Here is a 115343-nt window from a genome sequence, read left to right on the forward strand (position 1 = left end):
AGTTGGCAAAAAATCAATTATAATGTCTTTATTATTATTTTGTCGTATTTATAGTTCACAACTAGTAAGCGATGGTAAAGTGATTTAATCAATCAACTAATAAAAAATAGGCATGTCGCTAGTCCTATTTCATTGTCTAATAGTTAGACAGCTTACCCTTATATGTTGATGATAGCTCACCAGCTTCGTTAATATGATGGACTGTTTTCACTTAGTTAAATTGCGAATGCTTATGATGTTATTCGATTATTTAAGATAATTTCTGACTGGTTAAAAGGGAGGCTATATTATAATTAACCGTATGTTTAATTTATTTTTGAACCTTAAGTTAAATGAATTTAATCATTAATTGAAGATTTTCTTATTGACACTGGTAAATAAAAATATCAATAAAAACAATATGTAGCATTAATAAGTTGAGCTTTGATAAAAAATAAAAACACCGTTTTTAACAGTGACAATAATCATTTGATAAAGAATAGGCTATTGCCATTAATTGGCGTTCAATAAATCTATCTGTCTATTGATAGACTGGGGGTGTTTGTCGAGGGGATGCTAAAAATAGTCATGCCAGATGTGAATTGGCGAATCTCTTTTTGGCCATTAATATGGGGCGTTTTACGGTGTTTTGGTTCCCGATCTCACTATTTAAAAACTGAAACAACGAAAAACTGAAACAACGAAAAGAGACACGGTGTATTTAGCGCTGCTTCAGTTTTTTAGTATGAAAAAATTTAAATAGAATTAATCAAGTAAGTTTAAACACGCAGCACCTCTTGCACCACCGGAGTCACCATATCGTGCTTTTTCAATGGCAGGGAGATTCGCGATACCATACAAATACTGAGGCAAAACATCAGGCAGAAGTTGGTAAATACCATCAAATTGCGATAATCCGCCACCAATCACCACTAAATCAGGGTCTAGTATGGTCAATACTTGACCTAAAAACATCCCTAATAAATCGATATAGCGCTCAACATGCTGTTTTGCATTGCGGTCGCCTTGGTAGTAAAGCTGGATAATTTCAATCGCTGATTTTTGTTCACCTGTAAATGAGGTATAGATGCGTTCAAAACCTGGGCCGGACAAATAGGTTTCAAAGCAAGCAGGTTTACCACAACCGCACATGACTTCCGGAACTTGGTTTCCAAGTAAACGAGCGCCCTGTAAGGTCACATTCATATGACCAATTTCGCCAGCAATGCCATTTTTACCGGGAAGGACTTTACCGTGGGTGACAAAGCCGCCACCAACGCCAGTGCCTAATATCAGACCAAGTACCGTTGGGTAATTTTTAAACTCAGGCGCCCAAGCTTCTGAAAGCGCAAAACAGTTAGCATCGTTCTCTACTTTGACTGGGCGTTGTAAGGTATCGGCTAAGTCATAGACCAAAGGCTGATATTTAGCGGCGGGTACATTTGTAGTAAATACCGTTCCTTTCTCGTGGTTGACAATACCGGGTATGCCAACTCCCACCTTTCCTTGACCGTTAAATTGAGTATCAGCTTCTTCAGTAAGATGACGAAAAGCATTAAGGAGAGCTTGATAATCATCTTTTGGTGTTGGTACGCGTTTTTGCCAAATGGGGTTGAGTGATTCATCAAACACAGCAAGTTCAATTTTTGTACCGCCCATATCAAAGCCGTAATACATAGGTATCTCCTTAATGGTGACAATTATCTAATACGCTTAGTATCACTTTGATAAGTCATAAATGGTAGCGTTTGAGGCTGATTATATAAAAGTTTTTAGTCAGATAATGCGGCTTTGCTGCTAGACATTGTTTTTGTTCATGTTAAAGAAAGCGCAGATTTTGCCGTGGAAGTGTAGGGAGGGCAATAAGAGGCTAGTTGTATGGACAAACGAGCCTCCTGTTGTTTTTTTAGACGGTTTAAGGTTCGCTGATTAATATTGATTTGTTCTGTGGATTAAAGTTTTTATAAATAAAATGATGCAATTCCATCGCAATAATATGATGGATTTCTTGGGTTGGATGTACCTCATCAACAAATACATAGTGAGGGTCGATTTCTAAGGGGGCGTTCCCGAAGATGTACCCATGTGAAAAAGCCTTGTTTACCTCATAAGATCCCGGCTTTCTGGCATTTATGTTATTGACGACATTCATAATGTTATCCATGGTGTTATTGACATCAAAGAACATGATCCGACAAGGTTGCTGTAAATTCATAAGCTCAACGAGTTGTCTAAGTTTATGATTATGTTCAATAGAAATACGTTGCATTTCCTGCCGGTATTTGGGTTTTTTCTCTGCGACCTTTTTGGCGTAAGGGGTTTGAGAAAGGTCGGGTATCCCCATGACTAAAATTTGCCTAGCGCCTTTTTGCACCATCTTCTCAATTGATTTTTTTTGACTCAAAACGACGAAATTCACGTCTGTTTTATGATAAGTGAGATAATCATTGGCACCGATAAAAACAATGACTAAATCCTTTTCGGTAAAATTTAACCCTTTTATCTGTTTTTCCATATTAGAGAGAAACCTAAATTTAGGGGATGACGTTGAATAAGATGCACAAGGTGCCCCACCTTCCGCCCTATTAATAAGCGTCACTTTCGGGTCGTGAGATATCCCTTTATGGAATGCCACGCTTTGCATGATGCTTGGCATTGTCAGAAATTCGGTCCATACGCTGCCATTAGTAAACTTACCTTTATAGTATTGAGAGGAGCGGGGGATAAGCCCTTTTGACTTGTGATACATCCTCTTTTCTGAGTCAGACAAGCTATCACCAATCACAATGACTCTGTCAAAATAATCAATAATGGGTTTTTTTGGGTCATTTTCCATTGATAAAAGGCTATCTAGGCTTGAAGTATGCACGTTGTGGTGTGGCGGAAAGGCCTCTTGGTACTCCATAGCCAATTGGAACATTTTGCCGGGGATCCTGCTTTCTATTTTCTTTTCACCACTGAGTGTGGCATGTACTTTGGGGGCAGAAGATTTTATCTTATTTTGTATACTCTTAATCGAACCTAGTAGCGTGTCAGTGAAAGAAGGTTTTATCTGTTTAGCGACAGTATGCTGAGAAGTAATTGATTCTACGTTCATTGATTTACTCTATTAGTTGTTTTGATGATTAATAAAACTATCAACTAATAGTTGGTCTAAATATCAAATAAAGATTATAGCTCCCTATAAAATCAGTACGTTTTATAGCAAAAACATTCATTTCCACAATAAAAACAAATATTTAATAATTTTTTAGTGTTCCTTTTCAATAAAAGGATTGCATCGCTATTTAAAAGTGTATATTGTTATATTATAACATAACAACTAGAGGCGTTATGATGAAATCTGGGATCCATCCTCAATATCGAACTGTCGTGTTTCACGACACCAGTGCTGATGCTTATTTTAAAGTTGGTTCAACGATTAAAACGGAAAAAACAATAGAGTTTGAAGGTGAACGCTTTCCATATGTCACTTTGGATGTCTCTTCACAGTCACACCCGTTTTATACCGGTAAACAAAAAATGATTTCACAAGAAGGGAAAACCGCGCAGTTCCAGAAACGTTTTGCTCGCTTCCTATCAAAAGAGGAGAAATAAACGTGAACGTCTTGAGTTCATTAAAAACCGCTAAACAGCGCCACCCTGATTGCCAAGTCGTTCGTCGGCGTGGTCGTGTTTATGTGATTTGCAAAACGAATCCACGTTTTAAGGCGGTACAGGGTTGTAGAAAGAAACGTTAAGCTTATCTAGGAACTGTTAGTGATTGATTTTCTTGACTTCAGTTTTCCTGCGCCATCGCGGCAGTCCTGTGTCGCGATGGTTTTTTTTCATTAGCCCCTCTACGTTTAGCCTTTTGCGCGTAGGGTATAAGCGCCAAGATAGGGGGATCATTAGGCACATTTCTAATCTTCTTACTATTAGTGAATAAATTCACTTGCACACTGGTTCATATTTTGTCAGCTTTAATGTACCCAATAAATTTTTTGTTTCTGCTGAGAGCAAAACCTGTTTTCGGATGGAGCAGAGCATTTATTCGGGGGGAGAATTTTAAACAGACAGGGTGAACATAATGAAAAATGTAGGATTTATCGGCTGGCGAGGCATGGTCGGTTCAGTTTTGATGCAGAGAATGGTAGAAGAAGGTGATTTTAATGCAATTCATCCTGTATTTTTTACCACCTCGCAACATGGCGCTGAAGCGCCAACTTATGGTGGGCATCGCGGAACGCTGCAAGATGCGAATGACATCGATGCATTAAAAGCGCTAGATATCATTATTAGTTGCCAAGGCGGTGATTATACGAATGATATTTACCCTAAATTACGTGCATCAGGCTGGGAAGGCTATTGGATTGATGCGGCATCAGCCTTACGTATGAAAGATGATGCGATCATCATTCTCGACCCCGTCAACCAACAACATATCCAAGATGGACTGAATAAAGGCATTAAGACCTTCGTTGGTGGTAACTGTACGGTCAGTTTGATGCTAATGTCGCTAGGCGGCTTGTTTACCAATAACCTCGTTGAATGGGCTTCTGTCGCAACATATCAGGCAGCTTCAGGGGCTGGCGCGCGCAATATGCGTGAACTATTAATGCAAATGGGTGCATTACATAATCAAGTGGCTAAAGAGCTACAAGATCCTGCATCGGCCATTTTAGATATTGAGAAAAAAGTGACCGACTTTACTCGTAGCGGCACCATGCCAACCGATGCGTTCGGGGTACCTTTGGCAGGCAGTCTGATCCCATGGATTGATAAAGCGCTAGAAAATGGCCAAAGCCGTGAAGAGTGGAAGGGCCAAGCGGAAACTAACAAAATTTTGGCAACAGGTAGTAATATTATCCCTGTTGATGGTTTATGTGTACGTATTGGTGCATTACGTTGCCATAGCCAAGCATTCACATTAAAACTGAAAAAAGATATCCCGCTCAATGAAGTTGAACAGTTGCTGGCTTCTCACAATGAATGGGTGAAAGTCGTCCCGAATGATCGTGAAATCACCATGCGTGAGCTGACACCTGCTGCGGTGACTGGCACATTGAGTACCCCTGTGGGCCGCCTGCGTAAACTGAATATGGGGCCAGAATATCTGTCTGCCTTCACCGTCGGTGACCAACTGTTGTGGGGTGCTGCCGAGCCACTACGTCGTATGCTAAACATCCTACTATAAGCCATATAGACATATTAATCTGCACCTCACATCCAACGTGGAGGTGCAGTTTTTTATCTTCTTTTCTGCTCCGTCAGTCTGTTCAAATAGTCCTGTAATAGCATTAGCCTCTTTGGATTATCGTGGTTATTACTTAATCGCTGAATGATTCGCTCTAGCTTGTTTGCATCGATTTTGTCGTGTTGTAAGCGAAAAACTAATGCATTTAGGGCGCGTTTTTTTGAGGGTTGATGCATAAATTGTTTATGCAGTATAACTAAAATCAACCAGATACCTTGCCTTACCTCGAAGAAATCAAGTGTAGCAGAGAAAGACTGCTCGCTTTTTTTGGCAAGTATTAACCCATTTAATAAACGATGCATTAGGCGCGTTGTTGATGGTTTATGGCCTTGAATAAGCTGTGCAACCCCTTGCTTAAATTGTTGATCAGCCAGTTGAAGCAGATGTTGGTAACGTTTTTGGGGGTTAGTTGGATAAATCCACATAAAGGCAATCATAGCCACAAGAGGTCCACAGACAATCGCAATCGCATTCCCCACACTGGTTGTAAAAGAAATTGAAAATGGGTAGCTAGGTTGCAGTAAGATCAGTGAAACCATTATGTAATCAAAAGCAATAAATATTAATTGGCTATGAGCAAAAATAATGATGCCGCTAATGATGACAGGGATAATTAACAAGGTCATTTGCCATGATGAGCTTGCAAAAGGCCACAGGCACCAACTGCAAATTAAGGCGGCAATAGCCCCCAAAAATTGCCCCGTGAAAACATTTTTCATGAACTTATCGGGGTAATCAAATGAAGCAAATATGGTTAGCATCACTGAAAGGCCTAAAGTGAGATAAGCCAGTGTCTGCCATTGTGTTAATAGCCAAAGCACCCCAACCACACCAATGGTGATAAATGACCGCGAAAATGCATGCCATGCCGAAATCTTGTCTTGATGTAATTTGAGCTTATCGACTCGGCTTTCACGCTTTATCGAGGTGCCTTTAATTGCGTAATAGAGCGTGACCAAAAGATTTTTTAAGGGGCCATTTGGGCAAAGTGATAATAAGTGTTTCCACTCTCTTTCTGACGGCTCTTGGTCTGGAAAGGGGAATGCGGCAATCGATTTAAATTGCGTTAAATGCAGTAATATTTGGCTTTGGGCAATTAATCGTTGCCGTGCTTGAGTCACCTGTTTTCGATGGTAGCGCCAACCAATACGGTTTGCTTCTAACTGCTCATCATAGCTTGCGATTTGCTGCCAGAGATGATGAATATCATCTGGTTTAATCGCTTCTTTCTTATGTAAGGCTCGATGTAAAATAGTATAAAACTGTTGATTTATCTGGTTTTTTAAAACAGTTATAGGTGCTTGGTCTCGCTTTGGCGTGAATAGATAATTAAAAATCACAGCAGAGAGAACGCCGACCAAGATAGTCCATAGCCTATCCCAAGCCACCAAAAAGATATTGTTTGAGTCATGTACGCTAAGCATGCTTACCATCACGGCAGAATAACCTGCGAGTAACGTACCATAAGCCACAAATCCTTTTTGGAGTTGCCCAATACCGCTACACGCCCCTAGCCATATGGCAAGCCCAAAGATAAACAGTAGCGGGTGGATAAAATGCAGGTAGATGAGTAGTACCCCAGCGAGTACGCCACTGACAGTACCGGCAAAACGCCACCAACTCTTTTCGAGTAAGTTTTCACGCCAAGGCTGAGCAGATGCCCACACAGTCATCGCTGCCCATTGTGGATGGACAAGCTGAAAATATTGAGCAACAAACAGCGCAATAATTGAGGCGCAAGCAGTGATTGTGGCAAAGCGTAAGCGATCTGAATTAAAACCTAAACGCTGCAACAAAGCATTATTTTGTGACATAAAGTATTGAATATGGGTAATATCTGCGTGTGAATAGTAAGATTAGTTGATATTATCAACTAAATGGATAACAGATTATTAACTAATTAGTTGATAAAATCAACTAATGGGGTATTTATGCGGACAGACCAAGCGCGTGTTTTTGGGATAATTAGCCGTGCAGCCCATCGCTATATGAAATGGATGGGGGAGCCTTATGGGATCAATGCGATTGAGTGTTTGATGTTACTTCATATTCAGCAATATGATGAATCGACGCTTGAGCAAATCTCGCGTGCAATGGTGATTGATAAGTCGGTGACAACGCGCGGGATCAGTAAATTCCTTGAGCAAGGATGGGTCGAGAAGAAGAGTAGCTTAATTGACAAGCGTGCTTACCATATCTCGCTAACGGCGGTTGGGGAGCAAATTGTTGAGGAGCTGAATGATAAATTAAATAAGTGGAATGATTACTTGGCGGCAGATTTAACGGAACAAGACGCTGAGCAACTATTTGGTTTTCTTGACAGTCTGGCAAAGAATGCCGTTGATATTTCTATTAAAGATTTCCCTGAACGGTTTACGGATAACCAAGAGTGATGCACTCGCTCCAATGATTTTAGAGCGAGCCATTGCCTGATTATTGTGGTGATGTCTGTTCTGAGGGGAGCGTATTGAGCTCCAATAAGTTTCGATTACCATCAATCATGGTGATCGTTTTCTGTGGCTGATAGCACTCGCGTAGTGGAGATAAACAGGCTTTAGAGGAGCGCTGTTGTATTCCTAACCAATCACTCATTAGCCAATAATTATTCGCGGTAGAATAGGGCTGATTGAGGGCGGTTTCGTTCAATACAGGTTTGGACGCACTCTGGCTGTACCATATAAACAGGGGAATTTCATAGGCCTCTTTGCGTGGGCTATTGACACCATGGTGGTAGTGAATGTTACGGTCACTGTCTAATCGCTGTAAGGCATGATCAGAAAAATACATGACGGTTGCAGCCTTACCATCTAATTTTTGCAAGATCTTATCGATAAATTTATCGGTATAGGCAATCGAACTATCATAACAGTTATCATCCTCTTGCTTGCTAAATTCTTGGTATTGGTCTTCAGGGAAGCGATTACAGGATGGTTCATGACTACCATAGGTATGTAATACAATCAGTTTTTTCTTTTTCCCATTCTGCGGATCATCGCTAATGGCTTGGTCGAAATAGTCTAAAATCTCTTCATCGTAACCGACAAACTCATTCCATTTCTTGTGTTTTGCCATGCTAGCAATGGTGGAGATAACGCTGGTTTTTTTATTGGTTTTACCTTGATTGCTGATCCAATAGGTATCAAAGCCCGCATGGTTAGCTAAGGCAATAATGTTATCAGCATAGTGCTGCTTATCCTGCATCTGTGAAAAGCTAATGTTTGAGAGAGACACTGGCACCGATAGGATGGTGACTGGTGCAGGCGAATAGGCCTGATTAAACAGCAGCATTTGTGGTTTACGGCGGTTTAAATTGGGTGTTGTATCGTATTGATAACCATAAAGGCTTAGGTGGTCTCGGCGTACCGATTCGCCAATGATCAAGACATAAACATCGGCAGCAGTTTCTTTTTTATCGTATTGATATTGAACAGTATAACTGGATATCTTCCGAATGCCTCTATTTTCATATAAATTTCTGATCAGTGCAGACGCGTTATAAAAAGGGGTGTGAGAGAGATATTGTTCCCCTAAAAGTAGATAGCTATCTTGTTTCGCGAATAACGCGGAATAATAGGTTGGGATCAACACAAGATAACCACAAAATACCCCCAAGCTTGCCCAAGTGACTTTGCGATTGAGGTATTTAGCACCTTGACGAATACTCAAAAAATAAACAGCGAAAACAATAATATAAAATAGAACATAGTATTTGTTGTAGGAGAGCATGCCTACAGTTTCACTGCTATTGGTGTTGATAAATGTTTCGGCAATCGACGAGGAAAAGCGGATATCGTGTTTTTGATAAAAGAAAAATGAAACGGAGAGGTTGAGCGCCCATAAAAAGGTAACAAATACCGTGATGATTTTCCCAGCCAGCGTGCGGTAGATCCCCGCACAAAGCAACATAACTAATGCGCCCGTTACGGTGATCGCGAGCTTGGAAAGTAAACTAATATCACCACCCAATAGTGCGGGTATAGCGGAAATCAGCAAAAAGTAAATTAAAGTGATAAATAAACGCATAGTGATAATGATTGGTTATATCTAATTTAAAGATTTAATTGGGTATTATTTTTAATTAAGTTAATTAGGTATGTATTAAGCGTTTATAACATAAAAAAAGAGAGTTTAATCAATATACAAGGGGTAAAAAACTGTAAACTAGCGTTATGTTAAGTCATGGATAAAAGAAAACCCTATGTTTTCACACAGGGTTTTCAAGCTGATAACGGTTTTTTCTCGCCGCAAATTAGATATCAATATTTGCCGCTTTCAGAGCATTCTCTTCGATAAAAGCACGACGAGGTTCAACGGCATCACCCATCAAAGTGGTGAACAGCAAGTCGGTTGCGATAGCATCTTTTACGGTGACGCGCATCATACGACGTGTATCAGGGTTCATAGTGGTTTCCCAAAGTTGCTCAGGGTTCATCTCACCAAGACCTTTATAACGTTGTACCGATAGGCCACGACGCGACTCACGGCTTAACCACGCCAGCGCTTCCTCGAAGTTTTTGATATTCTGGCGGCGTTCACCACGTTCGATATAAGCACCTTCTTCAATTAGGTCGGCAATCATGTCACCTAAATGGGTGATGCGGCGGTATTCGCTACCGTGAACAAAATCAAAGTCGAGATTGTAGTCAGTATCGACGCCATGAGTACGGATACGAATGGTCGGTTCAAATAGCTGACGTTCGCGATTTTCCTTGATGGTATAGCTGTAAGTACTACCAAGCTGCTCATTGTCTTCTAAGCGTTGAACTAAGCCTTTAGTCCACTCTTCGACTTGTTCACTGCTTTTCAGTGCTTCTTCCGTCAAGGTAGAGTGATACACCAAGCTATTCAGTAATGCTTGCGGATAGAGACGCTCAAGACGACGAATGATCTTGTGTGCAGCATTGTATTCAACAACCAGTTTTTCTAGCTCTTCGCCTTTCATCGCCGGTGCATCAGCACTTAGATGTAGCGCGGCTCCATCAAGTGCAATAGAAATGAGATACTCATCCATCGCATCATCATCTTTGATGTATTGCTCTTGCTTACCTTTTTTCACTTTGTACAGTGGAGGCTGAGCGATATAAACATGACCACGCTCAACAATTTCAGGCATTTGGCGATAGAAGAAGGTCAATAACAGCGTACGGATATGCGAACCATCGACGTCAGCATCCGTCATGATAATAATGCTGTGATAACGCAGTTTATCTGGGTTATATTCATCACGCCCAATACCGCAGCCTAAAGCGGTGATCAACGTAGCGACCTCTTGTGAGGAGAGCATCTTATCGAAACGCGCTTTCTCAACGTTAAGAATTTTACCTTTTAGAGGCAAAATAGCTTGGTTCTTGCGGTTACGGCCTTGTTTTGCAGAGCCGCCCGCGGAGTCCCCTTCCACAAGGTAGAGTTCAGAAAGTGCTGGGTCGCGCTCTTGGCAGTCTGCCAGTTTGCCCGGCAAACCCGCCAGATCTAAGGCGCCTTTACGGCGAGTCATTTCACGTGCTTTACGTGCTGCCTCACGCGCACGCGCTGCATCAATAATTTTACCAACAACAATTTTTGCGTCAGTTGGGTTCTCTAATAGATACTCAACAAACCGTTCATTCATCATGGTTTCAACGGCTGTTTTCACCTCAGAAGAAACGAGTTTTTCTTTTGTTTGTGATGAAAACTTAGGATCAGGCACCTTAACAGAGATAACTGCAATCAAGCCTTCACGGGCATCGTCACCGGTTGCACTGACTTTAGCTTTTTTCTGATAGCCTTCTTTATCCATGTAGTTGTTGAGTGTACGTGTCATTGAGGCACGGAAGCCTGCAAGGTGAGTACCCCCATCACGCTGTGGAATATTATTGGTGTAGCAATAAACGTTTTCTTGGAAGCCATCGTTCCACTGCATGGCGATTTCAACACCAATACCATCTTTCTCAGTTGAGAAGTAGAATACGGATGGGTGAATTGGGGTTTTATTGCGGCTTAAATACTCAACGAACGCTTTAATCCCACCTTCATAGTGGAAATGGTCTTCTTTGCCATCACGTTTATCAATCAGTCTGATTGAGACACCAGAGTTTAAGAATGACAGTTCGCGCAGACGCTTAGCTAAAACGTCGTATTCAAATTCAGTGACGCCTTTGAAGGTGTCTAAGCTTGGCCAAAAACGGACGCGAGTTCCGGTTTGATCGGTTTCACCAACAACAGTTAGTGGGCCTTGTGGCTCACCGTGGCAATAAGTTTGTTCATGAACTTTACCATCACGGCGGATAGTGAGCTCTAATTTTTCGGATAAGGCGTTAACAACAGAAACCCCAACTCCGTGTAGACCGCCGGAGACTTTATAGGAGTTATCGTCAAATTTCCCGCCCGCATGCAGTACCGTCATGATAACTTCTGCTGCTGATACCCCTTCTTCCTCATGGATACCTGTTGGAATACCACGACCATCATCTTGAACAGAGACTGAGTTATCAGCATGGATTGTGATCACGATGTCGTCACAAAAACCGGCGAGGGCTTCGTCGATAGCGTTGTCGACAACCTCGAAGACCATGTGATGAAGACCTGTACCATCGTCGGTATCACCGATATACATGCCTGGGCGCTTACGCACGGCATCCAGCCCTTTTAATACCTTGATACTTGAGGAGTCATATGTATTCGACATCAACGTTTCCCGCTATATTTATTCCTGTGGTTTAACTTCTATTTTGCCATGTTCTACGCTAAACATCTTGCTATTTACATCAATCATGTCTTTAACTTGCTCAGGTGTTATTGCACTAACAAACACTTGAGCTTGCGTAGCCTTAAGCCGAGCAGCCAATAATTGACGGCGTCCCGAATCAAGTTCTGAGGCAAAATCATCCAGTAGATACAGGCATCTTTGCCCGCTCTGTTGGGTGAAAAACTCACCCTGCGCTAACCTTAATGCGCACATTAAAAGTTTCAATTGACCGCGTGAAAGCATATCTTCCACAGGGGTTCCATTCGCCCTGATCCGCAAATCAGCTTTATGTGGCCCAGAGGCGGTATAGGTTAACATTTTATCACGCTCAAATTGGCGTTCTAATAGCTCTGAATAATCGATTTCTTTATCCCAACCGCGTTGAAAAGAGACCGATAATACAAATTCAGGCAAAAATTGTTGGCAGGTTTGCTCAATATTTTCCGCAATACCTGCAATATATTCACTACGCCATTGGCTGATTTGCTCTGCAAGCGGAGCTAATTGCTGATCCCAATGGCGTATTTGTTCATAGCGACTGACCTGCCGTAATGCAGCATTGCGTTGCTTTAATAACCGTTTTAAGTCTGACCAAACGGAAAAAAACAACGGTTCGTTATGAAAACAGCCCCAGTCGATAAATGCACGTCGATACTTAGGGCCACCGTTTAGTAAGGTAAACCCTTCTGGGGTAATTAATTGCATTGGCAGTAATTTTGCCAGTTCTGCAATTTTATGACCGTCTGTGCCATCAATTCTGACTTTACTGTCACCCTCACGGTTTTTACTCAACCCTAACGACAATGCTTTGCGCGATGCATCCAGATGGCCTAATTTCCCATGTAGGATAAATTGAGCCTGTTCGTGACGGATCACGCGGTTCGCTTGGATACTACGAAAAGCACGACCATGTCCCAAGGTGTATATCGCTTCAAGCACACTGGTTTTGCCGCTCCCATTGGGGCCAATTAAAAAATTGAACCCATTAGCTAAAGCGAGATCGGCATCTTCAATGTTACGAAAATCGCGGATCAATAAACGCGAAAGGATCATAAAACGATTACAAACGCATTGGCATAACAACGTAAACAGCCGCGCTACTTGCGGAGTCTTCAATTTGAACACTCGACACAGCATCGGTTAAAAACAGAGTGACGTTTTCACTCTTCAGGGCATTGAGCACATCAAGGATATAGCTAACGTTAAAGCCTATTTCCATTTCAGTACCCTGATAATTCACATCAACAATCTCTTCCGCTTCTTCTTGCTCTGGGTTGTTTGCCGTAATGCGTAACTGATTTTCACTGAAATATAAGCGAACGCCACGGAATTTTTCATTCGATAAGATGGCCGCGCGTGAAAATGCTTGCTTGAGCAGATCACAACGAGCTTCTAATGTCTTATCCGGGTTTTTCGGCAGAACACGACGATAATCAGGGAACCTGCCATCAACCAGTTTTGAGGTGAAAATAAAATCACCCACATGGGCACGAATATTATTACTGCCTATCTGCAATTGGACAGGGGTATCACCGCCATCCAAGAGGCGCATTAACTCAATGACCCCTTTGCGTGGCACGATGACCGAATGTGAAGGTAAATCTTGCCCGATATCCATCGCACATACAGCAAGGCGGTGCCCATCGGTTGAAACGGTTCTTAATAACTGGCCTTCGGTTTCAAATAGCATGCCGTTGAGGTAATAACGGACATCTTGATGAGCCATTGAAAACTGAGTGGCTTCGATTAAGCGTTTGAGGATTGACTGTGGAAGCGAAAACTCCACCTCACTTTGCCAATCATCTAAATTCGGGAAATCTGTGGCTGGTAATGTCGATAGTGAAAAACGGCTACGCCCTGAGCGAACAAGCAGCCTGTCATCATCGAGTTCTACACGAATTTCAGAACCTTCAGGAAGCCCACGCCAGATATCAAAAAACTTGCGTGCTGGAACGGTGGTTGCTCCAACGTCATGCTCCTGCGTTAAAGGAACATGGGCCATCATCTCCATTTCTAAGTCGGTTCCGGTTAATAGCAAAGCGCCTTCTTTAACTTGTAAAAGAAGATTACCTAAAATAGGTAGCGTTGGACGCCCACCTAATGGACCACTAACCTGTTGCAACGGTTTTAATAACTGCTCGCGTTCAATAGTAAATTTCATAGCAATTAAGATGATAATGTTCTGATTAAGTTAGAAAAATCCTCTTTGATGTCATGGCTTTCTTCCCGCAATTGTTCAATTTTACGGCAAGCATGCAATACCGTTGTATGATCACGGCCACCAAAGGCATCCCCGATTTCAGGCAAACTATGATTGGTCAGTTCCTTCGCCAACGCCATCGCCATCTGGCGCGGACGGGCGACAGAGCGAGAACGACGTTTAGAAAGTAAATCCGCAACTTTTATTTTGTAATATTCAGCCACAGTTTTCTGAATGTTATCGATAGTTACCAGTTTTTCTTGTAGTGCTAGCAAATCTCGCAGCGCTTCACGCACAAAGTCAATGGTGATAGCGCGGCCAGTAAAGTTTGCATTGGCAATAACACGGTTTAACGCACCTTCCAGTTCACGCACATTGGAGCGTAGGCGTTTAGCGATAAAAAAAGCCACCTCGCCCGGAAGCTGGATCTCATTTTCATCGGCTTTCTTCATCAAAATCGCTACACGGGTTTCTAATTCAGGTGGTTCAATGGCCACCGTTAAACCCCAACCAAAACGCGATTTTAAACGATCTTCAACCCCATTGATCTCTTTAGGGTAGCGATCGGAAGTCAAAATAATTTGTTGGTTGCCTTCCAACAGCGCATTGAAGGTATGGAAAAACTCTTCTTGAGAACGCTCTTTATTCGCAAAAAATTGGATATCATCAATCAGCAGTGCATCAACAGAGCGGTAATAGCGTTTAAACTCTTCAATCGCATTGTTTTGTAAAGCTTTGACCATATCTTGCACAAAACGTTCAGAATGCATATATACGACACGCGCATTGGCTTTGTGCTGCATGATGCTGTTGCCTACAGCATGTAATAAGTGTGTTTTACCTAAGCCCGTTCCCCCATAAAGGAATAATGGGTTGTATGCTCCCCCTGGATTTTCGGCAACTTGCCTCGCAGCAGCACGAGCGAGTTGGTTTGATTTACCTTCAACAAAGTTATCAAAGGTGTGTTTGGGGTTAACATTGGAGCGATAGGCAACATCAGGTTGCGCTTTGGTTGAGTTATCCCAACTTGGCTTCACTGGCGCCGACGGAACGGCGATAGCTGGCGCTTCATGGGTATGGCGAGCCTGAGTATTGGTAGGAGAAACGGTGATGGGTTTGCTCCCCACCTCAAAACGCAGAGCTGGCGCATCAGTACCACAAAAGTCATTCAATAACTCGTTGATGTTATTGATGTACTTATCTCTAACCCAATCAAGGACAAAACGATTCGGGGCATAAAGTGCCAGTGTATTATCGTTTAATTCAGCTTGAAGAGGGCGTATCCACATACTGAATTCTGTGGCAGGTAGTTCATCCTGCAATCGGGCAAGACATTGCTGCCAAAGCGAAAGTGACACGGTGGACTCCCCTAAACAAGATCAATGAAACAAAAGAAGTACGGATTAAACAAAGAATTTTTTACTGGCCGCTTTTTTATGCAAGCGCCAGAGAAGTCAAAGTGATTCATTTTTACTCATCGTATTTTTCCGATCCTCAGATCAGAAACGTGACCAGAGATCATACCGTAAAATTGGCAAGAGATCTTCATTCTTTTACACAGTTTTTATGCTTTTTATCCACAGGTAATTGTGGTAAGACATCGCGATTAGAGGAGAACCCTCTTGTTTGATCTCGATCATTTGCTATTTTTCCACAAAGCTGGGGATAACTTTAGACGATTTATGAAAAATTTTCTCTAAGGATCAAAAAATATTTTTAGATCGGCCGATGATCCTTGCGCTTTGAGGCGGAGTCCGTATAATCTTCCACCCTGTGTACTGCATTGAAGTGATTTTCACGATAGACCATTTCGAGGTAAGTTATGAAAATGGCGCTTCATTCGCTGTTGCAGCATATGTCAGCAAACCTGTCAGCCAGGCTATAAATAAAGTGGTTTGATTGCGTCATTTCATTGACGTGACCCCCTATGTTTTATTACAATCCTGCCTCTTTCTATATTGTTGCGATAGAGGCACAGGTGTAAATCAGTTTCCACTGGTTGCCAACGCGTTTACTGAATCAGTAATAAATTTTAAAGTTAGGTAGAAATCGTTATGAAACGCACTTTTCAACCGTCCGTACTGAAACGCAACCGTTCACACGGTTTCCGTGCTCGTATGGCCACTAAAAATGGTCGTCAGGTTCTGGCTCGCCGTCGTGCTAAAGGCCGCGCTCGTCTGACCGTTTCATCTAAGTAATAAAGCTAGCCCTCTATTCAAGTGGTTACGCTCGCTTTTACCCGGGAGTTACGTTTGTTAACTCCCAGGCACTTCGATAATGTCTTTAAGCAGCCGCAGAGGGCGAGTTCCCCAGAGATAACAATCCTTGGTCGCCTAAACGAGCTGGGGCATCCCCGCATCGGTCTCACCATCGCCAAAAAAAATGTTAAACGAGCTCATGAGCGAAATCGTATTAAGCGATTAGCCCGTGAATATTTTCGTTTGCATCAACATGAGTTGCCTCCCATGGATTTTGTGGTATTGGTAAGAAAAGGGGTTGCTAATCTCGATAATCAACAAATAACGGAAACATTGGGTAAATTATGGCGTCGACACTGTCGCTTGGCTCAAAACTCCTGATTGGGTTGATTAGGGGATACCAATTGGCAATTAGCCCACTGTTAGGGCCTCGTTGCCGTTTCAATCCAACTTGTTCAAATTATGGAATTGAGGCATTGCGCAGGTTTGGAATGTTAAAAGGTAGTTGGTTAACGGCGAAACGCGTATTAAAATGCCACCCTTTACACGCTGGTGGAGACGATCCTGTTCCGCCTAAAAAAAACGATGATAATAGAGAATTATAACGATGGATTCGCAACGCAATCTTCTACTCATCGCTTTGCTATTTGTTTCGTTCTTAGTATGGCAGGCCTGGGAAAGCGATAAAGCTGCTCAGGATCTAAAAACTGTCCAAACGACACAACAAACAGATATGCCAAGCAGTGATTCCCAAGCTGTTACAAGCAGTGGGCAAGGTAAGCTAATCACAGTGAAAACGGATGTGTTAGATTTACGCATCAATACTCGTGGTGGTGATATCGATGAGGCTGACTTGTTAGCCTATCCTGCAACCCTTCATTCGGAAAGTCCCTTCCGTTTACTGGAAACTACACCCGATTTTATCTATCAGGCACAAAGTGGTCTGATTGGCCAACATGGCCCAGATAACCCAGATAATAGCAATGGTCAACGCCCTGTTTATAGTGTGGAATCATCAAGTTTCATTCTTGCGGATGGCCAAGATGAGCTACGTGTTCCGATGACATTCACCGACAAAAACGGTGTGGTTTATCAAAAAACCTATGTGTTGAAACGCGGCCACTACAATGTTGATGTTGAATACAATATTCAGAACCCAACAGCGCAAGCTTTGAACCTTGCCTTCTTTGGTCAGTTAAAACAAACTATCCAACTACCAAAAGAACGTGATACAGGTAGCAGCAACTTCGCATTACATACATACCGTGGTGCAGCCTATTCTTCAGATGAATCTAACTATAAAAAATATAGCTTTAGTGATATCGAAGATAAAAAACTCAATGTCACCACTAAAGGTGGTTGGGTGGCGATGTTGCAACAATACTTTGCAACCGCGTGGGTTCCTGCAAGTAATGAAAATAGCACGTTCTACACCATCGACCTTGGTCAAAAAGAGGCGATTATCGGTTATAAGAGCCAACCATTAACGATTGCTGCTAATGGTGCTGGTACTTATTCATCGACGCTATGGGTAGGCCCTGAAATCCAGTCAGAAATGGCTGAAGTGGCACCTCATTTAGACTTAACGGTTGATTATGGTTGGTTATGGTTTATCTCTCAGCCACTGTTCAAGCTGTTGAAATTTATTCACGGTTTTGTCGGTAACTGGGGTATTGCTATCATCATCATTACCTTTATCGTCCGTGGTATTATGTACCCGCTGACTAAAGCACAGTACACCTCAATGGCGAAAATGCGTTTATTGCAACCAAAACTGGCGGCAATGCGTGAGCGTATTGGTGATGACAAACAGCGTATGAGCCAAGAAATGATGGCGTTGTACAAAGCAGAGAAAGTCAACCCACTAGGTGGTTGTTTACCGCTGCTTATCCAGATGCCAATCTTCCTTGCTCTTTATTACATGTTGATGGGTTCTGTTGAACTACGTCATGCACCATTCTTTGGTTGGATTCAGGACTTGTCAGCACAAGACCCATACTACATCCTGCCAGTGTTGATGGGTGTGACTATGTTTGTTATTCAGAAGATGTCGCCAACAGCCGTAACCGATCCTATGCAGCAGAAGATTATGACCTATATGCCGGTCGTCTTTACTATCTTCTTCCTGTGGTTCCCTTCTGGTCTGGTACTGTACTACATCGTGAGTAACTTGGTGACCATTATCCAGCAGCAGATCATCTACCGCGGTCTGGAAAAACGTGGTCTACATAGCCGCGATAAAAAAGAGAAGAAATAATAGAGGTCTTGGGTAAGCAAGAAGCTTATTTCAGGATATAGTATTAAGGCGGCCATTCATGACCGCCTTAATTTTTTATAGGAATGACAGAGAGACATCATGCAAACCAACGATACGATTGTTGCACAGGCAACACCTCCCGGTCGTGGTGGGGTCGGTATTTTACGTGTATCAGGCCCAAAAGCGGCTGTAGTTGCTCAAACTGTGTTGGGTAAGCTACCAAAACCGCGTTATGCGGATTACCTACCTTTTCGTGACGTCGATGACACCGTACTGGACCAAGGTATTGCCATTTTTTTCCCCGGCCCTAACTCATTTACAGGGGAAGATGTTCTAGAACTGCAAGGCCATGGTGGTCCTGTCATTCTTGATTTATTACTTAGACGTATTTTGACGATTGATGGGGTGCGTATTGCTAACCCAGGTGAGTTCTCTGAACGTGCATTTTTGAATGACAAATTAGATTTAGCACAAGCTGAGGCGATTGCAGATCTGATTGATGCAAGTTCAGAGCAAGCCGCCCGTTCGGCAATGAACTCGTTACAAGGGGCATTTTCAGCACAAATCCATCAAATGGTCGAAGCATTGACGACATTGCGTATTTATGTCGAAGCTGCCATCGATTTCCCTGATGAAGAAATTGATTTTCTTTCTGACGGTAAAATTGAAGCCAAATTGGATGACGTGATAGCGGATTTAGAGCGAGTGCGCTCAGAAGCTCGCCAAGGCAGCTTGTTGCGTGAAGGGATGAAAGTGGTGATTGCGGGTCGTCCTAATGCAGGGAAATCGAGTTTATTGAATGCGTTAGCAGGTCGTGAAGCAGCGATTGTGACTGATATTGCAGGAACCACACGTGATGTTTTGCGTGAGCATATTCATATTGATGGTATGCCATTGCACGTGATTGATACCGCGGGCTTACGTGAAGCGAGTGATGAAGTTGAACGTATTGGTATTGAGCGAGCATGGAAAGAGATTGAACAGGCAGACCGAGTTTTGTTTATGCTTGATAGCACCACCACGGATGCGACAGAGCCTCAAGAGATTTGGCCTGAATTTATGGCACGCCTGCCAGAAACATTGCCTGTTACTGTGATCCGCAATAAAGCGGATAAAACAGGTGAAAAAATTGAGTTTGTTGAAGATGTTCGTTACCCATTAATTCGCCTATCTGCACGTGAAGAGAAAGGGATTGATTTGTTGCGCGATCACCTAAAAGAGACGATGGGTTTTAATAGTAATACCGAAGGTGGTTTTTTGGCTCGTCGCCGTCATCTACAAGCCCTTGATGCAGCGGCAATGCACTTAGCGCAAGGTCATGAGCAATTGGTCGTTGCTCGCTCCGGTGAGCTACTTGCAGAGGAGTTGCGCCTTGCACAGCAAGAGCTGAGCGAGATCACCGGTGAATTTACATCAGATGACCTGTTAGGCCGTATTTTCTCCAGCTTCTGTATCGGGAAGTGAAGTACTTCATTAATCAGAGAAACGTGGTAAAACCCTTCAAAACACATCAAACCAAGTAATTGTTTTTAATATAAATTATTTGTTTTTGGTTGCGAAGCGGTTTTACTACATTTCACATGGTTTTGCTCCGTTTTGCTAAAAATTGATCCCTATTTACTCCCAGGTTAGAATTTTGGAGTAATGGGAGCAAAAAGGAGCAGAGATGAAGGTATCAGTAAACAAGCGTAATCCTAACTCGAAAGGGCTTCAGCAACTTAGACTGGTGTACTACTACGGTGTTGTTGAAGGGGAAGATGGCAAAAAAAGACCAAAGCGCGACTACGAGCCGTTAGAGCTCTATGTCTATCAGAGCCCAAAGACTCAAGCAGAACGCCAGCATAATAAAGAGATGTTGCGTCAGGCCGAAGCTGCGCGGTCAGCCAGACTGGTTGAATCTCACGCCAACAAGTTCCAACTTGAAGACCGGGTAAAACTTGCTTCGAGCTTTTACGAATACTACGACAGATTAACTTCCACCAAGGAGTCAGGAAGCACCTCAAACTATTCGATTTGGGTTTCAGCGGGCAAACATCTTCGAAGCTACCATGGGAGAGCGGAACTTACTTTTGAGGAAATTGATAAAAAATTCTTGGAAGGGTTTAGGAAATATCTTCTGGAAGAACCTCTAACGAAATCTAAATCCAAACTTGCCAAAAACACTGCCTCTAGTTATTTCAACAAAGTCAGAGCTGCCCTGAATGAAGCATACCGAGAAGGCATCATCAGAGATAACCCTGTCCAGCGGGTAAAAAGTGTCAAGGCGGAAAATACGAAACGAACCTATCTCACTCTGGATGAAGTTCGGGCAATGACAAAGGCAGAGTGTCGCTATGATGTTTTGAAGCGGGCGTTTCTTTTTAGCTGCACGACAGGCTTGAGATGGAGCGACATCAATAAGCTGACTTGGAGTGAAATAGAGGAATTCGAACCCGGTCATTATCGAATTATATTTGACCAGCAAAAACTCAAGAACGGAGGCAATTCTCTTGTATATCTGGATTTACCAGATTCAGCGGTTACTCTTCTAAATATTCAAAATAGGGAAGGGCCTGACGATCGAGTCTTTGTTGGCCTAAAGTACAATAGCTATATGAATGTGGCTCTATTGCAATGGGCGATGAGAGCAGGCATAACCAAACACGTTACTTTTCATGCTGGTAGGCATACCTTTGCTGTAGCCCAACTTAACCGTGGTGTTGATATTTATTCTCTCTCTCGGCTTCTTGGACACTCAGAGCTAAGAACAACTGAAATTTATGCAGATATTCTCGAAAGCCGCAGAGTAACAGCAATGAGGAGCTTTCCCGATATCTTTGAAGAACAAGCAAAAGAATTAGGATCTTGTTGCCCTCACTGTGGTCAGCAAGCAAGCCCTTAGGATGCTCTGCGGCCACGACGAGAGCCTGTAATATAGGCTGCAACATCTTGATGAATTTCATCTTGGGACTTCACTCTGTTCGTTTCAAGCCACGCCTGAAGGTCTGATCGTTTAATTAGAACTCTATTCCCTCCCGGTTTAGTAAACGATACTCGTTTTTCATGAGTCAAACGGTAGATGTAGGAACGTTTGGCTCCAATGTAAGCCGCCGCCTCATCAACAGTCAGATACTCTTTATCAGACGGTGGTAAGCTCGACTTATTGCCGTCACTCCCAGCATTCTCAACAACTTGAGCTAGCAACATTTTTATCTCTGCCATCTCATTCCTCAAGTTTTGTAACAGTTCGCTTTCTTGTGCTGTCATCGCATACCTACTTCATTGGCAACCCTCTCAATGACTGCAATTTTATGGGTGCCCGTTGAGAAACCTCCGCTCTGAAAGTGCCCTTTTTGGACAACTCGGCTTACTTTCTGGAACTTTCACATGTGAAAGTTTTGCTTATTCTTTTAAAGGCCAATCAACGGGCCTGGTTGAGAGGTCTTCGGAATGAACATCCCTAGTTTTGGCGTCATCTGACTTCAAATCACCACCGAGGAGGGACGATTCTTGTTGGCCCCTGTGGGGGGCAGGTATCTGATGTACACCATGCTTAACAGCTTTGGGGGCCATAACAACCTCATCTAAGCTGATGACATTCGTTGAGCTTTCGGAGACTTCGTTGCAGATATGGCGATACTTGGCCACCGTTTGTCTGGATAGCTTGGCGAGCTTTGCTATGGCTGTTTGAGTAAGCTTCAAGCCCTGTTGCAATAACTGCCTGCAAGCAGCCCGTATCCGTGATTCCGTGGACTTCTGGCGAACCTCATGAGTACGCTTGGCCGACAATCTCTGACGTTCTCGCAGCGGTAGGGAGCTATCAAGTCGCATCATCCCCCGATGGCATCGACTGGAGCCGGTATAGCGGTCCCACGTCCATCTGGCGACGCTTTTGACCGTGGCTTTGACCTGTGCTGCTGTTAGATTCATGTCAAAGCCACGAAGCCTGAAATTGTTCTTATTAAAGGCGTAGGCTTCCAGCAGCCGGTTAAAGGAACCAAAGTTCCCCTGCTCACGTTCACGGTTGACGATTGAATAAGCGTAGAAACGCAGCTCCTCGAACAACAGGCAATGCCGTGAGTGCGCCACGGCATCAAGGTTGGGGCCAGAGCTCCACAAGGGCTTAACAGCTAAATCAACGTAATCGGCCAGTTCGCCCAGATCATAGATTGAATGGTGGATCTCCCAGGTATTCCACCACGGATGCCCCGGTGTTTTTGCGACCGGACCGCTGTAGGACGGATCAGCGCACAACCGGGCCGCCATAGCCTCGTATACGGCTTTCATGAAGGCGATAGGCTTGGAGCGGGCGTTTTCGGTTGTGCAAACAGGGGGAATGGCGTAATAAAGGTGCGGGTGACCATTCTTGCGGTTACTGACGATGATATTGGGAGCGGGGAGTCCTTCGTCCTCCCAGATTAACGGGTTGGAGTGATCGAGGTCGAAGACCAACCAGGAAACCATGCCTGGACGATTGACCTGCATATAGGGATAACGGATGGCATACTCGCGGGGCCTGATCCTGGCAGCCGTTTTATTGTCACTGCATCGCGGTAAGTATGGTGCTTCCGATAAAATCCGGTGGAGTGCCGTACCTTGTTGAAAATACCGACCGGAATCGGCAGTGGAAACTGCTACTTTCAATGTACCCTTCCCTTCGCTTGATTCTGAGCGGCCACGGGAAGTCGAAAGTCACCTTGAACTGGAATTCCCAGCGAGCAAGGTTGCAGATAGCTAACTTATGGCGTACATTATTTATACGCATTGGCTTCCCAAGCCATGTGCTGAATGCTTTGCGGAGCGCCAACTCATCAGCATTCAACAACCGCTTACCAGACCCGGCCCAGTGCCGGGTTTGTTGTTTTAATGCTGGTTCTTCTGTATCCAGTCCCGAACTTCTGTGGCTCTGTAACGAACTTGGCGAGACACTCTTACCGGGCGAGGAAAGTCGCCTTTTTTTGAAAGGCGATTGAGGGTGACATGAGAAATCTGGAGCAAGTCAGTTACTTCTCGGATAGTAAGAAGCCGTAACTCTGCGTTGGTATGGTCTAAACCAATATTGATATTTTGTGAGCTGTTCATTCGAAATCCCCATCTTCTTGGATATTGCTAATACGATGGGGATATTCTTAATCTGTTAGGGCTTAAAGCAGAGCGCTCAAGTTGCCCTTTTGGGGTGTAAAAGTAAGAAAACTTGCCTTATCTTTCTGCCCGGAACTTTCACATGTGAAAGTTCTAGGCCCCTCCGACACAGCAAACTACTGCTTACCATCCCAGTCTGGAAAGATCTCGGACGCCAAGTCGCGCCGTGCCTTATCGACGTCGATGCCGTTCAAGCGTTCCAGTGTTCTCTCCTTGGTATTCTTACGACTACCGTCAATGTTGAAGTCGCTACCGTTGCCGGTAAGGCTGTCGAGGTTTAGCGAACTCGGGTCCGGAAACTTGCCGTTCTGTTGCAGGATGCCAAGCCACTCATCTAGGTTCACCTTGCTCCAGTCGATCTCTGCTACTTTGTCCAACGGGATGCCACCACACTGAGGGTTCTTCGGATCACCAAAGGACTGACCCAGTTGAGGCCGAACTTGCTCTTGGATGATACGAGACAAGGGCGAGTTGAAGCAGCAGTATGCCTCTCGCTTCTCGACACAAGCACCAAGAACTTTCGACTTGCAGTACGAGCCGACATAGGAGCAGTTCTTGAGAGCCCTCTTGGCGTTCATGGTGAACTCATCTTCCTCGCATTTGTAAACCATCTGGATCATGACCATCGCCACGACATAGACCGTATATATTGTCATCGCTGTGCTCAGCCAAGTGGCAGCGCTTTCCATCATTCCTTCCTGAGCCATCTTACCAGCGCCTCCGGCAGCCGCCTCCTGAGTGGCAGCATCCTGCCCAAGTCCTTTCATGATGTCCGCCATGACCTCTTTAACCTGCTCGGTCAGTTGGTCCATCAATTCATCAATAACCTGCTCTACCGGTTGATAGAAGGAATCAACTGCGCCGGAGATATTCTCGATATAGCTGGTGAAAGGTTTGGTTATTTCGGTCCAGCCTTGTAAGACGGGCTCACGCAGGATCTGGTAAGCGCCTTTGATTGAATTACCGTTCTGGAGTCCCATCACTGCACCGTCCAGCTTTGGTACTGCCATGATCAGGTTAAGGTAGTCGGCTAGCGAAATGTTAGATGGCTTCTCGCAGCAATCAGATACACCTCCTACAGCTATTTTGCATTCACCAGCCTCCCCTGCGAATGCTGAACATACGACGTTCTCATCACCAGTTGGATTCTTGTCCCCATCTTGTCCAGTACAGCTCATATCCTGGGTCATAAACTGAGCCGCATTGAGAAGAGCTGTGGCACGGGCAAAGTCAGTGCTTTGGGTCTTTGACACATCGAGACAATCATCCCCCATGCAGCGGATAGGCCCTCCACACTGGTACTCGGTCTCCTTTTCAAGCGTTGGCACAGCCACATCGGAGCCGCAATCGTAGGTATCTTCATGCACATAGCAGGTACCGGATGCGCCCTTGGCCCCATCCACGCACTTAGAGCTGATAAAACCGCACTGCGGGTTATTCTCGAATTCAGTACAGCTATTGAGATTACCGCCCGAGTTGACCGGGCAATGAGTTTCCCCCTGGGGATCGGTCCAGCAGTCCATTTGCCCTTTGTAGAAGTCGTAGTCAGCTTTGACCCGCACCTTTTTGCAGAGCTTTGGAATGCCTGGCAGGGGTGACGGCTTGAGTTGTGATTCACAAACCTTGATGCCATTGATAACAGTGCAGCCAGTAGTATCGGTCGGGTTATCAATGCAGGTAATTTCCCCTTGAGCAAATCCGTCGGCTACGCCCTTGGCCGAATCCATACAGCTCTGCGGGGACCATTCATCCTTGGTAATGGCTTTGGATGGGTCATAACGGAGCTTAATGCGGCCATAGCCTTCACCTTCCCCGGTTACTGAAACCCGGATCTTGAATGTAACGACATCACCATTTTTCACATTCTTGAAATAGGGTGTGACATCAACATTTGGGTTCCGCTCCCAGCTCGTGGAAAGCTCACATTTACCAGCAGTTTCAGGAGGGAAGTTTCCATTCGGGCCAGACCACACCTTAGCCTCTTGGCCGGATTTACCGACCCAAACCTGCATATAGTCGTCCCACTTCACATATTCAAGCGTCGCGGAAACGATGGCGTCCGGGTTGCTTACCTGGACACGAGTGTATTCCTCATAGATTTTGCAGTTACCTGCCCAATAGTCATCCCCGACTTTACCAATCCAGAGCTCTGTACATCCTTCGCCACAAGACTTGAGGTTGTATGGACCGTCATAGTGCTTCACTACAGAGGCATCGTAATCATGAACCACTTCGCAATCAGCGCTTTGGTCAACAACGCGCTGGCATCGCTCATACTCAGGAACATGAGTATTGATAGCGTTCTGGCTGATGGTTGTTTCGGCAGAGCAATCTCCAAACCCATCAGCAATGAGGTCCATGTCCTCGTAGGTCTTTTTGCTCAAGTTCAGTATCGGGTCCTTACTGAAATCTGGACGTGAGCGGTTAGCTGCATCGAGGAGTACTTTGTAGGCAGCGCCTGAGATGGATGGATCGGCGCTATTCGCGTCGGACCAAAGAGCCCCCTTGGCGCTGTTGCCCACGTCGTCCATATCGTCGCCGGAATCATAAATACCCTGGAGCATGTCAACATCGGGTTTGTTGGCATCCGGGAAATAGTAGCTATCGGGTTGACCGTCACCACCGCTGGTACCGGGAAACAGGTCATTCACATTGATCTGGCTTCCACCATTCATCTGGAATTGACCGTCTTTCAGCGTCGGCATCGAGATCGTGCCGTTTTGGACCGAACCCGAGTTGGCTCTGAACGAATTGGCTAGGTCCTGCCCAAAGGTCTGAGCTTCTTTCCCAACAGAGGAAATATCCGGATTCTGACCGTCGGTGGCGTATGTATGGATCGGCAGCATCGACATTGTGACCGTCAGCAGCAAGGCCACTATTCTCATGAAGAGTGTTTGGTTTCTCATAGCATAGCTCTCAATAAAATCTTGAGAGCTATGCTATTCGGCTGAAGTAATAAACCTCCTACGCCAAACTGCCCAATTGCGGAAAATCACGCGGCTTTACTCTTATCGGCGACGCAAAAAGGACACTCGACGCAGGTCCTTTGGTTGACCGAGGTAAAGTACGTGCATTCACAATTATCGCACTGCTCAAGCATTGCATCACCACATCTGAGCTCAGATGCCAAACACCAGGCATCAGTGATATCGAAAGGAGCCCATCGAGCTCCTTTCATACCAGGAACTTCCTTGCGAATAGCGTGATACATACGAAATGCCTTGTTCAAGGCTTTGATATCAATCGATCTGATTACGTCCTCACCACCAATATTGCGGTAAAGCTGCATCAGCAGTGACGCCTGAATCTTGGAGGTGTGACTGTGAATAAGCGTGGCCCCGCCACGGAAGGTACGTGATCTGCGCTCCAGCTCGTATCCGTCGTTTTCGATGTCCTGATATAACCTGCGTACCTGTTTGTACGTCAGTCCCGTCTCGATCATGATGATTTTGGTGATGTAGCCAGCCAAGGCCATGTGGCGTGCAGCTATCCATCGGCCTAGCCACCCTGATTTATAATCCGTGCTTTTCTCCATTGTCAGGCTTCCTTGCTATTGGCGAACAAATTTCGGTATTGCATCCACAACGCTGCAATCACTATTGGAAGAGCTGCCGCGTAAAGCCAATCGCTTCGCTCCACCCCGTCAAGCGTAATCAGCGACGCGATAGACAAGGAAAAGAGGGCGGCAACGAACCAGACCAGTTTGTTTTTCTTGGTGTTCTTCATCACATATCTCCTACGATAAAACTAGGGTTTCAATTCCTTTCTATCACGAAAGTTCAGATATGCAATGCCAAGCACTGTGTTTTTTTACAGTATCATTTTTTGATACTTTGAAGACTTGCAGTTTCAGGTAATAATGAAATATTGGTCATAGAATGACCGGAGGTATTCAATATGAAACGTATATTTGGATGGAGCATAGTGCTGGCAACTTTGTTCGCTGCATACAAAATTGCTGGAAACGGAGGGCTTATTTTGTCCTTAATTCCATTAACTATTCTTATCGCCATTTTTGCGAATAGACATCCCAGAGACGCGGGTTCACAAGGTGTCAATTTTCAGGAATCGGTTAACTTTGATGACCAGGAAGACGTTAGTCTTCCCATTCCTGATGCTTCGGATACAGGGTCTGACTGGCGGGGAATACCTTATTGAAAGAACTTGCGTTACGCAGCGTCTTTCCTGTCAGTCTTCCCCGCCGGTGATTAACCTTCAACTCGAAGGATTAGTTTGCCATCCCTGCAAGCCAGTGCAGGGTGGCGCTGGGCTCGACTAAGCCATCCTCTCAATAAATGCTGACAAATACCTGTTTCCCTACTGGCGACCTTTAAGGCTTCAGCGCTGGTCACCAGGGCATCAGCAGCTCGCTCCACTGGAGTTACAAGCCAATCCCCGTATCCTTCCAGCATCATCAGTTTCAGTGTATTGATGACTAAGGTCGGAGTAATAGGACCGCACACTTCATGAGCTTCCAGCAGGCTATCCATGCTTGCCCATACCTGTTCCAGTTCGTCCTGAAGCTGGCGTTCCCGAAGTTTCAGTTGGACCAGTGCCGTATTCACGAACCACCTCCTTGCTTAACTGCAAAATAGCGCGAAACTGGTGCCAGATACCCCCCGGCCTGCTCTCGTCCGGCTCCAGCAGCTGACTCAATGATATCCGCTGTTTTGTTTGCCAAGGCGTCATCCCCCATTTCACGCCGGAGTTGAGCCCGATATTCCTGCTCCTTTCCATCACTTGCGCCCAGTATGGACGATGCAAACAACCGTGCACCCGCATCCGAATGGAGACCATGCTCTTGTATCGCGGTTTGCATGGCCAAATTACGAAACTCATCTCCGTACTGCTGCACAAAGGCCTCTGCATGCTCTGCACCTGCTTCGCTCGCGCTAGCAAGCGCTGCCGCGAAGAACATTCCACGCTCGCGAACCGACATGCCCTTGGCCGCCTCGGATAGATCCGATTTTCCAGTGAGCCATTCCTTGGCTGCATAGAAACCGGATACGCCTGCTCCGATAATGTCCCTACCCAGGTTGGCCGCACCAGTAGCCAAGAATCCTGGAAGGCCGTACTGATCTTTGATGTACTGATCTCCCTTGTGTGCGTCGGCAATAAACTGATCACGCTGCTCAGGCGTCATCCGTGCCAGTTGGTTCATCGAGTTGGCAAAGTCATTTGAGAATCCATCCATGGCCGCCCCTGAGCCGCCAACGATCTTGTCGAAGAATCGACCAGCCCCTTCAGACGAAGCAAAGATATTGGATGCGGTGGATGGTTCTACATTGGAGTTCATTATCTGCGTTCTCAGTGACCCCAATCGCTCATCCTGGAACGACTCCTTTTGATTGGCATGAACGACCTGTACTCGGCTCATATTCTTGTCATGCTGCTGGAATACGACATCCTCACCTGGCACGCGGCTTTCTGCCTTAGTGCGCTGTCCCTGCGTCATACGACTTGGGTCTTGGAGTTTCGGGGTATTAGAAAGACCTGTGATTGCCGGAGCTTGCTGGACAAGCAACTGGTTCTCGTTAAACCGCCCCACACCCTGAGTGACGACACCACCTGTAGCAGCCGAGATGGTCTCAGCCGCAACAGTCTGCTCGGCTCCCTTGCCGGAGTTCAAAAGCGCGTAAATTTGCCCACCGGCTAACGCCTGCGCGGAATCCATCCCCAATGCCTGATAGAACCGTGCTTTTTCGGCAGCGGCCTGACGAGTCTCCGGCGACGCCAAACGCATTCCATTCTGTAACAAGGTGCTTGCGGCTGGACTACCGACGGTAGAGGCCGCCAATGCCCGCATATCCATTTGACTAGCCGTGCCAATTGAACTTTGAGCGGAGGAAAGGCGCTGATACGTATTTTGAGCGCTAACGGCTTGTGTCGCGGATTGGGAAAGTTGCTCGCGTTGTTCCTCACCCAATGAATTGGTGAACCGCTGGCCTGACTCGGTGTTGGTTTGTCGCGCCAGATCTTGGGTCAACGCTGCGGAATCATCCTTGGAAAAGCCCAAATTCTTTGCCAGTTTATCCAGATCCGTGGTCAGTTGCTGACGCTGATCCATCGTTCTGGACTCAGCAGATCCCGAAACATCTCCCTGTACTTTCAATGGTGCGTCTTTGCCAACTGCTCCTGACTTCGCAGCGATTCGACCTATTGGCCCACCAATCACCGCAGCAAGCTTACCTGCATCAACTGATCCTGAAGCCTTCATAGCTATGGCACCAGCTATGGCATCAGTATGTGTTTCGGACAAACCGTACTGTCGTGCGTAATCCTGAGCCTGACCGTAAATTGCCTTGGCCTGACTCGAATCGGATGCCCTAAGAGTTTGGCCCAACCCCTGCAACCTGGCGTAGCTCTGTTCAGCCGATGCCCCGGAGAAAACCGAGTTTGATAGCTGTTCGGAGAAATTCCGCGTAGCTTGGGCAGATGCGGCCTGGCTGCTGCTAACCACTGAACTCAGGGTTTGTCCGATGTTCACCTTATCGACAAGCGACTCAGCTCCTGAGGCCATGGCACCACTGAACTGGTTATACGAGAACGCCGGTTGGCCTTTCATTACCGGATCTTGCTGCAGAAGATCAGGCGTTTGCATTTTCTCGTTTACGTGGTCGCCGCCGTTGATGCGCGAGGCTAGGCTGGTAAAGGCATAGGTGCTACCAGTGACGATGAACAAGGAAATGATCGGCGTAGCAGCGGCCAACATCCCACCCGTTGCGATCCAGTGTTGCAGCACGTCACCTGTCGATGACAGCGCATACATAGAGTCCAGCCCGGAGCTACTCAGGCTGGACATCTCCTTGGATGCCGCCGTGTGAACAAACAAGTTGATAATGGACAGAACTGGCATCCAAAGCTGAATCCAAAGGATGGTCTGTACATATTTGCCCGCCAGTTGGAGACCAAAACTCCCCATTACGATGATAAAGGCAATGATCGGCGTGATGGCGTAGATGAACCCTTCGAAGAAGGTCAACATTGGGCGAACCACCGTCATGAACATGGACTGTTCCGCCGCCCACTGGGTATTCCTCTGCTGAATGGCCTGGTTAATCATCAGCGCGGAGCCGTAGTCCTGTAAGTCCTGATAGCGACCAGCGGCAGCCTCGTAGTAAAGGGGTTCCAGCACGGCAGCCTTCAAATAATCGATGGATGATGTTGTCGAAGCTCCCATGGCTTGCAGCGAATCGCCGATTTTGGTGATGGCGTCATCGCCGGCACTGGTATCGATTCCCAGCAAGTTGTTCAAGGCATCAACCACCACAGGGCTATTCAGGTTTTCAGTGGCGTTACTGATGGCGACCCACCCGTCAGTACAGGTGTAATCGGCTCCATCGGGGTTAGATACCGAGAGATAAAGACGAGTCCCATAAAGTTGTGAGTTAAACCGAAGCGCTGTGTCTGTGGGACGATTCATGAGTTCATCCAAGGACATCAATCTGAGATCAACCTTGGTTAGAGTGCATTCTCGGATGTAGTTGTTCCAGGAAAGGCGAACATCTACGTATCCACCGCCATTGGCAGCATTGAGGGCGGTGAAGACTCCGGTATCATAAGCTCTTCTGCGAACATCATTCAGCAGCTTCAAAGTCTCCGAGAAGTGGCTTTCCGTGACGTTAGGTACGATAACCCCATATCCGGTCTCGAAAAGGTTGGTAATGGTGTACCCAACATTGGAGATCATCCCCCCCGCAAAGCCAACCAATAGCGGGACGTTGGCAACGACACGCACCTCGCCTGTATAGGCGTCTTCAATAGTCACGGTCGTTGTGGGCCCAAAAGAACAGGCATAGATGAGCCATCCCAGCAAAACCTGCTGGAAGTTGATCTGTCGAGCCCCCTGAAAGACAGACTGAATACAAATGATGAGCACTCCGAGTAACAAGCCAATGCTGACCATTTTCTCGAAGTCCCCGGTACCAGTAATCATGGATACCGCAATCAGGATTTGCTCCAGAAATGCGGAGTCACCGATCGAATGAATTGAAAAAGCTCCCATGTCAATTCTCCCTTAGTTCGTGCTGGGAGGATTGGACAAAGTAGCAAGCATGTATTTTTGCTTACGGATGTTGTCCAGAAGACTGTTGTATTTTTCTATCTGGCGGGCCAGATCTCCGTACTGGGATGACAAGACGGCGTATTCAGAACGGACTTGTTGCTGAGACTGTGACAATAGTTCCAGCGCCTCCTTCTTGTAAGGAGATTCACTGTTCGCCAAGGAGATACGGGCAGCCCGGAAGAACTCTTCTGTAAAGCTGTACATCATGGTCAAGGCGATGGCTCCTGAAGATTCCGTGGCGAACAGCGTCGCGCCATCGCGGGAGAGAACCGACAGGTTTCGGATAATGGTGCCTACGCCATTGGGGAGATTGGAAACAAAAGCCTTTTCTGCCCCGGTGAGTGTTCCGGAGTTTGTCGCATACTTGTAGATGACGCCAGGCGTGGAACTCGTTCCCAACAGCATGTCGGTAATCTTATTTTTGATTCCCTTCAGCTCTACTGATTTGGTGCCAGAGCCTCCAGAACCAGCCTCAAGACAGTTATTCGTGTCGCTACCACAAGAATAGATTTCTACTGTTCCGCCAAAGATGAGATCGCTAAGCGTAATTTTATTTCCGGGAAGAGATTGGATGGGATTGGTTTTCGACCCGGAACTAGAGGAGTTAGGATCATCTATAAGATCTCCAATGATAACAGTTCCGGTCAATGACATGATTGCTTCCAGCAATGTATTGTCTCCATACTGAAACCATGATGCGGCACCATTCTTCTTAAATTGCTTCCAAAGAATGTTCCCAATTTGCTTTTCATATTCTTGCGGTGCATTTTGCTTGGTCGTTTCCGGAGCAGATACGCCATCCTTTTCGCTGGTTGCCGAGAATATATCCTCATATAAACCTATTGCTGCCGACTTAATAATTCCCCCTGTTTTTTGTGCAACATCCAGCGACGACGCGGGATTGGTCACAAGCCCTTGCGCAAGCTGACAGGAATTACTTAAGTGTTGATTGAGCTCCTGAACTTTCTTCTGGAAGTTCTCAATCCATTTAGCCCCGTCTGGGAAAACATTATCGAGAGCAAGCTGGAACGCATAACCCTTCGCATTTGCCGCAACGGCCCTCATTAACTGAACAATCTGATCAGCGTTAACAAAAGATAAAGACCCACCAAATAAATCCACACCACCACATCCAGCCTTCCAAGAAGGAGGTGCGAAACTCACTAGGTTTTCATCGAATATCTTCGTTTTGGATGTTAATCGCCCCCCAGAGATCACCCCTCGGCGCTGAGTCTCGTAAACGCCTGGTGGAGTAGTGTTGCTCATCTCGTTAAATAGCTTGTCCATCTGTGCCTGTAGTCCATTTGCGGCAACGTTGGCAGATGCCAAGGTCGCTGTAACGGAAAGAGAGACAAGAAGTATCTTTAAGGACTTTTTCTTATGACTCATTTCAACCTCAATTTGCGGATAGTCGTTGGCTCCAGAGTAACCACCGATAATCGGCAAACCGAACGCTGTAAGTGTCCATTTTGGGCATCCTCTTACTAAATGTAGATAAACCTCATTAACTTTGTACGTTCAGAACATATTTCCATTTTTTTCAAGAAGATGCCTGCATGTTATTGCGTTTTGAAGAACCTATGGCAACCTAATCCCATTGCATAGGAGAAACCTCAATGACGAAGAAACTAACCGCAATAATTCTTGCTGCCGGACTGGCCTCAGGCTGCGCAACGACGACAAACAGCTACCAATACAAGGGAGACCATAGCCGCGCCTACAACTTGGCCCAGGCCGGAGGCCTCTACGACGCAAGAGATTACGACATCCCAAGGGATCAGCGAGACAGTGTTATCAGCAAGGGATGGGATGTCTCGGGTGACGCACTGCTGTTCAATTCCGGACATGGGCTTGGATTGAACTGGGGCAAGTCATTGGGCTTGGGCGTGTTGACCAGTGCCTTTGCACCACAGGGCGTTATGGAGCGAGACAGCGTATTTGGCTGGCTTCCGGAAACAAAAGCAGGTAATGCCAGAGAAGCCTGGGAACTGATGTCGAGTACTCTGCTCGATGGTATAGAGAAGACCTTACGGAAAGCGAATGTCAAATATGTTGTCGATAACAGGAACCTGCATCAGGACTTTCCTCTAATGTCGGAGTACATTTTTTCCTCGGTGCGAATTGTCGATCCCGAACATGGTTGCCCTGACTGGGAAAGTGCCAATCGAGACTATGACCAATCCTGTTACGTGGCCACGACCGTGTATGCCCCCACGGAAGAGCCACGAAAAGTGCCTGATTTCCTGATGGCCGGGCAAAATGGCTATGGCTTCTACGCAAATGATGAAGCGGATTACTCCCGCATAAAGGTGAACATCCCCAAAGGTTCCAACTTGGACAAGAACCAGTTGCTTGCAGGCATCAGCTATGAGCTTCCATCCTGGGCATTCATCTTTGTTGCATCGCAAAAGCTGGATACTGACGGCTACACGGCACCGGTGATCCTGACAACAGGGAAGGCCGAACTATTCATCACGCCGGATCAAGGATGAGCGTGTGGCATGATGCCCTGGAGATCGGTCTGCTTCATTTGGAGGAGACCGGCCTCTACTGTGATGGCATGACGTATGTGATCAGCCACCTGCTTCGGAAAGGCGGCATTCCCCACCGGTGCTTCATAGGCTATGTGAAAGACGAGAAACGTGGCGACCTGGTAGCGCCGCATTGCTGGGTAAAACTGGAGGGAGATGGTGATTGGGTTGTCGATCTCCGACTACGCACTTGGTTGGGAGATGATGACGAGGTACCTCATGGTGTGTTTCAAACGACTAAGTGGTCACGGTTCACTTATAAGGGAGAGCCTATGGTAGACATCAAGATGGACGAAGAGATAGTTGCTGCCATGACCGATGGAAAACTTTCACATGTGAAAGTTCCTGAACGCAACGATTACTCAGTACCGTTTTTACGGGATTTGTTATAGAGGTACAAACTTCCAAAAGTCACCACAGTAAAAAATGCCAGTAAGCTCAGCATTCCTATTGTAAAAGCGTCCATCTAGCTCTCCCAATCATTCGGTTCTATACTCTAACTTTACATCATTAAACGGTATATTCCAGTGGCAAGAACACTAGAGCAGCTCCTGGAGCAGGAGAAAACCGAAGTTGTAGCCGAGGCCAAACTCAAGGCATCAGAGATGCTCCGCATCGTGGATAAGCAGACAACGGCCAAACAGGATCATAAAGCTGATTCAGACGTTTCCTCTTCCCAAGAATAACAAAGGGCCAGACGAGCTGGCCCTTTGATTGTTCCCGTCGAACTAAAGTAGCTATTACGACAAACGTTGTATAGCGTCCTCAAGCCCCCGTTTAGCTTCTTGGATATTACCTACCACTAAGCTTGGTACATTCTCCAAATCAACATCGGTAAAATTGTTAACAATGGCGAGGATTGTGTCTTGTTGAACCTGATAATCAGAACGACGTTCCTGCTGGCCTGGGTTATCAGTAAGCGACAGCAGGAAAGCATCTACCTCATTTAGCGCCGTAGCGACCAACGTAGCATCATCCTTACAGGTGTAGACATCAAACGGCAAGCCATTACCAATGCCAGGATTTCCGTTTTTATCAACAATGACACCAATATCAATAACATCTTCCGATTCAAGTGCTTGAACGACCCGTTCATCAATATCAGCATCAATTGCGCGGTTCAATGCTTGAACAGCTTTCTTCATGTTTTCAATATTAACATGATCACATTTAGTCATTTTCATTCTCCTTTCGAAGGGTTGTTAAATTGGATAAATAATATCAATCCAATTGGCTCTGCAAAGACGCTGGATCTGCCCATTTTGGACAATCCAAGCGTTCTGTCAGAGTTTTTATCGAGGCGCGTATCCCGATTCAGCAAGACTCTTCTGCAATGCAGATAAAGCCTCTCTCATCAGATACGCATCATCGTCATCCACCGCATTGATCCGAACCTCGTTCCAGCCGATACGTTTTAAGAGTTGAGCCAAAGCCCAGGCATGGCGATCAGATAACTCAGTGGTGATTGTGATGGTGTCTTCCATTTTTCCTCCTTAAACAACAGGAGGGGAAACCCCCAGGGCTTCCCCAGAGGGTTTTCCGATTAATGGACTAAAAACGGTTCATCGCTATCACTTTCAGCAATCGTCAAATCGATAGTGAAAGTGATTTCGACTCGATCCACGGTCAGGTTGAACTCGCGAGCGTGTTCAACCAGATTATTTCGAAACACGGTTTCCGCCTCGTCATGGGATAAGGCCTCCACCGTTTCTGCCACCAACTCGCCTTCTTTCCCGGTGTAATTGACCTCGCGGTAATACACGCGGCCACATACGTCGAATTGATGGATTTCTTTTTGAGTTTGTCCCAGCATTTTCATTCTCCAAGAGTTTAAAAGCCGAGACTTAGCCCAACCGGGCAAAGTACCCGGCAGGGTGATTTAAGATAAAAAGGGCTATCGTTCTGAAAGGTTATTCACACCTTGGCCGACAAGAACTTCTTGTTGGAAGATATTGCAGCTCGCTCAGCAACCAGTTCCCCTTCTAGCGGCGCGTTTTCGATGGCATCGAAAACGCCGGATTGATTGCTACCGGAGGTAGCTCTCAACCATTCTCCGTTCAATGACTTGCTGACAGTAGCCAGCGGACTGACGACCCGTACGGGCCGCGTTTTTCTCAAGGATCGATATACCGCCATCGACGCCGCGTTTAATAGCTTGGCAACGATGGAAGCTCCGAAAGCAATGACGCCAACGGTAACAATCATGATCAAAACGAAAGTGGAAAAGTACATAAACACCTCCAATTAATTTGGAATTGAAGGGGCTACACCGCGTAACCGGTGAACCCCGGTTACGGGATAGGAAAGGACTTATTGGACGGTATTGAACCAATCCACGATTGGCTCAAATTTGTCACCCCATTCCATGATTTTCACGAAGTCTTCTGAGTTATCAGCTCTCGCTAATCCGCAGTAAGTTTTCGTATGACGACCATCAAGACACCGCAATACGGTGATATGAAGTGGTTCGCCAGATTCAGTTCTAGCGGCTGTTACCCCACGCCGTTGATGAACATGCGCATCATTAAGTGGCAGAATCAGACCGTTAACTTCGATTTTTGACATACAACACCTCAAATTTCTTTGAGGGTTCTCCCTTAACCGGAGAACCCCCGGTTAAGGGAAGGATTTAAGTTTGCTGTTTGTTTTTGGCGACCAGCTATCGCGCTCACTCAGCCAGAGGCTGAAGTTGTGAACACTGTAACAGCCAAGGCGTCAGGGGATACTCGCTGGAACTGCCCTTTTTGGGCGCATAGGTCAATATTTGAGATGCAGGAACTTTGTAGAGGGAGAAGTTGATGCGGCATCTGGCAAATATAGGGCTTATGATTCTGCTCATCCTGGGGCTGGTTGTCGCTGCCCATAATCCAGGTATGGCACTTGTGTTGTTGGTGATCCTGGGTATCTTTCGCCTGGCTCGGGTTCGCAAGAGCGCCGTAGCTGGCTGTAGGGAGAGCAGTTATCAACGTCGAAAGAAAAAGAGGAAAGGAGGATTCCAGGACTCCTATGACTATGACCAGAGGTGTCACATCGGCACGAGTGACGATTAACCCGGCGCTCCACCATCTTTTGGCCGGGGAGGATCGCCCGCGCGACCAAGCAATTCCCACAGGAGTCGGAACGCATAGAAGTGATCACGCAATGTAGTCGCACTAAGCCTCTGGTGCCTGGCGTAGTATCTGTGGATATGGGCTCTTCCTACTTGGGATGGGGACTTAACACCTTTCTCATTGGCCGCAATGTCCTCCAGAATCGCTATCAGGCGTTTCACCATCGCCCGCCTTGCGGTCTTTCCGCCGTGGCGGACATAGACATGTGATCTTTCTCTAACCCATTTTTCCATTGGTTCCTCCTGATGTTGCTTACCCCAAATAGGAGTTTGTTACGTCGATACGACCGTGGCCCAGCTCTCGCGCAACCTCCGACCGGATCTCCTGGTCCAGCATCCTGGCGTGGGCCACGGATACTCCAAGTTCCTTGGCAAGGTATTCATGGTGGGCGCGGCCATGCTTTATTCCGGCTTTTACCGGGCATTCCGCGCCCAGCAGGTCCCGGTAGCGAGTTTGAGCGTAGTGGTGCCGTTCGCCGTGGAAGTTCACCGGATGGCGGCCAATCTCCCGATAGGCTTCTTGCCGGAACTCGCGATAATTCTGCTCGGCAGGGATCATACTGCGGCCATCCTGTATGGCGGCGGCCCGCTGAAGCGCACTAACTTGGGCATCGTTGGTGATCGGAACGGTGCGCGCCCGGCCCCCCTTGGTGCCATCCTTTATACTCACGGAGCCGGTTTTCTCGGCCTCTCTTAGTGCCCTGGCAGCATCCAGCTTGGCCGATTCCTCGAACCGAAGACCAAAATTACGCTGCAGTTCCAGCAAAGCCCCAAGGCGCTCGGAGGTTGCCCCCATAGCAGCATTATGGGCCGCTTCCGAAACACTCCGGTCGCCAGTGGCGATGCCTGAGCGCTTTGGAAGTCCACCCTCGGAGACGGGGTCTACACGCACCTGTCGGTCGCCCCGCGCAATCTCCATCACCCGATTCACTGCGCTCAGGTAGTTCTGCGCCGTGGATGGCGCGATTTCTCCCCGCTCATAGCGATCATTAAGGTGTGCCGCATAAGCGACCAAATGAGCCTTTTCTATATCCCGCATGTCCTTAATGCCCTGTTCGGACTTAATCCAGGCGCTAAACACGCTCCATCTGTCATGGATCGTGGCTATGGACTGGAAACTCTTCATACCTTCCTTCAGTGCGTTCAGGCCTGCCTTGCCCATATCGCGACTTCGGAGACCAAAATTCCGGGAGTCCGGATTAGTCCTCTCTGAGCGCATCGTATGCTCCTCATGATCTTGTTAATCAACGTGTTGCTGGCCCGTCCGTACTTGGTGGTAAGTGAAACGCAGTTTTTAATTAGCTCTGCATGCTAAGGCCAACGCTGGGGATCTCGCCCAGGCACAGGGCAGATAAACCGATGCCCACGGTCATTTCATACGAGCGGTACTGCTATGGAGCGAACTACTCATTCCACTGGCTGGTCTGTCCCGACGGAACAAACTGCCAGCAGATCCGGCTGGTACTGTCGTGTCATTCTCTGGAAAGGAAGCGCGAAGCGCGCCAACCGCCGAAGGCGGTATTGTTCGCGCACATTCGTGCGCGGGGCGAAAGCCTTGAGCCTTTGAGGCACAAGGCTTCCGTCGGGGGCTATACCCCCGTCTCTGTTTACGCCTACGGCGACAGAGACGGGGTGAAGCATCGAGTAAGCCGGAAATCCAGCACTCGTTCTGACGGATGAGGGAGGCCCTCTTGTATTTGGCCGCTCGGAATTGAGCGCCAGGAACACGACATAGCTGTCAGCCAGATCGCGATATGGAAGCCTGGTCGCTTGCGGAATGCACAAACGCAGGCAGCAGCAGAACGCTGCAAGCACAGTGATGATAAACATCTGATTTTCCTCCGGGGAGATAGGTTTTAGACGGAGGAGTGCCCCTAGGGGACAGTCCCCCTGAGGGTTAACAATGTGAAGGCAAACGCCTTGGGTTTGGAAAAATGCTGTTTTGGGCCAGCTACCGTTTACAACTTATATATTAATCAAGCTGATAGAGCCGTCAAGCCCATCGTAAAGTCGCTTTTCGGTGGCTTTTCAGTATGTCCTAGGGTTAAGAGAAGATGTCTCCTCATCAAGAAGTCGCTTTTTGATGGGTATTTAATATATAAAATAAAAAAAGCGGGGATCATTATTGAAACCCGCTTTTTTGATTGCTTTTTGATGCAAATCTTCAAGTTGTAATTTCTATTTCAACCTGATTTTCTATTGCTACTTGAATCTGATTTTCTATTACAGAGTAAATATCAACATTTTCATCCGGAACTTCGATACTAACAAGAAGGCTAAACCGCACTCTATTTTCCCACCGATCTTCCGCAGTTTTATACTTCCACCATCCGCCTACAGGAAAAACAGCTATGGTGTGCATGTCAGCTAGATCTTGAGCACTACCAGTCCATTCATCTGAATGAACTGAGCCTCTTGTTCTCAATTGATCTCCTAAGAACCACCCATCACTGTCACCCTCTGGCCCATCATAATCATCCATATTTGCTAAACCATTAATGTAAGCACGGAAGTTCTCAAGTGACTGCCCTGGTCTGATTGTTTCAAACCTTAAACCATGAGATTGATAGCTATATCTTGTACGATATCCTCGTCTTCCGGGGTTAGGCTCTATGAAATACGATAACGTAACTTTTAATTTAACCTCTAACTCTGGCGGTAAGTTTTGCAACTCAGTCAAAGGCCAAGGTAACTGATAAAGCTTCATTTGATTTAATTTAGGATCGGATGATGCACTAGCATTTTGAGGTTTTATAAATGGTTGAATCTCTCCCTCAGCGATCAAAGTAAGTGCATGATCAGCACTGTATCTAGCTTTATCAATATTTGTAACACCATATCCAACTGTACGTAGCAAGGTTTCTTTTGCCACTTTAGGACTATGCACAGCACTTAGTAGCCCAAATCGCTCCATCATTCGTGGAGTCCACTCCGCAGAATGGATTATTAAGCCTCGGATAGTTTCAGGCCAAAATTCTGGATATTCGGCTGTTAACTGGGCCGCACACCGAGAAACTAAAGCACATGCAGCGCTTGTATCACTTCCCCGCTCAAAAACCTGACCTGTGGTTTTTCCTGATGTTGTTAATAATCCAACCGTATCTTCATTACTAACTTCCGTCCTATCTGGTGACAAAAGCCGATTTCCACCTTCAGCAACAACATCAGGTTTAAATGGTGCTTGCCTTCTCCATGCCCAATTCACTGAAGAACGACTTGATGGAGCAACATCTCCCTCCATCGCAAACGGCGACCAACCTTCAAAATAGGGATCATCATTTGTTGTCATTTCTGTATATGCCCCAACTGTAATAGCATTCCATGCTTGAGCTGGATCTTCTATCTGCGCGAGATTTACTTGATCCCAGTAGTCTTGGTCAGGACGAATATCTAAGTTGTTACCGGCAGAAATAACAAAAAGTCTCCGCTTTCCATCTTGCATACCAGAAGTGAATTGATCAATTTCTGCAGACCATGAAGAAGGTCTGCCACTTTCTCTCTCATGATCAGAAGTAACAGCAAGACTATATACTCTATTTAAATCAGGCCTATCTACTTCAAGTTTGTATGCTGTTCCTACCGTTATAGCCCCATATAGCAAGGGATCATTGTTGCCTTGCGGAGGTAAAATTCTTGCTGACTCAATAACATGTGACAGTTGAATGGCGCTATTTTCCAATACGACATCCATCAAATTCCCAAATGCTGCTAGTCCTGCTTGCAACGAACCATGCTCATTAAACGGTGCTAGTGGTTGATATTGATCGTATTTAGGCCAATCAGGATCCCATGAAACTGCAAAATCATCACAACACACTTTACTTAACAGCATGTTATTATAATTAACGCCAGTATCCAGAATTGATACACTAGTTGTTATATTCTCTGAAAAAGAAACTCGATCAGAAATGCTCTGCAGCCACTCTTGTTGTTCCTTTGGTGAAGAACTAAGTATTGGAACAGGTGTGTCCTTAGCTTTTCGAATTTCTTCTAAATTTGAAATCAATTCTGGTGCTTTTTCTAAATTACGAACTGAAGATTTAATAAGAACAACAAATGAATTGAAAAATGATATGGATGTATTCCCTAAACGACCATTTACTCTTTCTGCAAGAGAAGCTGCTATATTTTCAACACCATCAATTGCATTTTTTTTCAACCATAACTCCCACCAAACATCATTGTCTCGGTCCGTGGGAAAAAGTTCTGGTGGGTCTGTCCAAAATGACTCTAAGCTTGCAAGCCTAATCTCAGAAATACTATCTATTAATGCATGGTTTCGAGGAAAAGATACTCCATCCTTATTTGGTTTTCCGTCTTTTTGAGGATCTAAATACTGCTGTATTTTTTTAAGGAAAGTATCTCGCCGATCTTCAGGTATGAAGACTAAAGCGAACTCCTTATTTTCCCGCATTTGACAAGAACAGAGTTTAAAATCTCTGTTATCCAAACTATCTAACGGAAGCTTACACCCCTCTACACTAATAATTTCAACATATATTCCTGAATCATCCGTTATAGTATCAACTTCATGTTCTCTTTTTTGGTCATAAGCATCAATTAAATTCTGATATTGACCTATTAAGTGACTTCCATGTTGGTTTCTATTTCGTCCAGGAACTCCTGGGTTTCGACCGGTTCTTTTAGACTTAAAATTTTCCTCAATGAAAAACCTAGCTACATCTAAATGCTTCCTTTTAGAAACCATACAATTCCCTTATATACTTTTTATTTGTTATTACCTGACTGCCTTCTAGAAAAGGCCTTTAACAGTGTTTCACTTGTTATTTTTGCATTAAAATTCAAAACAGCTTCTTTAGCTGCGTCTTCACAAGATCGGGTAATCTCAGCAGAGCTCAAACCATTTGCAGCTTCAGCAACCATCCCCCAATCAAAATCATCAGTATCGAAAAGTGATAGACGATTTTGAATAAGAAGGCATATTTGATCAAATTTTGGTTTTTCAAACTTAATGATGTCATCAAATCTTCTATAAAGTGCTTGATCTAGTAGCTCTGGATGGTTTGTAGCTGCAACAATAATACTCTCTGATGCATCTTGCTCTACAAATAACAAAAATGAGTTTAACACCCTACGAATTTCCCCAACATCATTGGGTGCACCTCGTTGAGTTCCTATAGCATCAAATTCGTCAAAAAGATAAACAGCTCTTGTTTGCCTTATATGATCAAAGATCAAACGCAACTTTGCAGCAGTCTCTCCCATAAAACGTGTAATAAGATTATCTAGGACGATTGTATAAAGAGGTAATTTTAACTCTGTTGCCAACATAGATGCAGACATTGTCTTACCAGTTCCAGGAGAACCAGTAAAAAGAAGTTTTCTACGCGGCTGCAAACCAAACTGACTGAGTTTGTCCTTCTGACGTTGTTCTAATATCACCTTCTCCATACGTTCTTGTATGTCATCAGAAAGAACAAGCTCATTAAGACGAACACTATGTGGCGTGAGCTCTAATAGACCTTTTAACTCACTTTGATTCTGTTGCGAAAAAGGTAGAGTTCTAGACGATGCTAGACCCAGCTTATTGGTAGAACGCTGAGATTTCTCAACAAGATTTTTAATATCGCTCGCAAGCTTATTATGCCCCTGTCGAGCTTCTTTGGCTGCAACCTGAAGGGCAACAGAGTAAAAACGCTGATCGTCACGTTCAGCGTGACTCTTTAAAAGCGCTTTTAGTTGTTCCGCAGTAGCCATTATTCAATCTCCATAAGACGGGGCAACTTTACCAACTTTATACAATAAAGTCTGTGTAGTATGACAGGGTTTAAACACTTAATCCCCTCTAGAATTTTGTACACTCACCACCCCTACATGATTATAAATAGTCGTTCTAGATACACCATATCGCCTAGCAACAGCAGATACTGGAATAGAACCATCTTTGAGTAATGCCCTAATCTCCCTGATATCTTTTTTCTGTAACTTTGGCTTCCGCCCACCCAAGCGCCCGCGAGCTCTTGCGGCTTCCAATCCCGCCTTGGTACGTTCGCTAATCAAATTTCGCTCAAATTCAGCCAAAGCAGCAAACACATGAAAAACCAGCTTTCCAGAAGCACTGTTCGTTTCAATCTGTTCTTGTAGGCTCAGAAATCCAACCCGTCGCTCATCAACCAGATGGGTAACAACGTTCACTAAGTCTGCCAAACTACGACCTAACCTATCTAGCCTCCAAACGACCAACGTATCCCCAGGTCTAAGAGCCTTTAAGCAGTTATCAAGTTCGGGTCTAGCGGCATTCTTCCCACTGGCTTTGTCCTCGTAAATGATCTCGCAACCAGCAGCAGCCAACGCATCTCTCTGCAAATGCAGGTTTTGATCGTCGGTTGAAACTCTGGCATAGCCAATCTTTTGATTCATGTACGTTTTTTTAACATAGAATTTTATACAAGTATTTTAACACATTTATAGATTAAATTCCAACCAAATTGCTAAGTTATGAACTGTTAAGAAAATGGTGGTTTGTTGGACACAGATGAGGGTTAGGCTCTATTTATGAAGAAAACTTGATCTATAGGTTAAACCATGTATAGTTCTATATATGGTTTAGACTATGGAGGTAGTAAGATGCCAGTCACAATAAACGTTTCAGATGATCTGTACCGCAGATTGGAAGGGTTGGCTGTCGGGTTCGACACGCCAGAGAGAGTGATCGAGCGACTACTCGACTCGGTTGAGGAGAGCGGGCCGAAGTCCAGTGAAAGCAAACCCTCGCTAACCTTTGTTCCTGATGAGGTGGCGTTCAAAAATGAGCTGATAGCGCGCAAGAAGGCACAGGTCGTTCTTCATCTGAAAAATGGAGACCGAGATGTCATTCACTGGAATGCTTCTAGGTTCCAGCCCAGCTCAAACCTGCGAGCTAATTTATGGTCAGGCATTCTGAGGAACTGGAAGGATAAAGGGATCACCTCTGCGGAACTTTCAGTTCTCCCCCAGGGCCTCAACCACCCTGACGACAACACCGATCTCCTAATCGCTATTGCCGGAGAGGTTCACTGGACGCTTGAAGAGGTAGAGCGGTACTTTGAGGAATATGACCTAGTTAGCAGTGACGACGGCCATCCCTACTACTACCTCGCGACCTTCAGTGATGAGACTCCTGACGAGCTGAAGCAAATCGCCGGGCTGAACAGCTCAAATCAGCTTCATTTGGACCTGAATATCGTTCCAGATGAAGATCTCAGTGAGATCAAGTAGATTAGTACCATTTTATAATCTATACGTTAGGGAAATCTTAGCTTCATGATCTTATACTTCGTCAAATTGAGCTCTAAGGATCAAAGTGAGGAATTCTTCAAGGTAGGCGTCACTTCAACTGACGTTAAAAGCCGCTTTGCCTATGGAAGTGAAAAAATTATTGATAGCAGTAGCTTAAGCCTTCGAGAAAAGGTTGAAAGACGCATGTCTGGACAGGAGTATATTTCAGACATGCCGTACGAAGTAACTGAGATTCATACAGTCTCATATCAACTTGACGGTGATGCCCTAATTGCTGAATCAGAACTCCTGAAAGCTTTGCAGAAGAATAGGTACTGGCCCAAGCAACAGTTCTCTGGGCGGTCAGAGTGCTTTGTCGGTGATGAGATCGAGGAAAATATTATTGAATTTATGGATCGCGATAGTGAGAAAAAAAACAAGAATGCTCCCAGTGCATTGAAATATAAACTGGCAGAAAGTCAAGTTAAACGGAAATACTCAGATCCCATAGATAAGCATCGAGCTGTTTTGGAAAAATGTAATCAACTTTGGAGCACCTAACAACCGGCTACAAGCCCTACGTTAGATGTTCTCACAGTTTGGAGAAATTAAATGAATCCTGACAAATATAATAGAAGCATTAGTTTGCTATGTCCTACCTGTGGTTGCACCCAGTTTTCATACGACGAAGGAGTCGATGAGGAAATTCAGGTGACGACTTGTGCTTCCTGCGAGAGAGAATTTAATAGAGATGAACTGATTCACGAGAACAGTGAGAACATCAATGAGCACTTATCTGAAATCAAGAAGGAAGTCACCAAAGATGTTACTGATGAGATTCGTAAGTCTTTGAAGAAGGCGTTTTCTGGAAACAAGAATATAAGGTTTAAATGATGCCGGTTTCTATTGATGCGGGTGATGTAATAGCTGGTTTAGCATTCCTTCTTTCGGCATATGCAACCTGGCAGACCGTTAGTTTTAATAAAAAGCAAAGAAGCCTCGTGGAAAGTCAAGAAAAATTGAATAATCGTCTTTTGGAAAAAGAAGACGAAGATGCCTTGAAAGGGAAACGAGCTGATCTTGGTGCATCTTTTATAAAACTTGGAAATAGCAAATATCGACTGAAAATTTGGAACAAAGGTGCTGCTACCGCGAGAAATGTTAGGTTAGAGTTTCCCGAGGGGAACGATGTCGTAATCGATTCCGAAGTAACAGATAAATTCCCAATGGAAAGTTTAGAGAGGCACCAATCCGTAGAACTAATCGCGGCGGTACATATGCAAACCAAGAGAAAGCATGTTGTTCGGCTCATTTGGGAAGATGATGCAGAAGCGTACAATGAAAAGCTTTCCTACCCAACTTTGTAAAATACGTAACAAACGCAGGCACAGGGAAAGATTTCCCGTGCTTCGAGCGCTATACGGGGAGTGGCTAGCGGATTTTGATCCACATTTACTCCCCAATAACAATAATGTATTGATTTATATATATTTTTTACATTCTGTATCGGCAAGTAAAAATTTGCTTAGCTAAAAGTTGTGGCAGCTTGCTATCTTATCAGCAAGCTGCTGTAAAACTGAGGGTGCGTTATAGGCTTAGAAAAGGTTTATAGGTTAATTAGCTATAGAACGGTATTTGTTTCAAATGATTTAATGCAAGTTCTAACTTACTTGAGTCAAATAACCTAAGTTTACGTTGCGCCCATCTATCCCCTGCTGGCCACTGGCGTATTCCTTCAAGTAAGGATTCAATACTAGGTGAAGATTGTTTTTTGTACAGTAACCAGTCTACAGTGGAGAGAAGTTCTATCCCGAAAGGAGATTCGAACCCATCAATAAGCTTTGTTGTCTTCTCTAGTGCGGATAAATAGTCTTTTGCTTCGGTTTTTAAATACAGCTCAATCGTAGCGCGTTTATCATCATTAAACCAAATTACATCCAATGGACTACAATCACTAATCCGTTTTTCACTCTTGAGGTAGCTTCCATCTAGTCCGTTTAGTAAGTGGCGTAACTTATCGGCGTAGGGGCCATAGTTTTTGGCTTCAAACTTTAGGTTTAATGGATTTTTTAGCCCTTCAGCCTCTATTGTACGTTCTAAAAACCAAGCTAACTTCTGTATTTCCAATAGGCTACAATCCATCCCCATAACCCAATAGCGACGGATAAGTTCTGCGATTAAGGCACGAGCAGGTGTCAGTTTTTCAACGCCTTTTGGTTTAGCAACATTTTGATATTTTGCTATTGGCTCATAAACAATAATTTTTACGTTTTGAAGATCACCTAATATTTCCACAATATGAGGTTTGACGTCATCCCAATTGAGGCCACCATTACCAGCACCTAATGGCGGGATCGCAATAGATTTAACATGATTTTCTTCAATGAAATTACGTAAATCAAACAAGCCATCAATAATCCACTGAATTTGAGATTTTGCTCGCCAATGCTGCTTTGTTGGGAAATTAACAATCCAACGAGGGCCCATGAGCTCGCCTGTTTCAGTGACAAACATTTTTCCAGTTTGCACTTCATGTGTTTTACATGCTTTAGCATATGCAGCCATATTGGCGGGAAAGCGCTCTTTAAACATTAACGCGATCCCTTTACCCATAACACCAACAGTATTGACGGTATTAACGAGCGCTTCTACGTCAGCTTCTAACAAATTACCCTGAGTAAATTCTATCATTATCAGCCTCCTTAAAAGTACCAGTTTGGAATGCAATGGATATCTAAATGAATCTCAAGTTGGCTGGCTTTTGCTTGAAGTTCTAGCTGGGTTTCTTTTGTGTAACTAATTGATGTTTTTTTCTACCTTCGATGATCTCTTTGTCTGCAATATCATGAAATTTCTTAATGTCTACTCTTGGCTTTAAGCCCTCAATCAATATATTTCTTATATTTTTCAAACTAGTAAGATGATATATTAGCTTTTTTGTTTTGATATCATTCATATAGTATTCCTTTGATTATTATAAAAATAATATAATTAGAGTGTTAGTTTAATTATTTCATCTAATTATCAAGAGAATATCGCAATATATGGCAAAGAGCAGTGATAGTGCTAACATCATTAAGAAATACTTATTATTTAGATGATGTCTGCTTAACGTTAATTTTGTCTTAATCCTTCTTGTGATTTTTCTTTTTATAATGTCGAGCTAATTTTAGTCATAGGTTATATTCATGAGCATTAAGCTTCCTACCAATATACACATCTACAATTTTGTACAGCGACCTGACCTTATCGATGAATCCGATGAACTGCTGGATAAATTATGGCCAGAGTTTATGAGCCAAACTGCTGTTTGTGATGAATATTGGCAAGTATTGTATGAAGAGCCGAATGCACAATTTCAGTTTTTAGCTGTCGCGAATGTGGATGGAAAAGAGAAGGTCGTCGGTGTCATTAAAGCGATCTCCTTTCTATGGCCTGATGAAAATCTGACAAAACTGCCTGATTTTGGTTGGGATGATATTTTCAATTTTGCGGTTGAGAACAAACAAGGTGAAGATCGCTATATTTCTGCATTATCAGTGACGATTGAGCCTGAATATCGCGGTTATCAAATTCCAGCACTACTGATTAATGCGTTGAAAAAAGCGGCTGTAGCGTATGGGGCGAAGGCGGTTGTTGTTCCTGTACGGCCCACTTTAAAGCATCGTTATCCTCTACAATCATTTGACGATTATTGTGCATGGAAAAATGCACAAGGGGAGCCTTTTGACCCTTGGATACGCACACATTGGCGATTAGGGGGTAAAATTTTACAGCCTGTATATCGTTCTATGGTGATTGCTGGCACCATTAAACAATGGGAGTCATGGACAGGCATGCGTTTTATGCAGTCTGGCCAATATATTGTACCGCAGGCGTTAGTTCCCGTTAATATCGATACACAAGCTCAATGGGGCGAATATATCGAGCCTAACCTTTGGATGTTGCACTCTCTGGGAAATGAATAAAGGGAGTGCTATGTAAATGTTTACGCATGCCATACTATTTTTAATGTTAGGACGTTGATATTTTTCTTTTTTAATTGTTTATTTGAAATATCAGTCGGTGGCTTAATCTGTAATTCGATTACTGTGGGTAAATACGGTGGCTTTTCCTTGGCGGCAGAAACCGACTAACGTTAAATTTGCTTTTTGCGCGACTTCAATGGCTAATGAGGTCGCAGCAGAAACAGCAAACAAAATCTCAGCGCCACAGCTTGCCGCCTTTTGCACCATCTCATAACTCGCTCGACTAGAAACCAATACGGCACCTTGTTGCCAATCATGACGGTGTTTCATACCTAAAAGTTTATCCAATGCGACATGGCGGCCAACATCTTCACAACCGCCAACCAATTGGCCCTCTGGTGAAATCCACGCGGCAGCATGAGTACATCCAGTGAGTGCTCCGATTTCTTGCACTTTTTTTAGCTCAGATAATGCGTTATCTAAGTGACTTAGTGAGAAAGTTTGGGTGAATGGCAGTGGGGAAATAGGTTTAAAAATTTCGTCGAGTTGTTCCGTGCCGCAAATACCACAGCCTGTCCGGCCGGCGAGGTTGCGCCTGCGCTCTTTCAACCCCATGAAACGGCGGCTGGATAACTCAACATGCACTTCAATACCACGATGGCAGCCTTGAACAATATCAATTCCACGAATTTCTTGCCTTGACTGTATGATCCCTTCCGATAATGAGAACCCAACAGCAAAATCTTCTAAATCTTTTGGGGTCGCCATCATAACGACATGAGATATCCCATTATAAACCAAAGCAACAGGTAATTCTTCGGCTACCCAATCAGTTACAGACTGTTCGAGGTTGCCTTTTTGTTGCACACTTGTGTGATTTGCGCCAATCATTTTGATGGATTTTGACAATTTCGTGTTATTTGTTTCATGCATTAGATGAATTCCTAGCATTAATGATACATAATATTGATTATGGGTAAAAAGAATTTACACCATTTATCAGGCAATGAACCTGAATACGATACGGAAGACGTTGAATAAGAACAGTTTACCTGAATAATGCGATTTAAAACATTCACCGGGTAACAAGAGCAATGTAAATGAGGAGATCCCCATGCAAGTCAGCAGAAGACAGTTCTTTAAGATCTGTGCTGGCGGTATGGCGGGTACGACGGCAGCAGCATTGGGTTTTGCACCCTCAACTGCGTTAGCGTCCACACGTCAGTATAAATTACTGCGTGCGAAAGAAACCCGAAATACCTGCACGTACTGCTCTGTCGGTTGTGGGCTATTGATGTATAGCTTAGGCGATGGAGCGAAAAATGCGAAAGAGAGCATTTTTCATATCGAAGGTGACCCGGACCATCCGGTAAACCGCGGCGCACTCTGCCCGAAAGGTGCAGGACTTATCGACTTTATTCATAGTGAAAGTCGACTCAAATACCCTGAAGTACGCGAACCAGGTACGAATGAGTGGAAACGTATCACTTGGAACGAAGCGTTTGACCGCATCGCCAAGTTGATGAAAGAAGACCGTGATGCCAATTTTATTAAACAGAACAAAGATGGTGTAACGGTTAACCGTTGGCTGACAACAGGTATGCTCTGTGCATCAGCCGCCAGTAACGAAACAGGTTTTGTCACCCAAAAATTTAGTCGCGCCCTCGGCATGCTTGCCGTGGATAACCAAGCGCGTGTCTGACACGGACCAACGGTAGCAAGTCTTGCTCCAACATTTGGTCGCGGTGCGATGACCAACCACTGGGTTGATATTAAAAACGCTAACCTTGTTGTTGTTATGGGTGGTAATGCGGCAGAAGCGCATCCAGTCGGTTTCCGCTGGGCGATGGAAGCCAAAATCCATAATAAAGCCAAACTGATTGTTATTGATCCACGCTTTACCCGTACAGCGGCAGTGGCGGATTTCTACACGCCTATACGTTCTGGTACTGATATTGCGTTCTTGTCAGGTGTGATCAAATACCTACTGGATAATAAAAAAATCCAGCAAGAATATGTGGAAGCCTACACTAACGCCAGCCTGATCATCCGTGAAGATTACGGTTTTGATGATGGTTTGTTCACAGGCTATGATCCCGAAAAACGTCAGTATGATAAAACGACGTGGAACTACGAGATGGATGAGAATGGTTTCGCACGACGCGACCCAACGCTCACTCACCCTCGCTGTGTCTTGAACTTACTAAAAGAGCACGTTAGCCGTTATACACCAGAAGTGGTGAATAACATCTGCGGTACCCCAATCGAAGATTTCCTGAAAGTTTGCGAGTACATTGCAGAAACGAGCGCGAAAGATAAGACGGCCTCATTCCTATACGCACTTGGCTGGACACAACATACTATCGGTGCGCAAAACATCCGTACGATGGCGATGATCCAGTTACTGCTAGGTAATATGGGTATGCTAGGTGGCGGTGTTAACGCATTGCGTGGTCACTCGAATATCCAAGGTCTGACTGACTTAGGTTTATTATCTCAAAGCTTACCGGGTTATCTGACTTTACCGTCAGAAAAACAAACTACCCTCGAAAGCTATTTGGCTGCGAATACACCCAAAATGACCCTACCAGGTCAGGTTAACTATTGGGGCAATTACCCGAAATTCTTCGTCAGTATGATGAAGACATTCTATGGTGATAAAGCGCAGAAAGAGAATGATTGGGGCTTTGACTGGTTGCCTAAATGGGATCAGGGCTACGACGTATTGCGTTATTTCGAGATGATGGATAAAGGTGAAGTCAATGGCTATATCTGCCAAGGCTTTAACCCATTAGCCTCATTCCCGAACAAAAACAAAATTATCAAATCGCTATCTAAGCTGAAATTCTTGGTCACCATCGATCCGCTGAACACAGAAACGTCAAACTTCTGGCAAAATCACGGTGAAATGAATGACGTTGACCCGTCTGCAATTCAGACAACGGTCTTCCGTCTGCCATCTTGCTGTTTTGCTGAAGAAAATGGTTCGATTGTTAACTCAGCGCGTTGGCTACAGTGGCACTGGAAAGGTGCAGATGCACCCGGTGAAGCGATTAGCGATGGCGAAATTCTGTCGGGTATCTACCACCGTATACGCCAACTCTATGAAACAGAAGGTGGTGAGTCGCCAGAGCCAGTCTTGAACATGACTTGGAACTACTTTGACCGTGATAATCCAACACCGGAAGAAGTGGCTCAGGAAAGCAATGGTTATGCGCTGGTGGATCTGAAAGATGCCGATGGCAACATCATTGTGAAGAAAGGCGAACTACTGAGTTCGTTCGCTCAATTGCGTGATGATGGTACGACATCAAGTGGCTGTTGGATCTTTGCTGGTAGCTGGACACCGAAAGGTAACCAGATGGCGCGCCGTGATAACTCTGACCCTACTGGCCTAGGTAATACCCTTGGTTGGGCGTGGGCATGGCCATTAAACCGTCGTGTTATCTATAACCGAGCATCTGCTGACCCAATGGGTAAACCATGGGATCCTCGCCGTCAAATTCTTGAGTGGGATGGCAGCAAGTGGATTGGTATGGACGTACCAGACTATAGCAATGCGCCTCCGGGAAGTGGTGTGAATCCGTTTATTATGCAACCGGAAGGGATGGGTCGCCTATTTGCACTAGACAAAATGGCAGAAGGTCCGTTCCCAGAACACTATGAACCGATTGAAACTCCGCTCGATACTAACCCATTACATCCAAATGTGGTCTCGAACCCGGCTGCGCGTGTGTTCAAAGATGACTGGGCGCAAATGGGTAAAGCGACAGAGTTCCCTTATGTTGGAACAACCTATCGCTTAACAGAGCATTTCCACTATTGGACAAAACATGCGTTGTTGAATGCCATTATTCAGCCACAACAATTCATTGAAATTGGTGATCGTTTGGCGAAAGAAAAAGGTATTAAACAAGGTGATATGGTGAAAGTCAGCTCTAAGCGTGGCTATATCAAAGCGAAAGCAGTTGTGACGAAACGTATTCATACGTTGAAAGTCAACGGCAAGGATGTGGATACGATTGGTATTCCTATCCACTGGGGCTTTGAGGGCTTAGCAGTGAAAGGCTTTATTGCAAATACACTGACACCATATGTGGGTGATGCCAACACGCAAACGCCGGAATTTAAATCATTCCTTGTCAATGTGGAAAAGGTGTAAGGAGATAAATTATGTCAATGCAATCACAAGACATTATTCGTCGCTCCGCCACCAATTCCCTGACGCCCCCCGCACAAGTGAGGGACTTTAAGGAAGAAGTGGCGAAGCTGATTGACGTGACTACCTGTATTGGCTGTAAGGCTTGTCAGGTAGCATGTTCAGAGTGGAACGATATTCGTGACAAAATCGGCACTAACGTTGGGGTATATGATAACCCAACGGATTTGACCGCGAAGTCATGGACCGTTATGCGCTTTTCTGAAGTGGAAGAAAATGGCAAGTTCGAGTGGCTGATCCGTAAAGATGGCTGCATGCACTGCTATGACCCAGGCTGTTTGAAAGCTTGTCCGTCAGAAGGTGCGATCGTTCAGTATAAAAACGGTATTGTTGACTTCCAATCTGAGCACTGTATTGGGTGTGGCTATTGTATTGCGGGGTGTCCGTTCAACATTCCACGCATCAACAAAGAAGATAACCGTGCATACAAATGTACGCTCTGTGTCGACCGCGTTGAAGTTGGACAAGAGCCTGCTTGCGTGAAAACCTGTCCTACTGGCGCTATTCATTTTGGTAGCAAAGAGGATATGACGGCGCTGGCAGGCGACCGTGTGGCTGAACTGAAAACACGTGGTTACAACAACGCGGGTCTTTATGATCCAGAAGGTGTTGGTGGTACACACGTAATGTATGTTTTGCATCACGCTGATAAACCTCAGTTGTATCATGGTTTACCGGACAACCCGACAATCAGTCCAACAGTCACTTTCTGGAAAGGTATCTGGAAGCCGTTAGCAGCGGTTGGTTTTGCTGCGACCTTTGCGGCGGCCATCTTCCACTATGTGGGTATTGGTCCGAACCGCGTCTCCAAGAAAGAAGAAGAAGAGGCTCTGAAAGATATTCAGGACTCAAAATCTTCTGAGACTTCAAAGTCAGTTGAAGGGGAGGATCAAAAATGATGCCGCAGGATAATGAAAAAATTATTCGCCATAAGCCGATTGAGAGGATCAATCACTGGGCGGTTGTGATTTGCTTCTTGTTCACTGCTATCAGTGGATTGGGGTTTTTCTTCCCATCACTGAACTGGTTCATGAACATTTTTGGCACATCACAACTCGCTAGGATCCTGCATCCTTTTGTTGGTACCGCGATGTTCCTGCTGTTCGTCTTTATGTTTTTCCGTTATTTTCACCACAACTTTATCAACAAAGAAGATATTAAGTGGGCGAAAAATATCGGTAAGGTATTGAAAAACGAAGAAGCTGGGGATGTTGGTCAATATAACCTTGGTCAAAAAGGGGTATATTGGGTTGTCTCTATCTGCTTAGTGCTACTGGCTGTAAGTGGCGTGATTATGTGGCGTCCTTACTTTGCAGACTTTTTCTCAATCCCAATTTATCGTGCAGCGATTATCGTGCACTCCATTTCAGCGATAGCTCTGATCATTATGATTATCGTGCACGCTTATGCCGCAATCTGGGTGAAAGGCTCTGTGCGTGCGATGGTGGAAGGTTGGGTAACCCGTGGTTGGGCGAAAAAGCATCACCCGCGTTGGTACCGTGAAATCGTCGAAAAAGAGAAACAGCAGCAACAAGAGAAAAATTAAACCTTTCAATTGTTGAGTTCTGATAATAAACCCACAAACAAGAATATTGTTTGTGGGTTTTTTCATAAAAAGAGGATTAAAAAATGGAACACTTTCTTTTTATATTCATATAAAGTGTGCGCTTTGATTAATTTTAAGAATAAACATAATGAGTGTAATAACTTTTTTCTCTATTATCATAATATAGAAAAATACATAACCGATTCTATTTTAATAAAACAAATATGACGTACCGATAAAGATCATTATTAATCACCTTCTTTTTATGAGTTGTTTTATTCACCTGATTAAGGAGTAGATCAAATAAATAATAATTGAATATTATTCAATAATAATTAACTTATTGTTGAATTTTATTTAATCCAATAAAACAGTAACGCGGTTAATTAGTTGATTTTAAATGTAATTTGTTGTTTGTGAATGTTTGTTTAAGAACATCCAATTATGTTATTGATTTTTAGTCAACCAAATAGGATTCTCTAAATAAGATGTAATAATGTCTTATTATAATAATCCATATTGTTTATTTTGGTATATATAGATAGAGGTTTGTTCTATTATTGAAAGAATAGGGTATTAATAACTGTTAATCATTAATAGGAAAGGATAATTGAGCTATTAAAACACATTATTTCTGTCGTCTAGACATTAAGTGAAATATTTATTATAACGGTGTAAATCATTATTTATTAATAAAATCCATCTAAATAAAATCTTTATTTTTTGAAATGACTTTCACCACAGCTAAATAAATATTCAATTCCATTTACGACAGCTAAATAATGAGGTAATTCATGGATCTTCCTTTACAAGGTATCAAAGTACTCGATTTCACCGGTGTACAGTCAGGGCCATCTTGTACCCAAATGTTAGCGTGGTTTGGTGCTGACGTAATTAAAATTGAACGCCCAGGCGTCGGTGATGTGACGCGCAATCAGTTAAGAGATATTCCTGATGTCGATGCGCTTTATTTTACCATGCTCAACAGTAATAAGCGTTCTGTTGAACTGAATACCAAAACGCCGGAAGGCAAAGAGGTCATGGAACGCCTGATTAAGCAAGCGGATGTATTAGTTGAAAACTTCCATCCGGGTGCTATCGACCATATGGGCTTTACTTGGGAACATATTCAAGAGCTAAATCCACGGTTAATCTTTGGCTCTATCAAGGGGTTCAATGAGAACTCCCCTTATGCAGATGTAAAAGCGTATGAAAACGTTGCGCAAGCTGCGGGTGGAGCGGCGTCAACCACAGGTTTTTGGGATGGCCCACCATTAGTCAGTGCAGCAGCATTAGGCGACAGTAATACGGGAATGCACTTATTAATTGGTCTACTAGCCGCCTTGTTACACCGTGAAAAAACCGGAAAAGGGCAACGCGTGACAATGTCGATGCAAGATGCCGTATTAAACCTTTGCCGTGTGAAGTTGCGCGACCAGCAGCGTTTAGAAAAAGTGGGCTATCTTGAAGAGTATCCTCAGTATCCAAACGGTAAATTCGGTGATGCCGTTCCTCGTGGGGGCAACGCTGGTGGCGGTGGCCAGCCGGGTTGGATCTTGAAGTGTAAAGGTTGGGAAACGGATCCAAACGCATACATCTATTTTACTATCCAAGAGCAAGATTGGGAGCAAACTTGTATTGCTATTGGCAAGCCAGAGTGGGCGAAAGACCCTGCCTACAGCACGCCACAAGCGCGCCAACCACATATCTTCGATATTTTTGCTGAAATTGAAAAATTCTTAGCCGATAAAGACAAACATGAAGCCGTTGAATATTTAAGCAAATATGGTGTGCCATGTGCGCCTGTATTGAGCATGCGTGAGATTGCTCGTGACCAATCATTACGCGATAGCGGCAGCATTGTTGAAGTTGAGCAACCAAAACGCGGGACTTATCTCACTGTTGGTTGTCCAATGAAGTTCTCATCATTCACCCCTGAGATTAAGAGTGCGCCACTGTTAGGTGAGCATACCGAGGAAGTGTTAACTGAGTTAGGTTATAGCGCGGAGCAGATCGCCTCAATGCGCACCAATAAAGCCATTTAACGCGAATAAATGAGGGGGGCCGCTGATAAGCCCCCTCCACACTTTCTTTTTACATATTTCATGAGGTGGACATGTCGACTGATCAAACCCAAAACTTGACTGATGGTATGCATATTATTGTTGATGCACTGAAAAAAAATGGCATTGACACAATTTATGGTGTTGTGGGGATCCCTGTGACGGATATGGCTAGGCATGCACAGGCTGAAGGTATTCGTTATATTGGTTTTCGTCATGAGCAATCTGCGGGTAATGCTGCGGCAATCAGCGGCTTTTTAACCCAAAAACCCGGCATCTGTTTAACGGTGTCTGCACCGGGGTTTCTAAATGGTATGGTGGCATTAGCGAATGCGACGACCAATGGCTTTCCAATGATACAAATCAGCGGCTCCAGTGATAGAGCAATTATCGACCTACAACAAGGCGATTATGAAGAGCTGGATCAAATGAATACCGCTAAGCCCTTTGTTAAAGCATCCTACCGAGTCAATAAACCGGAAGACCTTGGTATTGCTCTGGCTCGCGCAATTCGTGCTGCTGTTTCTGGTCGTCCTGGTGGCGTCTATCTTGACTTAACAACCGAAGTATTGGCTGCGGTTATGGACAAAGATGCAGCAGACAAAACAATCTTTACGGTTGAAGACCCTGCTCCACGCCAACTACCTGCGCCTGAATCTGTTGATAAAGCACTTAAATTATTGGCATCGGCAAAGCGTCCGTTGATTATTTTAGGTAAAGGGGCAGCCTATGCCCAAGCGGATGAAAATATTCGTCAATTTATTGAAACAACAGGTATCCCTTACTTGCCTATGTCGATGGCAAAAGGGTTATTGCCAGATAATCACCCACAATCAGCCGCGTCAGCACGTTCCCATGCACTCTCTAATGCCGATGTCGTCGTATTAATGGGGGCACGCCTAAACTGGCTATTAGATCACGGAAAAGGCAAACACTGGTCGCCAGAGACGAAATTTATTCAATTAGATATTGAGCCATCTGAAATCGATAGCAATCGTCCAATAACAGCCCCTGTTGTCGGCGATATCTATTCAAGTGTTGCCGCACTACTTGAAGGGTTAAAAACCACACCAGTGAAGTCACCGAGCGATTGGATGGCTGGGATTGATGAGCATAAGAAAGCAAATAGCGAGAAGATGGCCGCTAAGCTGAATACCGATACATCACCGATGAACTATTTCAATGCATTGCGCGCAATTCGCGATGTGTTAGTCGACCATAAAGACGTTTATGTGGTGAATGAAGGGGCTAACACCCTCGATAATGCACGAAATATCATCGATATGTATGAACCTCGCAAACGTCTCGACTGTGGTACTTGGGGCGTGATGGGGGTTGGTATGGGTTATGCTATTGGTGCAGCGGTCACTAGCGGTAAGCCTGTCGTGGCTATTGAGGGAGATAGTGCGTTTGGTTTTAGTGGTATGGAAATTGAAACTATCTGCCGTTATCAACTGCCAGTCACCATTTTAATCTTTAACAATGGGGGAATTTACCGTGGCGATGGCGTCAATTTACATGGCGATAAGGACCCGTGCCCAACGGTATTAATGGCAGGCGCGCGTTATGACAAGATGATCGAGGCTTTTGGCGGCATCGGTTATAACGCAACGACACCAGATGAAATTCAACAGGCGCTAAAAGCAGGTCTTGAGTCTGGTAAACCGACATTGATTAATGTGGTTATTGATCCAGCAGTAGGAACAGAAAGTGGCCATATTGGTAACTTAAATCCGAAATCTGTTGTGAAAAACTAGCGTTATTTCAATGAAATAAATATTTAAATGGTTTCTGTGCCACTTATTTTTTTAAGTGGCATAGGAACGCTTTTGCCCAAAATAGGTGAAAATCATATGGCTGATTTTATGTTTAAGATATTTATGAGCGATTTATTGCCCATAATTATCATTATGGTTCTGGGATACGCTAGCGGTAAACGCAACGTATTTACCAATGACCAAGCAAAAGCATTTAATAAACTGGTTTTAAACTATGCTTTGCCTGCCGCGTTATTTGTCTCCATTGTGCGTGCAAACCGTGAAATGATTTTTGCAGATACTAAGCTAACAATTATTTCGTTTGTCGTGCTATTGGTCTGTTTTTTCTTTTCTTTCTTTAGTTGTAAGTACATTTTTAAACATAGTCGTGGTGAAGCCGCGGTGTGTGCATTGATTGCTGGCTCTCCTACCATTGGCTTCCTTGGTTTTGCGGTTTTGGATCCTATCTATGGGCAAACCGTATCAACCGGTTTAGTTGTGGCGATTATTTCGATTATCGTGAATGCGATTACTATCCCAATTGGCTTATTCTTACTTAACCCTTCCAATGCTGATGGTAAAAAAGGCGGCGGCGGTATGGATGCTCTTATTTCGGCATTCAAAGAGCCTGTTGTCTGGTCACCAGTATTGGCGACAGTTTTGGTATTAATCGGTATTAAAATTCCTGATGTTTGGGACCCGACCTTTGACCTTATTGCCAAAGCTAACTCCGGTGTCGCGGTATTTGCAGCCGGCCTGACACTGGCCGCGAATAAATTCGAATTTGATGGTGAAATTATCTACAACACCTTACTCAAATTAATATTGATGCCGGGCTTATTATTACTAGTTGGTATGACATTTAATATGAGCTCAGAGCAACTACAGATGATGGTATTAGCCGGCGCATTACCGCCTGCCTTCTCTGGAATTATTATCGCGAGCCGTTTTAACCTGTATACCCGTACGGGAACAGCATCCCTCGCAGTAAGTGTACTTGGTTTTATCATCGCAGCACCGTTGTGGATCTACGTTGCGCGTTTGGTTGCATAATAAATAGATGAATGTGAGGCATCAAATAGATGCCTCGTATCCATCATACAATAAGGAGTGATTATGGCTTTTCCACTTCCACTTGAAGGCATTCGTGTTCTTGATTTTACAGGGGTACAGTCTGGCCCATCATGTACTCAGATGTTGGCTTGGTTCGGGGCAGATGTAATAAAAATTGAGCGACCGGGTATTGGGGATGTCACCCGTAACCAGCTTAGAGATATTCCTGATGTTGATGCATTGTATTTTACCATGCTCAATAGTAATAAGCGTTCGCTAGAGCTGAACACGAAAACCCCTGAAGGCAAAGAGGTGATGGAAAAGCTGATCCGCCAAGCGGATATTTTGGTTGAAAATTTCCATCCGGGAGCGATTGACCATATGGGGTTTACCTGGGAAGTCATTCAACAGCTAAACCCACGCCTGATTTTTGGCTCCATCAAAGGGTTCAATGAAAACTCCCCTTATGCGAATGTGAAAGCCTACGAAAACGTTGCGCAGGCCGCGGGGGGATCCGCATCAACAACGGGTTTTCCTGATGGCCCACCGGTTGTGAGTTCAGCGGCACTAGGCGATAGCAATACTGGTATGCACCTATTAATTGGTTTATTAGCGGCATTACTGCAACGTGAGAAAACGGGGAAAGGGCAACGTGTCACTATGTCGATGCAAGATGCCGTGCTTAACCTATGCCGCGTTAAATTGCGTGACCAGCAACGCCTCGAAAAACTCGGTTTTTTAGAAGAGTATCCTCAATATCCAAATGGTTCATTTGGTGATGCAGTACCGCGTGGCGGTAATGCCAGCGGTGGAGGGCAACCGGGAACGATGTTGCGATGTAAAGGGAGTGATCATGACCCGAATGCCTATATCTATTTTATCAATCAAGATCACAACTGGGCCAATACCTGTGATGCATTAGGTAAACCTGAGTGGAAAACCGATCCTGCCTTTGCAACCACAGAAGCACGGGTCAGCCATATCCAAGATGTTTGGGATGCTATTGAAGAGATTGCTAAAGACAAAGATAAACATGAGCTAACAGATTACTTTGACCAGTTCGGCGTACCTTGCTCGGCGGTTTTGAGTATGAAAGAGATTATGTATGACCCATCTTTGCGTGACAGTGGCTCTATTGTTGAAGTAGAACAACCATTGAGAGGCCATTATTTGACGGTGGGTTGCCCAATGAAATTTTCAGCTTTTACGCCTGAAATAAAAAGTGCACCACTTTTAGGTGAACATAATAGCGAAATTTTAAAAGAGTTAGGCTATAGCGAACAACAAATAGCTGAAATGAAAACGAAAAAAGTTATTTAAATTATCCAGCCCAATTAATTTTATTATTTAAATAAATTAATTGGGCTGCGGCTAAATAATAGAGATTAATGATATCGAAATAAGAGTGCTACGCATTAATTAAATAAACGTAATAAATCAATTAAGAAGTTTGTTACCTCATCATTATTGATGAGGCGGCTTCACTCATCCATTTTTTGAATATTCGTTATTTGTTGGTTTAGCCAATAGTTGGGCTGCTTTATATGACTTCTGACAATAACGGTGGTTATTAAATAAGGACGAATAGCATGAACCATTTAACAGTGAAAAAAAGCAGTAAAGTTGCTGCTGTTGATTTTGTTCCCGCTTGGGGCGACTTAGAGGGGAATATTCGCCGTCTCGCGGAAGCAGCGGAAAAAGTGGCGGCACAAGGCGTTGATTATGCGGTATTCCCCGAAACGGCAGTAAGTGGTTATTTATTTTCTGATTCAGCAGAATTAGCACCTTATTTAGATACTATCCCAGGAAAAACAACGGCGGCAATTTTACCCATATTGGCGCGTACAGGGATGTATATGAGTGTTGGTATTGCAGAACGTGATACCGAGACCGGATTAGCTTATAACTCAGCCGTTTTAATGGGGCCGGAAGGGATTATTGGTAAATATCGCAAAATTGGTTTGAACTCTCAAGACCAAAAAGTTTTTGCACCGGGAAATACGGGGGTGAAAACATTTGATACCGCGATTGGGCGTATAGCATTATTAATTTGCTATGATGATACTTATTGGCAATATGCGCGTTTAGCGGCATTAGAAGGTGCCCAAATTTTGGGATGGCATTCAGTATCGGACCGTATGATGCCTGATGCAACGCCCGCAGAAATGTTAGGTGATCACTCAACCATTGCACATGTTCAGCATATGAGCGCATTTAATGGGATGTGGGTTATTTGTGCTACGCGTAGTGGCATTGAAACAAATCCAATCACACAAGGTCAGCTTTACTATAATGGTGGGTCGAGTATATGGGCGCCTTCAGGCCATAAAGTGGCTCAATCTCCTGTGTTAAGTCCACTTGAATTAGAGCCGGGTTTGAATGGTATTTTCTGTGCGACTATCGACCTTGATGAGGCGGATAAACAGCGAGAAGCGATACTGGCGAAACGTCGCCCTGAATTATATTTTCCTACGCTGGCTTTTCACCGCAGCCCGACCGATATCAATGCGACAACCACTAAAACGCAAACAACATTCATTGCTGCTCAATGGGATAAATCCACCTCTGACTTGGCTTCGGCAACAGTGGGTGAAAATGAGTTGCTGGTACTACCCGAGTTTTCAGCACTGCCGTACACCAATGACCCTAATGTACTGTTGTCTCACGCGCAGAAGCAGGGGGGAACCTTTGAGCAGGCGCTCAGTAAAATAGCTGCTGATGGGAAAGGCTATGTTGTTGGGAGTTACCCTGAAATTGATGTCGATAAACTCTATCACACGGTTGTATTAGCGGGTCCTACGGGCGATATTTTAGCACGATACCGTGTTACTCACTTGAATGAGCGTGATAAAGGTTGGGCGAGTGCTGGGAACGTCATGAGTGTTACCGCTACACCGATTGGGCGCATTGCGTTGGCGGCGGCACATGAGTTAGAAGTGCTCGAAGTTGGCGGACTTTATAGCACGTTACGTGCCGACATTATTGCGGCCCCTGCTGGAATGCCGAGTGATTTACGTGTTGAAATCGAAAGCCATCTCTATTCGGTGGAGAATCCACCAACAGGACGAGCCGACTTTATCCCTTATGCAATAGCGACGCTAAACCAACTATGGGTTGTGTGTGGGGGGCGTCAAGAACGAGACTTCACCTCAGCGGCAATTTATGGGCCTGAGCCAGTCGTATTAACACCGACTCTGACCGCAGAGCGTGGTGCATCTGATGTTAGGCTACAAGCGCAAGTACCAGCACCGTTTACGTGGATCAATCAGGAACGCCTGATCAGTGGGCAACAGGCGATTTGGTTCACGCCGCTTGTGTCTTAAACCCTTTACCTATATTCATGTTGTTAGGTAGGTAATCGAATAGGTTACCTACCTATTTGATGATAAAGATAAAATGAACATAACAGCACCTCAAACGCTCTATAGCAAGCAAACCCTGATCAAAACACTGCATTTTCTCGGTGTTGTGGCTTCGCTATTTTTGATTGCAAGTATTTCTCTAGAGACATTTCGGCATGATCCATTTTTGGCGCATTCGATTTATTTCGATATTCAATTTTGGATTTGTATTTATTTTACGATCGATTTTTTCATTTTTTTATTTCTATCGAAAAATAGAAAAAAGTTTATCGCTAAATATTTTATTATTATTTTTCTTTCGATTCCGTATTTGACCATTTTAGATTACACATCGATTCAATTTACGGAAGAACAAATTTATTTAATTCGTTTTATTCCTTTATTTCGTGGCGGAGCTGCTTTTGTGATGCTCATGATGATGGTTGTAAAACGAAACACCACGGCACTCTTTCTCTCTTATATTATTCTACTTTTTTCAACAGTGTATTTTATCAGTTTGATCTTTTTTATTTTTGAACGAGGCAATAACGCTGAAGTTAAAAATTATGGTGATGCGATCTGGTGGGCGGCAATGACGGTAACGACATTGGGCTCGAATATCATTCCTGTGACAACCGCAGGAAAAGTCATTACCACTGTATTGGCAGCGACAGGGATGACGGTATTTCCAATATTTACCGTTTATATTACCTCAGTGATCAGTCGCTTAAGCCAAACCAAAAAAGCAGCCTCAGAAAATCCAGATGCACTGTAATCGCTAAAAATAACAATATATTGATAGGTTTAATCACAATGACAACTTCAACACCCAAAATTCCATTTATGCAATTGCCGACCATCGCGTTTTTATTGGCAATCACATCAGGTATGCTCGATGGCTATGCATTTTTTACGACCAAATCATTTGCTACCTTTCAGTCGGGTAATATCATCATGTTAGGCTATGAGTTTGCTAAGCACGGTATTACGGCGGTAATTCCTTATGTTATTGCAATTTTTTCGTTTGGCGCAGGTGCTATGTTATTGGCGTTATTACGTTATAAATACAATACCGATGAGAAAACATGGACATTTACGCTGCTATCTTTAGAAATCATACTGCTGTTACTGCTCATTGCTTATATTTACTTTTTTAAAGTGGAGGCAAGTGGTTTCCACGCGGTATGGGCGCTATCGTTTATTGCGGGTATGCAAGGTAATGCGTTCCATAAAATTAATGGCATGTTATATGGCAATATTGCTGTGACACTTAACGTACAATTAGGTTTTAGCTCATTAGCAGAATCCGTGGCATTTAAAGGGCAAGAGCGCAAAGAGGCGTTATACAAAAGTTATTGCTACTTTTTAACCTTATTTGGCTTTGCTGGTGGTGCTTTTATGATGGCAATGTTAGCTGACTATGCGAGAGAGTACGCATTATTAATTACCCTAATCCCATTATGTTTGATTTTTACCATGGGGCGACATTTCGCAAAAGAAGACAGTAGCTTACCTATTGATTCAAATTAGTCTGAGTCCGTTTAACAAATATAACGCGATATGGGTGATATTCAGGCGTAGTGAAATCACCCATTATCTTTAATATCATCATTTCCTTCCCCACATCACCTCATCTAAAGAAACGGTATAAAGATTGCTTCGCTCTGATATAAAAAGCAGGCGATACGCACGATACAAAGGGAACAAGGTGGCTACTGAGCGACTTTTGTTTTATCCTGAGCGATAGATAACAGCAATTTCCGCTGATAAGCATACAATACGATAGATAGCTCTAGGGAAATCCCCTAGAGCTATCATTTTAAAAATTTGAAAGAGAGCAATGCGATGGGTATTCGTATCGTCCCTAAAGAAGAATTAGGGCAAGAAAGACTAAAAGAAAAAGGTATTGGTTTTATCCCGCCTGTCCTATTCCCGAATTTAAAAAATCTGTATCAACGACGCGCAGAAAGATTAAAAGCACTGGGTGTGGATGAACATCCTTTTGCAGATTATCTTAATTTTGCAGCGGAAGTGGCAACAGCACAAAACAATGCGCAGCATGATAATCCTTTAGAAATGGATATGAATGCGGTATTAGAGCGCGCAACGGCGACCAATAATCCGCCTCTTGATGCGAAAACATTCCCACGTACAGCCCATTGGCATAAGTTATTAAATGCGATTATTGCTGAATTATTACCAGTGGTTCCAGAGTCAGTACGCCCTGCATTAGAGAATCTCGATAAGGCGTCTGAAAATGAGCTTGAAGAGATGGCGACTGCGCTACTTAACGAGCAATTTGAGAAGGTTCCCGCTGATAAATCCATGTTTATTTGGGCGGCATTGTCTGTGTATTGGGCACAAATGGCAGCACAAATTCCCGGAAAAGCGCGCGCTGAACATGGTGATCATCGCCACTTCTGCCCCGTTTGTAACAGCATGCCTGTGTCTAGTATTGTACAAATTGGCACAACGCAAGGCCTACGCTATTTGCACTGTAACCTGTGTGAAACAGAATGGCATATGGTACGTGTCAAATGCAGTAACTGTGAACAAACCCGTGATCTCCACTATTGGTCTCTTGATGATGAAAATGCTGCGGTAAAAGCAGAAAGTTGTGGTGACTGCGGTAGTTATCTCAAAATTCTTTATCAAGAAAAAGATGCGAAAGTCGAAGCCGTTGCTGATGATCTGGCGTCTATCATCCTAGATGCTCGGATGGAAGAAGAGGGCTTTGCCCGTAGTAGCCTTAACCCATTTTTATTTCCCGGTGAAAAATAGTCACTAAAAGAGAGTAATCACGATGGCAGACTCCACCGCCGAACTATACCGCCAGCTTCCTGCTGTTGATAAACTCCTCCAACTTGACGAGGTGCAAACCCTCGTCATCGAGTCAGGACACCACTGGGTAACCGAGCAGTTGCGAGAGATGCAACAGCAAGCTCGCGAGTATATCCGACAACATAGTCAGTTGCCCGCTTGGCATCCTGATTGGGTTGCTGAGTTGGTTAGGCGCCATGGTGCTTTACAAGAAAGCGCATTAAAACCCGTATTTAACCTGACGGGAACGGTGCTGCACACCAACCTTGGTCGCGCGGTGATGGCCTCTTCAGCGATTGCTGCCGTTAATAAGGTGATGAGCTCACCTGTGACTTTGGAATACTCTCTTGATGGCGCGACGCGAGGGCATCGTGATCGCGCTTTGGCTGAATTGCTATGCCAACTCACGGGCGCCGAAGATGCTTGCATTGTGAATAATAATGCTGCTGCCGTATTATTGCTTTTGGCGACGGTGGCTCAAGGCAAGCAAGTTATTGTTTCACGTGGTGAATTAGTTGAAATAGGCGGTGCTTTCCGAGTACCGGACGTGATGGCACAAGCAGGCTGCCAATTAGTCGAAGTAGGAACAACCAATCGGACTCACCTACGTGATTATGCGGGCGCTATTAATGAGCAAACCGCGTTATTGATGAAGGTGCACACCAGCAACTACAGTATTGAAGGGTTTACCGCGGAAGTTGAAGGCGCTGAATTGGCGGAATTAGGTCAACAGCATCAGTTGCCGACCGCAATTGATTTAGGCAGCGGATCAATGATCGATATGACCGCCTATGGACTACCTGCCGAGCCAATGCCGCAAACGTACCTTGCTCAAGGGATTGACCTTGTTTCTATTTCTGGGGATAAGCTACTGGGAGGGCCGCAAGCAGGGATTATTCTCGGGAAGAAAAAGTGGATTGAAGCCATTCAAAAGCACCCGCTTAAGCGTGCCTTACGTGCTGATAAAATGACGTTAGCCGCATTAGAGGCTACATTAAAACTCTATTTAACGCCCGAAAAACTGGTCACGGAGCTTCCAACACTACGCTGGTTAACACGTAGTGCCGATGAAATCAAAGCGCGAGCTGAACGTTTGATCGTTCCATTACAAGCCTTCTATGGCGATAAATTTGTCGTAGAAATGGAGCCTTGTTTATCCCAAATTGGTAGCGGCTCATTACCGATTGATAGGCTACCGAGTTATGCCGTGACGTTTACGCCATTTGATGGGCGGGGCAATACGTTGGCCTTACTGACGGCACGTTGGCGTCACACCGACCAACCAGTAATTGGTCGATTAAAAGATGGCAAATTATGGCTAGATCTCCGTTGCTTAGATGATGAACATGGATTATTGCAGGTATTGTTGTCATGATTTTTGCTACTGCTGGCCATGTTGACCATGGTAAAACATCGCTAATTCAATCAGTCACTGGGGTGAATACGGCGCATTTACCCGAAGAAAAAAAACGGGGTATGACCATCGACCTCGGCTATGCTTATTGGCCTCAACAAGATGGTAGTTCAATCGGTTTTATCGATGTTCCCGGACATGAAAAATTTTTAGGGAATATGTTAGCGGGGGTCGGCGGGATCAACCATGCCTTGCTGGTGGTTGCTTGTGATGATGGGGTCATGGCGCAAACGCGAGAGCATTTAGCGATTTTACGTTTAGCTGGTTGCCAAAATATAACAGCTATTTTGACGAAAGCAGATAAAGTTGATGCAGAGCGAATTGCACACATTTCTTTGCAAGTGAAAAATGAGCTACAGCACCAAGGTTGGCCTGACGCTGCGATATTTGTGACCTCGGCCAATGATGGACGCGGAATTGCGGAATTACAGGCTTACTTACAACAATTACACCAGCAAAGAGCCGATCACCAAAATCGTCAACAACGTTTTCGTTTAGCGATTGACCGTGTATTCCATGTCAAAGGGGCCGGTATTGTTGTCACAGGCACAGCCTTAGCAGGGCAAGTGCAGCTTGGTGATACTTTATGGTTAACGGGCGCTGACACCACTGTTCGTATTCGGGGGATCCACCGCCAAAATCAGCCAGCAGAGCTAGCTCAAGCGGGTGACCGGGTTGCACTCAATTTAGCAGGAGATATTGATAAAGCGGCTATTACACGTGGTGATTGGCTGCTATCAGAGAAGCCTTTCGCTGCGGCAACAAGAGTGATTGTTGAATTAGAGTGTGATTCGGTGATTAAACATTGGCAGCCGGTCCATTTATACCATGGTGCGAGCCATATTACAGGTCGAGTCTCATTATTAACCGAACTTGGCTCGACGCCCTTACTCGCGGAACTCATTCTCGATACACCGTTGTGGCTTGTGGATAATGACCGCCTCATCATTCGTGATATTAGTGCGCGAGAAACACTGGCGTCAGCAAGAGTGATCCGGCTTACCTCTCCACGTCGAGGTAAGAGATTACCTGAATTCATTGAATGGTTAACTCGCCTCTGTATGACAAATGATGAACTTACCCATCTGAAATTACAGTTGCCTAATGGTGAGTTAGATTTAAAGCGTTATAGTTGGGCTCGTCAATTAACCCCGCCCGCCCTTGAACAGCTATTATCACAGGTTGAACTCGTTCGCGTAGGGGATTTGGCTCTTTCTGCTTTTAAAGCCCAAGTGGCGAAAGAACGGCTCGTTCAAACATTAGAAGATTTCCATGAAGTGCACAGTGACCAAATTGGGGTTGGGAAAGCACGCTTAAAACGCATGGCATTACCGACAGTAAGTGAATCATTAGTTTTTAAATTAATTAATGAGTTGATTGCTGATGAGCGTATTAAACAGACCCGTGGTTGGCTACACATGCCACAACATGGGTTAGTCTTTGATACGGAACAACAACAAATTTGGCAACAAATAGCGCCTTTATTCCCTCGAGCCGAGGCATGGTGGGTCCGTGATCTGGCTAAAGAAATCAATCATGATGAAGACGCTGTCCGACGTGCGATGAAAAAAGCGGCACAAATGGGGCTAGTGACGGCGATTATCCGTGACCGCTACTACAGTAGTGATCAAATAAAGCAATTTGCCGAGCTTATTTTGCGTTACTGTACGCATAAAGGAGAAATAGGCGCCGCTGATTTTCGCAATGAATTAGGGATTGGTCGGAAATTGGCGATTCAAATTCTTGAGTTTTTCGATAGAAGTGGCTTCACTAGACGCAAAGGCGATGGGCACTTTTTACGAGATAAAGGCATTTTTGTTGAATAGATTTATCGTCTAAATTAGTTAAAATAGCCAGTCTGTGGCGGCCTTTATCTGTTGGAGGTCGTCGATACTTACATATTTTGTGGTAAACCCGATGAAGAAAAGAGTATTTTCCGCCGTTTATCTAACACTGATATTCATTGCTTCCCTTTTCCTAGTCTTCGAGAAAACGAGTGTGATTTACCCCGGATTGATCTCGGTAAGTGTTTATGCCGTTATCTTTGGGGTGCTCTATCTTGTCTCAGCTAGATGGTTATTCTCTGCCGTTGTTACCAGTACGCTGTTTATTATTATTAAATTCCTTAACCAACTCAAAGTTCACTATTATAAAGAGCAATTATTTTATTCCGATATTAATATCATGACGGATACGTCAAATATGGGAACCTTGGGGCATTATTGGTTAGCTGGCGTTGCATTGATCGGATTATTGATTTTGTTAATCATTAATGCAGTGCTTAGTTGGCGTCTATTACGCCCAACGAAAACATTTTCTTGGCGATTAATCGGCATATTACTTGGCGTTGGTGGCTATTTTGGCGCGAGCTTTGCGGCCTCCCATTATTACAACCAATGGACGGAGACCTTACCTAAAGGTAGAGGAACCGTTACCAACTTGGTTATGTCGGCGAAAAATTCAAATTACCATTCCCCCCAAATTAAAGGTTCATCTGATTATTTTATACAAAAAGCGGCAACGGTATCATTACCCGCATCTGATATAACAGAAAAACCGGATATCTTATTGTTATTACAAGAGTCCACTGTTAATCCAAGCATCTATAAATTACCAGACGGCACTAAACTACCCGATTTATTTATGTTTCAACAGGATAACGAGTTGATCGCGCATAGCCGTATGCGAGTGCAAACTTTCGGGGGAGGAACTTGGTTGTCTGAATTTGCCGCTTTAACAGGGCTAAACAGTGATGACTTTGGCTCGCAAAAAAGTGGTGTCTTTTACTTTATTGTCGATCATCTAAATAACAGCTTGTTTAAAGAGATGAAGGCAAATGGTTATTATACCGTCGTTCTGACGCCATTTAACCGTGGTGCTTACCATTCAGGCCATGCTTATCAAACATTAGGTGTCGATAGAATTATTCAGCCTCAAGAGTTGGGTTACCCAGGAAAATTACAAGATAACTTATGGACGATCAGCACTGAAGATATGCTGAAATATGTCAAAGAAATCTTAGCAAAAGAGACTGATAAACCAGTATTTATTTTCTCGTTAACCATGTATGAGCATGGCCCTTATAAAGAGAGCCATCATGATGATTATGGCTTAAAAGGGAAGGTAAAAAATGCAGACTCCGTTGGTGAATTTAGCCATTATATGGAAAAAATCGTCGCGTCTGATAACGCGATACGCGATTTTGTAGAATTTATGGCGAAGCGCGAACGTCCATTAATGTTTTTATATTTTGGTGACCACCAGCCGGGGATCAGCTTAAATCAATATCAATCTGAATTTTCTAACCCCGCCTTTATCACACAATTTACGTTACGTGATAATTTGAAATCGGGTAATCAGATTAAAACGGGTCCGTTAACCGATATTGCTTTCCTTGGAGGGATAATATTAGAGCGTGCAAATTTACATGTTTCCCCGTTCTATGAAGCGAATATTAAGATGCGTCATTTGTGTGATGGCAAGTTAGATGACTGTGAAGATAAAAAATTATTAGAGAGTTATCACCACTACATCTATCACACATTACAGGCGGCGAATAAAAACGTCGAGGAATAAGGGGTAGGAAAATAGCGGGGCTGTGCTCCGCTATTTTTTATCTCCGCTGCAATCACTGGCGAGTCGCGAGGATCACACTAGAGGCTTTCACTAAGGCGATGATATCGACCCCTTTAGTGAGCGCCATCTCTTTTAGACTTTCATTGGTGATCACGGCGGTTAGCTCAACACCTTTATCGGTGACGAGGAGAACGGTACTGTTGACGGCGCCTTCAATAATATTGCTGATTTTACCGTTGAATTGATTACGGGCTGAAAATTGCAAACCACAGTCCGGTGTGGCGAGTACCACCCAAGGGGCCTTAATAATAGCGACCGCCTCTTTGCCTACCTCTAACCCCAAGGTTTTGCAGCTTTCACAGGTAATGACGGTGGTAAGTTGTTCTCCGTTGCCTAAACTGAGCACCACTTCGTTGTTAACTGCACCTTCTTTAATTTCACTAACTGTACCGATTAATTGGTTACGAGCAGAAACCTGCATGATTTACCCCCTCTCTTTAATAGTAAAAACGACTATTAATTAGAATAAAGGTAAATGTTTAAGTAATCTAAATTATCAATCGTGTTCGTGGATAAGATCACGCCAAGCGTTATGGTGAATTAAACTCCAACTCATAGATATCCCCACGGCAGATGATTTCACTGTACTCAATGATCACGCCACCTTGCAGGGTGCTAGTTTGTTTCACCTGTAATAATGGAGCCCCTACCGTTGTGTTTAACCAATTTGCATACTCTTCATTGCAACTGATCGCTTTCACTTTATGTTGCACGTGATTGAAAGTGATACCTTGGCTTCCCCATAGGGCATAGAGAGAGTCGGTCAGTTTTTCCGGTTCAGGAAGATATTGAGCAGGAATATAGTTATTTTCAAAAGAAACAGGCTGACCATTTGCGATACGGATACGCCTTAATTGCGCGATTTGGCTACCAACAGCTAAACCTAGTTTTGCGGCAATATCGGCCGTTGCTTCGGTGAGTGTGCGCAATAACCACTGTGTGGTGACTGTACCACCTGCTTTAATCACTTGAGAGGTAAAACCACTTTCATGTGATAACGAATAACCTAGATATTTTGCGACTTGAGTACCAACCCCTTGCTGCCGAACAACGGCTCCCTTTTTTTCAAGAGATTGCATTGCTTTACTGATTGTCACTCGAGAAAGATTTAACTGTTGTGCAAGATAGCGCTCTGCTGGAAGATAATCGCCTGCATCCACAATTTTGTGCTCAATCGCGGATTCAATCGCTTGTTGCAATTGGCGATACAGAGGCATTGTGGAATTCACATCTAGTTGATTCTTAATCCATTCAAGAAAGCGTACTTGCATTGTATTTTTCCATAAAACTTTCAACAAATTAAGTTTATAACAGAGTTCAGGATATGCATAATATCATCGATTGGACTTACATTGGCATTATTTTTTAACTGATTGGACTGGTATTGGACTTAATTGCTGCTAATATAATTAGTGTTGTTAAGGAAAGTACTGGGAGTAAAAATGGGCCTGAAACCCAACATTGAAGCGGCGATACTTGGATGCTTATATGGTCAGGCTACAGGGGATGCCATGGGCATGCCTTCTGAACTATGGCGCCAAGACAAAGTTCAACAATTTTTCGGCTGGATAGATCACTTTTTACCAGGGCCAGACGAAAATATTGCCGCGATTGGGTTTCGTGCTGGTGAAGTGACGGATGACACTCATCAAGCAATTGCGTTAATGGATGCGATTATCGCTTGTAATGGTCAGGTAGAGCCGAAGGTGGTTGCACAAAATATTTTAGCGTGGGCAGACCGCATTAATGCCTTTGATAAAAATATTTTTGGACCAACATCCAAGCAATCTCTATTAGCTATTCAAGCAGGCGTTCCAATTAACGATATTGTGTCAAATGGTGTCACTAATGGTGCGGCAATGCGGATAGCCCCTGTAGGGTGCATTGCTTCAACTGCTGATCGCAATCAATTTATAAAAACCGTTGAAGCGGCTTGTATCCCGACACATAAGTCGGACATTGCGATTGCAGGTGCCTGTGTCATTGCTTGGGCAATTAGCCGAGCTATCGAGCAAACTCCATGGCCTCAAATAAAACAAGAACTTCCACTACTCGCCGATGAGGTGCAACAGTTATATGCCTCAACGTTTAGTCCATCTTTAGGCCAACGAATTTTATTGGCCTTTAAGAAGGCTAGTGAGTTGCAAACATGCTCTCCTCAAACAACACTTAAAGAGCTGTACGATTTTATCGGGGCCGGTATGGACACGATAGAGTCTATTCCCTGCGCTCTGGCCATAGTTGACCTAACAAATGGTGATCCTGTCATGTGTGCGAAATATTGTGCCAACCTGGGGGGAGACACGGACACCATTGGTGCTATGGCCGGAGCGATTTCGGGAGCTTTGTCAGGTATTCAATCTTTTCCTGAAGAATGGATTGCAATGATTAACAATTCTAATAATATAGATTTTTATCCCTACGCAAAAATACTCAGCGCCTTACGTCATTAAGGAGAGTTGAATGAGTGCACTACCTGACGCTGCACAAAAAAATGAAGCATGGAAAATCGAAAATACAGGTATTGATATCGTACCTGAGCATGAGCGAACAGCCACTCCTCTTGAGTTATTTTGGATCTGGTCTGCCGCGAATATCGGGATCCTCGGTATTGTTTATGGCGGAATTATTGTTTCTTTTCGTCTCTCTTTCGTGCAATCGCTGCTCGCGGCGATTATCGGTATAGCCAGCTTCGCATTAGTTGGTTACATCAGTTTATCTGGCCAAAAAGGCCGCACCTCCACACTAACACTCTCGCGAACCATTTTCGGCAAAACAGGGAATATAGCCCCGACATTTTTCAGTTGGGTCACTTTGATGGGATGGGAAGCCATCAACATGATCACTGGGACACTGACATTAAAGGCGCTTTTTCAGGTGCTTGGATTTAGTGATTCAGTGACATTAACCGTTGTCTGTATGGTGTTATTTGGTGGTTTAGCTATCACTATTAGCCTACTCGGGCAAGCAACGGTTGTGGTTATGCAAAGCTGGATCACGCGTATCTTTGGCACCATGACCTTGATTGCTGCGCTGTATATTATTTGGCATACAGATTGGCAGGCAGTGTTATCCATGCCTTCTGGTAGCTGGCTAACGGGCTTTTTACCTGCTGTCTCAATTATTGCGGCAGGAACAGGTATTGGCTGGGGGATTGCAGGAGCAGATTACAGCCGTTATCAAAGCGAACGGTCATCAAAATCATCTATTTTTAATGCCGTCACATTTGGAGCGATGCTACCGCTATTTATTCTGTTATTTACAGGGATTTTGCTGTCGGCACGCTTGCCGGAATTAGCTTCCGCTGAAAACCCGATTGCGTTAATTGGTGCAGAGCTGCCAAGTTGGATGTCTATCCCTTATTTATTAACGGCAACTGCGGGTATTATTACTATTGCGGTACTAAGCCTCTATTCTGCGAGTCTCAACTTACTGACGATTGGCATAAAAATTCGCCAAGTTTATGCGGTCGCAATAGATGCTATTTTAGTCATGGGTGTGGCGATTTATATCCTATTTATTTCAGGCGAATTTATTAATTCATTTATTGCTTTCTTACTATTTTGTGGCGTGTTCTTAGCCTCATGGGAAGCGGTATTTATGTTGGATTATGCCGTATTGCGTAGTCGCCAAGGTTATAAGTTTGAGCAACTGTTTGGTCAGTCGAACGCAGGAATTCGTTGGATACCGCTGCTGTGCTGGCTGTTAGGTGCGCTGGCTGGTTTGTTAGTCAGTGATAATGAGTTTATTAAAGGGCCTTGGGCAACAGGGATTTTTGAAGGCTCTAGTTTATCCATTCTTCTTTCATTTGTATTAAGCTTTTTGCTTTACGGCTTATACTTGATGTTTAGTCATTCAGCGGAGAAAGATTAATCATGCGTACCGTTGCCGTGATAGGGGCTGCTGCTGGTGATTGCGTTTTAAGCGTCGCGAGAATGCCACGTAGTGGTGAAGATATTGCAGCCCACGATCACGGCTGGCAAATCGGTGGCTGTGCATTTAATGTTCTTCGTGCTTTAGCTCGTCTACAACTCCCTATAATTAATGGTATTCGTGTGGGCAATGGCCAATGGGGACAGCGAGTTCGCCAAGCGCTATCAGAGCTTGGTGTGTCACCTTTTTTCGTTAGCGAAACCCAAGATAATGGTTGGTGCTTTGCATTAACAGAGCCTAACGGCGAAAGGACGTTTATTTCTATCGCGGGTTGTGAAGAAGAGTGGAATAGGGAGGAGCTACAAACTCTCGCTTTACCGAACGACAGTATTATCTATGCGAGCGGCTACGAACTAGGCTGCTTGCAAGGGGAAGCGTTACAACAATGGTTGCTGAATGACTGCCCAACACAAACCCTCGTTTTAGATTTAGGGCCAAGACTTGCAGCGCTTCCTCAGAATTTCTTACAGCAATTACCCGCCAATAGAACCCTTTTAACGGTCAACCGTGATGAGGCGCGTTTCCTCTGTGGTGAAGGTGACCTTGTAAGGTTGTCAGCGGAGTATGCGTATCGTCGTGGTATTACGCTGATTGTTCGCTTGGATAGCCAAGGTGCTTGGCTATGTCAACCGAATCAACAGCCACTGTTCGTGCCTGCATACCAAGTTGCCGTTGTGGATACGATTGGTGCTGGGGATGCACATACCGCAGGAGTATTGGCGGGATTATCCCAAGGCTGGTCATTACGCGATTGTGTTGACTTTGGTAACCAAGTTGCTGCCATCGTTGTCAGTAAGCAAGGCCCCGCGGGTGCACCGACATTAAGTGAAATTAATCAATCTGCACTATCACAAGCCATACCAGAAACTTTCGAATAGCTCACTGAGAGCATTATTTTATTTCTTTAGAAATAAAACCATTGTTACATTTACAGGTCTTAACTCTAAATGGATATTGAATGCGGCTTATATTGAGTCGTGAGAATGGTTTAATACTAAAAGATAATTAACATGAAATATTTAGTTACTGGTAGTGCAGGTTTTATCGGTTTTAGACTATGTCAGCGTTTATTAGATAGTGGTCATGAGGTTGTTGGGATCGACAACATGAATGCTTATTACGATCAGGGTCTGAAACAGTCTCGTCTACATATTCTTGAGCAATACCCTCAATTTCGTTTTATTCCACTTGATATTACCGACCGTGAAAAAGTCGTGGTGTTGTGTACCCAAGAAGATTTTGACCGTGTGATCCATCTTGCTGCTCAAGCAGGAGTTCGCTATTCATTGCAAAATCCATTTGCTTATGCAGATAGTAACCTTTCCGGTCATTTGGCTATCTTGGAAGGGTGCCGACAGGCAAATGTCAAACACCTTGTGTATGCGTCTTCTAGCTCTGTGTATGGCATGAGTGAGCAAACTCCATTTAGTACCGATATGCCGACCGACCACCCAGTCTCCTTGTATGCGGCAACTAAAAAAGCCAATGAATTGATGGCACACTCCTATTCACATCTCTATCAGTTGCCAACCACCGGTCTGCGTTTCTTTACAGTTTATGGTCCGTGGGGGCGTCCGGATATGGCCTTATTCAAATTTACTAAGGCAATTTTGGCGGGCGAGCCTATCGATGTTTATAATAACGGCAATCTCAGCCGTGATTTCACTTTTATTGATGATATCGTGGAAGGGGTTATCCGTATTTCCGATATAATCCCACAAGCAGACCCAGAAAATGGTTCTCTTTCACCTGCACAAAGTCGTGCGCCATACCGTTTATACAATATCGGTAATGGTCAGCCTGTGAAGTTAACTGACTTTATTACTGCACTTGAAAAATCACTGGGCAAAAAGGCAATCAAAAACTTTTTACCGATGCAGGCTGGGGATGTGTATACCACATGGGCCGATACCGAAGACTTATTTAAGGTCACGGGATACCGCCCACAAGTTTCGATAGAGCAAGGGGTGCAGGCGTTTGTTGACTGGTATCAGTCATACTATCACCTGTAATTTGTCGCTGATGAAGGATCCCTTGTCATACACTAAGATGGATTTGAGAGGTCAGTTTTGAAAATAGCAATTGCGGGTACAGGCTATGTGGGTCTGTCCAATGCCATGTTACTGTCACAACACCACGAAGTGGTGGCAGTCGATATCATTGCCGAAAAAGTGGCGATGCTTAACAACAAACAGTCGCCAATTATCGATACCGAAATCGAGCAATTTCTACGCGAAAAAACACTCAATTTCCGAGCGACACAAGATATTGTCGAAGCCTATACTGGCGCACAATATGTGATTGTGGCGACCCCCACTGACTATGACCCTAAAACCAACTACTTTAATACCAAGTCAGTGGAATCGGTCATTCACGACGTGCAGAAAATCAATCCTGCCGCCACTATCATTGTGAAATCCACCATTCCGGTTGGCTTTACTGAGCGCTTACGTGAAGAGTTTGGCTACACCAATGTGATTTTCTCGCCTGAGTTTTTACGCGAAGGCCGTGCACTTTGGGATAACCTGCACCCTTCCCGTATTGTGGTAGGGGAGCGCTCTGAGCGGGCAGCGATTTTTGCTAACTTGCTGCTGGAAGGGGCCATCAAGAAAGATGTTCCGGTGCTGTTTACTGACAGCACAGAAGCCGAAGCGATTAAACTGTTTGCAAACACCTACTTGGCTATGCGCGTCGCCTATTTCAATGAATTAGATACCTATGCAGAAAGTCGCGGTTTGAACGCACGACAAATCATTGAAGGGGTGTCATTAGACCCGCGTATCGGTAGCCACTACAACAACCCCTCTTTCGGTTACGGCGGGTATTGTCTCCCTAAAGACACCAAACAGTTGTTGGCAAACTACGATGATGTGCCGAATAACCTGATTAACGCCATTGTGGAGTCTAACCGCACACGTAAAGACTTTATTTCCGATGCGATTATTGCCAAAGCGCCACGTAAAGTGGGGGTATACCGTTTGGTGATGAAGGCAGGCTCTGATAATTTCCGTGCCTCTGCGGTGCAGGGCGTGATGAAACGTATTAAGGCCAAAGGTATCGAAGTGATTGTGTATGAGCCGGTGCTAAAAGAAGATGAGTTCTTCCGCTCGAAAGTCTACCGTGACCTTGAGGCCTTTAAAGCGGACAGCGACATTATTTTGGCTAACCGGATGGTGCCTGAAATCGAAGATGTGGCGGATAAAGTGTATACCCGCGACCTATTTGGTAACGATTAACTCCCTTATTTTTTCTGATCTATCACTAGCCAGCTGTTATGCTGGCTAGCTCACAGTGGATACTTGCCATTCTTTAACTATAATCTGCAACAATCGCTAAGAAATGAATGTAGGTAATTGTTAGCATTGGTTGAAACAGATGGTACGGTGAAATGGCGAGCAATGAAAAATATAATAAAGTCACAAAAAAATGGGTATCAGGTCTATCAAAAAGAGAGTGATATCGATTATTGGCAAGTCATTGATGATTATATCCAAGGCAAAATTGTTGGTAAAAATCTCAATAGTGGCAATATGGAGCGCAGTGTCGCTCGTATTACGATTAATGGGAAAAACTACATCATTAAGTGTGAAAAAGAGCGCGATAGTCGTTTAGAAAAGCGAATTATGCGTATGGTGCATGGCCCTTATTTTTCCCGCCTACTTTATCGTTTAGTGCGTGCGCAAAATCAAGGTTGTACTATCACAAATGATATCTATTTTGTGGCCGAAAAGATGCGCTGCCGAGAATCCATTGAAACATGGATTATTGCCGAATATGTTGAGGGCACAGTACTTTCTGAGGTCCGCGATATCACGCCTTATTACCGCGAAATAGCAGCACTTATTAACCAACTCCATGCTTATGATTTAGCATCGAATGATATTCATGCAGGTAATCTGGTGCTCACCGATAATGGACTTAAAATTATCGATTTATCAGACTTTGGTCATCTCGCGATTTGCAAAGCGAATGACTTAATTGCATTAAAACGGTTTTATGGTATCGAACCTGATAAAAAGAATTTTATGTACCAATTTATCATGTTGCGAAATAACATTCGTCATTGGTCACGTAAAATACGTGGTAAGAAAACGCGTTTATAAATGTCGCGATATACGCCATTAACGCTGATTTAGCGTGATGATAATGCGTCCAAAAATTCAGGCACAAAGCTACCCGTTCCACGACAGCGTTGCTTTGCAATTTCGCCTGCTTGTTTCATGATGGCACATGTATTCGCGATATTGGCTAACCGATCTCCGGGTAATGCACAGCTTGCCGCAACAACGGCAGATAACCCACAACCGGTACCGACAACACGGGTCATTATTGGGTGGCCCCCAGAGATAGCCATCGTTCTTTGACCATCGGTAATATAGTCAATTTCTCCACTTATCACGACAATGGTTTGGGCTGTTTGGGCAAGAGATTGGGCGGCAGGTAGGGCATCATTCGTGGTGTTTAATGAATCGACACCTCGACCACCTTGGTTAAATCCTGCTAGCGCCATAATCTCAGACGCATTACCACGAACGGCAGTTGGCGATAAAGCCAGCAGTTCATGACAAAAGCGGGTGCGAAAGGTCAGTGCACCAGCCGCAACGGGATCTAACACCCATGGCTTTTCAGCTTTTTTAGCACTGTGTACCGCTAATGCCATGGCATTTTGGCGGTTTGCGGTCAATGTGCCTACATTAATTAATAAACCATCAGCAATAGCAGCAAATTGCTCCGCTTCTTCGGGTTCAATCACCATAGCAGGGGAACAGCCGAGGGCTAATAAAATATTAGCAGTAAAGGTTTGTACAACGTCATTGGTCATACAATGGATCAGGGGTGAATGTTCAATAAATCGCTGCTTAGTTTTTGAAATTTGCTCTTCTGAAGTCGTTTCAAATTGCATCACTGTCTCCTATGTCACCTGATCTCGCCAGTCTTTGTTAACCTAAAATTAATCCGCCAAATAATTTTCTAATACCATTCCACCCGCACCTTGAGCGACGACTTCATAGGAGTCATTTGCTGGAAAAATACGGGTTTTAATATGTGGAAATGCAGCCATTTTCGCTTCTATCGACTTTTTCGTCATGGCAAAAAAATGGTTTTTAGGTGTCAATGTACCACCACATACCACAACATCCGGCTGTAATGTTAAAATAGCGTTTGCAATCGCAAGGCCATAATAATAGGCAGCTTCCTCTAGCACTTCTAAACATAATTTATCATCCATAGCGAGTGCTTGGAAAATAGTATGATAATTAATCTCCGATTCAGTGCTGACTAACTGATTAATGATTGAAAATTTTCCTAATCGAATTTGCTGAATAATGCGTGCTTTTATGGCCGATAGCGAACTGTATTGTTTTAAGCATCCATAAGAGCCACATTCACATCTTAACCCTCGAATATCAATCGTCGTGTGACCAAAAGCTTGAGCGGTACTGATTGGCGCAGGGGCAAAGGTATTATTGATGATGGTACAGCTACGTATGTCCGTATCACAAGTTGTAAATAAAAAACGTTGGCTTTTTGAATGATACCTTAAACGGTATTCGGCAAGCGCGGCAAAGGTGATACCACTGCCCAGTGTCACAAAACAGGGCACTTTATTATCAATATAATTGAATAGGCTACTGATCCGCTCATCATATTTAGTAAAGTCGACCTTATCTCGTTCTAGAATATGATCAATGGCGATGCCAATACCCAGTATTTTTTCGATTGTTAATTGGTGCTCAGATAATAACTGTTCAACTTTGATCAATAGGTGATCCAGCATATTTTCTGCTGTCTCTAGCTGTTCATTTTTTATTTTCAGCATGCCTAAAATATCTAATTTTAGGTTAAGCAACATAATGGTTGAGTAGAGATCGCTCATCTCAATCCCAACAACATACCCATCATCCGAGTTGATACTATACAATATTGGCTTGCGTCCCCCCGTTGATTCCCCCAATTCCGATGTCGAAATTAATTGGCTTTTACTTAACTCATCAAGCAGTCTTGCACAAGTCGCGGGTTTCATACTGGCTAATGATGATAGCTCTTCTGCTCTTACTGGCCCATGATTCAGGATTAGCCTATACAGCATTTTGAGTTTACGAGTTTTTGAATTTTTCGAGGTGCGAAATTCATTCAATAGTGTAAGTAACAAGTCATCACCTTTTTCTTATCAAGACACGCCGCGTCCAAGATTAGCAGATCTGCTCAAAAAATCCTGCTGTTTAAATAAGATCATAGCGAGAATCTTTTTATTAAAATGAGATTAAGATCGCTGATTGATTTTTAAATTACTTTATCATCACCTCATTCACTCTTTTGGGCACGATCCGGAGATTTCCATGCATAACACCAATGATATTTTAGAAAGCTTGCGTTTTATTGAATCACGTACAGCGACAAAACCAACGATTGGTATCATTTTAGGGTCTGGTTTGGGGCCATTTGCCGATACATTAGAAAATGCAGTCCATATCCCGTATAGCGAGATCCCACATTTCGCTAAGTCCGAAGCGGTTGGCCATGCGAATGAATTGGTGATCGGTACTATCGCAGGTAAAAATGTGGTCGCAATGAAAGGCCGTTTTCATTATTACGAAGGTTTTTCTCTCGACCAAGTCACTTTTCCTGTGCGCCTGATGAAAGCATTAGGTGTCGAGAAATTGATCATTACCAATGCTTGCGGTGCCGTCAATACTGACTTTAACCCCGGTGACCTGATGGTTATCACTGACCATATCAACCTAACTGCTAATAACCCGCTGATAGGGCCAAATAACCCGGAATTAGGTGTTCGCTTTTTGGATGTGAGCGAAGTTTATAACAAAGAGTTGCGCCAAGTGATCCTTGATGTTGCCAAAGAACAAGGCGTTTCGCTGCGCCAAGGTGTCTATGCCTGGTGGACTGGCCCGACTTATGAAACACCAGCCGAAATTCGCATGATTAGAACCTTAGGGGCGGATGCCGTCGGTATGTCAACCGTACCGGAAGCACTGGTCGCTCACCATTCACAAATCAAAACAGTGGGTATTTCCTGCTTAACCAATATGGCGTGTGGCATTTTAGAGCAACCATTAAGCCATGATGAAGTGATTGAAACTGCCGAGAAAGTGAAGGCGACATTCTTGAAATTAGTCACTGGCGTGATCGCTCGCTTCTAACTTATTCTCAAAACAATATAAAGAGTGCCATAGAACACCATGTAGGTAGGTATGAAATGAAATTAAAGGGGTTAGTTTTAGTTTCACTGGGCGCTTGCAGCTATGGCATTTTGTCAACATTGGTTGTATTGGCTTATCAGGCCGGATTTTCTTTGAATGATGTCATCGGTAGCCAAACCGTGCTAGGGGCGGTTCTGCTCTGGCTATTTGTTTTGATTGGCTCCGCCATTAGGCGAAAGTCACTCAGTTGGCCATCGAAGAAACAATCAATATTGATGTTATTGACGGGGACAACAACAGGATTAACTGGGCTATTGTATTACGCATCATTGCAGTATTTATCTCCTGCTTTAGGTGTTGTGCTATTTCTGCAATTTACTTGGATGGGGGTGGCGATAAATACGGCTGTAACTCGCCGAGCTCCTACAGCAATGACGCTGGTGTCAGTATTATTTATCTTAATTGGTACGACATTCGCTACGGGGTTGCTTAATACGATGCATATCCAATTCCATTGGTTAGGTGTTGCATTAGGTTTATGTGCTGCTTTGTCGAATGCGATACGTGTCTATGTGAGTGGTGCACTCGCGGTGAAAACCGATCCTATGATGCGTTCCGCAATTATGGTAACGGGGGGAGCGATACTCACTTCAGTCATTGTACCTCCTACCTTTTTATGCCATTTCTCAACATTTAACTCACTCTTTTTTTCTTATGGATTACCCTTAGCCTTTTTTGGCTCTTTTTTTGGTATGTGGATGTTTGCTAAAGGAACTCCACTTATCGGAACGAGCCTTGCGACAATTTTAAGCTCAATGCAATTACCTGTAACAATCTTGCTGTCTGTTACCGTCTTACATCTACCTCTCGAATTCATTCAGTTTGTAGGCGTTGCCATTATCTTATTCGGTGTCACTATTGCTGAAGTGAAAATAAAAACAAATAAACAAATGCTCTTGAATAAACTGAGGCGCAGTAAGGCGACACGTTAATCAACGTTTAAACTCATCGAACAATATGTCCCGTATGAGTTAGCCAATAATGCTGCCAACCTAAAGAATGACGAGTATAACTCCAAATGGAGACTTGTATGAATATTAAAACCCGCTTAAAAATTATGTTGTTTTTGCAATATTTTGTCTGGGGAAGCTGGTTAGTGACGCTCGGTGCCTATATGATGAAAACACTCAATTTCTCAGGTGCCGAAGTCGGAATGGTTTATAGTTCTAAAGGGATTGCCGCCATTTTGATGCCGGGCATTATCGGAATAATTGCAGATAAATATATTCCCGCGAATCGGTTATATATGATCTGCCATATTATTTGTGCAGGCTCCTTATTCTACGCTGCAACAGTTACTGACTCGACATTGATGTTCTGGATCATGCTAATTAATGCGATGGCATTTATGCCAACCATTGCTTTATCCAACTCAATTAGTTACTCCTCATTAAGCCAATACCAATTAGACTCTGTGGCTAATTTCCCATCAATCCGAGTGTTTGGTACGGTAGGTTTTATTATTGCTATGTGGAGCATTAGCTTATTAAAATTTGAATTAAGTAGCATGCAGCTCTATATCGCAGGAAGTTGTTCGTTATTGTTGGCACTATATTCTTTGACACTACCTCATATTGCCGTGAATAAAAAAGCTATCTCAAGTAGTTGGGTCAGTAAACTGGGCCTTGACGCTTTGGTGTTATTTAAAAAAACTATTATGGCTGTCTTCTTTTTATTTGCGATGTTATTAGGCGCTGTTTTACAAATAACCAATACGTTTGGCAGCCCATTCCTACATGATTTTGCTCGTGACCCGCTATTTCAAGATAGTTTAATCGTACAGTATCCATCTATTTTACTGTCTATCTCACAAATGGCAGAAGTTGGTTTTATTTTAGCCATTCCATTTTTCTTGAAGCGTTATGGCATTAAAACTGTCATGTTATTAAGTATGTTCGCTTGGACATTAAGATTTGGTTTCTTTGCTTTTGGTGACCCTTCTGCAATAGGTTTAATGTTCTTGATCTTATCCATGATTGTTTATGGATGTGCTTTTGATTTCTTCAATATTTCGGGTTCTATTTTTATTGAAAAGGAAGTTGATAATCGAATGAGAGCAAGCGCTCAGGGGCTATTTATGACAATGGTCAATGGTGTCGGCGCTTATTTTGGGGCGATATTAAGTGGTCTCGTCGTTGACTACTTTAGCGTCGATGGCGTAAAAGATTGGCATACCATTTGGCTTGTTTTTGCCTCTTATACTGTTGTTCTTGCTGTTATTTTCTACTTCACGTTCCACTACCATCATGATAGGAAAGGTGAACTTGCAGCAGCAAAAGGGTAATGTATTTTATTCGATAGGAGATAAACTGCCCCCTACAATTGGAGGGCAGTTTGCATAATCATTAATGTTCAGCTTGAGAACCCCAAATTGCTTTTGAAACTGGGATTGTCGTAAATTCCTTAATGATTTGATTATAGGTTTCTTCAGGTTTCAGTGACTTAAATTGTTCGGGATAGATGAATTTCGCTAGATACTCCATACCGACAATATTGTAAGGGTGGTTATAAAAATTATGGTAAACGCCATATAGGCGGTTATTTTTTACTGCACTGATTTGGTTAAAACCAACACGTTTTTTGAGCCGTTCAAAACCACGTTGATTTTCGTCTTCAGTTACGCCATAACCAAAGGGTGCTGCAATATTATTTTTATTGACCCAACGAGAGCCTGTAACAATATAGACATCAGGCTTAGTGGCAATCACTTGTTCTAAAGAGACAGTACCAGAAGCGCCAGGCAAGAATTGGCTACCAATATTATCTGCACCAATTGCCTGTACTAACCCACCCCAACCTGCGTTGTTATGGGTGAAGCAGCAGCTATCGCTACCATTTGCGCCCGCTTTGGCTTCAATAAAAACACGTGGTTTATTTTCAATTTTTGCAGTCGTTTTCTGGATATCAGACAAGCGTGTGTTGTAGAAATCAGTATATGCTTTGGCCTCTTTTTCCTTATTGAGCACTAATCCAAGTATATCGACGCTAGCTGGCGTATTTTTGACGGGCTGTAAGAAAGTATCAATATATAGGACAGGAATATTGGCATCTTTTAAGCGGCTGACAACACCTGAACCTTCTAAGGCTGGCTTTGCACGCAGTTGCGCAATTAATACATCCGGTTTTTGCGCAATAACCACTTCTGTATTGACCTCACCTTTATCATTAAACCCCATGTCTGGGATTTTCTGCATATCCTCTTGCCATTTTTTCTCCAGTAACGTTACTGTTTGTGGATCAGATTTTTTAAGGTTGTTGTTCCATGCAACAACACGACTAAATGGATCGTCCCTATCAAGCAAAGCAAGGGTTAAAATATCTCGGCCATCCTGTAGCACAACACGTTTAGGCTCTTGCTTTAACGTGATTTTTTGACCGTCCATATCGGTGATTGTGATTGGATAAGTCGTTGCTAATGCTGAAAATGAGAGTGATGTGATAAATGTTATTGAGAGCAGGTGATTAACTATCTTCATATTTAGACCCCTTTTGAGCAAGATTAGATAATAACAATTATCATTATCATATGTAAAATATCCGGAACAATAACCTATAATCTTTTTCTATTTATTGATGAGTTAATGTTTTTTTTGATTTAATTCATCAGGTTATAATCTTAATCATTTGAATAAGTTTTCGGGTGGCGTTAAGAAAGAGAGGAGAAAAATGTACCTCGATTAGCGGAGAAGTACGCTGTAAGCGACTGATGATAGGATGATATTTGCAGTTGAATAAGGTGGGTGTTGAAGTTATCCCTGCATTTTTCGGCGTGTAGCACCTTCTTTTAGCCTTATAGCAAAAGTAAGTATAGTTTACTGATATGCATTAGTTTCAATAGATTGTATGGATTACGTTAATACTATCAAGGCCAGCGAATACAGTGTATCGGCTGGCTTGGTAATATGTTTTAAAATACTATTCGATATTCTGAATTTGCTCTCTCATTTGTTCTATCAAGACCTTTAACTCAACTGCAGAGTTAGTCACTTCACTATTGATAGACTTTGACGCTAATGTATTGGATTCACGGTTAAATTCTTGCATCATAAAATCTAAACGTCGGCCATTTGCATCTTTCTTTTTAAGAATATTGCGGGTCTCTTTAACATGAGCTTCAAGCCTATCAAGCTCTTCAGCGACATCAATACGTTGAGCGAGCAAAATCAGCTCTTGCTCTAAACGATTACTATCGACTTGAATATCAGCCTCTTCTAACTTCGCCTGTAAACGGTCACGTTGCCATTGTAAAATTTCAGGCATATGCTGACGAACTTTGGCTACTTCCACTAAAACACCATCAAGGCGCTGCTCAATAAGAGCGTGTAACGCAGCACCTTCAGCTTCTCGACTTTGAATGAAAGCATCTAAGGTCTCATCAAGGCCAGCTAATAGCTGCTCACTGATAGCATCTAAATCTTGCTCTTCAGCGGACATAACGCCTGGCCAGCGCAGAATTTCAAGTGGGTTAATTTCACCTTCGTGGCTGTAGTTTTTTACCCAGTTAGCCGCACTAATAATTTGGCGAGCTAGATCCTCATTAAGGATAAGCTCTCCACGTTTTGCACCATCTAATTCAAAACGTAAGTTACACTCGACTTTACCGCGAGTAAGGCGTGCACGGATCCGCTCGCGGATCACCGGTTCAAGGCTTCGAAATTGTTCAGGTAGGCGGATATATGTTTCTAGGTAACGTTGGTTTACGGAACGCAGCTCCCAGGCCGCACTCCCCCATTCACCCTTGATGTCACGGCGGGCAAAAGCGGTCATACTACGGATCATAATTCGTTCCTATCAAAATGAATACTAGAAGGATTATAGCGCTATGCGCGATGTCAGGATAGGCATTATCGGTTTAAGGACGTATAATGCGCGGCAATTAAGTTGAAAATGGAGATAACACCATGCGTCCAGAAGGCAGAATGGCAGACCAAATGCGTCCGATTAAAATATCACGCAACTATACTAAGCATGCGGAAGGCTCTGTTCTTATTGAGTTCGGCGACACTAAGGTGTTATGTAATGCAACAGTAGAGGAAGGTGTACCTCGTTTCCTAAAAGGGCAAGGTCAAGGTTGGGTTACCGCTGAGTATGGCATGTTACCTCGCGCAACCAACTCACGAAATCAACGTGAAGCAGCCAAAGGGAAGCAAACAGGCCGTACAATGGAAATCCAACGCCTGATAGCACGCTCTCTACGTGCTGCGGTTGACCTTAAAAAATTAGGTGAGTACACCATTACCTTAGATTGCGACGTAATACAAGCCGATGGCGGAACACGTACCGCTGCAATTTCAGGTGCTTGCGTTGCGTTGGTTGATGCCCTCAATAAAATGGTTGAACAGGGTAAACTTGCACAAAGCCCACTAAAATCTATGGTTGCAGCAGTTTCTGTCGGAATCGTTGATGGTGAAGCATTGTGCGATCTTGAATATGTCGAAGATTCAGCAGCAGAAACCGATATGAATGTTGTGATGATGGACGATGGTCGCATGATCGAAGTTCAGGGAACAGCAGAAGGTGAGCCGTTTAGCCATGATGAGCTTTTATCCTTATTAGCGCTAGCAAAAACGGGGCTAGGATCGATTTTTGAAGCTCAACGAGAAGCGTTGAAATAAAGTTATTTTTAATAGGCGGCTGAAATAGTCGCCTTTTTTATGTTCGGCGATTTGGTAAATATCGCCAGAGATATGCAACCTAATATATAGATGTTAACGATTGAGGAGATTGACCCATGAAAGCCTATCAGCGCGAATTTATAGAACTTGCCATGAAAAAACAGGTACTAAAATTTGGTGAGTTTACGCTGAAATCAGGCCGTAAAAGCCCTTATTTTTTTAATGCGGGTTTATTTAATACGGGGCGTGATTTGGCATTAGTTGGTCGCTTCTATGCCCAAGCGCTTAAGGAAAGTGCGATTGAGTGTGATGTGCTGTTTGGGCCTGCTTATAAAGGCATACCGATTGCCACAACCACGGCTGTCGCCCTTGCTGAGCATCATGATGTGGATATGCCATATTGCTTTAATCGTAAGGAAGCAAAAGATCATGGTGAGGGAGGCACTCTGGTTGGGAGCCCATTACAGGGGCGTATTGTTGTGGTCGATGATGTTATTACGGCAGGTACTGCTATCCGTGAGTCGATGGAAATTATTAAGCAACACAATGCAACGCTAAATGGTGTTCTGCTCTGCCTTGACCGTCAAGAGAAAGGGAAAGGTGAGATCTCTGCTGTACAGGAAGTTGAGCGTGATTATCACTGTAAAGTGTATTCTATTATCACCATGAGCGACTTGATCGCTTATCTGGCTGAACGTGAGGATATGCAGCAACACCTTATTGCGATGAAAGCTTATCGCCAGCAATATGGTATTTAATGTATTACACGTTGTTGGCTTTAAATTGGGCCGGAAATTAAGGGTGACTTGCCATAGTTACCCTATCAGTTTGCATAAAAGATGCCGAAGTAGCAGGCCTCTCTCTACAAGCAGTACTTTAGCTTTCAGTGAGTGTTAACTCAGGGAAATAACCCACTAAAAGAAAAAAGCCCTCGCCCAAAGAGTGGGCGGGGTGAGTAGTAGTTTAATCTGTTATTGTAACTGAGCTAAAATTAAAGGCCAGCGAGATTCAAATTCTACCGTTGGGCGATAGCGAAATTCTGAACGGACAAAACGCGATAGCATCCCTTCACAAAAAGCAAGTAATTGCGTTGCCAATAGGGATTCATCATGGATAAAGCCTTGACCGTCACGTATTTTTTTCTCTTTTAATACCTGCCGTAGCTGTGACTCAATCCGTTCAAAGAGCTGATTGATACGCCCTTGTAGCCTATCTTGCTCAAACATGAGCGCATGGCCTGTCATAATACGGGTTAGGCCAGGGTTTTTTTCTGAAAAACCTAAAATAAGCGCTAAAATCAATTTAATACGAGTTAACGTATCTTTTTCATCATTCAGGATAAGATTGATACGCGATACTAAAGAGTCCTCAATAAACTCAATTAAACTATCGAACATTTTGGTTTTACTTGGAAAATGTCGATAGAGTGCGGCTTCTGATACACCAACATTTGCCGCTAGTTTTGCGGTTGTAATTCGTTGACTACCATCACTACTTTCTAACATCAGCGCAAGTGATTGTAAAATCTCTTCGCGCCTGTTGCGTTTTTTTGTTATCGCTTTTTCTGCCATGTCTGATAAGACCCCTGCTAAAACAGCAAAACAAACTATCTAAAATTTTGCCCTGAGTAAATAGCCATCAAAGGGCAAAAAGAAGATAAAATAGGACGGTTTGTATGAGAGCTTATTAATTCCAAAGGTCTATTCTTGTTATCTATGGTTAGATGCACGCTCGTAACACTTCGTGTTAAATGAAGATATAACTATTCCTTGTTGTTGGAACGCTTTAAATCCTCTGAACACATTAGCGTATCAGCCCTCAATACGGTAAGACTTGAGGTTTTTTGTTAGAGATATCAAACAAACGTAGCACAACACATTCAACTCATCATTATTGTTAGCATTATTAAGACCCGTTGCATCAACGGATCTTTTGTCGTGATAAACAAGTGAGGGTTGAATAACAATACCCCTGGTAACAGAGCCCTTTTACTATAACGACACCGCCTATTTTCCGGTTAATTTACTGATAATTTTATTTTTATTCCGCCACTTAACATAGCGTTGATATTACCAGTAAAGCTTTGAATTAGGATTATGCAGATTTATTGACGACCTGAATGACCGAAACCACCGGCTCCACGCTCTGTAGCATCAAAGTCATCGACGATATTAAATTCTGCTTGAACAACGGGTACAAAGACCATTTGAGCCATGCGCTCACCTGGTTCTATTGTAAAGGTCTGGTTGCCTCTATTCCAAACAGACACCATCAGTTGGCCTTGATAGTCAGAGTCAATTAAGCCTACTAAATTACCGAGTACCACGCCGTGCTTATGACCGAGGCCTGAACGAGGGAGGATCACCGCTGCAAGTTGCTCATCAGCAATATGGATAGCGAGGCCAGTAGGAATTAGTTCAGTCTGACCGGGTGCCAAATCAATTGGCGCGTCAAGGCAGGCACGTAGATCTAACCCTGCGGAGCCAGATGTCGCATAAGTTGGTAACGGAAATTCATTACCAATACGGGGATCAAGAATTTTTAGATCAATTTTTTTCATAACGTTGAAGTATCTCGTCTAATAAACGGTGGCTTAATTCAAGTTTACTACTGTGTGGTAAACGGACATCACCAAAGGCATCGAAAAGATGTAACGCATTATTATCACTGTTAAAACCATTATCAGCGAGAGAAACATCATTCGCGCAAATTAGATCCAACTGTTTTTGTTGGCGCTTTTGGCGTGCGTATTCTTCCACATTTTGGGTTTCGGCTGCAAACCCAACCACATAAGGGCGATTTTGCGTTAACTGACCAACACTCGCAACAATATCTGGGTTTTTAACTAATGTAATGGCAACTTCATCACCTTGCTTTTTGATTTTATTTTCTGCGATGGTTTTTGCACGATAATCAGCAACGGCAGCACAACCAATAAAGATATCCTGTTGTGCAATAGTGTGGTGGACTTGCTCATACATATCAAGAGCGCTGATAACATCAACTCGTGTGACTCCGGAGGGCGTTGCTAAATTCACTGGGCCAGCGATTAAAGTGACTTGTGCCCCGCGTTGGCTTGCCGCTTCGGCGATTGCAAAACCCATTTTCCCAGAACTGTGATTACTGATAAAACGGACGGGATCTAAGTCTTCACGAGTAGGCCCAGCAGTAATCATGATTTTTACACCTTGTAAGTTTGTTCGAGAGCGGAAATGCTCGCAAGTTAGGCGTACTATCTCGAGTGGGTCTATCATTCGACCCGGCCCAACGTCGCCACAGGCTTGGCTACCATTATCTGGACCCCAGATAATATATTGACGTTGTTTCAGTTTAATTAAATTTTCTTGTGTTGCGGTTGCCCGATACATTTGTTGGTTCATGGCAGGTACAACAGCAATGGGGGCTGCCGAAGCTAAACAAATTGTCGTGAGTAGGTCATTAGCCATACCTGAAGTGACCCGAGCAATTAAATCTGCGGTAGCCGGCGCTAATATGATGATATCTGCCCATTTGGCCAATTCAATATGGCCCATTGCGGCCTCAGCAGAGGGATCAAGTAAATCATCAGAGACAGGATGACCGGAAACCGCTTGTAGCGTCAAAGGGGTTATAAAGGCTTTTGCACCATGGGTCATAACAACACGAACTATTGCGCCTTCATCACGTAACCGACGGGTTAGTTCAGGAATTTTATACGCGGCAATACCACCACTAATGCCGAGAACTATTTTTTTACCTAATAGCTGTGTCATGGTTCTATCCATCTAATTATCGTGAAGAGCATCTTATCATATCAGAAATATCGTTGAGAGCACTGTATATATCATCACCCTTTTATTTTTGCGAAGCGCTACGCAAATTCACCAGTTATGCGTTGTTGTGCCTAGCGTCTGCATATAAAAGTGGGAGCGCAAAAGGAGAAATAGGGGGGTGATGATGGAATATGAAGAGAACTTACAGCCAAGGGAAAAACTGTTAGCTTATGGTGCGGTAGCACTGACTGACGTAGAGCTACTAGCGATTTTTTTACGAACAGGCAGGCAAGGGGAATCAGTAATTGAACTTGCGGAACGTTTGCTCAAAGAGTTCGGTTCTTTATACCTTCTTTTACAAGCGGATTACTCAAAGCTGTCGAAATGCAAGGGAATTGGTGTGTGTAAGTTCTCTCAACTTCAGGCAATTAGTGAGCTGGCACGCCGGTTTTTTGCTGAACAATTTTTATATGAAGATGTGATATCAGACCCAAACCTATTAAAAATGAGGCTAGTCGAGCTATTTTCTGGTCAAGAAAGAGAGGTTTTCACCGTCTTATTTTTGAACAATCAACATCAAATTATTAGCTACGAAGAGTTATTTAGGGGAACGATCAATCGGGTAGAGGTGCATCCTCGAGAAATCATTCGTTTTGCAATGAAAATGAATGCCAGTGCGATTATATTGGCACATAACCATCCTTCAGGTAACCCAGAGCCGAGTGACGCTGATAGGCAAGTGACGTTTCGTATTAAGGAGGCTTGTACTTTAATGGGGATTAAATTACTTGACCATTTTGTTGTTGGGCATAAAAATTGTGTTTCGTTTCTTGAACGAGGGTGGTTGTAAAAGCATTTTTTTGACTAAAAAATGACAACTTTTGCCGCATTGGGCTTGAGTGAGAACGATTGAAAGCGTATACTACGCCACCTTTGAGGATCTTGGGTTTGGCGAGAAGAGCCTATCTCAGTAAATTTTTTTACTAAGATGATAACATTCTTTTCAGTCAATAAAGTTTGCTGAGATGGGCTCCTAAGCCTGACGAGGCGGCCATACCCAGAACAAAAAAGCTCGAGCTGATTAGATTTTTGGAGAATAGACATGTCACGAGTCTGCCAAGTTACTGGCAAGCGTCCAATGAGCGGTAACAACCGTTCACACGCATTAAACGCGACCAAGCGTCGTTTTTTGCCAAACCTGCACTCTCACCGTTTCTGGGTTGAGTCTGAGAAACGTTTCGTAACACTGCGTGTATCTGCTAAAGGCATGCGTATTATCGATAAAAAGGGTATTGATGCTGTTCTTGCTGAACTGCGTGCCCGCGGTGAGAAGTACTAAGGAGCTAAAAAATGGCTAAAGGTATTCGCGAGAAAATCAAGCTGGTTTCTTCTGAAGGTACTGGTCACTTCTATACCACTACGAAGAACAAGCGTACTATGCCAGAAAAACTGGAAATGAAAAAATTCGATCCAGTTGTTCGTAAGCATGTAATCTACAAAGAAGCAAAAATTAAATAATTTTTGTTTTCTTATAAAAAACCCAGCTTTGGCTGGGTTTTTTTATTTTAAAAATCAAAAAGCTATGACGATAGGCATTCAAAGCTATATCGATTATTACTAAAGTAGTAACATGTTTATTATTGATTGAATTAATAGTGTTAGTTTTTGTCAAAGAACTATGTCATTTTACGTATAGATATAATTAAGAGTGTCTGGTGAAAAAACAGTTTAAAAAAATTCTTGTTATCAAGATGCGGTTTCATGGGGATATGTTACTGACGACGCCCGTCATCAGTACATTAAAACAAAACTATCCTGATGCCGAGATTGACGTGTTACTTTATCAAGATACGATCCCTATTTTGTCTGAAAATAGGGAAATTCATGCCTTATATGGTATGAAAGGTAAAAAGGCTAATGGTCTAAGTAAAGCATGTAATTTTATTCGTTTATTATTCAAACTACGCCGTAATAAGTATGATTTAGTTGTGAATCTAGCCGACCAATGGATGGTGTCTCTTCTGGTGCGTTCTATCCCTGCCCAAATGAAAATCTCCCATAAATTTGGTCATCGAGATTCCAAATATTGGCTAAATAGCTTTACACACTTGACCGAGCCTCATGGTGAACACGTTGTTATGAATAATCTTTCTGTGCTTGAACCGTTAAAAATAACGAATCTAAAAACCAATTTAACGATGTCATACACAGAAGAAGATTGGAAAAATATCGATCAAAAGTTATTAGAGCTAGGTGTACACAGCAGTTATGTGGTGATCCAGCCAACCGCACGGCAGATATTTAAATGTTGGGATGATGAAAAATTTGCACAAGTCATTGATGCATTACAATCTCGTGGGTATCAGGTTGTTTTGACTTCAGGGCCAAGTAAAGAAGACCTAAACTGTATTGAGACGATTGCTTCTCATTGCCAAACCAAGCCTATTACTGAATTGGCAGGTAAAACGACGTTTCCTGAGCTTGGTGCCTTAATTGCGCATGCCGCGTTATTTATCGGGGTTGATTCAGCACCGATGCATATTGCAGCGGCTGTAAATACACCAATAGTGTGTTTGTTTGGCGCAACGAATAATGTATTTTGGCGTCCGTGGAGTGATAATGTTGTGCAGTTTTGGGCGGGTGATTATGAGGCGATGCCACCAAGAGAAAAGCTCGATAGAACTAAAAAATATCTTTCTATCATTCCCGCATCTGATGTTATTGAGGCAACAGAAAAAATGCTGCCTATGAATATTCGTTCAATAATGACAAGGCTCTGAGATGATTTTGGCATTTTGTCTGTACAAGTATTTTCCATTCGGTGGTTTGCAGCGTGATTTTTTGCGTATTGCATTAGCATGTCAGGCAAGAGGACAGCAGATCCGCGTCTATACTCAATCATGGGATGGCGATAAACCTGCAGGGTTTGAAATTATCATTGTGCCTGTGACTTCTAAAACCAACCATGGACGTAATGCGCAGTATTGTGAGTGGGTTCAGGCACATATTAAACAACATCCTGTAGCTCGTGTGGTTGGCTTTAATAAGATGCCGGGCTTAGATGTTTACTATGCAGCGGATGTTTGTTACGCAGAAAAAGTCGCCAATGAAAAAGGTTTTTTCTACAAATTGACGCCTCGCTATAAACATTATGCCCGGTTTGAAAAAGCGGTGTTTCAGACAGGGAAGCCGACTAAGCTATTAATGTTAACACCTCATCAAATTGCACATTTTAAAAAACACTATGCTACAGAAGCGTCGCGTTTTTATATGCTGCCGCCGGGGATTGCGCAAGATAGAAAATACGATAAACAAATCCCCAATGCGCGGCAAATTTATCGAGAGAAAAATCAGATACCTCAGTCAGCGTATTTGTTGTTGCAGGTTGGTTCCGACTTTAAGCGTAAAGGGGTCGATAGAACCTTAAGAGCGATGGCTGCATTGCCTGAGGAGATTAAGAAAAATACGTTATTAATGGTAGTTGGGCAGGATAAGCCTGAAAAATATCAGCGTCTAGCAAATACACTGGGTATAGGTAAACAAGTCTCCTTTTTTAGTGGGCGTAATGATGTTGCTGAGCTAATGGCAGCGGCTGATATCTTAATGCATCCAGCATACCAAGAAGCGGCGGGTATTGTGTTGCTGGAAGCTATAACAGCAGGTTTACCCATTATTGTTACGGAAGTTTGTGGTTATGCCTCATTTATTGCTGATGCTCAATGCGGTATTGTGATCCGTGAACCATTTGAGCAAAAAACGTTAGATTCTGCACTTTCAGAAAGCCTGCAAAATAAACAACAATTAAAAAATTGGGCAGAAAAGGCGCGGCATTTTGCGGATACAGAGGACTTATATAGTTTACCTGAAAAAGCGGCTGATATTATTTTAGGACATCTAGATGATTGAACTTAAAACACCTTTTAGTGAGCTATGGAAAAATAAAGATCCTTTTGTTGAAACTGAGCAGTTAGAAGGTGAGGTTTTTCGTCAGCTAGAAAGTCGCAAAACATTGCGCTTTGAGCTTGGTGGTGAGAGCTATTTTATCAAAATCCATTATGGTACAAGCTTAAAAGAGGTGTTAAAAAACCTGTTTTCATTAAGGCTACCAGTATTGGGGGCTGATAGGGAGTGGAACGCAATTCATCGGCTAACAAAAGCGGGTGTGGATACGATGGATGGCCGTGCATTTGGGCAAAAGGGTGTGAATCCGCTACGCCGCCATTCCTTTATTATTACGAAAGATTTAACGCCAACGGTGAGTTTGGAAGATTACTGTGCAAATTGGCCAAGCCTAGCGCCTGATTTTAGAGTTAAACAATTGATTATTCGCCGTGTTGCTCAAATGGTACGTAAAATGCACGCCGTTGGTATTAATCACCGCGACTGTTATATTTGCCATTTTTTACTACACTTGCCTTTCTCAGGTGAAGAGCAGGATTTGAAAATCTCGGTGATAGATTTACATCGAGCGCAACTTAGAAAGAAGGTTCCAACTCGTTGGCGTGATAAAGATCTTATTGGGTTATACTTTTCTTCATTAAATATCGGCCTAACAAGCAGAGATATTTTCCGTTTTATGAAGGTTTACTTTGATTTGCCTTTACGAGAAATTTTAAAAGAAGAACAAGCTTTGGTACTCAAGGCAGGAAGCAAGGCAAAAAAAATCCAAGAGCGTACAATTAGAAAGTCATTGTAACATTCTCCGAAAAAGAGAGTAAAAAGAATATGTTTTTTGATAAACAAAATGCAGTAACTAAACAGATAAATCTATCTTCTTCTGATGAGGAACACCCTAGTACTAGCTTACATATCTCTTATGGTATAGACCGTAACTTCTTGTATGGATGTGGGATCTCTATTGCATCGATATTAAAAAATAATTCGGATATGCATTTTGTCTTCCATATTTTTACTGATTATTTTGACGATGAATGGAAAGGTTTATTTAAACAACTCGCAAGCCAGTATAATACTAGTATTATCATTTACCTAGTTGACTGTGAGCAACTAAAGTCATTACCAAGTACTAAAAATTGGTCATACGCAACCTATTTTCGATTTATTATCGCAGATTATTTTTCAAATCAATTAGAACGTATGATTTACATGGATGCAGATATTATATGTCAGGGTTCATTAAATGAATTGTTAGATATTAAGTTTAGCGATGATCAAGTTGCTGCTGTTGTACCTGAAAGAGATGCTGTTTGGTGGCAGAAAAGAGCTGATGCTTTAGGGGTTCCTAATATTTCCACTGGGTATTTTAACGCAGGGTTTTTACTAATCAATCTGATAAACTGGTCTCGACTAGATATTTCGGCTAAAGCGATGGAATTATTATCTCAAGAAGAGATAAAAGCAAAAATATCCTATTTAGATCAGGATATTCTTAATATATTACTAACAGGCAAAGTTATTTATCTTGATGGAAAGTATAATACACAATATAGCCTAAACTATGAGCTGCAAAAAGATAAAAAAGAGAACCCAATAACAGATAATACGATATTAATTCATTATATTGGTCCGACTAAACCATGGCATGAGTGGGCGAACTATGCGACTGCACAGCCATTTATTGAGGCCAAAAAATCTTCACCATGGAAGGATATTCCATTGCTAAAAGCAAAAAGTAGCAACCATTTGCGTTATAGTGCTAAGCATATGTTTAACCAAGGTAAATTATTTTCTGGAATCAAAAATAGCATTCAATACTTTTGGGCTAAATTAAGTAATTAATCATTGGATAAATTATGTCTTTTTTAGAAAGAAATCAAAATACTCTTTCGAAGTATAATAAAGCTTTAATCTTTATATTTGTTGTGCTTTTTTTTGTGGATAATGTTACTAGGTATAAACACATACTATTCTACCTAATGATAGCTACATGTTTGGTATATTTATCATTAGACACAAGAAAGGTGCTAAAAAGATTAAATAATAAACTTTTATACTTAGTCGTGTTGTTTTCATTGGTTTTTTATATTTCAATAAGTTACTCAAGCATGCCTAATGTATCAATGAGAGCGATTAATAATAAGTTCTTGAATTATGGGATACTTAGCCTATCTCTTTTATTACCGATTCTTCTCTACAAAGAAAATATAAAAACGATTTCAAATTTACTATTGACTAGTTTTTTTGCATCATTAGTGGTTGTTTTACTTATTGAACTATATCGGTACTATGAGGCTTATCAGAATGGTATTTTACCATTTACAACCTATAACTTTAGGAGTGTTTCAGATGCCTTGGTTTTTTACTTTCCTATAATTCCGATCCTTTGGTATCTATTGCCTAAATCTAAGCTGATTTATTTTTATATACTAAGTGTTGTATTTTTATTTGTTTTGCTAGGGACTCTTTCCCGAGGTGGGTGGGTTGCTGTGGCTATGGCAGGTTTATTATTTTTATGTTTTAAACGTCCATGGAAATTGATTGGCTCGATACTATGTATCTTGTTAATTTCATTGATCTCATTAAAATCAATCTACCCAGATATGACTAAAACTCTATTTTATAAGCTTGAACAAACTGATAGTACTCATCGATATAAAAATGGTACACAGGGAACAGCACTTGAGTTAATTTTAGAGAATCCAATTATTGGATATGGATTTGGTGATAAAATATACATTGATAAATATAATAGTGTTGTACCAGAAAAGCCTGATTGGGTATTTAAGAAGTCATTGGGGCCTCATAATATCTGGCTATATGTCTGGTTTGGTGTAGGTATCTCAGGGCTGATTGCTTTTAGTGCGGTTTTTTTGTCGATGTGTTTTTCCTTATTCAAGGAAATCAAAAGTACAGTCAATGAATCAAAAAGTTATTTTGCATTTATAGCGTTATTAATGAGCCTCATTAGCTTTTATCTGGTTCGAGGGATGTTTGAGCAAGTGGACCTAAAACCATTAGGTGTTCTTTTAGGTTTTTTAATTGCTATGATGGGGCACAGTTCAACAAAGAATAAGAGAAAGCACTATGAATAACCTCATAACAAATAAATATGTGCTCGGCGAAGTGTGTAAAGCTGATAATACCTTGTTATCATGCTTAGATGTTATTTATGGTTCTGATGAAAACTATCAGTTTGGGGCTGGGGTTTCAGCGGTGTCTTTACTCATAAATAACCCAACCACATTTTTTAGATTCCATTATTTTTTAGATAAAGTTAGCCCAGATTTTCTAGAGAAACTTAAAGTTATTGCAAGTCAGTTTCAAGTGGAATTTCATGTTTATGAATTAGATAACAAATTACTGAAAACACTTCCCGCTTCTGATGTTTGGTCATCAGCGATGTACTTTCGGTTAGTTGCCTTGGATTATCTGTCGAGTGATTATGATTTTGCTCTCTATTTAGACGCGGATGTTATGTGTAATGGTATCTTAGATTTAACGACTAATTTAATCAAAGACAAAGTCTGTGGTGTCGTTGCTGATGATATCGGTGTAAGAACAAAAAGTGAAACAAGGCTTCATGCGCCTTCACTAGCAAAGACTTACTTCAATTCTGGTGTCATGTTTGTCAACTTAAAAAAATGGCATGAAAAGCAGATTACCCAACAATGTTTTGAGTTGTTATCAGCAGAAAATGCTAAGCAACGATATAAATATCCTGATCAAGATGTGTTAAACCTTATTTTAAGAGAAGACTTAGAACTACTTAGTCAAAGATTTAATACTGTTTATACACTAAAAAATGAATTATATGACTCAACTCACCAAAAATATCAACAGGTTATTACACCTGAAACAGTCCTAATTCATTACACAGGTGTGAGTAAACCTTGGCACACATGGGCAAATTATCCCGCTTCCCAACCTTTTTATAAGGCTTTGATGCAATCGCCTTGGACAACGAATGACTTAAAACCTGCAACTAAATTTGTTGAAAGAAAAAAAGAGTATAAACACTTATTAAAACAAGGTAACTATTTAGCAGGTATCTTGTCTGGTATTCGGTATTCGTTTGAAAAACTCATGGGTAAAAGAAAATCATACTATGATTAATAAAATTGTCTTAACAGTTTCTCCAATATTTTCTATACCACCGAAAAGCGCGGCTGCTATTGAGTCGTGGATGTATAATGTTGCGAAGAGATTAGATATCGAAAACCGTATTGTTTGTATACAAAATGAAGGGTATTCGAGCCATTCTATTGTGAATAAAAATTGTGAAATTGAACGCATCAAATTTGGAAAGGTGTACACAAGGTTATTTAAAAAATGGACAAGGCTGGATCCTTATTCTTACGCTGATAGGATTGTTAAAATTAAACATAAATTCGCTCCAATTCCTAATGAAAGCGTTATTTTTGTGCATAATCATATTAAGTCTTTCAAGAAAATAATAAAAAAAGAAGGGCATAGCAATGTTGTATTGCATATGCATAACTTTTTTGAACCTAAAGACATACCAGAAGACATCAAAATTATTGTACCAAGCCGTTTTATGAAGGATTGGTTCCGTGAGCGATTGCCAAAAGCATATATTGAAGTGGTTCGTAATGGATTTGATGGTGAAATTTATGCTCAACCACCGGAAATCAATCGCGAAGATTTTGGACTGACACAAGAAGATAAAGTTATTTTATTTGCAGGTAGAATAGCTAGAGACAAGGGAGTGCTTGAGTTAATGCAGGCTTGTCAGGTTTTCTTCAAAGAAGATAAACGCTATAAGCTAGTGATTGTCGGTGACCCAAACGCGGCATTGAAAGGTGAATTAGCACAATATCAGGATGAGGTCAAAAACTACGCAAAAAACTTGGGTGAGCAGTGTATTTTCTTAGGTGGAGTGCACCCTGATAAAATTAGACACTATTATTCATTTGCAGATGTAATTGCAGTACCTTCTATAGCACCAGAACCATTTTGTATGGTAGCACTTGAGGCTATGGCTTCGGGTCGACCAGTTATTGCATCTCAACGTGGTGCAATGGTTGAATTTATTGCACATAACGAGACAGGGTTTATTTTCAGAGAACCACTTTCTCCTTTGAGTATGGCTGAAGATATTACTGATGCATTAAATAACCCAAAAAGTCAAGAAATAGCATGCCATGCGAAAAAATATGCTTATGATAATTTTACTTGGGAAATTGTTAAAGATGAGCTTCTTAGTGTGATCAAAAAATGGTATCCATAAGTTAAAAAGAGTTTGCATATGCCTGAATTACCAGAAGTTGAAACAAGCCGCCGTGGAATCGAGCCGCATTTAGTCGGTAATACAATTTGTTATGCAATTGTTCGTAACAGCCGCTTACGTTGGCCTGTATCAGAGCAAATTAAAAGTTTATCTGATGAAATGATTTTAAGTGTACAAAGGCGCGCTAAGTATCTGTTAATCGAACTAAAAAATGGTTGGATTATTATCCACTTAGGCATGTCGGGTAGTCTGCGTATATTGTTGGAAGAATTGCCTGAAGAAAAACATGACCATGTTGATTTGGTATTAAAAGATGGCAAAGTACTACGGTACACGGATCCTCGGCGCTTTGGCGCGTGGTTATGGTGTGATGATCTTGAAACGAGTCGTGTTTTATCCCATCTAGGCCCAGAACCTCTTTCTGATGAATTTAATGCTCAATATTTATTTGAGCAGGCAGGAAAGCGAAAAATAGCCATTAAACCTTGGCTGATGGATAACAAGGTTGTTGTGGGTGTTGGTAATATTTATGCTAATGAAGCACTATTTGCGGCGGGCATTTCACCAGAAAAAATCACGCACACATTGACTCTTGAACAATCGATTGATTTGGTCCAGCAGATCAAAAAGGTACTACAGCGCTCTATTGAGCAGGGTGGAACCACGCTGAAAGATTTTCTACAATCCGATGGGAAACCAGGGTACTTCGCCCAAGAATTGTTTGTATATGGTAAAAAAGGTGAGCCTTGTTTGATATGTGGCACGCCAATTCTTAGTATCAAACAAGGCCAACGCAGTACCTTTTATTGTCCTCAATGTCAAAAATAAGCTTAAATTTTATTCAGCTTTTTTAGCATCGCTTCAGCGACAACGGGCGGAAGGAAAGAAGAAATATCGCCATCATGGAGTGCCACATCTTTTATCAGTGACGATGAAACAAAAGATAAGCTTTGTGAAGGGAGTAAGAATACCGTTTCCAATTCAGGAACAAAATGGCGGTTCATGTTTGCGAGCTGCCATTCATATTCAAAATCTGCAACAGAACGAACGCCACGGATAAGTATATTTGCGCCATGTTTTTGTGCGAAATTAGCCATTAGCTCAGAAAAGCCAACCACCTCAACATTGTTTAAGTGCGAGGTGACTTTTTGGGCAAGTTCAACACGCTCTTCAAGGGTAAACATGGGACTTTTGCGTTGGCTATTAGCGATAGCGAGTAATACGTGGTCAAACATTGCCGCCGCACGAGAAACAATATCAATATGGCCTGAAGTAATAGGGTCAAATGTACCAGGGTAAATCGCTTTATGTTTCATAATATTGATATCTCGTTGTTTGTTAACGCTAATTTAAAAAATTTAAATTAAGTAATATGTGCATATTATCAACATTATCGACTATTAAGTGCTGTTGCAACCGACTAATGATGCCCTAAGCGAATTTTAAAGCTATTTTTAGGTGCATATTCTGCACACTTTAATAAAAGGTTTATGTTAAGATAGCGCCAATTTTGGTAAGTGAATCAGATCGAATGTTATTGCGTTTATATCAGGTACTTCTTTATCTTATCCAGCCACTCATTTGGGTACGCCTATTAGTGCGGGGTCGCAAAGCTCCCGCGTATCGTAAGCGTTGGGGTGAACGTTATGGTTTTTGTGCTGGTAAAGTTGCGCCGGGCGGTATTCTGCTGCATTCAGTATCTGTTGGTGAAACCCTTGCTGCTGTGCCTTTGGTACGGGCATTACGGCATCACTATCCGTCATTGCCGATTACGGTAACCACGATGACACCAACAGGCTCCGAACGAGTCGTTTCGGCATTCGGTGATGATGTCTACCATGTCTACCTTCCTTATGATCTCCCGTGCTCTATGCGCCGTTTTCTTAATCAAGTTGATCCTAAATTAGTAATTATTATGGAAACGGAATTATGGCCGAATATGATTAATCAACTTAATCGTCGCCAAATACCCTTAGTGATTGCGAATGCGCGTTTGTCTGAGCGCTCTGCGGCAGGCTACCAAAAGTTAGGTAGTTTTGTGAAACGTATGTTGCGTAATGTCACGATGGTTGCTGCACAGCACCAAGAAGATGGTGAGCGTTTTATCAAGCTAGGGCTAAGACGTGTGCAATTAAATGTCACGGGGAGCCTTAAGTTTGATATTTCCGTTACCCCAGAGCTTGCGGTTAGAGCCGTCACATTACGCCGGCAGTGGGCGGCACATCGACCCGTTTGGATTGCCACTAGCACCCATGAAGGTGAAGAAGCTATTGTGTTAGCGGCACACCAGCAATTATTAAAACAATTTCCTGATTTATTACTGATTTTAGTTCCTCGTCATCCTGAACGTTTTGCCAAAGCAGAAGAACTCACCCAAAAAGCAGGCCTTAAGTTTATTCGTCGTAGTGAAGGTATTGTGCCTACTCCTGATATACAAGTGGTTGTCGGGGATACGATGGGGGAGCTGATGTTATTATATGGAATTGCGGATTTAGCATTTGTTGGTGGCAGCCTTGTGGAAACAGGGGGACATAACCCGTTGGAAGCGGCAGCACATGCGTTACCTGTTTTAATGGGACCACATACGTTTAATTTTAAGGATATTTGTGGGAAGCTGAAGCAGGCGGATGGCTTAATTACGGTGACTGATAGCGATTCAATGGTTCAAGCCGTCACTAGCCTCCTGTCAGACGAAGATTACCGTTTATATTATGGTCGTCATGCTGCGGAAGTTTTGCATGAAAATCAGGGGGCGCTACAACGTTTATTAAGGCTTTTACAACCTTACTTGCCTCCGAGAGAGCAATAATTTTAACGATTATTTCTAATTCAGAATATTGAACTTGAATAAAACGACAATAGATGATGACTATTTGTCTTCCTTTCTTATTATTCGCTATAAACTATAGTAGAATCTGCCGTTTAATTTCCATTGGTGCTATTAGGTTTGTATTTTTATGCATGATGAGTCTGCCTAATAGATAGTGGGTACTTTTACTCAATTATTTAAGACAGTATGCCAGCAATCAATCAATCAACATCAAACAAATATGTTTATTTATGGGTCATTGGCTATGCGGTTGCATGGATTCTAGCCAGCTTTCACTTAGATCCTACAGTGCCTTATGATACGGTGGAAGCCGTTAACTGGGGGATGAATGGGGAGTGGGGGTCACCAAAAAACCCTTGGTTTGTTGGTGTTCTTATGTGGCCTGCTATTTATTTGGGTATTTCCTACAGTTTTTACTGGTACTTTATTCATTTTGTCGGGGTTGCCTTTGGTTTATTGGGGGTCTGGAAATTAGCATACCGTTTAACAGCACGTCGTGACCTAGCTTGGTTTGCGATGTTGATGTTGAATTTATCGGGTGTGATTAATTTTGATATCATTCCTTACAATGATAACTATATTTTAGTGACCTTTTGGGCTTGGATAATCTACTTTTTCTTACGAGCCGTTTATGAAAATCCGGCTTGGTGGCTGCTTTTTGCTTTATTTGCAGGTTTGGCGACAATGGGGAAATATTCAACATTATCGCTGGTAGGATCGGTATTTTTATTAACGTTATTTGTTAAACAAGTTCGCCAAAGTTATCGTTATCCTGTTTTTTATTTAGCGATTGCACTTTGGTTTGCGATTGTATTACCTAATTTCTTTTGGTTAATGGCGAGTGATTTTTCTGCCTTTAAATGGGTGGATTCACAGATTGACCCAGGCTTTAATTTGCATACGACTAAGGCGGCGCTCAGCGTATTTTATCCTTTAATTATTGCCGCCATTATTTTATATAGCTGTGGTGGGAAATTAGGTTGGCCGAAATCGCTAGCAAATCGTATGGCGAATTTCTTGGTTCTTTTCCCATTAGCGGTGATCTATGGTTGGTTCTCTTTCCATGACGGTGGGCGTATTACCGAATGGTTGCAACCCTTTATGGCAGCTTGTGCCCCGCTATTTATTGGCTCTATAACAGTCATGCCGACTAAATCACTCAGAAAACCACTGATTGGTTTAGCCCTTTTCGGTGTCGTGGTTCTGTTAGGTTATTGTGTTGTGCAAGCGGCTAATATTAAGGGCGCAGGGCAAAAATTTATTGGCGTGAAAACGTTGATCTCGGAGGGTGAAGATCGCTGGCATGAACGTTATGGTGTTCCACTAAAATATGTTGGTGGTGAAGATAATTTACATCAATGGTTTATTATCTACGCAAAAGATAGGCCACATGTGATCCAGCCTTGGACCCTTGAACATCATATGCCGCCGAATGTGTATAATCGCAAGATTACAGAAGCGGAGATCCGTCAGCATGGTGCATTGCTGTTAGGTCGTAAGTATGATGATTGCACTCATGAGAATTTTGATAAGGTTCGTCAGTACTGGCCACAATTTACGATTGAGAAAGAAGAGGTTATCTATCGTTCAGAGCCGGATGCTGAGCCAGAAACTATGTGTTTTGGGTTTATTGCGCCAGAGAAATAATGATAAGGATAATGCCTTAAATAAGGCATTATCCTTGCGTAATAACTTGTTTATTTAATTAGTTTTAGGTAAATACCTAAACGGAGTAGCTTGTTATATTTTGAATTTTTATTAAATAACTTTAAAGCACTACGCCACTGCATATGTCCCAAATAATTTAATTTAAAAATATCAGGATGTTGGCTTGCACAGGTCAAAAAAATACCTTGGTCATCATCAATTATTCCTGAAGATAAAAATTTTTTTTGGGTTTCAAATACCATTTGATAGAATTCAGACCACTTTTCTTTACTAGCAACCAATACTCCACCAATAATATGAGGGTCATTACTTAAAACTTTTTCTAATACTGCTTTTTCATCAGTGAGGTCTAAATTATCTTTAATAGAAAAGAGGTGGATCTTATTTTTGTCGAAAGGGTGATACCATTCTGTTATTCCATAACGGGCTTTATTATTTCGAATATAACCAAAATCAACCCAAGCGGCAGTCTCACTATTAACAAGTTTTAGGTCAATGGCTTTTTTAACAAAAAAAGGTTTTAAGTTATTGATCAAAACATATTCAGGTGACCAGTATTCAGGGCAATGTAATAGGCTGGGATCAATCAGCTTTTTGAAATCATCGCTATTTTGAATATACGCTATTTTTTTGAGAATAAAGTTAAATTTCTTGTGGAGGTTGATTGTAATTATATGGGTTGGCTTGCCTTTTCTAATAGAAAGGATTTTTTCTTTGAAATCTGCTGATGTAAAAACAACCATATTATTTTCAAGTTTTGCCAGCCTGCTAAAATACTCGAAATAAGTATCGTTGGTGCATTCAAAAGATTTTGAATGGCCATTTTGGCTATTCCAGTTTCCTCTACCAATATCAAAAAAAGCAGTTACTATTGTTATTGATTCTTTCATAAAATGTGGCTAGCCCGTCGTAGTATAAAATTTAGTTATAATCAATCAGTGATATATAAATCATGAGACTCTAGATTTCAATTTTTCAAATACTTCATTAGGTTTTATTGAACTCATAGTACCATCCACGGATTTAATTTCATGTTGCTCTAAACCATAGCCGCCAATCAGCCCGGGATCTGTTGGGCCAAACAGGGTGAAATTCGGTTTATCTAATGCGGCGGTTAAATGGCTAAGGCCTGTATCAACAGAAACCACCGCCTTAGCATTAGCAATTTGTAGAGCAACTTCGGCTAAGGTTAATTTAGGCAAAACTTCGACAAAATCAAACCCATCTGCAAGACGTAATGCCCTTTGGTGTTCATGCTCTGCGCCCCATGGCAGTTTTATTTTTAAACCACTGTTGGCCATTAACCCAATCAGTTCTCGCCAGTGCTCTTCAGGCCAGTGTTTATCATCACGAGTGGTTGAATGCAAGAACACCACATAGTCATCCTGTGTGACTGTGGGGACATGTAAAAAATGTTGAGCGATGGCATAGTCACCTTGCGCTTTAGGACTATCGTAGCCAAGACTCGCGGCAAACAGTTGGCGAATACGTTCTACGGCATGCTGTTGCTTACTAATTTGGTATTTATAGTCGTAAAAAAAACTGGCAATAGGCTCTCGAATACTGTGGCGATCATAGCCATGTTTAGGGCCATCTGCGAGACGCGTGACCAGAAAGGCACTTTTCAATAGGCCTTGAGCATCAATAATCGCATCATAGCGGGTTGCAGTCAGTTGCTGGCGAAATGCAGCACGTTCGGCGCGAATGGGGGCAGAAAACCAGTTTTTACGCCAACGGCGGATAGCAACAGGGATCACTTGATTGACTGCGCTGTGCCATGTGGGGATCTGCGCAAAACTCTCTTCCACAACCCAATCGAATTGGATATGAGGAAAGGCTTGCTGTGCATCCGTTAGTGCGGGTAGGGAGTGTAACACATCCCCCATCGATGAAGTTTTTACTAGCAGTACGCGCATCAAGCAACACCTATTTGTAATCGCGCCAGCGCATCAACCACTAATTGAGGCTGAATATCGATGAGACTTTGATGATAACCGCTTGCCCCATCACCTTTACGAACTTTATGGTAGCCACTAATTAAGCGGATAACTTCTGCTTTATTCGATAGTGGAGGCGTAAAATCAGGGCTACTTGGGCCATATAGGGCAACAAGCGGTTTATCCAATGCAGCAGCAACATGCATCAGTCCTGAATCATTGCTGACAACGGCCTGACAGCTAGCAATTAAATTCACGGCTTGTTCTAAAGACGTTTTACCTGCAAGGTTGCTACAATGCTCATGCGCACTGTCCGTTAGGCTTTGGCGAATTTCCTCACCTGCATCATGATCTTTTTGTGAGCCAAATAAGAGAACTTGATAACCTTTTTCGCTGATCAACTGCTCCGCTAGCGCGGCGTAGTGATAGTGCGGCCAACGTTTAGCCGGACCAAATTCTGCACCAGGGCAGAAGCCAATAATTGGGCGTGTGGTATTGATATTAAACGCTTTAATAGCCTCAGTGACTTCTTGTTCATTAACAGCCAGTTTAGGCCATAAGATAGGCTCTGGAATATCTGCTGCGCTGTGAATGTTTTGCTTATCATAAGCTAATGCAACATAGCGCTGCACCATCAACGGAAAAGCGGCTTTATCTAATGTACGGAGGTCATTAAGTAGTCCATAACGCATCTCACCGCGCCAACCCGTTCGTTTGGCAATTTTGGCAAAGAAGGGCACCAAAGCAGATTTAAATGAGTTCGGAAGAACAATGGCTTGGTCATAACCATTTTGGCGTAAGCTAAGGCCAAGTTTACGGCGCTCACCAATCGCGAGCGCACCATGGCCTAATGGCATTGGGATGGCGGCATTGACTTCGGGCATTTTCGCCAATAGAGGGCGGCACCATTGAGGTGCCATCACATCAATTTGTGCTTGGGGATATTGAGCCTTTAGCGTGCGATATAGGCTCTGTGACATCATCATATCCCCTACCCATGAGGGGCCGATCACCAATATTTTCATAAAGTTGTATTAATCTTCTTTATTCAGCCATTGCATATATTCAGCTACGCCTTCGGCAACTGTTTTAAAAGGTGCCTTATAGCCAGCCGTACGTAATTTTGTCATGTCTGCTTGTGTGAAGCTTTGATAGCGCCCTTTTAGTTTCTCAGGGAATTCAATGTATTCAACAGAAACATTTTTATCACTGTGGAATTGTGTCACTGCATCGGCGACGGCTTGGAATGACTCGGCACGGCCTGTACCACAGTTAAAGATCCCTGAAATATTGTTCTGCCAGAACCATAAATTGACTGCGGCAACATCGCCGACATAAATAAAGTCACGGCGGAAGTTTTCACTGCCTTCAAATAGCTTGGGTTGTTGGCCTTCATTAATTTGCTTATTCAGATGGTAAGCGACACTTGCCATGCTGCCTTTATGACCCTCACGAGGACCATATACATTGAAGTAACGGAAACCACAAATTTGCGACTGTGCTTCTGGCAAAATTTCGCGAACGTACTGGTCAAAGAGGAATTTCGAATAGCCATAAACATTGAGTGGCTTTTCGAACTGGCGATCTTCAATAAAATTATCACTACGACCACCGTATGTTGCCGCTGAAGAGGCGTAGAGGAATGGGATTTCGCGCTCTAAGCAAAAATGCAGTAACTCTTTCGAATACTGATAGTTATTGTCCATCATGTACTTGCCATCCCATTCAGTTGTGGATGAGCAAGCACCTTCATGGAATACCGCATCGACATCACCAAAATCATCACCGGCGATAATACTCGCAATAAAATCTTCTTTATCAATGTAATCAGCAATATCGAGGTCAACAAGGTTGGCAAACTTAGTACCGTCTTTCAGATTATCGACAACGAGAATATCTGTACGACCAGCATCATTTAATGCTTTGACAATGTTGCTACCAATAAAACCAGCTCCGCCAGTGACAATGATCATCGGGCATACCTCAAATGGGTTAAGAACAAAAAGGATACGAATTGTTTTTCATAATAGCATTTCTGCGCGCTGACGACACCATAACTGGCAGACAAACATTCTAGAGGCTACATTTTTATAGGGGAATGATCGTGATCTTGGCTGCAAACTTAATTTATTTATGCTGCATCAGTCGATAGTTTTAGTATCTATTATTAAACTCTAAAAATCGTTACATAACAGGAATAAATCATGTCAGAACTATTTTATCAGCAGATTAAAGAGCAGTTAGCCCAAACAGAGGCTGCTGGTTTGTTTAAGCATGAGCGGATAATTACTTCCTCGCAAGATGCAGATATTGAAATTGTTGGTAATAAGCGAGTTGTTAATTTTTGTGCCAACAATTACTTGGGATTAGCAAATCACCCAGATTTGATTGAAGCCGCGAAGCAGGGTATGGATAGTCACGGTTTTGGTATGGCTTCTGTCCGTTTTATTTGTGGAACACAAGATAGCCATAAACAACTCGAAAAGAAATTGGCTGATTTTTTAGGTATGGAGGACGCCATACTCTATTCCTCTTGTTTTGATGCGAATGGGGGATTATTTGAAACCTTGCTAGGCCCCGAAGACGCGGTCATTTCAGATGCGTTAAACCATGCTTCCATCATCGATGGAATACGCCTTTGTAAAGCTAAACGGTATCGTTATGCAAATAATGATATGGCAGAGCTTAGGGTTTGTCTCGAAGAGGCTAAAGCCGCAGGTGCACGCCACATTTTGATTGCGACGGATGGTGTCTTCTCAATGGATGGTGTTATTGCCAATTTGAAAGCGGTTTGTGACCTAGCAGATGAATTCCAAGCATTAGTGATGGTTGATGATTCTCATGCGGTTGGTTTTGTTGGTAAAAATGGCCGCGGCACCCATGAATATTGTGATGTGATGGGGCGAGTAGACATTATTACAGGGACACTGGGTAAAGCGCTTGGTGGGGCTTCAGGCGGTTATACGGCGGCAAAAAAAGAAGTCGTCGAGTGGTTACGTCAACGCTCTCGTCCTTACTTATTTTCCAACTCATTAGCCCCCGCTATCGTTGCGGCCTCGATTAAAGTCATCGATATGATGAGTGAGGGGGATGCGCTACGTGAGCGGTTATGGCGTAATGCCGCGCTATTTCGTGAAAAGATGTCTGCGGCAGGCTTTACTCTCGCTGGCGCCGATCATGCCATTATTCCCGTTATGTTAGGGGATGCGGCGCTTGCTCAAGTTTTTGCAAATGAATTACTAGAAGAAGGTATTTATGTAACTGGTTTCTTCTACCCTGTTGTTCCTCAAGGACAAGCGCGTATTCGTACACAAATGTCGGCGGCACATACGGAAGAAGATATTTTACGCGTTGTAGACGCATTCACCCGCATAGGCAAAAAACTGAAAGTCATTTCCTAATGATAATAATATAAGGCCGTTCTATGAAAGCACTGTCTAAATTAAAAGCAGAACCAGGTATATGGATGACAGAAGTTCCAAAACCGGAACTAGGGCACAATGATGTGATGATAAAAATCCGTAAAACTGCCATTTGTGGTACGGATGTTCATATCTATAACTGGGATGAATGGTCACAAAAAACCATTCCTGTTCCAATGGTTGTGGGCCATGAATATATTGGGGAAATTGTTGAGATAGGGCAGGAAGTCAAAGGCTTTAAAATCGGTGATCGTGTTTCCGGTGAGGGGCATATTACATGCGGTCACTGTCGCAACTGTCGTGGGGGGCGCACGCATTTATGCCGTAACACGATTGGCGTGGGGGTAAATCGCCCCGGCTGTTTTGCACAATACCTTGTGTTGCCTGCATTTAATGCGTTTAAAATCCCCGATAATATTCCAGATGAAATTGCTGCTATCTTTGACCCATTTGGTAACGCGGTTCATACTGCGCTCTCTTTTGATCTTGTTGGTGAAGATGTTTTAGTTTCAGGAGCAGGGCCTATCGGTATTATGGCTGCCGCGGTGTGCCGACATGTGGGGGCTCGTCACGTTGTTATCACTGACATCAATGACTATCGATTAGAACTAGCCAAAAAAATGGGTGTCACTCGTGCGGTGAATGTGGGGCGTGAAAATCTAAAAGATGTGATGAAAGAGCTTGGCATGCAAGAAGGCTTTGATGTGGCTTTAGAGGTATCTGGCTCGCCTGCGGCTTTTCACTCTATGCTAGACACGATGAACCATGGCGGTCGCATTGCTTTATTGGGGATCCCATCTTCAGAAATGGCGATTGATTGGAGTAAAGTGATCTTTAAAGGCCTATTTATCAAAGGTATTTATGGCCGAGAGATGTTTGAAACTTGGTATAAAATGGCGACTTTGATCCAATCTGGGTTAGATCTTTCACCAATAATCACCCATCAATTTTCTATCGATGATTTCCAAAAGGGCTTTGACGTGATGCGTTCAGGGCAGTCAGGAAAAGTGATATTAAATTGGGATTAGTCGGTGGTATTCCAGTTGCCGAATTTGTGCGGCAACTGGAAAACAGTGTTAGGGTTTTTGTTGTGTAAAGAACGGCTATTTTGGGGCAGATAATAGCGGCCGTAGCGTCTTATCTTGATAAATTGATTCAACCACAAACATCAGAAAATCAATCCCTTCTAGCGACGTATTTTCTGGTACTGTAAACTCACATACCCCGAGCCTAACTGGCTCCAGCGTCGTATCTTTAGGGTTGACTGTAGAAGGCGTGGGCTGTTTATTCGGCGTTTCAGGCTGCATTTTTAACGGTTTTTGGTCTGTGGGTTGCGAACTTCCTTGTAATAAGGCGCTTACCGAGACAAGTTCTATATCTGCAGGGAGTTGCGGCAAGTATTTCTGTAAAGCACGAACGGTCGAAGGGTGTGGATGACCTATCGCAATCGCATTGCCATGTTTACGTGCATAGGCGACCGCTTTATTAAGTTGAACGCGAGTTTCTTCCTCTGATTGATGGTTATCAAGGAAGATATGGCGGCGTACAACGGGAACACCAAATTCATTTGCGGCTTTTACGGCCTGCGTATTTCCGATGGTCACGCTATCTAAAAAGAAAAAGTTCGCCTTAGACAGTGAGTTCATGACATGGCGCATACCTGAAAGACTAGAGGTCATTTCACTGCCCATATGATTATTCATGCCCTTGGCATAAGGTACTTGGCTAATGGCTCGTTTGATAATACGGTCAATTTCTTCGGCGCTCATGGTTGGTGAAAGGGTGTTTTTTTCGAGTGGTTGCTTGCTAAGGGGTTTCATCGGCATGTGAATGATAACCTCTCGCCCTTGCTGATGGGCTTTATTGGCAACAAGCTGACCATGAGGTGAATCAGGCAAGATAGCAATCGTGATTGGCGTCGGCAGCGCCAATATTTGGTTATCTTCTTTCGTGCGATAGCCAAAGTCATCAATGACTATCGCTAATTTTGCTGCACTAGCCTGAAGGCTCATCATCAAAAGAGATAAACCGATGAGTCGCATAAAAGGCCGGCGTTTTGACATAATTATATTCCTAACTATTTATTTGGCTATCTACCTAGCCAAGGGCGAGGGTTGACCGTTTTACCCTGCCGACGAATTTCGAAGTACAGTGCTGGTCGCTCTTGCCCACCACTACTTCCCACAAGGGCGATAGGTTGCCCAGCGCGAACTTCTTGCCCAACATTGACGAGAGCACTTTGGTTATAGCCATATAAGCTCATATCGCCTTTACCATGTTCAACCACGACGACGAGGCCATAACCTTGTAGCCAGTCAGCAAGTAGTACACGGCCATCGGCAATGGCTTTGACTTGTGTGCCTTCGTTAGCACCGATAACCATACCTTTCCAGCGTAGCTCACCTGAAATTGCCTCGCCATAGTTGTGCAGGGTCTGTCCGCGAACTGGCCATAGTGCTTGCCCCGCAGGGCGGCCTAAGCCACCAGTACGAGACATGAGTGAACGCTCACTCTCTGAAGGTTTATAAGTCGAGCCTTTTTGTTTGGCTTTACGCTCTTTTTCAGCCACCTCAGCACGAATACGAGCGGCTTCACGCGCTTCACGCTCCGCTCTGGCTTTCGCCTCACGTTCAGCACGCGCGATCTTATCTCGCAACCTAGATTCATTTTGTTTCATGATGGCAAGATTTTTTTGATCTTCTTTAAGCGTACTTTCAAGGGCCGCAAGAGTTTGCTTACGTGCTGCCTGAGCCTTATCGAGTTTACGTTTTTCTTGCTGTTGGCGAGCTAAAGCTGTTTTTTGTTCCGCTTGTTTTTGCTGCTCAAGCTGTTTTTGCTGATTTAGCTCAAGGGTGGTGGCCTCAAGCTGTTTAATATTTTTTTCGCGCGCTTGATTGAGGTAGCTGTAATAGGCGAGGATACGCTCTTCCCGTTGGCCTTCTTCACCTTTTAAAAACAGTGATAGGCCTTGGTGCTTACCTAATCGAAAGGCTGCGTCAAGTTGCTCGGCAAGTAACTTTTCGTGCTCGGCTTTTTGCTTTTGCAATCGGTTAATATTGCTGTTTAATGAGGAAATTTCTTTATCTAATTGCTTAAGTTGAGATTGTGTCTCATGTAGCTCACGCCCTGCCGCAGAAATGTTTTTCTCTTGCTGTTGGAGTTGATTCAGCAATGATGCCCGTTTGGCTTGCTGGTTTTTGACGCTTTTTTCTTTTTCAGCGATATTTTGCAGCAAATTTTGGAGCTGATCTTTATTTTCGGTGATCTGATTGGCCGCCAATACCTGATTAGGCACCAGAGAGATTAATCCACAAACGAACAGGGTTGAAGCAATAGCCTGACGAATAGCTGCTCTTTTCATCCGGTTATGTGTATTGGCCATTCTGATAGAAAACCTCGAATAAATGCGATAGCTGATTATTTCATCTGATAGCGTGAGTTACCAGCACCCTATTCTGAATATTGCAACAAATCGCGCCGAACCAAACGCGTTTTATGACCTGATGAAAACTAAATTATCTTGTAATAATTAGCATATCATCATTTGTCATCCTATTGATTGTATAGTGTATCGCGCCATTTTGTAGCATTAAATCAAATATTTTCAGTGCTCGTTAGTGCCTCAGTGTCTTTTTCCACCACACAGAATGCTTGATTTTAACAGTGCAATTTTTTGTCACGCTTTGTGCTTATGGTAAAATGGTTCGTCTATATTGATAAATAAACGCTATTTTGTTGGGATTAGAGACCATTTCTGCGGAGTGTTTCGCAAAAAAAACAATGTAGTTTGCGCTAACTGGCTGTAATTAGCTCAACACAAAGGTATACTCTGAACCCTTTGGTATTCGTTTTTAACTAACGGGAGTGATTGCCCCCCATGATGCAAGAAATCATGCAATTCGTCAGCCGGAACATGTTATTGAGTCTGGTTTGGATCGCACTATTTGTCGCGGTGGTCGTAATGACCTTTAAAGGTTTGTTCTCTAAATCAAAAGTGATCACTCGCGCGCAGGCGATTGCTCTGATTAATAAAGAAGAGGCAGTCGTTGTGGATTTACGTACTCGTGACGACTTCCGCAAAGGGCACATTATTGATTCTATCAACTTAACGCCATCTGAAATTAAAGACAATAATTTAGGTGAGCTAGATAAACACAAACAGAAACCCGTTATTGTGGTCTCTGCAAGTGGTATGGAATCAGGCAAACCGGCTGAGCACCTTGTCCAGCACGGTTTTGAAAAAGTCTTTATCTTAAAAGAAGGGATTGCTGGCTGGTCAGGTGAAAACCTGCCGTTGGCTCGTGGTAAGAAATAATTTATCCGGCGTGTAAATTGTCATATATCCAATGATGCTCATTTGAGACAGGTTAGTTTGAACATCGGCGGGTCTATACAGTCAAATTCATATGGAAGTTAAAAGGTATTAAAACTATGTCAGAACAAAACAACTCAGAAATGGTATTCCAGATCCAACGTATCTATACAAAAGATGTTTCATTTGAAGCACCGAATGCACCACATATTTTCCAGCATGAGTGGCAGCCAGAAATCAAACTGGATTTGGATACTTCTTCTACTCAATTGACTGAAGGTGTTTATGAAGTTGTTTTGCGTGTTACCACAACAGCAAAACTGGGTGAAGAAACTGCATTCCTGTGTGAAGTTCAACAAGCCGGTGTATTCTCAATCGAAGGTATTGAAGGCACGCAAATGGCACATTGCTTAGGTGCATACTGCCCTAACATTCTGTTCCCATATGCACGTGAAGCAATCACTAGCATGGTGAGCCGTGGTACATTCCCTCAACTGAACCTTGCGCCAGTTAACTTTGATGCACTGTTTATGAATTATTTGCAACAGCAGCAAGGTGAATCAGCGCCAGATACAGAAGCTCAACAGGACGCTTAATGAAAACTGCTTCAATGACAGTCATCGGTGCCGGATCTTACGGCACCGCTTTAGCCATTACGTTAGCTCGTAATGGTCATCAGGTTGTGCTGTGGGGGCATGATCCTCAGCATATCCATACATTACAACAAGAACGTAGCAATCAGGCATTTTTGCCTGGCGTTTCTTTCCCTGATAGTTTATCTCTCGAAGCGGACCTCAAACGTGCCGTGGAAGCGAGTCCGAATATCTTGATCGTAGTACCAAGCCACGTTTTTGGTGATGTACTCAAGCAAATTCAACCTCATCTCCAAGCCAATTCTCGTGTTATTTGGGCGACTAAAGGCTTAGAAAGAGATACAGGACGCTTATTACAAGATGTGGCACGTGAAGTATTAGGCAATGAAATTCCACTCGCGGTGCTATCTGGCCCTACGTTTGCCAAAGAGCTGGCGGCGGGGATGCCGACGGCAATT

Annotated in this window: 107 protein-coding genes (1 of these 107 only partly in view); 62 read left to right on the forward strand and 45 right to left on the reverse strand. The window is 43.3% G+C overall.

The annotated features are described in order from the left end of the window. Positions 1–744 precede the first annotated feature (744 nt). On the reverse strand, positions 745–1656 hold the full coding sequence (nagK, locus tag PR709_RS13195) for an N-acetylglucosamine kinase (protein ID WP_004924069.1): 912 nt from the start codon (positions 1654–1656) through the stop codon (positions 745–747). A gap of 238 nt (positions 1657–1894) precedes the next feature. Beyond that, positions 1895–3076, reverse strand: a complete 1182-nt coding sequence (locus PR709_RS13200) for an SGNH/GDSL hydrolase family protein (RefSeq protein ID WP_004924072.1) — start codon at positions 3074–3076, stop codon at positions 1895–1897. 239 nt (positions 3077–3315) lie between these two features. Here PR709_RS13200 and PR709_RS13205 point away from each other — a divergent pair, with 239 nt between their 5' ends. The 3 genes from PR709_RS13205 to asd all read left to right on the forward strand — a co-directional run bounded on the left by PR709_RS13205 (position 3316) and on the right by asd (position 5155). Continuing rightward, the gene (locus PR709_RS13205) at positions 3316–3576 is read left to right on the forward strand and encodes a type B 50S ribosomal protein L31 (RefSeq protein ID WP_014657159.1); all 261 of its coding nucleotides are present in this window, start codon (positions 3316–3318) and stop codon (positions 3574–3576) included. A 2-nt stretch (positions 3577–3578) separates the two neighbouring features. After that, positions 3579–3719 carry a type B 50S ribosomal protein L36 gene (gene ykgO / locus PR709_RS13210; protein ID WP_004924078.1) on the forward strand — a complete coding sequence of 47 codons (141 nt, stop codon included), beginning with the start codon at positions 3579–3581 and terminating at the stop codon, positions 3717–3719. Positions 3720–4048: 329 nt separating this feature from the next. Beyond that, on the forward strand, positions 4049–5155 hold the full coding sequence (asd, locus tag PR709_RS13215) for an aspartate-semialdehyde dehydrogenase (protein ID WP_004924086.1): 1107 nt from the start codon (positions 4049–4051) through the stop codon (positions 5153–5155). A 53-nt stretch (positions 5156–5208) separates the two neighbouring features. On the opposite strand, the gene PR709_RS13220 is transcribed toward asd, so the two are convergent. Continuing rightward, positions 5209–7029 carry an FUSC family protein gene (locus PR709_RS13220; RefSeq protein WP_004924088.1) on the reverse strand — a complete coding sequence of 607 codons (1821 nt, stop codon included), beginning with the start codon at positions 7027–7029 and terminating at the stop codon, positions 5209–5211. Between the two features lie 117 nt (positions 7030–7146). On the opposite strand from PR709_RS13220, the gene PR709_RS13225 reads away from it, so the two are divergent. Beyond that, positions 7147–7608 (forward strand): MarR family winged helix-turn-helix transcriptional regulator, encoded by a 462-nt coding sequence (locus PR709_RS13225; RefSeq protein WP_004924091.1) that lies wholly within the window; start codon positions 7147–7149, stop codon positions 7606–7608. A gap of 40 nt (positions 7609–7648) precedes the next feature. Here the strand turns inward: PR709_RS13225 and PR709_RS13230 are convergent, their stop codons facing one another. From PR709_RS13230 to dnaA, 5 genes are all read right to left on the reverse strand, one after another. Beyond that, the gene (locus PR709_RS13230; protein WP_004924094.1) at positions 7649–9238 is read right to left on the reverse strand and encodes a phosphoethanolamine transferase; all 1590 of its coding nucleotides are present in this window, start codon (positions 9236–9238) and stop codon (positions 7649–7651) included. Positions 9239–9464: 226 nt separating this feature from the next. Further along, complete coding sequence (gyrB, locus tag PR709_RS13235) at positions 9465–11879, reverse strand: DNA topoisomerase (ATP-hydrolyzing) subunit B (RefSeq protein WP_004924097.1); 2415 nt, start codon at positions 11877–11879, stop codon at positions 9465–9467. A gap of 18 nt (positions 11880–11897) precedes the next feature. Continuing rightward, positions 11898–12992 carry a DNA replication/repair protein RecF gene (recF, locus tag PR709_RS13240; protein ID WP_004924099.1) on the reverse strand — a complete coding sequence of 365 codons (1095 nt, stop codon included), beginning with the start codon at positions 12990–12992 and terminating at the stop codon, positions 11898–11900. A 7-nt stretch (positions 12993–12999) separates the two neighbouring features. Then, a complete protein-coding gene (gene dnaN, locus PR709_RS13245) occupies positions 13000–14100 on the reverse strand; it encodes a DNA polymerase III subunit beta (RefSeq protein ID WP_004924103.1) in 1101 nt (366 codons plus the stop codon). Between the two features lie 5 nt (positions 14101–14105). Then, positions 14106–15497 (reverse strand): chromosomal replication initiator protein DnaA, encoded by a 1392-nt coding sequence (gene dnaA, locus PR709_RS13250; RefSeq protein WP_004924106.1) that lies wholly within the window; start codon positions 15495–15497, stop codon positions 14106–14108. Between the two features lie 696 nt (positions 15498–16193). Between dnaA and rpmH the strand changes: the two genes are divergently transcribed. The 6 genes from rpmH (at position 16194) to PR709_RS13280 (ending at position 21475) form a co-directional block, all read left to right on the forward strand. Continuing rightward, a complete protein-coding gene (gene rpmH / locus PR709_RS13255) occupies positions 16194–16337 on the forward strand; it encodes a 50S ribosomal protein L34 (protein WP_004906236.1) in 144 nt (47 codons plus the stop codon). A 21-nt stretch (positions 16338–16358) separates the two neighbouring features. Further along, positions 16359–16718, forward strand: a complete 360-nt coding sequence (gene rnpA / locus PR709_RS13260; RefSeq protein WP_004924110.1) for a ribonuclease P protein component — start codon at positions 16359–16361, stop codon at positions 16716–16718. After that, a complete protein-coding gene (gene yidD, locus PR709_RS13265) occupies positions 16682–16942 on the forward strand; it encodes a membrane protein insertion efficiency factor YidD (RefSeq protein ID WP_014657163.1) in 261 nt (86 codons plus the stop codon). The genes rnpA and yidD overlap by 37 nt, the downstream gene beginning before the upstream one ends. Positions 16943–16944: 2 nt before the next feature. Next, positions 16945–18594, forward strand: coding sequence for a membrane protein insertase YidC (yidC, locus tag PR709_RS13270; protein ID WP_004924116.1), 1650 nt, complete (start codon positions 16945–16947; stop codon positions 18592–18594). 99 nt (positions 18595–18693) lie between these two features. After that, positions 18694–20058 (forward strand): tRNA uridine-5-carboxymethylaminomethyl(34) synthesis GTPase MnmE, encoded by a 1365-nt coding sequence (mnmE, locus tag PR709_RS13275; RefSeq protein WP_004924119.1) that lies wholly within the window; start codon positions 18694–18696, stop codon positions 20056–20058. 202 nt (positions 20059–20260) lie between these two features. Further along, a complete protein-coding gene (locus PR709_RS13280; protein ID WP_272570924.1) occupies positions 20261–21475 on the forward strand; it encodes a site-specific integrase in 1215 nt (404 codons plus the stop codon). On the opposite strand, the gene PR709_RS13285 is transcribed toward PR709_RS13280, so the two are convergent. From PR709_RS13285 to PR709_RS13310, 6 genes are all read right to left on the reverse strand, one after another. Beyond that, positions 21472–21840: a helix-turn-helix domain-containing protein gene (locus tag PR709_RS13285; protein WP_040552116.1), complete on the reverse strand. Its 369-nt coding sequence runs from the start codon at positions 21838–21840 to the stop codon at positions 21472–21474. The two genes, PR709_RS13280 and PR709_RS13285, sit on opposite strands and share 4 nt — an antisense overlap. A 135-nt stretch (positions 21841–21975) precedes the next feature. Then, positions 21976–23217 carry a replication initiation protein gene (locus PR709_RS13290; RefSeq protein ID WP_272570925.1) on the reverse strand — a complete coding sequence of 414 codons (1242 nt, stop codon included), beginning with the start codon at positions 23215–23217 and terminating at the stop codon, positions 21976–21978. Between the two features lie 219 nt (positions 23218–23436). Continuing rightward, on the reverse strand, positions 23437–23655 hold the full coding sequence (locus PR709_RS13295; RefSeq protein WP_080341940.1) for a helix-turn-helix transcriptional regulator: 219 nt from the start codon (positions 23653–23655) through the stop codon (positions 23437–23439). Between the two features lie 176 nt (positions 23656–23831). Then, positions 23832–26621, reverse strand: coding sequence for a conjugal transfer mating pair stabilization protein TraN (traN, locus tag PR709_RS13300; protein ID WP_272570926.1), 2790 nt, complete (start codon positions 26619–26621; stop codon positions 23832–23834). A gap of 86 nt (positions 26622–26707) precedes the next feature. Further along, complete coding sequence (locus PR709_RS13305; protein WP_040552118.1) at positions 26708–27250, reverse strand: FlhC family transcriptional regulator; 543 nt, start codon at positions 27248–27250, stop codon at positions 26708–26710. A 2-nt stretch (positions 27251–27252) separates the two neighbouring features. Then, entirely contained in the window at positions 27253–27441 is a 189-nt protein-coding gene (locus PR709_RS13310; RefSeq protein ID WP_040552119.1) for a hypothetical protein, read from the reverse strand. Between the two features lie 171 nt (positions 27442–27612). Here PR709_RS13310 and PR709_RS13315 point away from each other — a divergent pair, with 171 nt between their 5' ends. Beyond that, positions 27613–27873 (forward strand): hypothetical protein, encoded by a 261-nt coding sequence (locus tag PR709_RS13315; protein WP_046127292.1) that lies wholly within the window; start codon positions 27613–27615, stop codon positions 27871–27873. 50 nt (positions 27874–27923) lie between these two features. On the opposite strand, the gene PR709_RS13320 is transcribed toward PR709_RS13315, so the two are convergent. Genes PR709_RS13320 through PR709_RS13330 form a run of 3 tightly spaced genes read right to left on the reverse strand, consistent with a single transcriptional unit; the run spans position 27924 to position 33226 of the window. Then, positions 27924–28280, reverse strand: a complete 357-nt coding sequence (locus tag PR709_RS13320; RefSeq protein ID WP_046127291.1) for a hypothetical protein — start codon at positions 28278–28280, stop codon at positions 27924–27926. Continuing rightward, the gene (locus tag PR709_RS13325) at positions 28277–31720 is read right to left on the reverse strand and encodes a conjugal transfer protein TraG N-terminal domain-containing protein (protein ID WP_272570927.1); all 3444 of its coding nucleotides are present in this window, start codon (positions 31718–31720) and stop codon (positions 28277–28279) included. Before PR709_RS13325 ends, PR709_RS13320 begins: the two co-directional genes overlap by 4 nt. 12 nt (positions 31721–31732) lie before the next feature. Further along, a complete protein-coding gene (locus PR709_RS13330; protein ID WP_369507635.1) occupies positions 31733–33226 on the reverse strand; it encodes a conjugal transfer protein TraH in 1494 nt (497 codons plus the stop codon). 170 nt (positions 33227–33396) lie between these two features. Here PR709_RS13330 and PR709_RS13335 point away from each other — a divergent pair, with 170 nt between their 5' ends. The 3 genes from PR709_RS13335 (at position 33397) to PR709_RS13345 (ending at position 34997) form a co-directional block, all read left to right on the forward strand. Next, positions 33397–34272, forward strand: a complete 876-nt coding sequence (locus PR709_RS13335) for a hypothetical protein (protein ID WP_046127288.1) — start codon at positions 33397–33399, stop codon at positions 34270–34272. Continuing rightward, positions 34269–34703, forward strand: a complete 435-nt coding sequence (locus PR709_RS13340; RefSeq protein ID WP_040552123.1) for a hypothetical protein — start codon at positions 34269–34271, stop codon at positions 34701–34703. The genes PR709_RS13335 and PR709_RS13340 overlap by 4 nt, the downstream gene beginning before the upstream one ends. Positions 34704–34838: 135 nt before the next feature. After that, positions 34839–34997, forward strand: coding sequence for a hypothetical protein (locus tag PR709_RS13345; protein WP_165900089.1), 159 nt, complete (start codon positions 34839–34841; stop codon positions 34995–34997). 54 nt (positions 34998–35051) lie between these two features. Here the strand turns inward: PR709_RS13345 and PR709_RS13350 are convergent, their stop codons facing one another. The 9 genes from PR709_RS13350 to PR709_RS13390 form a co-directional block, all read right to left on the reverse strand. Further along, entirely contained in the window at positions 35052–35489 is a 438-nt protein-coding gene (locus tag PR709_RS13350) for a hypothetical protein (RefSeq protein ID WP_046127287.1), read from the reverse strand. Positions 35490–35603: 114 nt separating this feature from the next. Next, the gene (locus PR709_RS13355; RefSeq protein ID WP_181382292.1) at positions 35604–35795 is read right to left on the reverse strand and encodes a DUF7706 family protein; all 192 of its coding nucleotides are present in this window, start codon (positions 35793–35795) and stop codon (positions 35604–35606) included. A 59-nt stretch (positions 35796–35854) separates the two neighbouring features. After that, a complete protein-coding gene (locus PR709_RS13360; protein WP_046127286.1) occupies positions 35855–36124 on the reverse strand; it encodes a hypothetical protein in 270 nt (89 codons plus the stop codon). Between the two features lie 101 nt (positions 36125–36225). Further along, positions 36226–36543, reverse strand: coding sequence for a hypothetical protein (locus tag PR709_RS13365; protein WP_046127285.1), 318 nt, complete (start codon positions 36541–36543; stop codon positions 36226–36228). A gap of 78 nt (positions 36544–36621) precedes the next feature. Beyond that, positions 36622–36876, reverse strand: coding sequence for a hypothetical protein (locus PR709_RS13370; RefSeq protein WP_000034358.1), 255 nt, complete (start codon positions 36874–36876; stop codon positions 36622–36624). 797 nt (positions 36877–37673) lie between these two features. Next, on the reverse strand, positions 37674–38639 hold the full coding sequence (locus PR709_RS13375; RefSeq protein ID WP_187377148.1) for an integrase domain-containing protein: 966 nt from the start codon (positions 38637–38639) through the stop codon (positions 37674–37676). A gap of 945 nt (positions 38640–39584) precedes the next feature. After that, a complete protein-coding gene (locus PR709_RS13380; protein ID WP_272570928.1) occupies positions 39585–42128 on the reverse strand; it encodes a S8 family peptidase in 2544 nt (847 codons plus the stop codon). Between the two features lie 20 nt (positions 42129–42148). Beyond that, positions 42149–43138 (reverse strand): AAA family ATPase, encoded by a 990-nt coding sequence (locus tag PR709_RS13385; RefSeq protein ID WP_272570929.1) that lies wholly within the window; start codon positions 43136–43138, stop codon positions 42149–42151. Positions 43139–43216: 78 nt separating this feature from the next. Further along, the gene (locus PR709_RS13390; protein WP_272570930.1) at positions 43217–43801 is read right to left on the reverse strand and encodes a recombinase family protein; all 585 of its coding nucleotides are present in this window, start codon (positions 43799–43801) and stop codon (positions 43217–43219) included. A gap of 207 nt (positions 43802–44008) precedes the next feature. Between PR709_RS13390 and PR709_RS13395 the strand changes: the two genes are divergently transcribed. Genes PR709_RS13395 through PR709_RS13410 form a run of 4 tightly spaced genes read left to right on the forward strand, consistent with a single transcriptional unit; the run spans position 44009 to position 46005 of the window. Further along, a complete protein-coding gene (locus PR709_RS13395) occupies positions 44009–44638 on the forward strand; it encodes a hypothetical protein (RefSeq protein WP_272570931.1) in 630 nt (209 codons plus the stop codon). A 45-nt stretch (positions 44639–44683) separates the two neighbouring features. Further along, positions 44684–45199: a hypothetical protein gene (locus PR709_RS13400; protein WP_272570932.1), complete on the forward strand. Its 516-nt coding sequence runs from the start codon at positions 44684–44686 to the stop codon at positions 45197–45199. Positions 45200–45250: 51 nt separating this feature from the next. Further along, on the forward strand, positions 45251–45532 hold the full coding sequence (locus PR709_RS13405) for an ECs_2282 family putative zinc-binding protein (RefSeq protein ID WP_272570933.1): 282 nt from the start codon (positions 45251–45253) through the stop codon (positions 45530–45532). Next, positions 45532–46005, forward strand: coding sequence for a hypothetical protein (locus PR709_RS13410; RefSeq protein WP_272570934.1), 474 nt, complete (start codon positions 45532–45534; stop codon positions 46003–46005). The genes PR709_RS13405 and PR709_RS13410 overlap by 1 nt, the downstream gene beginning before the upstream one ends. A gap of 250 nt (positions 46006–46255) precedes the next feature. Here the strand turns inward: PR709_RS13410 and darG are convergent, their stop codons facing one another. Both darG and PR709_RS13420 read right to left on the reverse strand, forming a co-directional pair. Then, a complete protein-coding gene (gene darG / locus PR709_RS13415; RefSeq protein ID WP_004924122.1) occupies positions 46256–47329 on the reverse strand; it encodes a type II toxin-antitoxin system antitoxin DNA ADP-ribosyl glycohydrolase DarG in 1074 nt (357 codons plus the stop codon). An 82-nt stretch (positions 47330–47411) separates the two neighbouring features. After that, the gene (locus tag PR709_RS13420) at positions 47412–47594 is read right to left on the reverse strand and encodes a hypothetical protein (RefSeq protein ID WP_004924125.1); all 183 of its coding nucleotides are present in this window, start codon (positions 47592–47594) and stop codon (positions 47412–47414) included. A gap of 232 nt (positions 47595–47826) precedes the next feature. Between PR709_RS13420 and PR709_RS13425 the strand changes: the two genes are divergently transcribed. Continuing rightward, entirely contained in the window at positions 47827–48606 is a 780-nt protein-coding gene (locus tag PR709_RS13425) for a hypothetical protein (RefSeq protein ID WP_004924128.1), read from the forward strand. Positions 48607–48708: 102 nt separating this feature from the next. On the opposite strand, the gene fdhD is transcribed toward PR709_RS13425, so the two are convergent. Then, on the reverse strand, positions 48709–49539 hold the full coding sequence (gene fdhD / locus PR709_RS13430) for a formate dehydrogenase accessory sulfurtransferase FdhD (RefSeq protein WP_053110692.1): 831 nt from the start codon (positions 49537–49539) through the stop codon (positions 48709–48711). Positions 49540–49720: 181 nt separating this feature from the next. Between fdhD and fdnG the strand changes: the two genes are divergently transcribed. From fdnG to PR709_RS13500, 14 genes are all read left to right on the forward strand, one after another. Further along, positions 49721–52768, forward strand: a complete 3048-nt coding sequence (gene fdnG / locus PR709_RS13435; protein WP_080728249.1) for a formate dehydrogenase-N subunit alpha — start codon at positions 49721–49723, stop codon at positions 52766–52768. 11 nt (positions 52769–52779) lie between these two features. After that, positions 52780–53724 (forward strand): formate dehydrogenase subunit beta, encoded by a 945-nt coding sequence (gene fdxH / locus PR709_RS13440; RefSeq protein ID WP_014657167.1) that lies wholly within the window; start codon positions 52780–52782, stop codon positions 53722–53724. Beyond that, on the forward strand, positions 53721–54371 hold the full coding sequence (gene fdoI, locus PR709_RS13445; RefSeq protein ID WP_004924143.1) for a formate dehydrogenase cytochrome b556 subunit: 651 nt from the start codon (positions 53721–53723) through the stop codon (positions 54369–54371). Before fdxH ends, fdoI begins: the two co-directional genes overlap by 4 nt. A 794-nt stretch (positions 54372–55165) precedes the next feature. Beyond that, positions 55166–56416 (forward strand): formyl-CoA transferase, encoded by a 1251-nt coding sequence (gene frc / locus PR709_RS13450; RefSeq protein ID WP_014657168.1) that lies wholly within the window; start codon positions 55166–55168, stop codon positions 56414–56416. 71 nt (positions 56417–56487) lie between these two features. Next, positions 56488–58191, forward strand: coding sequence for an oxalyl-CoA decarboxylase (gene oxc / locus PR709_RS13455; RefSeq protein ID WP_004924149.1), 1704 nt, complete (start codon positions 56488–56490; stop codon positions 58189–58191). A 108-nt stretch (positions 58192–58299) separates the two neighbouring features. Then, positions 58300–59244 carry a transporter YfdV gene (yfdV, locus tag PR709_RS13460; protein WP_014657170.1) on the forward strand — a complete coding sequence of 315 codons (945 nt, stop codon included), beginning with the start codon at positions 58300–58302 and terminating at the stop codon, positions 59242–59244. Positions 59245–59307: 63 nt separating this feature from the next. Beyond that, positions 59308–60564, forward strand: a complete 1257-nt coding sequence (gene frc / locus PR709_RS13465; RefSeq protein ID WP_014657171.1) for a formyl-CoA transferase — start codon at positions 59308–59310, stop codon at positions 60562–60564. Positions 60565–60833: 269 nt separating this feature from the next. Then, a complete protein-coding gene (locus PR709_RS13470) occupies positions 60834–62567 on the forward strand; it encodes a nitrilase-related carbon-nitrogen hydrolase (protein ID WP_272570935.1) in 1734 nt (577 codons plus the stop codon). Between the two features lie 73 nt (positions 62568–62640). Continuing rightward, positions 62641–63360, forward strand: coding sequence for a potassium channel family protein (locus PR709_RS13475; protein ID WP_040132612.1), 720 nt, complete (start codon positions 62641–62643; stop codon positions 63358–63360). Positions 63361–63398: 38 nt separating this feature from the next. Continuing rightward, the gene (locus tag PR709_RS13480) at positions 63399–64115 is read left to right on the forward strand and encodes a YoaK family protein (RefSeq protein WP_014657173.1); all 717 of its coding nucleotides are present in this window, start codon (positions 63399–63401) and stop codon (positions 64113–64115) included. 315 nt (positions 64116–64430) lie between these two features. After that, the gene (gene fdhE / locus PR709_RS13485) at positions 64431–65366 is read left to right on the forward strand and encodes a formate dehydrogenase accessory protein FdhE (RefSeq protein ID WP_014657174.1); all 936 of its coding nucleotides are present in this window, start codon (positions 64431–64433) and stop codon (positions 65364–65366) included. Between the two features lie 22 nt (positions 65367–65388). After that, positions 65389–66780: an L-seryl-tRNA(Sec) selenium transferase gene (selA, locus tag PR709_RS13490; protein ID WP_004924163.1), complete on the forward strand. Its 1392-nt coding sequence runs from the start codon at positions 65389–65391 to the stop codon at positions 66778–66780. Next, positions 66777–68645 carry a selenocysteine-specific translation elongation factor gene (selB, locus tag PR709_RS13495; RefSeq protein ID WP_036942457.1) on the forward strand — a complete coding sequence of 623 codons (1869 nt, stop codon included), beginning with the start codon at positions 66777–66779 and terminating at the stop codon, positions 68643–68645. Before selA ends, selB begins: the two co-directional genes overlap by 4 nt. Positions 68646–68736: 91 nt before the next feature. Beyond that, positions 68737–70395, forward strand: a complete 1659-nt coding sequence (locus PR709_RS13500; protein WP_154635316.1) for an LTA synthase family protein — start codon at positions 68737–68739, stop codon at positions 70393–70395. A gap of 52 nt (positions 70396–70447) precedes the next feature. Here the strand turns inward: PR709_RS13500 and PR709_RS13505 are convergent, their stop codons facing one another. Both PR709_RS13505 and PR709_RS13510 read right to left on the reverse strand, forming a co-directional pair. Further along, the gene (locus PR709_RS13505; protein ID WP_004924171.1) at positions 70448–70876 is read right to left on the reverse strand and encodes a TOBE domain-containing protein; all 429 of its coding nucleotides are present in this window, start codon (positions 70874–70876) and stop codon (positions 70448–70450) included. A gap of 109 nt (positions 70877–70985) precedes the next feature. Continuing rightward, positions 70986–71726: a GntR family transcriptional regulator gene (locus PR709_RS13510; RefSeq protein ID WP_014657178.1), complete on the reverse strand. Its 741-nt coding sequence runs from the start codon at positions 71724–71726 to the stop codon at positions 70986–70988. Between the two features lie 171 nt (positions 71727–71897). Here PR709_RS13510 and PR709_RS13515 point away from each other — a divergent pair, with 171 nt between their 5' ends. The 6 genes from PR709_RS13515 to PR709_RS13540 all read left to right on the forward strand — a co-directional run bounded on the left by PR709_RS13515 (position 71898) and on the right by PR709_RS13540 (position 78491). Further along, positions 71898–72908 carry an ADP-ribosylglycohydrolase family protein gene (locus tag PR709_RS13515; RefSeq protein ID WP_014657179.1) on the forward strand — a complete coding sequence of 337 codons (1011 nt, stop codon included), beginning with the start codon at positions 71898–71900 and terminating at the stop codon, positions 72906–72908. Positions 72909–72918: 10 nt separating this feature from the next. Continuing rightward, entirely contained in the window at positions 72919–74328 is a 1410-nt protein-coding gene (locus tag PR709_RS13520) for a purine-cytosine permease family protein (RefSeq protein WP_004924182.1), read from the forward strand. A 2-nt stretch (positions 74329–74330) separates the two neighbouring features. Further along, positions 74331–75266 carry a PfkB family carbohydrate kinase gene (locus PR709_RS13525; RefSeq protein ID WP_004924186.1) on the forward strand — a complete coding sequence of 312 codons (936 nt, stop codon included), beginning with the start codon at positions 74331–74333 and terminating at the stop codon, positions 75264–75266. Between the two features lie 132 nt (positions 75267–75398). Continuing rightward, positions 75399–76400: an NAD-dependent epimerase gene (locus PR709_RS13530; RefSeq protein WP_272570936.1), complete on the forward strand. Its 1002-nt coding sequence runs from the start codon at positions 75399–75401 to the stop codon at positions 76398–76400. A 57-nt stretch (positions 76401–76457) separates the two neighbouring features. Next, positions 76458–77624, forward strand: a complete 1167-nt coding sequence (locus PR709_RS13535; protein ID WP_004924193.1) for a nucleotide sugar dehydrogenase — start codon at positions 76458–76460, stop codon at positions 77622–77624. Positions 77625–77786: 162 nt separating this feature from the next. Further along, complete coding sequence (locus PR709_RS13540; RefSeq protein WP_272570937.1) at positions 77787–78491, forward strand: lipopolysaccharide core heptose(II) kinase RfaY; 705 nt, start codon at positions 77787–77789, stop codon at positions 78489–78491. A gap of 29 nt (positions 78492–78520) precedes the next feature. Here PR709_RS13540 and thiM read toward each other — a convergent pair whose 3' ends face one another. Further along, a complete protein-coding gene (thiM, locus tag PR709_RS13545; protein WP_014657183.1) occupies positions 78521–79291 on the reverse strand; it encodes a hydroxyethylthiazole kinase in 771 nt (256 codons plus the stop codon). Positions 79292–79339: 48 nt separating this feature from the next. Further along, positions 79340–80542, reverse strand: a complete 1203-nt coding sequence (locus PR709_RS13550; RefSeq protein ID WP_040132607.1) for an ROK family protein — start codon at positions 80540–80542, stop codon at positions 79340–79342. A gap of 187 nt (positions 80543–80729) precedes the next feature. On the opposite strand from PR709_RS13550, the gene PR709_RS13555 reads away from it, so the two are divergent. The 3 genes from PR709_RS13555 (at position 80730) to PR709_RS13565 (ending at position 83892) form a co-directional block, all read left to right on the forward strand. Then, positions 80730–81548 carry a purine-nucleoside phosphorylase gene (locus tag PR709_RS13555; RefSeq protein WP_004924203.1) on the forward strand — a complete coding sequence of 273 codons (819 nt, stop codon included), beginning with the start codon at positions 80730–80732 and terminating at the stop codon, positions 81546–81548. Positions 81549–81604: 56 nt separating this feature from the next. Then, positions 81605–82540: an EamA family transporter gene (locus PR709_RS13560; protein ID WP_004924207.1), complete on the forward strand. Its 936-nt coding sequence runs from the start codon at positions 81605–81607 to the stop codon at positions 82538–82540. Between the two features lie 98 nt (positions 82541–82638). Next, the gene (locus PR709_RS13565) at positions 82639–83892 is read left to right on the forward strand and encodes a nucleoside permease (RefSeq protein WP_061064529.1); all 1254 of its coding nucleotides are present in this window, start codon (positions 82639–82641) and stop codon (positions 83890–83892) included. Positions 83893–83953: 61 nt separating this feature from the next. Here the strand turns inward: PR709_RS13565 and PR709_RS13570 are convergent, their stop codons facing one another. Next, on the reverse strand, positions 83954–85084 hold the full coding sequence (locus tag PR709_RS13570) for an ABC transporter substrate-binding protein (protein WP_014657190.1): 1131 nt from the start codon (positions 85082–85084) through the stop codon (positions 83954–83956). Positions 85085–85523: 439 nt separating this feature from the next. After that, positions 85524–86387 carry a YicC/YloC family endoribonuclease gene (locus tag PR709_RS13575; protein WP_014657191.1) on the reverse strand — a complete coding sequence of 288 codons (864 nt, stop codon included), beginning with the start codon at positions 86385–86387 and terminating at the stop codon, positions 85524–85526. A 122-nt stretch (positions 86388–86509) separates the two neighbouring features. On the opposite strand from PR709_RS13575, the gene rph reads away from it, so the two are divergent. Together rph and pyrE are read left to right on the forward strand one after the other, a co-directional pair. After that, a complete protein-coding gene (gene rph / locus PR709_RS13580; RefSeq protein ID WP_004924220.1) occupies positions 86510–87223 on the forward strand; it encodes a ribonuclease PH in 714 nt (237 codons plus the stop codon). 116 nt (positions 87224–87339) lie between these two features. Further along, the gene (gene pyrE / locus PR709_RS13585; RefSeq protein ID WP_060560789.1) at positions 87340–87981 is read left to right on the forward strand and encodes an orotate phosphoribosyltransferase; all 642 of its coding nucleotides are present in this window, start codon (positions 87340–87342) and stop codon (positions 87979–87981) included. A gap of 213 nt (positions 87982–88194) precedes the next feature. Here pyrE and slmA read toward each other — a convergent pair whose 3' ends face one another. The 3 genes from slmA to coaBC all read right to left on the reverse strand — a co-directional run bounded on the left by slmA (position 88195) and on the right by coaBC (position 90975). Continuing rightward, positions 88195–88794 (reverse strand): nucleoid occlusion factor SlmA, encoded by a 600-nt coding sequence (gene slmA, locus PR709_RS13590; RefSeq protein ID WP_004924223.1) that lies wholly within the window; start codon positions 88792–88794, stop codon positions 88195–88197. Positions 88795–89327: 533 nt separating this feature from the next. Then, positions 89328–89783: a dUTP diphosphatase gene (gene dut / locus PR709_RS13595; protein WP_004924226.1), complete on the reverse strand. Its 456-nt coding sequence runs from the start codon at positions 89781–89783 to the stop codon at positions 89328–89330. Further along, positions 89770–90975, reverse strand: a complete 1206-nt coding sequence (gene coaBC / locus PR709_RS13600; protein WP_060560790.1) for a bifunctional phosphopantothenoylcysteine decarboxylase/phosphopantothenate--cysteine ligase CoaBC — start codon at positions 90973–90975, stop codon at positions 89770–89772. Before coaBC ends, dut begins: the two co-directional genes overlap by 14 nt. Before the next feature lie 181 nt (positions 90976–91156). Between coaBC and radC the strand changes: the two genes are divergently transcribed. The 11 genes from radC (at position 91157) to mutM (ending at position 100951) form a co-directional block, all read left to right on the forward strand. Next, a complete protein-coding gene (gene radC, locus PR709_RS13605) occupies positions 91157–91825 on the forward strand; it encodes a RadC family protein (protein WP_004924233.1) in 669 nt (222 codons plus the stop codon). A 252-nt stretch (positions 91826–92077) separates the two neighbouring features. Beyond that, complete coding sequence (gene rpmB, locus PR709_RS13610; protein WP_004924239.1) at positions 92078–92314, forward strand: 50S ribosomal protein L28; 237 nt, start codon at positions 92078–92080, stop codon at positions 92312–92314. Between the two features lie 11 nt (positions 92315–92325). Then, positions 92326–92493 (forward strand): 50S ribosomal protein L33, encoded by a 168-nt coding sequence (gene rpmG, locus PR709_RS13615; RefSeq protein WP_004924244.1) that lies wholly within the window; start codon positions 92326–92328, stop codon positions 92491–92493. A 197-nt stretch (positions 92494–92690) separates the two neighbouring features. Beyond that, positions 92691–93755: a lipopolysaccharide core heptosyltransferase RfaQ gene (rfaQ, locus tag PR709_RS13620; protein WP_004924247.1), complete on the forward strand. Its 1065-nt coding sequence runs from the start codon at positions 92691–92693 to the stop codon at positions 93753–93755. 1 nt (position 93756) lies between these two features. Beyond that, positions 93757–94881 carry a glycosyltransferase family 4 protein gene (locus tag PR709_RS13625; RefSeq protein WP_040132603.1) on the forward strand — a complete coding sequence of 375 codons (1125 nt, stop codon included), beginning with the start codon at positions 93757–93759 and terminating at the stop codon, positions 94879–94881. Beyond that, positions 94874–95671: a lipopolysaccharide core heptose(I) kinase RfaP gene (gene rfaP, locus PR709_RS13630; RefSeq protein WP_004924252.1), complete on the forward strand. Its 798-nt coding sequence runs from the start codon at positions 94874–94876 to the stop codon at positions 95669–95671. The genes PR709_RS13625 and rfaP overlap by 8 nt, the downstream gene beginning before the upstream one ends. A gap of 29 nt (positions 95672–95700) precedes the next feature. Next, positions 95701–96714 (forward strand): lipopolysaccharide 3-alpha-galactosyltransferase, encoded by a 1014-nt coding sequence (gene waaO, locus PR709_RS13635; protein ID WP_272570938.1) that lies wholly within the window; start codon positions 95701–95703, stop codon positions 96712–96714. Positions 96715–96728: 14 nt separating this feature from the next. After that, complete coding sequence (gene rfaL, locus PR709_RS13640; protein ID WP_004924256.1) at positions 96729–97967, forward strand: O-antigen ligase RfaL; 1239 nt, start codon at positions 96729–96731, stop codon at positions 97965–97967. Beyond that, positions 97960–98988, forward strand: coding sequence for a glycosyltransferase family 8 protein (locus tag PR709_RS13645; RefSeq protein ID WP_004924259.1), 1029 nt, complete (start codon positions 97960–97962; stop codon positions 98986–98988). The genes rfaL and PR709_RS13645 overlap by 8 nt, the downstream gene beginning before the upstream one ends. Continuing rightward, positions 98981–100123 carry a glycosyltransferase gene (locus PR709_RS13650; protein ID WP_004924261.1) on the forward strand — a complete coding sequence of 381 codons (1143 nt, stop codon included), beginning with the start codon at positions 98981–98983 and terminating at the stop codon, positions 100121–100123. The genes PR709_RS13645 and PR709_RS13650 overlap by 8 nt, the downstream gene beginning before the upstream one ends. A gap of 18 nt (positions 100124–100141) precedes the next feature. Further along, on the forward strand, positions 100142–100951 hold the full coding sequence (gene mutM / locus PR709_RS13655; RefSeq protein WP_004924264.1) for a bifunctional DNA-formamidopyrimidine glycosylase/DNA-(apurinic or apyrimidinic site) lyase: 810 nt from the start codon (positions 100142–100144) through the stop codon (positions 100949–100951). Between the two features lie 2 nt (positions 100952–100953). Here the strand turns inward: mutM and coaD are convergent, their stop codons facing one another. Next, positions 100954–101439 (reverse strand): pantetheine-phosphate adenylyltransferase, encoded by a 486-nt coding sequence (coaD, locus tag PR709_RS13660; RefSeq protein WP_004924268.1) that lies wholly within the window; start codon positions 101437–101439, stop codon positions 100954–100956. 215 nt (positions 101440–101654) lie between these two features. Here coaD and waaA point away from each other — a divergent pair, with 215 nt between their 5' ends. Continuing rightward, entirely contained in the window at positions 101655–102932 is a 1278-nt protein-coding gene (waaA, locus tag PR709_RS13665) for a lipid IV(A) 3-deoxy-D-manno-octulosonic acid transferase (protein WP_060560791.1), read from the forward strand. 207 nt (positions 102933–103139) lie between these two features. Further along, complete coding sequence (locus tag PR709_RS13670) at positions 103140–104600, forward strand: ArnT family glycosyltransferase (RefSeq protein WP_060560792.1); 1461 nt, start codon at positions 103140–103142, stop codon at positions 104598–104600. A 50-nt stretch (positions 104601–104650) separates the two neighbouring features. Here PR709_RS13670 and PR709_RS13675 read toward each other — a convergent pair whose 3' ends face one another. Genes PR709_RS13675 through rfaD form a run of 4 tightly spaced genes read right to left on the reverse strand, consistent with a single transcriptional unit; the run spans position 104651 to position 108531 of the window. Continuing rightward, positions 104651–105511, reverse strand: coding sequence for a WlaTC/HtrL family glycosyltransferase (locus PR709_RS13675; RefSeq protein WP_004924278.1), 861 nt, complete (start codon positions 105509–105511; stop codon positions 104651–104653). 60 nt (positions 105512–105571) lie between these two features. Beyond that, complete coding sequence (rfaC, locus tag PR709_RS13680) at positions 105572–106537, reverse strand: lipopolysaccharide heptosyltransferase RfaC (RefSeq protein WP_060560793.1); 966 nt, start codon at positions 106535–106537, stop codon at positions 105572–105574. After that, positions 106537–107583, reverse strand: coding sequence for an ADP-heptose--LPS heptosyltransferase RfaF (gene rfaF / locus PR709_RS13685; RefSeq protein WP_004924285.1), 1047 nt, complete (start codon positions 107581–107583; stop codon positions 106537–106539). Before rfaF ends, rfaC begins: the two co-directional genes overlap by 1 nt. A gap of 9 nt (positions 107584–107592) precedes the next feature. Next, positions 107593–108531: an ADP-glyceromanno-heptose 6-epimerase gene (gene rfaD / locus PR709_RS13690; RefSeq protein WP_004924289.1), complete on the reverse strand. Its 939-nt coding sequence runs from the start codon at positions 108529–108531 to the stop codon at positions 107593–107595. 231 nt (positions 108532–108762) lie between these two features. Between rfaD and PR709_RS13695 the strand changes: the two genes are divergently transcribed. Together PR709_RS13695 and tdh are read left to right on the forward strand one after the other, a co-directional pair. Continuing rightward, positions 108763–109959, forward strand: coding sequence for a glycine C-acetyltransferase (locus PR709_RS13695; protein ID WP_036942512.1), 1197 nt, complete (start codon positions 108763–108765; stop codon positions 109957–109959). Positions 109960–109982: 23 nt separating this feature from the next. Further along, positions 109983–111008, forward strand: coding sequence for an L-threonine 3-dehydrogenase (tdh, locus tag PR709_RS13700; protein ID WP_036942514.1), 1026 nt, complete (start codon positions 109983–109985; stop codon positions 111006–111008). A 75-nt stretch (positions 111009–111083) separates the two neighbouring features. On the opposite strand, the gene PR709_RS13705 is transcribed toward tdh, so the two are convergent. Next, on the reverse strand, positions 111084–112043 hold the full coding sequence (locus tag PR709_RS13705; RefSeq protein ID WP_272570939.1) for a divergent polysaccharide deacetylase family protein: 960 nt from the start codon (positions 112041–112043) through the stop codon (positions 111084–111086). Positions 112044–112069: 26 nt separating this feature from the next. Then, positions 112070–113362: a murein hydrolase activator EnvC gene (gene envC / locus PR709_RS13710; RefSeq protein WP_004924302.1), complete on the reverse strand. Its 1293-nt coding sequence runs from the start codon at positions 113360–113362 to the stop codon at positions 112070–112072. A 495-nt stretch (positions 113363–113857) separates the two neighbouring features. On the opposite strand from envC, the gene PR709_RS13715 reads away from it, so the two are divergent. From PR709_RS13715 to gpsA, 3 genes are all read left to right on the forward strand, one after another. After that, positions 113858–114295 carry a rhodanese-like domain-containing protein gene (locus PR709_RS13715; protein ID WP_004924305.1) on the forward strand — a complete coding sequence of 146 codons (438 nt, stop codon included), beginning with the start codon at positions 113858–113860 and terminating at the stop codon, positions 114293–114295. A 116-nt stretch (positions 114296–114411) separates the two neighbouring features. Further along, positions 114412–114888, forward strand: a complete 477-nt coding sequence (secB, locus tag PR709_RS13720; RefSeq protein ID WP_014657213.1) for a protein-export chaperone SecB — start codon at positions 114412–114414, stop codon at positions 114886–114888. Further along, positions 114888–115343: the beginning of an NAD(P)H-dependent glycerol-3-phosphate dehydrogenase gene (gene gpsA, locus PR709_RS13725; protein WP_004924313.1), read on the forward strand. It continues 573 nt past the right edge of the window; the window shows 456 of its 1029 coding nt (coding positions 1–456); its start codon is at positions 114888–114890; its stop codon lies beyond the right edge, outside the window. Before secB ends, gpsA begins: the two co-directional genes overlap by 1 nt.

The organism is Providencia sp. PROV267 (assembly GCF_028477825.1).
Taxonomy (GTDB): domain Bacteria; phylum Pseudomonadota; class Gammaproteobacteria; order Enterobacterales; family Enterobacteriaceae; genus Providencia; species Providencia stuartii.

What these genes read in the sequence shown, in the direction of transcription:
- nagK (WP_004924069.1), bottom strand. Translation starts at nt 1,656, where the DNA reads ATGTATTACGGCTTTGATATGGGCGGTACAAAAATTGAACTTGCTGTG.
- PR709_RS13200 (WP_004924072.1), bottom strand. Translation starts at nt 3,076, where the DNA reads ATGAACGTAGAATCAATTACTTCTCAGCATACTGTCGCTAAACAGATA.
- PR709_RS13205 (WP_014657159.1), top strand. Translation starts at nt 3,316, where the DNA reads ATGAAATCTGGGATCCATCCTCAATATCGAACTGTCGTGTTTCACGAC.
- asd (WP_004924086.1), top strand. Translation starts at nt 4,049, where the DNA reads ATGAAAAATGTAGGATTTATCGGCTGGCGAGGCATGGTCGGTTCAGTT.
- PR709_RS13220 (WP_004924088.1), bottom strand. Translation starts at nt 7,029, where the DNA reads ATGTCACAAAATAATGCTTTGTTGCAGCGTTTAGGTTTTAATTCAGAT.
- PR709_RS13225 (WP_004924091.1), top strand. Translation starts at nt 7,147, where the DNA reads ATGCGGACAGACCAAGCGCGTGTTTTTGGGATAATTAGCCGTGCAGCC.
- PR709_RS13230 (WP_004924094.1), bottom strand. Translation starts at nt 9,238, where the DNA reads ATGCGTTTATTTATCACTTTAATTTACTTTTTGCTGATTTCCGCTATA.
- gyrB (WP_004924097.1), bottom strand. Translation starts at nt 11,879, where the DNA reads ATGTCGAATACATATGACTCCTCAAGTATCAAGGTATTAAAAGGGCTG.
- recF (WP_004924099.1), bottom strand. Translation starts at nt 12,992, where the DNA reads ATGATCCTTTCGCGTTTATTGATCCGCGATTTTCGTAACATTGAAGAT.
- dnaN (WP_004924103.1), bottom strand. Translation starts at nt 14,100, where the DNA reads ATGAAATTTACTATTGAACGCGAGCAGTTATTAAAACCGTTGCAACAG.
- rpmH (WP_004906236.1), top strand. Translation starts at nt 16,194, where the DNA reads ATGAAACGCACTTTTCAACCGTCCGTACTGAAACGCAACCGTTCACAC.
- yidD (WP_014657163.1), top strand. Translation starts at nt 16,682, where the DNA reads ATGGCGTCGACACTGTCGCTTGGCTCAAAACTCCTGATTGGGTTGATT.
- yidC (WP_004924116.1), top strand. Translation starts at nt 16,945, where the DNA reads ATGGATTCGCAACGCAATCTTCTACTCATCGCTTTGCTATTTGTTTCG.
- mnmE (WP_004924119.1), top strand. Translation starts at nt 18,694, where the DNA reads ATGCAAACCAACGATACGATTGTTGCACAGGCAACACCTCCCGGTCGT.
- PR709_RS13280 (WP_272570924.1), top strand. Translation starts at nt 20,261, where the DNA reads ATGAAGGTATCAGTAAACAAGCGTAATCCTAACTCGAAAGGGCTTCAG.
- PR709_RS13285 (WP_040552116.1), bottom strand. Translation starts at nt 21,840, where the DNA reads ATGACAGCACAAGAAAGCGAACTGTTACAAAACTTGAGGAATGAGATG.
- PR709_RS13295 (WP_080341940.1), bottom strand. Translation starts at nt 23,655, where the DNA reads ATGAACAGCTCACAAAATATCAATATTGGTTTAGACCATACCAACGCA.
- traN (WP_272570926.1), bottom strand. Translation starts at nt 26,621, where the DNA reads ATGAGAAACCAAACACTCTTCATGAGAATAGTGGCCTTGCTGCTGACG.
- PR709_RS13305 (WP_040552118.1), bottom strand. Translation starts at nt 27,250, where the DNA reads ATGGAGAAAAGCACGGATTATAAATCAGGGTGGCTAGGCCGATGGATA.
- PR709_RS13310 (WP_040552119.1), bottom strand. Translation starts at nt 27,441, where the DNA reads ATGAAGAACACCAAGAAAAACAAACTGGTCTGGTTCGTTGCCGCCCTC.
- PR709_RS13315 (WP_046127292.1), top strand. Translation starts at nt 27,613, where the DNA reads ATGAAACGTATATTTGGATGGAGCATAGTGCTGGCAACTTTGTTCGCT.
- PR709_RS13325 (WP_272570927.1), bottom strand. Translation starts at nt 31,720, where the DNA reads ATGGGAGCTTTTTCAATTCATTCGATCGGTGACTCCGCATTTCTGGAG.
- PR709_RS13335 (WP_046127288.1), top strand. Translation starts at nt 33,397, where the DNA reads ATGACGAAGAAACTAACCGCAATAATTCTTGCTGCCGGACTGGCCTCA.
- PR709_RS13340 (WP_040552123.1), top strand. Translation starts at nt 34,269, where the DNA reads ATGAGCGTGTGGCATGATGCCCTGGAGATCGGTCTGCTTCATTTGGAG.
- PR709_RS13350 (WP_046127287.1), bottom strand. Translation starts at nt 35,489, where the DNA reads ATGACTAAATGTGATCATGTTAATATTGAAAACATGAAGAAAGCTGTT.
- PR709_RS13355 (WP_181382292.1), bottom strand. Translation starts at nt 35,795, where the DNA reads ATGGAAGACACCATCACAATCACCACTGAGTTATCTGATCGCCATGCC.
- PR709_RS13360 (WP_046127286.1), bottom strand. Translation starts at nt 36,124, where the DNA reads ATGCTGGGACAAACTCAAAAAGAAATCCATCAATTCGACGTATGTGGC.
- PR709_RS13365 (WP_046127285.1), bottom strand. Translation starts at nt 36,543, where the DNA reads ATGTACTTTTCCACTTTCGTTTTGATCATGATTGTTACCGTTGGCGTC.
- PR709_RS13370 (WP_000034358.1), bottom strand. Translation starts at nt 36,876, where the DNA reads ATGTCAAAAATCGAAGTTAACGGTCTGATTCTGCCACTTAATGATGCG.
- PR709_RS13375 (WP_187377148.1), bottom strand. Translation starts at nt 38,639, where the DNA reads ATGCGCTCAGAGAGGACTAATCCGGACTCCCGGAATTTTGGTCTCCGA.
- PR709_RS13380 (WP_272570928.1), bottom strand. Translation starts at nt 42,128, where the DNA reads ATGGTTTCTAAAAGGAAGCATTTAGATGTAGCTAGGTTTTTCATTGAG.
- PR709_RS13385 (WP_272570929.1), bottom strand. Translation starts at nt 43,138, where the DNA reads ATGGCTACTGCGGAACAACTAAAAGCGCTTTTAAAGAGTCACGCTGAA.
- PR709_RS13390 (WP_272570930.1), bottom strand. Translation starts at nt 43,801, where the DNA reads ATGAATCAAAAGATTGGCTATGCCAGAGTTTCAACCGACGATCAAAAC.
- PR709_RS13395 (WP_272570931.1), top strand. Translation starts at nt 44,009, where the DNA reads ATGCCAGTCACAATAAACGTTTCAGATGATCTGTACCGCAGATTGGAA.
- PR709_RS13400 (WP_272570932.1), top strand. Translation starts at nt 44,684, where the DNA reads ATGATCTTATACTTCGTCAAATTGAGCTCTAAGGATCAAAGTGAGGAA.
- PR709_RS13405 (WP_272570933.1), top strand. Translation starts at nt 45,251, where the DNA reads ATGAATCCTGACAAATATAATAGAAGCATTAGTTTGCTATGTCCTACC.
- PR709_RS13410 (WP_272570934.1), top strand. Translation starts at nt 45,532, where the DNA reads ATGCCGGTTTCTATTGATGCGGGTGATGTAATAGCTGGTTTAGCATTC.
- darG (WP_004924122.1), bottom strand. Translation starts at nt 47,329, where the DNA reads ATGATAGAATTTACTCAGGGTAATTTGTTAGAAGCTGACGTAGAAGCG.
- PR709_RS13420 (WP_004924125.1), bottom strand. Translation starts at nt 47,594, where the DNA reads ATGAATGATATCAAAACAAAAAAGCTAATATATCATCTTACTAGTTTG.
- PR709_RS13425 (WP_004924128.1), top strand. Translation starts at nt 47,827, where the DNA reads ATGAGCATTAAGCTTCCTACCAATATACACATCTACAATTTTGTACAG.
- fdhD (WP_053110692.1), bottom strand. Translation starts at nt 49,539, where the DNA reads ATGCATGAAACAAATAACACGAAATTGTCAAAATCCATCAAAATGATT.
- fdxH (WP_014657167.1), top strand. Translation starts at nt 52,780, where the DNA reads ATGTCAATGCAATCACAAGACATTATTCGTCGCTCCGCCACCAATTCC.
- fdoI (WP_004924143.1), top strand. Translation starts at nt 53,721, where the DNA reads ATGATGCCGCAGGATAATGAAAAAATTATTCGCCATAAGCCGATTGAG.
- frc (WP_014657168.1), top strand. Translation starts at nt 55,166, where the DNA reads ATGGATCTTCCTTTACAAGGTATCAAAGTACTCGATTTCACCGGTGTA.
- oxc (WP_004924149.1), top strand. Translation starts at nt 56,488, where the DNA reads ATGTCGACTGATCAAACCCAAAACTTGACTGATGGTATGCATATTATT.
- yfdV (WP_014657170.1), top strand. Translation starts at nt 58,300, where the DNA reads ATGTTTAAGATATTTATGAGCGATTTATTGCCCATAATTATCATTATG.
- frc (WP_014657171.1), top strand. Translation starts at nt 59,308, where the DNA reads ATGGCTTTTCCACTTCCACTTGAAGGCATTCGTGTTCTTGATTTTACA.
- PR709_RS13470 (WP_272570935.1), top strand. Translation starts at nt 60,834, where the DNA reads ATGAACCATTTAACAGTGAAAAAAAGCAGTAAAGTTGCTGCTGTTGAT.
- PR709_RS13475 (WP_040132612.1), top strand. Translation starts at nt 62,641, where the DNA reads ATGAACATAACAGCACCTCAAACGCTCTATAGCAAGCAAACCCTGATC.
- PR709_RS13480 (WP_014657173.1), top strand. Translation starts at nt 63,399, where the DNA reads ATGACAACTTCAACACCCAAAATTCCATTTATGCAATTGCCGACCATC.
- fdhE (WP_014657174.1), top strand. Translation starts at nt 64,431, where the DNA reads ATGGGTATTCGTATCGTCCCTAAAGAAGAATTAGGGCAAGAAAGACTA.
- selA (WP_004924163.1), top strand. Translation starts at nt 65,389, where the DNA reads ATGGCAGACTCCACCGCCGAACTATACCGCCAGCTTCCTGCTGTTGAT.
- selB (WP_036942457.1), top strand. Translation starts at nt 66,777, where the DNA reads ATGATTTTTGCTACTGCTGGCCATGTTGACCATGGTAAAACATCGCTA.
- PR709_RS13500 (WP_154635316.1), top strand. Translation starts at nt 68,737, where the DNA reads ATGAAGAAAAGAGTATTTTCCGCCGTTTATCTAACACTGATATTCATT.
- PR709_RS13505 (WP_004924171.1), bottom strand. Translation starts at nt 70,876, where the DNA reads ATGCAGGTTTCTGCTCGTAACCAATTAATCGGTACAGTTAGTGAAATT.
- PR709_RS13510 (WP_014657178.1), bottom strand. Translation starts at nt 71,726, where the DNA reads ATGCAAGTACGCTTTCTTGAATGGATTAAGAATCAACTAGATGTGAAT.
- PR709_RS13515 (WP_014657179.1), top strand. Translation starts at nt 71,898, where the DNA reads ATGGGCCTGAAACCCAACATTGAAGCGGCGATACTTGGATGCTTATAT.
- PR709_RS13520 (WP_004924182.1), top strand. Translation starts at nt 72,919, where the DNA reads ATGAGTGCACTACCTGACGCTGCACAAAAAAATGAAGCATGGAAAATC.
- PR709_RS13525 (WP_004924186.1), top strand. Translation starts at nt 74,331, where the DNA reads ATGCGTACCGTTGCCGTGATAGGGGCTGCTGCTGGTGATTGCGTTTTA.
- PR709_RS13530 (WP_272570936.1), top strand. Translation starts at nt 75,399, where the DNA reads ATGAAATATTTAGTTACTGGTAGTGCAGGTTTTATCGGTTTTAGACTA.
- PR709_RS13540 (WP_272570937.1), top strand. Translation starts at nt 77,787, where the DNA reads ATGAAAAATATAATAAAGTCACAAAAAAATGGGTATCAGGTCTATCAA.
- thiM (WP_014657183.1), bottom strand. Translation starts at nt 79,291, where the DNA reads ATGCAATTTGAAACGACTTCAGAAGAGCAAATTTCAAAAACTAAGCAG.
- PR709_RS13555 (WP_004924203.1), top strand. Translation starts at nt 80,730, where the DNA reads ATGCATAACACCAATGATATTTTAGAAAGCTTGCGTTTTATTGAATCA.
- PR709_RS13560 (WP_004924207.1), top strand. Translation starts at nt 81,605, where the DNA reads ATGAAATTAAAGGGGTTAGTTTTAGTTTCACTGGGCGCTTGCAGCTAT.
- PR709_RS13565 (WP_061064529.1), top strand. Translation starts at nt 82,639, where the DNA reads ATGAATATTAAAACCCGCTTAAAAATTATGTTGTTTTTGCAATATTTT.
- PR709_RS13570 (WP_014657190.1), bottom strand. Translation starts at nt 85,084, where the DNA reads ATGAAGATAGTTAATCACCTGCTCTCAATAACATTTATCACATCACTC.
- PR709_RS13575 (WP_014657191.1), bottom strand. Translation starts at nt 86,387, where the DNA reads ATGATCCGTAGTATGACCGCTTTTGCCCGCCGTGACATCAAGGGTGAA.
- rph (WP_004924220.1), top strand. Translation starts at nt 86,510, where the DNA reads ATGCGTCCAGAAGGCAGAATGGCAGACCAAATGCGTCCGATTAAAATA.
- pyrE (WP_060560789.1), top strand. Translation starts at nt 87,340, where the DNA reads ATGAAAGCCTATCAGCGCGAATTTATAGAACTTGCCATGAAAAAACAG.
- slmA (WP_004924223.1), bottom strand. Translation starts at nt 88,794, where the DNA reads ATGGCAGAAAAAGCGATAACAAAAAAACGCAACAGGCGCGAAGAGATT.
- dut (WP_004924226.1), bottom strand. Translation starts at nt 89,783, where the DNA reads ATGAAAAAAATTGATCTAAAAATTCTTGATCCCCGTATTGGTAATGAA.
- coaBC (WP_060560790.1), bottom strand. Translation starts at nt 90,975, where the DNA reads ATGACACAGCTATTAGGTAAAAAAATAGTTCTCGGCATTAGTGGTGGT.
- radC (WP_004924233.1), top strand. Translation starts at nt 91,157, where the DNA reads ATGATGGAATATGAAGAGAACTTACAGCCAAGGGAAAAACTGTTAGCT.
- rpmB (WP_004924239.1), top strand. Translation starts at nt 92,078, where the DNA reads ATGTCACGAGTCTGCCAAGTTACTGGCAAGCGTCCAATGAGCGGTAAC.
- rpmG (WP_004924244.1), top strand. Translation starts at nt 92,326, where the DNA reads ATGGCTAAAGGTATTCGCGAGAAAATCAAGCTGGTTTCTTCTGAAGGT.
- PR709_RS13625 (WP_040132603.1), top strand. Translation starts at nt 93,757, where the DNA reads ATGATTTTGGCATTTTGTCTGTACAAGTATTTTCCATTCGGTGGTTTG.
- rfaP (WP_004924252.1), top strand. Translation starts at nt 94,874, where the DNA reads ATGATTGAACTTAAAACACCTTTTAGTGAGCTATGGAAAAATAAAGAT.
- waaO (WP_272570938.1), top strand. Translation starts at nt 95,701, where the DNA reads ATGTTTTTTGATAAACAAAATGCAGTAACTAAACAGATAAATCTATCT.
- rfaL (WP_004924256.1), top strand. Translation starts at nt 96,729, where the DNA reads ATGTCTTTTTTAGAAAGAAATCAAAATACTCTTTCGAAGTATAATAAA.
- PR709_RS13645 (WP_004924259.1), top strand. Translation starts at nt 97,960, where the DNA reads ATGAATAACCTCATAACAAATAAATATGTGCTCGGCGAAGTGTGTAAA.
- PR709_RS13650 (WP_004924261.1), top strand. Translation starts at nt 98,981, where the DNA reads ATGATTAATAAAATTGTCTTAACAGTTTCTCCAATATTTTCTATACCA.
- mutM (WP_004924264.1), top strand. Translation starts at nt 100,142, where the DNA reads ATGCCTGAATTACCAGAAGTTGAAACAAGCCGCCGTGGAATCGAGCCG.
- coaD (WP_004924268.1), bottom strand. Translation starts at nt 101,439, where the DNA reads ATGAAACATAAAGCGATTTACCCTGGTACATTTGACCCTATTACTTCA.
- waaA (WP_060560791.1), top strand. Translation starts at nt 101,655, where the DNA reads ATGTTATTGCGTTTATATCAGGTACTTCTTTATCTTATCCAGCCACTC.
- PR709_RS13670 (WP_060560792.1), top strand. Translation starts at nt 103,140, where the DNA reads ATGCCAGCAATCAATCAATCAACATCAAACAAATATGTTTATTTATGG.
- PR709_RS13675 (WP_004924278.1), bottom strand. Translation starts at nt 105,511, where the DNA reads ATGAAAGAATCAATAACAATAGTAACTGCTTTTTTTGATATTGGTAGA.
- rfaC (WP_060560793.1), bottom strand. Translation starts at nt 106,537, where the DNA reads ATGCGCGTACTGCTAGTAAAAACTTCATCGATGGGGGATGTGTTACAC.
- rfaF (WP_004924285.1), bottom strand. Translation starts at nt 107,583, where the DNA reads ATGAAAATATTGGTGATCGGCCCCTCATGGGTAGGGGATATGATGATG.
- rfaD (WP_004924289.1), bottom strand. Translation starts at nt 108,531, where the DNA reads ATGATCATTGTCACTGGCGGAGCTGGTTTTATTGGTAGCAACATTGTC.
- PR709_RS13695 (WP_036942512.1), top strand. Translation starts at nt 108,763, where the DNA reads ATGTCAGAACTATTTTATCAGCAGATTAAAGAGCAGTTAGCCCAAACA.
- tdh (WP_036942514.1), top strand. Translation starts at nt 109,983, where the DNA reads ATGAAAGCACTGTCTAAATTAAAAGCAGAACCAGGTATATGGATGACA.
- PR709_RS13705 (WP_272570939.1), bottom strand. Translation starts at nt 112,043, where the DNA reads ATGTCAAAACGCCGGCCTTTTATGCGACTCATCGGTTTATCTCTTTTG.
- envC (WP_004924302.1), bottom strand. Translation starts at nt 113,362, where the DNA reads ATGGCCAATACACATAACCGGATGAAAAGAGCAGCTATTCGTCAGGCT.
- PR709_RS13715 (WP_004924305.1), top strand. Translation starts at nt 113,858, where the DNA reads ATGATGCAAGAAATCATGCAATTCGTCAGCCGGAACATGTTATTGAGT.
- secB (WP_014657213.1), top strand. Translation starts at nt 114,412, where the DNA reads ATGTCAGAACAAAACAACTCAGAAATGGTATTCCAGATCCAACGTATC.